At 68.3% G+C, this 98,219-nt stretch carries 94 protein-coding genes (1 of these 94 cut by a window edge); 35 read left to right on the top strand and 59 right to left on the bottom strand.

The features are described 5' to 3' along the window. Nucleotides 1-107: 107 nt before the first annotated feature. From AB0J95_RS32200 to AB0J95_RS32190, 3 genes are read right to left on the bottom strand one after another with little or no spacing between them, the layout of a single operon-like run. Nucleotides 108-1,028, bottom strand: coding sequence for an iron-siderophore ABC transporter substrate-binding protein (locus AB0J95_RS32200; protein ID WP_364766242.1), 921 nt, complete (start codon nucleotides 1,026-1,028; stop codon nucleotides 108-110). Nucleotides 1,029-1,043: 15 nt separating this feature from the next. Then, nucleotides 1,044-2,042 carry an iron ABC transporter permease gene (locus tag AB0J95_RS32195; protein WP_364766240.1) on the bottom strand — a complete coding sequence of 333 codons (999 nt, stop codon included), beginning with the start codon at nucleotides 2,040-2,042 and terminating at the stop codon, nucleotides 1,044-1,046. Beyond that, nucleotides 2,039-3,034 (bottom strand): iron ABC transporter permease, encoded by a 996-nt coding sequence (locus AB0J95_RS32190; protein ID WP_364766237.1) that lies wholly within the window; start codon nucleotides 3,032-3,034, stop codon nucleotides 2,039-2,041. Before AB0J95_RS32190 ends, AB0J95_RS32195 begins: the two co-directional genes overlap by 4 nt. A 377-nt stretch (nucleotides 3,035-3,411) precedes the next feature. Here AB0J95_RS32190 and AB0J95_RS32185 point away from each other — a divergent pair, with 377 nt between their 5' ends. Beyond that, a complete protein-coding gene (locus tag AB0J95_RS32185) occupies nucleotides 3,412-4,914 on the top strand; it encodes an alpha/beta hydrolase (protein WP_364766234.1) in 1,503 nt (500 codons plus the stop codon). Here the strand turns inward: AB0J95_RS32185 and AB0J95_RS32180 are convergent. The 6 genes from AB0J95_RS32180 to AB0J95_RS32155 all read right to left on the bottom strand — a co-directional run bounded on the left by AB0J95_RS32180 (nucleotide 4,899) and on the right by AB0J95_RS32155 (nucleotide 9,304). Next, nucleotides 4,899-5,612, bottom strand: a complete 714-nt coding sequence (locus AB0J95_RS32180) for a 2OG-Fe(II) oxygenase (RefSeq protein ID WP_364766231.1) — start codon at nucleotides 5,610-5,612, stop codon at nucleotides 4,899-4,901. The genes AB0J95_RS32185 and AB0J95_RS32180 overlap by 16 nt on opposite strands. Beyond that, complete coding sequence (locus AB0J95_RS32175; protein WP_364766228.1) at nucleotides 5,609-6,187, bottom strand: methylated-DNA--[protein]-cysteine S-methyltransferase; 579 nt, start codon at nucleotides 6,185-6,187, stop codon at nucleotides 5,609-5,611. Before AB0J95_RS32175 ends, AB0J95_RS32180 begins: the two co-directional genes overlap by 4 nt. After that, entirely contained in the window at nucleotides 6,174-6,647 is a 474-nt protein-coding gene (locus AB0J95_RS32170; protein ID WP_364766226.1) for a sigma-70 family RNA polymerase sigma factor, read from the bottom strand. Before AB0J95_RS32170 ends, AB0J95_RS32175 begins: the two co-directional genes overlap by 14 nt. A gap of 13 nt (nucleotides 6,648-6,660) precedes the next feature. Further along, nucleotides 6,661-7,149, bottom strand: a complete 489-nt coding sequence (locus AB0J95_RS32165) for a methylated-DNA--[protein]-cysteine S-methyltransferase (RefSeq protein ID WP_364766223.1) — start codon at nucleotides 7,147-7,149, stop codon at nucleotides 6,661-6,663. 38 nt (nucleotides 7,150-7,187) lie between these two features. Continuing rightward, complete coding sequence (locus AB0J95_RS32160; protein WP_364766268.1) at nucleotides 7,188-8,192, bottom strand: chitinase; 1,005 nt, start codon at nucleotides 8,190-8,192, stop codon at nucleotides 7,188-7,190. 230 nt (nucleotides 8,193-8,422) lie between these two features. Then, nucleotides 8,423-9,304, bottom strand: coding sequence for a helix-turn-helix transcriptional regulator (locus AB0J95_RS32155; RefSeq protein WP_364766220.1), 882 nt, complete (start codon nucleotides 9,302-9,304; stop codon nucleotides 8,423-8,425). A gap of 172 nt (nucleotides 9,305-9,476) precedes the next feature. Between AB0J95_RS32155 and AB0J95_RS32150 the strand changes: the two genes are divergently transcribed. Further along, complete coding sequence (locus AB0J95_RS32150; protein ID WP_364766217.1) at nucleotides 9,477-10,850, top strand: NADP-dependent succinic semialdehyde dehydrogenase; 1,374 nt, start codon at nucleotides 9,477-9,479, stop codon at nucleotides 10,848-10,850. 1 nt (nucleotide 10,851) lies between these two features. On the opposite strand, the gene AB0J95_RS32145 is transcribed toward AB0J95_RS32150, so the two are convergent. From AB0J95_RS32145 to AB0J95_RS32135, 3 genes are all read right to left on the bottom strand, one after another. Continuing rightward, a complete protein-coding gene (locus tag AB0J95_RS32145; RefSeq protein ID WP_364766214.1) occupies nucleotides 10,852-12,150 on the bottom strand; it encodes a GGDEF domain-containing protein in 1,299 nt (432 codons plus the stop codon). A gap of 213 nt (nucleotides 12,151-12,363) precedes the next feature. After that, on the bottom strand, nucleotides 12,364-13,563 hold the full coding sequence (locus AB0J95_RS32140) for an MFS transporter (protein ID WP_364766211.1): 1,200 nt from the start codon (nucleotides 13,561-13,563) through the stop codon (nucleotides 12,364-12,366). Between the two features lie 472 nt (nucleotides 13,564-14,035). Then, complete coding sequence (locus AB0J95_RS32135) at nucleotides 14,036-15,508, bottom strand: AlkA N-terminal domain-containing protein (protein ID WP_364766208.1); 1,473 nt, start codon at nucleotides 15,506-15,508, stop codon at nucleotides 14,036-14,038. A gap of 110 nt (nucleotides 15,509-15,618) precedes the next feature. Between AB0J95_RS32135 and AB0J95_RS32130 the strand changes: the two genes are divergently transcribed. Next, on the top strand, nucleotides 15,619-16,392 hold the full coding sequence (locus AB0J95_RS32130; protein WP_364766205.1) for an isocitrate lyase/phosphoenolpyruvate mutase family protein: 774 nt from the start codon (nucleotides 15,619-15,621) through the stop codon (nucleotides 16,390-16,392). Nucleotides 16,393-16,469: 77 nt separating this feature from the next. Here the strand turns inward: AB0J95_RS32130 and AB0J95_RS32125 are convergent, their stop codons facing one another. Both AB0J95_RS32125 and AB0J95_RS32120 read right to left on the bottom strand, forming a co-directional pair. Continuing rightward, a complete protein-coding gene (locus AB0J95_RS32125; protein ID WP_364766202.1) occupies nucleotides 16,470-17,207 on the bottom strand; it encodes an SdrD B-like domain-containing protein in 738 nt (245 codons plus the stop codon). A 259-nt stretch (nucleotides 17,208-17,466) separates the two neighbouring features. Continuing rightward, nucleotides 17,467-19,119: a cellulose binding domain-containing protein gene (locus tag AB0J95_RS32120; RefSeq protein ID WP_364766199.1), complete on the bottom strand. Its 1,653-nt coding sequence runs from the start codon at nucleotides 19,117-19,119 to the stop codon at nucleotides 17,467-17,469. 264 nt (nucleotides 19,120-19,383) lie between these two features. Between AB0J95_RS32120 and AB0J95_RS32115 the strand changes: the two genes are divergently transcribed. Genes AB0J95_RS32115 through AB0J95_RS32105 form a run of 3 tightly spaced genes read left to right on the top strand, consistent with a single transcriptional unit; the run spans nucleotide 19,384 to nucleotide 22,566 of the window. After that, nucleotides 19,384-20,253 (top strand): SAM-dependent methyltransferase, encoded by an 870-nt coding sequence (locus AB0J95_RS32115; RefSeq protein WP_364766196.1) that lies wholly within the window; start codon nucleotides 19,384-19,386, stop codon nucleotides 20,251-20,253. Then, on the top strand, nucleotides 20,240-21,001 hold the full coding sequence (locus tag AB0J95_RS32110; protein ID WP_364766193.1) for a cyclase family protein: 762 nt from the start codon (nucleotides 20,240-20,242) through the stop codon (nucleotides 20,999-21,001). The genes AB0J95_RS32115 and AB0J95_RS32110 overlap by 14 nt, the downstream gene beginning before the upstream one ends. Continuing rightward, the gene (locus AB0J95_RS32105; protein WP_364766190.1) at nucleotides 20,998-22,566 is read left to right on the top strand and encodes a thiamine pyrophosphate-binding protein; all 1,569 of its coding nucleotides are present in this window, start codon (nucleotides 20,998-21,000) and stop codon (nucleotides 22,564-22,566) included. The genes AB0J95_RS32110 and AB0J95_RS32105 overlap by 4 nt, the downstream gene beginning before the upstream one ends. Here AB0J95_RS32105 and speB read toward each other — a convergent pair. Further along, complete coding sequence (gene speB, locus AB0J95_RS32100; protein ID WP_364766187.1) at nucleotides 22,563-23,576, bottom strand: agmatinase; 1,014 nt, start codon at nucleotides 23,574-23,576, stop codon at nucleotides 22,563-22,565. The two genes, AB0J95_RS32105 and speB, sit on opposite strands and share 4 nt — an antisense overlap. On the opposite strand from speB, the gene AB0J95_RS32095 reads away from it, so the two are divergent. From AB0J95_RS32095 to AB0J95_RS32080, 4 genes are read left to right on the top strand one after another with little or no spacing between them, the layout of a single operon-like run. Continuing rightward, complete coding sequence (locus AB0J95_RS32095) at nucleotides 23,575-24,726, top strand: AAA family ATPase (RefSeq protein WP_364766184.1); 1,152 nt, start codon at nucleotides 23,575-23,577, stop codon at nucleotides 24,724-24,726. The genes speB and AB0J95_RS32095 overlap by 2 nt on opposite strands. Then, a complete protein-coding gene (locus tag AB0J95_RS32090) occupies nucleotides 24,723-25,058 on the top strand; it encodes a hypothetical protein (protein WP_364766181.1) in 336 nt (111 codons plus the stop codon). Before AB0J95_RS32095 ends, AB0J95_RS32090 begins: the two co-directional genes overlap by 4 nt. Further along, on the top strand, nucleotides 25,055-26,686 hold the full coding sequence (locus AB0J95_RS32085; RefSeq protein WP_364766178.1) for a hypothetical protein: 1,632 nt from the start codon (nucleotides 25,055-25,057) through the stop codon (nucleotides 26,684-26,686). The genes AB0J95_RS32090 and AB0J95_RS32085 overlap by 4 nt, the downstream gene beginning before the upstream one ends. Continuing rightward, nucleotides 26,683-28,842, top strand: a complete 2,160-nt coding sequence (locus tag AB0J95_RS32080; RefSeq protein WP_364766175.1) for a bpX6 domain-containing protein — start codon at nucleotides 26,683-26,685, stop codon at nucleotides 28,840-28,842. Before AB0J95_RS32085 ends, AB0J95_RS32080 begins: the two co-directional genes overlap by 4 nt. Before the next feature lies 1 nt (nucleotide 28,843). Here the strand turns inward: AB0J95_RS32080 and AB0J95_RS32075 are convergent, their stop codons facing one another. The 4 genes from AB0J95_RS32075 to AB0J95_RS32060 form a co-directional block, all read right to left on the bottom strand. Continuing rightward, nucleotides 28,844-30,040, bottom strand: a complete 1,197-nt coding sequence (locus AB0J95_RS32075) for an ABC transporter permease (RefSeq protein ID WP_364766173.1) — start codon at nucleotides 30,038-30,040, stop codon at nucleotides 28,844-28,846. Further along, nucleotides 30,037-30,714 carry an ABC transporter ATP-binding protein gene (locus tag AB0J95_RS32070; protein WP_364766170.1) on the bottom strand — a complete coding sequence of 226 codons (678 nt, stop codon included), beginning with the start codon at nucleotides 30,712-30,714 and terminating at the stop codon, nucleotides 30,037-30,039. Before AB0J95_RS32070 ends, AB0J95_RS32075 begins: the two co-directional genes overlap by 4 nt. Then, nucleotides 30,711-31,736: a peptidoglycan-binding domain-containing protein gene (locus tag AB0J95_RS32065; protein WP_364766265.1), complete on the bottom strand. Its 1,026-nt coding sequence runs from the start codon at nucleotides 31,734-31,736 to the stop codon at nucleotides 30,711-30,713. The genes AB0J95_RS32070 and AB0J95_RS32065 overlap by 4 nt, the downstream gene beginning before the upstream one ends. 148 nt (nucleotides 31,737-31,884) lie before the next feature. Beyond that, nucleotides 31,885-32,451 carry a hypothetical protein gene (locus AB0J95_RS32060; protein ID WP_364766168.1) on the bottom strand — a complete coding sequence of 189 codons (567 nt, stop codon included), beginning with the start codon at nucleotides 32,449-32,451 and terminating at the stop codon, nucleotides 31,885-31,887. Between the two features lie 107 nt (nucleotides 32,452-32,558). Here AB0J95_RS32060 and AB0J95_RS32055 point away from each other — a divergent pair, with 107 nt between their 5' ends. After that, the gene (locus AB0J95_RS32055; protein WP_364766165.1) at nucleotides 32,559-32,999 is read left to right on the top strand and encodes an RDD family protein; all 441 of its coding nucleotides are present in this window, start codon (nucleotides 32,559-32,561) and stop codon (nucleotides 32,997-32,999) included. On the opposite strand, the gene AB0J95_RS32050 is transcribed toward AB0J95_RS32055, so the two are convergent. Genes AB0J95_RS32050 through AB0J95_RS31995 form a run of 12 tightly spaced genes read right to left on the bottom strand, consistent with a single transcriptional unit; the run spans nucleotide 32,970 to nucleotide 40,347 of the window. Then, entirely contained in the window at nucleotides 32,970-33,380 is a 411-nt protein-coding gene (locus AB0J95_RS32050) for a hypothetical protein (protein ID WP_364766162.1), read from the bottom strand. The two genes, AB0J95_RS32055 and AB0J95_RS32050, sit on opposite strands and share 30 nt — an antisense overlap. Next, nucleotides 33,377-33,724 (bottom strand): hypothetical protein, encoded by a 348-nt coding sequence (locus AB0J95_RS32045; protein WP_364766159.1) that lies wholly within the window; start codon nucleotides 33,722-33,724, stop codon nucleotides 33,377-33,379. Before AB0J95_RS32045 ends, AB0J95_RS32050 begins: the two co-directional genes overlap by 4 nt. Beyond that, the gene (locus AB0J95_RS32040; protein ID WP_364766156.1) at nucleotides 33,721-34,002 is read right to left on the bottom strand and encodes a hypothetical protein; all 282 of its coding nucleotides are present in this window, start codon (nucleotides 34,000-34,002) and stop codon (nucleotides 33,721-33,723) included. Before AB0J95_RS32040 ends, AB0J95_RS32045 begins: the two co-directional genes overlap by 4 nt. A gap of 2 nt (nucleotides 34,003-34,004) precedes the next feature. Beyond that, on the bottom strand, nucleotides 34,005-34,256 hold the full coding sequence (locus AB0J95_RS32035; RefSeq protein WP_364766154.1) for a hypothetical protein: 252 nt from the start codon (nucleotides 34,254-34,256) through the stop codon (nucleotides 34,005-34,007). Nucleotides 34,257-34,269: 13 nt separating this feature from the next. Next, nucleotides 34,270-34,497 (bottom strand): hypothetical protein, encoded by a 228-nt coding sequence (locus AB0J95_RS32030; protein WP_364766151.1) that lies wholly within the window; start codon nucleotides 34,495-34,497, stop codon nucleotides 34,270-34,272. An 11-nt stretch (nucleotides 34,498-34,508) separates the two neighbouring features. Next, nucleotides 34,509-34,766, bottom strand: coding sequence for a hypothetical protein (locus AB0J95_RS32025; protein ID WP_364766148.1), 258 nt, complete (start codon nucleotides 34,764-34,766; stop codon nucleotides 34,509-34,511). Beyond that, the gene (locus AB0J95_RS32020) at nucleotides 34,763-35,344 is read right to left on the bottom strand and encodes an SRPBCC family protein (RefSeq protein WP_364766146.1); all 582 of its coding nucleotides are present in this window, start codon (nucleotides 35,342-35,344) and stop codon (nucleotides 34,763-34,765) included. The genes AB0J95_RS32025 and AB0J95_RS32020 overlap by 4 nt, the downstream gene beginning before the upstream one ends. Then, nucleotides 35,344-37,740 carry an aerobic carbon-monoxide dehydrogenase large subunit gene (locus AB0J95_RS32015; RefSeq protein WP_364766144.1) on the bottom strand — a complete coding sequence of 799 codons (2,397 nt, stop codon included), beginning with the start codon at nucleotides 37,738-37,740 and terminating at the stop codon, nucleotides 35,344-35,346. The genes AB0J95_RS32020 and AB0J95_RS32015 overlap by 1 nt, the downstream gene beginning before the upstream one ends. A gap of 14 nt (nucleotides 37,741-37,754) precedes the next feature. Beyond that, nucleotides 37,755-38,264 carry a (2Fe-2S)-binding protein gene (locus AB0J95_RS32010; RefSeq protein WP_364766141.1) on the bottom strand — a complete coding sequence of 170 codons (510 nt, stop codon included), beginning with the start codon at nucleotides 38,262-38,264 and terminating at the stop codon, nucleotides 37,755-37,757. A gap of 1 nt (nucleotide 38,265) precedes the next feature. Next, a complete protein-coding gene (locus tag AB0J95_RS32005; protein WP_364766138.1) occupies nucleotides 38,266-39,132 on the bottom strand; it encodes a xanthine dehydrogenase family protein subunit M in 867 nt (288 codons plus the stop codon). After that, nucleotides 39,132-39,374 carry a hypothetical protein gene (locus AB0J95_RS32000; RefSeq protein WP_364766135.1) on the bottom strand — a complete coding sequence of 81 codons (243 nt, stop codon included), beginning with the start codon at nucleotides 39,372-39,374 and terminating at the stop codon, nucleotides 39,132-39,134. The genes AB0J95_RS32005 and AB0J95_RS32000 overlap by 1 nt, the downstream gene beginning before the upstream one ends. A gap of 28 nt (nucleotides 39,375-39,402) precedes the next feature. Then, nucleotides 39,403-40,347, bottom strand: coding sequence for a LysR family transcriptional regulator (locus tag AB0J95_RS31995; protein WP_364766132.1), 945 nt, complete (start codon nucleotides 40,345-40,347; stop codon nucleotides 39,403-39,405). A 112-nt stretch (nucleotides 40,348-40,459) separates the two neighbouring features. Here AB0J95_RS31995 and AB0J95_RS31990 point away from each other — a divergent pair, with 112 nt between their 5' ends. Genes AB0J95_RS31990 through AB0J95_RS31975 form a run of 4 tightly spaced genes read left to right on the top strand, consistent with a single transcriptional unit; the run spans nucleotide 40,460 to nucleotide 44,925 of the window. Next, nucleotides 40,460-41,314, top strand: a complete 855-nt coding sequence (locus tag AB0J95_RS31990) for a xanthine dehydrogenase family protein subunit M (RefSeq protein WP_364766129.1) — start codon at nucleotides 40,460-40,462, stop codon at nucleotides 41,312-41,314. A 1-nt stretch (nucleotide 41,315) separates the two neighbouring features. Beyond that, complete coding sequence (locus tag AB0J95_RS31985; protein WP_364766126.1) at nucleotides 41,316-41,783, top strand: (2Fe-2S)-binding protein; 468 nt, start codon at nucleotides 41,316-41,318, stop codon at nucleotides 41,781-41,783. Then, on the top strand, nucleotides 41,780-44,143 hold the full coding sequence (locus tag AB0J95_RS31980; protein WP_364766123.1) for an aerobic carbon-monoxide dehydrogenase large subunit: 2,364 nt from the start codon (nucleotides 41,780-41,782) through the stop codon (nucleotides 44,141-44,143). Before AB0J95_RS31985 ends, AB0J95_RS31980 begins: the two co-directional genes overlap by 4 nt. A 23-nt stretch (nucleotides 44,144-44,166) precedes the next feature. Continuing rightward, a complete protein-coding gene (locus AB0J95_RS31975) occupies nucleotides 44,167-44,925 on the top strand; it encodes an XdhC family protein (protein ID WP_364766120.1) in 759 nt (252 codons plus the stop codon). Nucleotides 44,926-45,081: 156 nt separating this feature from the next. On the opposite strand, the gene AB0J95_RS31970 is transcribed toward AB0J95_RS31975, so the two are convergent. The 4 genes from AB0J95_RS31970 to AB0J95_RS31955 all read right to left on the bottom strand — a co-directional run bounded on the left by AB0J95_RS31970 (nucleotide 45,082) and on the right by AB0J95_RS31955 (nucleotide 48,924). After that, nucleotides 45,082-46,470 carry a DUF222 domain-containing protein gene (locus AB0J95_RS31970; RefSeq protein ID WP_364766118.1) on the bottom strand — a complete coding sequence of 463 codons (1,389 nt, stop codon included), beginning with the start codon at nucleotides 46,468-46,470 and terminating at the stop codon, nucleotides 45,082-45,084. 349 nt (nucleotides 46,471-46,819) lie between these two features. Further along, nucleotides 46,820-47,896, bottom strand: a complete 1,077-nt coding sequence (locus AB0J95_RS31965) for a VWA domain-containing protein (protein WP_364766116.1) — start codon at nucleotides 47,894-47,896, stop codon at nucleotides 46,820-46,822. Then, a complete protein-coding gene (locus AB0J95_RS31960; RefSeq protein ID WP_364766113.1) occupies nucleotides 47,889-48,743 on the bottom strand; it encodes a MoxR family ATPase in 855 nt (284 codons plus the stop codon). The genes AB0J95_RS31965 and AB0J95_RS31960 overlap by 8 nt, the downstream gene beginning before the upstream one ends. Next, nucleotides 48,718-48,924 carry a hypothetical protein gene (locus tag AB0J95_RS31955; RefSeq protein WP_364766111.1) on the bottom strand — a complete coding sequence of 69 codons (207 nt, stop codon included), beginning with the start codon at nucleotides 48,922-48,924 and terminating at the stop codon, nucleotides 48,718-48,720. Before AB0J95_RS31955 ends, AB0J95_RS31960 begins: the two co-directional genes overlap by 26 nt. Nucleotides 48,925-49,027: 103 nt before the next feature. Between AB0J95_RS31955 and AB0J95_RS31950 the strand changes: the two genes are divergently transcribed. Together AB0J95_RS31950 and AB0J95_RS31945 are read left to right on the top strand one after the other, a co-directional pair. Next, complete coding sequence (locus AB0J95_RS31950; RefSeq protein ID WP_364766108.1) at nucleotides 49,028-49,957, top strand: LysR family transcriptional regulator; 930 nt, start codon at nucleotides 49,028-49,030, stop codon at nucleotides 49,955-49,957. 78 nt (nucleotides 49,958-50,035) lie between these two features. Beyond that, complete coding sequence (locus AB0J95_RS31945) at nucleotides 50,036-53,029, top strand: BTAD domain-containing putative transcriptional regulator (RefSeq protein ID WP_364766105.1); 2,994 nt, start codon at nucleotides 50,036-50,038, stop codon at nucleotides 53,027-53,029. Here the strand turns inward: AB0J95_RS31945 and AB0J95_RS31940 are convergent. Both AB0J95_RS31940 and AB0J95_RS31935 read right to left on the bottom strand, forming a co-directional pair. Further along, complete coding sequence (locus tag AB0J95_RS31940; RefSeq protein WP_364766102.1) at nucleotides 53,010-53,828, bottom strand: Calx-beta domain-containing protein; 819 nt, start codon at nucleotides 53,826-53,828, stop codon at nucleotides 53,010-53,012. The genes AB0J95_RS31945 and AB0J95_RS31940 overlap by 20 nt on opposite strands. Before the next feature lie 19 nt (nucleotides 53,829-53,847). Beyond that, entirely contained in the window at nucleotides 53,848-54,363 is a 516-nt protein-coding gene (locus tag AB0J95_RS31935; RefSeq protein WP_364766099.1) for a GtrA family protein, read from the bottom strand. Between the two features lie 120 nt (nucleotides 54,364-54,483). Between AB0J95_RS31935 and AB0J95_RS31930 the strand changes: the two genes are divergently transcribed. Continuing rightward, nucleotides 54,484-55,290, top strand: coding sequence for an SDR family oxidoreductase (locus AB0J95_RS31930; protein ID WP_364766096.1), 807 nt, complete (start codon nucleotides 54,484-54,486; stop codon nucleotides 55,288-55,290). On the opposite strand, the gene AB0J95_RS31925 is transcribed toward AB0J95_RS31930, so the two are convergent. Further along, nucleotides 55,280-55,657, bottom strand: a complete 378-nt coding sequence (locus AB0J95_RS31925) for a DUF427 domain-containing protein (RefSeq protein ID WP_364766093.1) — start codon at nucleotides 55,655-55,657, stop codon at nucleotides 55,280-55,282. The genes AB0J95_RS31930 and AB0J95_RS31925 overlap by 11 nt on opposite strands. Before the next feature lie 54 nt (nucleotides 55,658-55,711). Here AB0J95_RS31925 and AB0J95_RS31920 point away from each other — a divergent pair, with 54 nt between their 5' ends. After that, entirely contained in the window at nucleotides 55,712-56,746 is a 1,035-nt protein-coding gene (locus AB0J95_RS31920; RefSeq protein ID WP_364766090.1) for an LLM class flavin-dependent oxidoreductase, read from the top strand. On the opposite strand, the gene AB0J95_RS31915 is transcribed toward AB0J95_RS31920, so the two are convergent. Continuing rightward, nucleotides 56,720-58,375: a BTAD domain-containing putative transcriptional regulator gene (locus tag AB0J95_RS31915; RefSeq protein WP_364766087.1), complete on the bottom strand. Its 1,656-nt coding sequence runs from the start codon at nucleotides 58,373-58,375 to the stop codon at nucleotides 56,720-56,722. The two genes, AB0J95_RS31920 and AB0J95_RS31915, sit on opposite strands and share 27 nt — an antisense overlap. Before the next feature lie 75 nt (nucleotides 58,376-58,450). After that, nucleotides 58,451-59,572, bottom strand: coding sequence for a cytochrome P450 (locus tag AB0J95_RS31910; protein ID WP_364766084.1), 1,122 nt, complete (start codon nucleotides 59,570-59,572; stop codon nucleotides 58,451-58,453). Nucleotides 59,573-59,637: 65 nt separating this feature from the next. Here AB0J95_RS31910 and AB0J95_RS31905 point away from each other — a divergent pair, with 65 nt between their 5' ends. Then, nucleotides 59,638-60,324 (top strand): alpha/beta hydrolase, encoded by a 687-nt coding sequence (locus tag AB0J95_RS31905; protein WP_364766081.1) that lies wholly within the window; start codon nucleotides 59,638-59,640, stop codon nucleotides 60,322-60,324. Further along, nucleotides 60,324-60,977 carry a hypothetical protein gene (locus AB0J95_RS31900; RefSeq protein ID WP_364766078.1) on the top strand — a complete coding sequence of 218 codons (654 nt, stop codon included), beginning with the start codon at nucleotides 60,324-60,326 and terminating at the stop codon, nucleotides 60,975-60,977. The genes AB0J95_RS31905 and AB0J95_RS31900 overlap by 1 nt, the downstream gene beginning before the upstream one ends. Here AB0J95_RS31900 and AB0J95_RS31895 read toward each other — a convergent pair whose 3' ends face one another. Next, a complete protein-coding gene (locus AB0J95_RS31895; protein WP_364766075.1) occupies nucleotides 60,978-61,421 on the bottom strand; it encodes a hypothetical protein in 444 nt (147 codons plus the stop codon). 136 nt (nucleotides 61,422-61,557) lie between these two features. Then, nucleotides 61,558-62,406, bottom strand: a complete 849-nt coding sequence (locus tag AB0J95_RS31890) for a helix-turn-helix transcriptional regulator (protein WP_364766073.1) — start codon at nucleotides 62,404-62,406, stop codon at nucleotides 61,558-61,560. A gap of 102 nt (nucleotides 62,407-62,508) precedes the next feature. Between AB0J95_RS31890 and AB0J95_RS31885 the strand changes: the two genes are divergently transcribed. Further along, complete coding sequence (locus tag AB0J95_RS31885; RefSeq protein ID WP_364766070.1) at nucleotides 62,509-63,492, top strand: aldo/keto reductase; 984 nt, start codon at nucleotides 62,509-62,511, stop codon at nucleotides 63,490-63,492. Beyond that, nucleotides 63,489-64,679 (top strand): MFS transporter, encoded by a 1,191-nt coding sequence (locus tag AB0J95_RS31880; RefSeq protein ID WP_364766067.1) that lies wholly within the window; start codon nucleotides 63,489-63,491, stop codon nucleotides 64,677-64,679. The genes AB0J95_RS31885 and AB0J95_RS31880 overlap by 4 nt, the downstream gene beginning before the upstream one ends. A gap of 77 nt (nucleotides 64,680-64,756) precedes the next feature. Here AB0J95_RS31880 and AB0J95_RS31875 read toward each other — a convergent pair whose 3' ends face one another. The 4 genes from AB0J95_RS31875 to AB0J95_RS31860 form a co-directional block, all read right to left on the bottom strand. Further along, nucleotides 64,757-65,341 carry a 3'-5' exonuclease gene (locus AB0J95_RS31875; protein WP_364766262.1) on the bottom strand — a complete coding sequence of 195 codons (585 nt, stop codon included), beginning with the start codon at nucleotides 65,339-65,341 and terminating at the stop codon, nucleotides 64,757-64,759. 32 nt (nucleotides 65,342-65,373) lie between these two features. Beyond that, nucleotides 65,374-66,777 (bottom strand): sialidase family protein, encoded by a 1,404-nt coding sequence (locus AB0J95_RS31870; protein WP_364766064.1) that lies wholly within the window; start codon nucleotides 66,775-66,777, stop codon nucleotides 65,374-65,376. 62 nt (nucleotides 66,778-66,839) lie between these two features. Beyond that, nucleotides 66,840-67,313, bottom strand: a complete 474-nt coding sequence (locus tag AB0J95_RS31865; RefSeq protein WP_364766061.1) for a DUF1992 domain-containing protein — start codon at nucleotides 67,311-67,313, stop codon at nucleotides 66,840-66,842. Between the two features lie 63 nt (nucleotides 67,314-67,376). After that, nucleotides 67,377-67,841 carry a carboxymuconolactone decarboxylase family protein gene (locus AB0J95_RS31860; protein WP_364766058.1) on the bottom strand — a complete coding sequence of 155 codons (465 nt, stop codon included), beginning with the start codon at nucleotides 67,839-67,841 and terminating at the stop codon, nucleotides 67,377-67,379. A gap of 46 nt (nucleotides 67,842-67,887) precedes the next feature. On the opposite strand from AB0J95_RS31860, the gene AB0J95_RS31855 reads away from it, so the two are divergent. The 3 genes from AB0J95_RS31855 (at nucleotide 67,888) to AB0J95_RS31845 (ending at nucleotide 73,216) form a co-directional block, all read left to right on the top strand. Then, nucleotides 67,888-69,249: a PLP-dependent aminotransferase family protein gene (locus tag AB0J95_RS31855; protein ID WP_364766055.1), complete on the top strand. Its 1,362-nt coding sequence runs from the start codon at nucleotides 67,888-67,890 to the stop codon at nucleotides 69,247-69,249. Nucleotides 69,250-69,313: 64 nt separating this feature from the next. Continuing rightward, nucleotides 69,314-70,390 (top strand): glycosyltransferase, encoded by a 1,077-nt coding sequence (locus tag AB0J95_RS31850; protein ID WP_364766052.1) that lies wholly within the window; start codon nucleotides 69,314-69,316, stop codon nucleotides 70,388-70,390. An 84-nt stretch (nucleotides 70,391-70,474) separates the two neighbouring features. Then, a complete protein-coding gene (locus AB0J95_RS31845) occupies nucleotides 70,475-73,216 on the top strand; it encodes an AAA family ATPase (RefSeq protein WP_364766049.1) in 2,742 nt (913 codons plus the stop codon). Here the strand turns inward: AB0J95_RS31845 and AB0J95_RS31840 are convergent. From AB0J95_RS31840 to AB0J95_RS31830, 3 genes are all read right to left on the bottom strand, one after another. After that, nucleotides 73,213-74,304 (bottom strand): sulfite oxidase, encoded by a 1,092-nt coding sequence (locus AB0J95_RS31840; protein WP_364766047.1) that lies wholly within the window; start codon nucleotides 74,302-74,304, stop codon nucleotides 73,213-73,215. The two genes, AB0J95_RS31845 and AB0J95_RS31840, sit on opposite strands and share 4 nt — an antisense overlap. Before the next feature lie 112 nt (nucleotides 74,305-74,416). Further along, nucleotides 74,417-75,394, bottom strand: coding sequence for an LLM class flavin-dependent oxidoreductase (locus tag AB0J95_RS31835; protein WP_364766045.1), 978 nt, complete (start codon nucleotides 75,392-75,394; stop codon nucleotides 74,417-74,419). A gap of 16 nt (nucleotides 75,395-75,410) precedes the next feature. Next, a complete protein-coding gene (locus tag AB0J95_RS31830; RefSeq protein ID WP_364766042.1) occupies nucleotides 75,411-76,031 on the bottom strand; it encodes a helix-turn-helix domain-containing protein in 621 nt (206 codons plus the stop codon). Between the two features lie 222 nt (nucleotides 76,032-76,253). Here AB0J95_RS31830 and AB0J95_RS31825 point away from each other — a divergent pair, with 222 nt between their 5' ends. Beyond that, the gene (locus AB0J95_RS31825) at nucleotides 76,254-76,922 is read left to right on the top strand and encodes a helix-turn-helix domain-containing protein (protein WP_364766039.1); all 669 of its coding nucleotides are present in this window, start codon (nucleotides 76,254-76,256) and stop codon (nucleotides 76,920-76,922) included. A gap of 156 nt (nucleotides 76,923-77,078) precedes the next feature. Beyond that, complete coding sequence (locus AB0J95_RS31820) at nucleotides 77,079-77,225, top strand: hypothetical protein (RefSeq protein WP_364766036.1); 147 nt, start codon at nucleotides 77,079-77,081, stop codon at nucleotides 77,223-77,225. A gap of 128 nt (nucleotides 77,226-77,353) precedes the next feature. On the opposite strand, the gene AB0J95_RS31815 is transcribed toward AB0J95_RS31820, so the two are convergent. Together AB0J95_RS31815 and AB0J95_RS31810 are read right to left on the bottom strand one after the other, a co-directional pair. Further along, complete coding sequence (locus AB0J95_RS31815; protein WP_364766033.1) at nucleotides 77,354-77,707, bottom strand: cupin domain-containing protein; 354 nt, start codon at nucleotides 77,705-77,707, stop codon at nucleotides 77,354-77,356. A gap of 34 nt (nucleotides 77,708-77,741) precedes the next feature. After that, nucleotides 77,742-79,274: a tannase/feruloyl esterase family alpha/beta hydrolase gene (locus tag AB0J95_RS31810; RefSeq protein WP_364766030.1), complete on the bottom strand. Its 1,533-nt coding sequence runs from the start codon at nucleotides 79,272-79,274 to the stop codon at nucleotides 77,742-77,744. A gap of 39 nt (nucleotides 79,275-79,313) precedes the next feature. Here AB0J95_RS31810 and AB0J95_RS31805 point away from each other — a divergent pair, with 39 nt between their 5' ends. Next, nucleotides 79,314-79,649 carry a VOC family protein gene (locus AB0J95_RS31805; RefSeq protein ID WP_364766027.1) on the top strand — a complete coding sequence of 112 codons (336 nt, stop codon included), beginning with the start codon at nucleotides 79,314-79,316 and terminating at the stop codon, nucleotides 79,647-79,649. 27 nt (nucleotides 79,650-79,676) lie between these two features. Here AB0J95_RS31805 and AB0J95_RS31800 read toward each other — a convergent pair whose 3' ends face one another. Together AB0J95_RS31800 and AB0J95_RS31795 are read right to left on the bottom strand one after the other, a co-directional pair. Next, entirely contained in the window at nucleotides 79,677-80,099 is a 423-nt protein-coding gene (locus AB0J95_RS31800; protein WP_364766025.1) for a DUF5709 domain-containing protein, read from the bottom strand. 28 nt (nucleotides 80,100-80,127) lie between these two features. After that, complete coding sequence (locus tag AB0J95_RS31795; protein ID WP_364766023.1) at nucleotides 80,128-81,348, bottom strand: hypothetical protein; 1,221 nt, start codon at nucleotides 81,346-81,348, stop codon at nucleotides 80,128-80,130. A 255-nt stretch (nucleotides 81,349-81,603) separates the two neighbouring features. Between AB0J95_RS31795 and AB0J95_RS31790 the strand changes: the two genes are divergently transcribed. Then, nucleotides 81,604-82,695 (top strand): C1 family peptidase, encoded by a 1,092-nt coding sequence (locus AB0J95_RS31790; RefSeq protein ID WP_364766021.1) that lies wholly within the window; start codon nucleotides 81,604-81,606, stop codon nucleotides 82,693-82,695. An 11-nt stretch (nucleotides 82,696-82,706) separates the two neighbouring features. Further along, nucleotides 82,707-83,120: a hypothetical protein gene (locus AB0J95_RS31785; protein ID WP_364766019.1), complete on the top strand. Its 414-nt coding sequence runs from the start codon at nucleotides 82,707-82,709 to the stop codon at nucleotides 83,118-83,120. Between the two features lie 178 nt (nucleotides 83,121-83,298). Here the strand turns inward: AB0J95_RS31785 and AB0J95_RS31780 are convergent, their stop codons facing one another. Then, nucleotides 83,299-83,601, bottom strand: coding sequence for a protease inhibitor I42 family protein (locus AB0J95_RS31780; protein ID WP_364766017.1), 303 nt, complete (start codon nucleotides 83,599-83,601; stop codon nucleotides 83,299-83,301). 172 nt (nucleotides 83,602-83,773) lie between these two features. On the opposite strand from AB0J95_RS31780, the gene AB0J95_RS31775 reads away from it, so the two are divergent. The 3 genes from AB0J95_RS31775 to AB0J95_RS31765 all read left to right on the top strand — a co-directional run bounded on the left by AB0J95_RS31775 (nucleotide 83,774) and on the right by AB0J95_RS31765 (nucleotide 89,303). Continuing rightward, nucleotides 83,774-86,809 (top strand): discoidin domain-containing protein, encoded by a 3,036-nt coding sequence (locus AB0J95_RS31775; RefSeq protein WP_364766014.1) that lies wholly within the window; start codon nucleotides 83,774-83,776, stop codon nucleotides 86,807-86,809. Between the two features lie 112 nt (nucleotides 86,810-86,921). Beyond that, a complete protein-coding gene (locus tag AB0J95_RS31770; RefSeq protein WP_364766011.1) occupies nucleotides 86,922-87,329 on the top strand; it encodes a VOC family protein in 408 nt (135 codons plus the stop codon). A gap of 192 nt (nucleotides 87,330-87,521) precedes the next feature. After that, nucleotides 87,522-89,303, top strand: a complete 1,782-nt coding sequence (locus AB0J95_RS31765; protein ID WP_364766008.1) for a sigma-70 family RNA polymerase sigma factor — start codon at nucleotides 87,522-87,524, stop codon at nucleotides 89,301-89,303. Between the two features lie 39 nt (nucleotides 89,304-89,342). On the opposite strand, the gene AB0J95_RS31760 is transcribed toward AB0J95_RS31765, so the two are convergent. From AB0J95_RS31760 to AB0J95_RS31750, 3 genes are all read right to left on the bottom strand, one after another. After that, nucleotides 89,343-90,311, bottom strand: coding sequence for a hypothetical protein (locus AB0J95_RS31760; RefSeq protein WP_364766005.1), 969 nt, complete (start codon nucleotides 90,309-90,311; stop codon nucleotides 89,343-89,345). Between the two features lie 71 nt (nucleotides 90,312-90,382). After that, nucleotides 90,383-91,174 (bottom strand): ABC transporter permease, encoded by a 792-nt coding sequence (locus tag AB0J95_RS31755; protein WP_364766002.1) that lies wholly within the window; start codon nucleotides 91,172-91,174, stop codon nucleotides 90,383-90,385. Continuing rightward, nucleotides 91,171-92,016, bottom strand: a complete 846-nt coding sequence (locus tag AB0J95_RS31750; RefSeq protein WP_364765999.1) for an ABC transporter ATP-binding protein — start codon at nucleotides 92,014-92,016, stop codon at nucleotides 91,171-91,173. Before AB0J95_RS31750 ends, AB0J95_RS31755 begins: the two co-directional genes overlap by 4 nt. Before the next feature lie 481 nt (nucleotides 92,017-92,497). Between AB0J95_RS31750 and AB0J95_RS31745 the strand changes: the two genes are divergently transcribed. Continuing rightward, complete coding sequence (locus AB0J95_RS31745; protein WP_364765996.1) at nucleotides 92,498-96,427, top strand: AAA family ATPase; 3,930 nt, start codon at nucleotides 92,498-92,500, stop codon at nucleotides 96,425-96,427. A 233-nt stretch (nucleotides 96,428-96,660) separates the two neighbouring features. Here the strand turns inward: AB0J95_RS31745 and AB0J95_RS31740 are convergent, their stop codons facing one another. Together AB0J95_RS31740 and AB0J95_RS31735 are read right to left on the bottom strand one after the other, a co-directional pair. Then, complete coding sequence (locus AB0J95_RS31740) at nucleotides 96,661-97,401, bottom strand: Sir2 family NAD-dependent protein deacetylase (RefSeq protein WP_364765993.1); 741 nt, start codon at nucleotides 97,399-97,401, stop codon at nucleotides 96,661-96,663. Nucleotides 97,402-97,421: 20 nt separating this feature from the next. After that, nucleotides 97,422-98,219 carry the 3' portion of an SPFH domain-containing protein gene (locus tag AB0J95_RS31735; RefSeq protein WP_364765990.1) on the bottom strand. It continues 312 nt past the right edge of the window, so 798 of the gene's 1,110 nt are visible here — the last part of the coding sequence; its start codon lies beyond the right edge, outside the window; its stop codon occupies nucleotides 97,422-97,424.

The raw sequence follows: 98,219 nt of genomic DNA, 5'->3' as shown, positions 1-98,219 counted from the left end.
ACCCCCACCGACTCCCCAAATACGTGCAAAAAAACCACCCCCACCACCCCGCCCAGGCGGGCGCGCATGGCGGGCTGTGGCGCCCCCGCGGGCCAGCCACTCCCATCTCAGGACAGGTGCGCCGCGAGGTCGTCCAGGATCTTGTTGGCGGCCGTCACGCCGATGCCGGTCATCCAGGTCTCATCGTCCACAACGAACACCTTGCCGGCCGCGACCGCGCCCAGCTTGGTCCACAATGGACCCGCGGTCACCTCGGACTGGCGCTGCGCGGCCTTCTCGCCGTACGCGGACACGAAGATCACGTCCCCGTCGACCTCCTGCACCCGTTCCGGGCTGACCTTGTCGAACCGCTTGTCCTTCTTGTCCGCCAGCAGCTGGCGGTCCGGGCGCGGCACGCCGGCGTCCTTGAGCACGATGCCCGCGAACGAGTCCGGCCCGTACACACGGATCTCGTCCGGCCGGAACCGCACGATGGACACCTTCTGCGAGGTCTTCTTCAGGTCCTTGGCCCGCGCGGTGTACTTGTCCAGCAGCGCCTGGGCTTCCGCCTTCTTGCCCAGCGCGTCGGCGTCCAGCAGGAAGTTGTCCTTCCAGGTGATGCCGACCAGCTCGGTGAACACCGTGGGGGCGATTGTGGACAGTTCGTCGTAGAACTTCTCCTGGCGGAACTTGGATCCCAGGATCAGGTCCGGTTTGAGCGCGCGGATCGCGTCCAGATCGGGCTCCTGCAAGGTGCCCACGGTCTTCACGTTCCGCAGGTTCAGGTACTTGGGCAGGGTCGGGCTGTCCGCGCCGACGGTCGCGCCGATCGGGGTGAGCCCCAGCGAGGACAACGTGTCGAGCTTGTCGGAGTCGAGCACGACCACTCGCTGGGGTGTGGCGGGGACCTTCGTCTCACCCATCGCGTGCTTGATGGTGCGGGTCTGTCCCTGTTGCTGCTGGGCCGCGTCGCCGCTGGGCGGGGTGGTGCCGGTCCCGCACGCGCTCAACGCGAGCACGGCGGCCAGCACCGTGGCGAACTTGCGCATTGGTGTTCCCTTCGATCAGCGCTTGCGGCGCACTAACAACCAGACCAGGTACGGGCCGCCGAGTGCGGCCGTGAGCACCCCGACTGGGAGCTGGGTGGGGGCGAACACGGTTCGTGCCGCGGTATCGGCCACCACGGTGAGCACGGCCCCGGTCAGGGCCGCGCAGAACAAGGGCGGGCGTTCGGCTTTGGCGAGCTGGCGGGCGATCTGCGGGGCGGCCAGTGCGACGAAGTCGACCGCGCCGACCTGTGCGGTCGCGAACGCCGCCAGCACCACACCCGCGATGGCCAGCACGAGTTTGCGGGCGCCGACCCGGACTCCGATCGCGCGGGCGACGTCGTCCGAAAGCGCCGACGTGTCCAGCGCGCGCCCGGCCCACAGCAGTACGGGAATCAGCGCCACGACAACGATCGCGACGACCAACGCTTCGTCGTAGCCCCAGCCGGCGAGCGTGCCGATCAGCCAGATCTGCGCGCGTTGCCCGTCGATCGGGGCCGCTCCGACGATGAAGATCTCGGTGATGGCCTTCACCGCGACCGCGACCGCGATTCCGGCCAGCACAAAGCGGTTTCCGCGGCCGAACGCCAGAACCACAGCAGCCGCGCCAAGTCCGCCGATCAACGCGGCCGGAGGAAGCACAGCGACCGGTGCCCCGGCCACGATCACCATCGTCGCCGCCAGCCCGGCGCCCTGCGAGACGCCGATGACATCCGGGCTGGCCAACGGGTTGCGGCTCACGCCTTGCAGCAACGCGCCCGCCAACCCCAGCGCCACACCGATCACCACGGCCAGCACAGTGCGCGGGATCCGGAGTTCGACGACTTTCCCGGCCCAGGTGGGAATGCCGAAGACCGCGCGGAGAACATCCCCGGGCTGCACGCTCGTCGACCCGATGCACAACGCGCCGACGAACACAACCGCAAGCAGGACAAGGAGTCCCACCCCAACGACAACACCTCGCCGATGCAGGGTGAACGAAACGGCCGGGGCGGGCCGCAGCACGAGACGGGTCACGCGAGCACCAACTTCGGCCGCCGCACCAGCAACAGCAGAATCGGCGCGCCGATCACCGCCGTGACCACCCCCGCGCGGATCTCGTCCGGCAGGATCACCACCCGGCCGACCACATCGGACAGCAGCAGGAACACCGCCCCCATCGGCACACTCACGGCCAGAAGCCACCGGTGATCACTGCCTACCAACGCACGCGCGAAATGCGGTACCGCGAGCCCAACGAACCCGATCGGACCCGTTGCGGCAACAGCAGCCCCGGTCAGCAACACCGCCCCAGCCGCAGCCGTGAGCCTCGTCGCGGCAACCCGGCTACCAAGCCCCGTCGCCACATCGTCACCCAACGCCAACGCGTCCAGTCCCCTCGCCGAGATGACCGCGAGGAGGAGTCCGACGGCGATGAACGGCATGACTTGGACGGTGACCTCGGTGGGCCGGCCGGCCAGCGACCCGATCACCCAGAACCGGAACTCGTCGAACGTACCCGCGTCGACCGTCAGGATCGCGATCACAACCGCCCCGAAGGACGCGTTCAAAGCCGCCCCCACCAGCGCCAACGTCACCGGGCTCGACCCCGTCCGCGCGGCCAGCCAGTACACCAGGAACCCACTCGCCAACGCCCCCACAACCCCGAACCACACGTACCCGGGCAGCGTCTCCACCCCGAACAACGCGATGGCGACAACCACACCAAGCGACGCCCCCGAGCTCACACCCATGATCCGCGGGTCGGCCAGCGGATTGCGCGTGAGCGACTGCATCAACACCCCCGCAGTCGCCAGCGCCGCACCGGTAAGCAGGCCCAGGAGCGTGCGGGGCATACGCTGCGTGCGCACGATCAGCGTGTGCGCAGAGTCATCGGGACTGAACACCGCGCGCCACACATCACCAAGCGGGATCCCCAGATTCCCCACCCCCAGACTGAGCATGATCGCCACCACCACCAGCAACCAGGCAATACCCAGCACCAGCCCGCGCCGACCAGCCACAGTCACCCTCACATTAGGAAAGCCATACCTAACCAGTCAGCAGTCTAAAGGTCCCACGATCCCCACCCCACCAGCCCCTCCGCCGCTACACAGAGAGTGACCGACCCATCGCATTCCGAGCGCGACACCCGCGGCTGGGCCTGGGCCCGACGGCTGGGCACGCCTCAAGGGGCTCGGTCCCGAGAGTGGGCACGATCCCGGAGGCTCGGCTCGGAGATGGCGCGATCCGGGCGCCGGGCCACCCCAAACCAAATCGAACCGCTCCCGAGCGCGCCGAGCCCCCGACCCAACCGTCCACCGGGTCCACAGTGCACTCCCGGGGATGGGCAGGTTCTCGCCGATCGCATTGACCAGCGGCAACACGACCGCTTGCATAGGTCTTCATGCGCCGAGCCATCACCGTCCTGCCGGGACTGGCACTGGCGGCGTCGATGCTCTCCGCGCCGGTCGCGGCATCCGTCCCGGCCCGCCTCGAAGTCCCGGCGATAACCTGGGGAACCTGCGAAGAACAGCTCATCGGCTTCGAATGCGCCAAAGTCGCCGTCCCCCTGGACTACGACCGCCCGCAAGAGTCCACAATCGCCCTCGCCCTCGTCCGCAAACCCGCCACGGACACCGAACACCGGATCGGCTCGTTGTTCGTCAACCCGGGCGGCCCGGGCGGATCCGCAGTCGATTTCGTGTTCTCCCATGGAGATGTGCTCTCCACTGACCTCTCCGGCCGGTTCGATATCGTGGGCTTCGACCCGCGCGGCATCGCCCGGTCCACCCGGCTGAGCTGCTTCGCAACCGACTCCGAAGCCAAGGAGTTCTTCACCGCCCCCGCGGCAAGAGTCCCCTACACGCCAGCGGAAGAACGCGCGTATGTGACCCATTTCCGCCAGCTCGGCCCGAAATGCCTCCGCCAGCCCATCGCCCAGCACATGAGCACCGCGGATGTCGCCCGGGACATGGATCTGTTGCGCCGCGCGGTAGGCGACCCGAAACTCAACTACCTCGGCTTCTCCTACGGCAGCTTCATCGGTCACACCTACGCCGCGATGTTCCCGGATACCGTGAGGGTGCTGGCAATCGACGGCGCAGTCGATCCCGCACTGTGGACAACGGGATGGCAGATCGCCGACAACCGGGTCAGCACCGGCAAGGAACTCGACGAACTCCTCCGCCTCTGCGACGAAGCCGGCCCGAGATGCGCCTTCCACAAGGCAGAACAGAGCGCCAAAGCCCGCTGGGAACGACTCGCCGACCAGATCAAGGCCACACCGGCCACACCAGGTCCGACCACAGTGGACTACCGGATGCTGGTCAACATCGCAGGCGCGGCAATGTACTCCCCCGCCATGTGGCCGGAGTTCACCCGGTTCCTCAACGACCTCGCCACCGCGAAACCGGACGCCGAACTCCCCCTCTGGGCAGTGCCCACGGAAGACCCGATCGCCGACCAGACCTTCTACGGCACAACCTGCGCCGACACCGACGTCCCCCTCACCACGAAGGAATACAGCGCCACAAGCAAATGGGCCGAAGCCGGGTCAAGGTTCGGCCGCTACTGGTGGTGGACCACGGCGGGCTGCAGTTTCTGGCCGCCCAACAAGGACAGGTTCACCGGCCCCTGGCACACCAAGGCTTCGGCGTTGGTCGTCGGCAACAAGTTCGACGGCATCACCGGGTACTCCGGAGCGCAGGCGAGTGCCCGCAACATCGAGGGCAGCCGCCTGCTCACCTACGCCGGCTGGGGCCACACCGCGTACTTCCGCGATGACTGTTCCCGCACGTACATTGACGCGTACCTGATCTCCAGAGCGTTGCCGCCACAGGGAACGGTCTGCCCGGCGGGCCCGAACCCGTTCCTGGAAGACAAAGCGACCGATCAGGCAGCGTCGTGAAACACCAGACCCAGGGTGTGTCGCTGCCCTGACCGGATGGTGGAAACCCCATGCCGCACCGGGGAAGCCGACCAGCCACGAGCCGACCGCACCGGACGGTCACGAGTCGTGAACACCAGGCCGTGCCCCTGCGGGATCAGCGTCGAAGTGCCCCGGGACTGAGCCCGCGGCCGCTGCTCGACCAGCAGGAACTCACCGCCGGTGTGGTCCTCCCCCGGCGCGTTCAGGTTGATCACGACCTGGAGCGGAAACACCTTGTCGCCGTACAGATCCCGGTGCAGCGCGTTCCAGTCACCCGGCCCATACCGAAGCAGGATGGGTGTCGGCCGAGTCTGTCCGGCGGAGTGACACTGGTCCAGCCATTCGTCCAAAGTGTCCGGCCACTCAGGACTGCGACCGAGCTTGGCCCACCAGTCGCGGGCGATCGGCAACAACCGCGGGTACAACGCCTGCCGCAACTCCTCGACCGGAGTGGGGAAGGGAGCCGCGAAGTACCGGTACTCCCCGCTGCCGAACCGGTAGCGGTTCATGTCGATGGTCGCGCGGAAGTGCGAGACATCGTCGTACAGGGCCGCGATCTTCGCTGCCTCAGCCGGAGTCACCAGCTGCGGCAGCAAAGCACAGCCGTGCTCGTTGACCTCGTCGGTCACCGCCGCCCAGTCGGCCGCGGCGACGCGTTTGGCGAAACGATCGGTCATGCCGCCTCCATCGTCAGTAGTCGCACCTTGTTCTCCGGGCTGCCCACGTACTCGCCGTAGGTCCCGTCGGACCGGACAACCCGGTGGCACGGAACAACAATCGGAATCGGGTTCGTCGCACACGCCGATCCCACCGCCCGCACCGCACGCGGACTTCCCGCGGCAGCGGCGACTTGCGCGTAGCTCCACGTCTGTCCATATGCGATGTCCGGCAGGTGGTCCAGCACGGTGCGCCGGAACCCCTTGGCCAGCCGGAGATCCAGCGGCAGCTCGAACCGCCGCCGGTCCCCGGCGAAGTACTCGTCCAGCTGGCGCCACGGTTCGTCCAGCCGCTTGGCGGCCTGGAGGATCCGCGGGCTCACCACGTCCGCGATGTGCTCGAGCACGGCCTCGTGGCCCTCCCGCTCGAACACCACCCGCAGCAGCCCCTGCTCGGTCGCGACGAGCATGAGCGATCCGACCGGGGTATCCACTGTGCGGTAAGCGATATCGAGCACACCCTCGCGGTCGGCCTCGGCGGCCAGCCGGTCCCGCAGCCGGGTCACGGTCCGCGGGTCAACGTCAGGGAACTTCATCACTGCTCTCCTGGAAGGTCCTGCGCAAAGTCCTGATGCCATCGGCGGCCGCGCGGCGCGCCGCGTCGGTACTGCCGCCGGTGATCGCGGCGACCTCCTTGAACGGGAGGCCGGCCAGGTAGTGGTAGGCCACGGACAGGCGTTGCTTGTCGGGCAACGCCTTCACCGCGTCCCACAGGCCGTCGCCGGCCGCGGGCGGGCTCGTCGCGCGTTCCGGAATGACCGGGACCGGAATCGGCTTTCGCACTCGCACGATGTCGATCGCCTTGCGGTGCGCGATGGTGACCAGCCACGCCTCGACGTTCGCGTCCGCCGGCAGCGAAGGATAGGCCTTCAGTGCCGACAGGAACGTCTCCGACCAGGCGTCCTCGGCGTCTGCCGGGCCGAGGACGGCCCGGCAGACCCGCAGCACCATCGCGCCGTACTCGGCCACGATCCGTTCGAAAGGTCGCAAGGTCACACCCAGTAGACGCTCACCACAGCCGGTTCGTGAGATCCGCCTGTTCCAGGTCGATCAATGTACGCTTGCGGGCCAGCCCGCCCGCGTACCCGACCAGGCTGCCATCCGCGCCCACCACCCGGTGGCAGGGCACGACGACCATCAACGGATTTCGCCCATTGGCGGCACCCATCGCCTGGGCCAGCGCGACATCGCCCAGCTCACGGGCCAGATCCCCGTAGGACCTGGTCTCCCCGTACGGGATCTTCTTGAGCAGATCCCAGACCCGCAGCTGGAACTCGTCCCCCACGGGCGCCATGGGCAGGTCGAACTCGGTGCGCTCACCGGCGAAGTACTCGGCGAACTGGCGCCTGACCTCGTCGAACGCGGCGTCCTGCCGCGCTCCGAAGGTGTCCTGCGCGGGGCGTCGCCTGTGTTGTTCGAAGTAGACCCCTGTCAGTGCCCCGTCCTCGCGGGCGACAACGGTCAGCTCCCCCAGCGGGGACTCGACGATCGTGTACATGCCCAGTAGACGTCGCCGAGCCCCCGAACGTGAGATTCCTACCGGCCCTGGAGTGACTTGACGTTGTTGCCGAACGTCCAGTTCTTCGAGCCGTCCCAGTTGATCGACCAGGTCATCAGGCCCTTGAGGCCGCTGATGGACCGGTAGGCCTGGGAGACCAGGCTGGGCGACATGTAGCCGCCGCCCGCGCCGGGCTGGGCGGGCAGGCCCGGGACCTGCTTGTCGTAGGGCACGCGGATGGTGGTGCCCTGCACGACCAGGCCCGTGTTCAGGCACTGGGTCTGCACGGTGAAGCCCTGCACGGTGCCCGCGGAGTACGAGTCACCGTGGCAGCCGTACATGCTTCCGTTGTAGTACTGCATGTTCAGCCACCAGAGGCGGCCGTTGTCCGCGTACTTCTTGATGATCGGCAGGTAGGCACCCCAGATCGAGCCGTAGGTGATGCTGCCGCCGGTGACGTACGCGGTCTCCGGGGCCATGGTCAGGCCGAAGTTGGACGGCATCTGGCCGAGCACGCCGTCGATGATCCGGATCAGGTTCGACTGCGACGTCGAGAGCGTGTTGATGTTGCCGGTGTTGGTCAGGCCGGTCTCGATGTCGATGTCGATCCCGTCGAAGTTGTACTTCTTCAGGATCGGCACGATGGTGGCCACGAACTTGTTGGCCACCGCGGTCGAGCTGAGGTCGATGCCGGCGGCCGCGCCGCCGATCGACATCAGGATCGTGGCGCCCGCCGCCTTGGCCGCGCACATCTCGGCGGGCGTGGACACCTTGACCCCCGCGTCCATCCCGTTCTCCCACAGGACGGTGCCGTCCGAGCGGATGACCGGGAAGGCCGCGTTGATCACGTTGTAGCCGTGGTCCTTCATCCGGGTGTCGGTGATCGGGACCCAGCCGAACGGCGGGTGCACGCCGTTGGACGAGCCGTCCCAGTTCTCCCAGTAGCCTTGCAGCACTTTTCCGGACGGCCGGGACTTGACCGCGCAGGTGTCGGCCTGGATCCCGGCGGGCGACGCCGTCGATACCGGGGCGGCGGTCGTCATCGCCAAACCCAGCCCCAGCAGGCATGTGACCAGTCGGCGCATACCTGTCTCCTTTCTGGCTCGCAAAACGGGACGGTGTCCCGATTGCAGGGCGCGAACCTCCAAGTGACTGCTCACCTGGCAACCGGCGAGATCGCCGCCGGTTCGCGCCGCCAGAGAAAACGGTCTGCGACTGAACAGTAAGCCCAGGCCAGGGCCGAGGACAACCGACGATTGGTTGAACCATTCCGCTACCGGGTGCTCGGCTGGGGTTTCAGCCGCTCCGAGTCACCGGCCATCGCGGCCAGCAGGTCGAGCGATTCGCCCTCGGACAGGGCGACCCGCTCGAGCCTGGGCACCAGCCTGCTGAAGCCGCCGACGTACTCGTCGTCGTCCACGAACAGGCCGGCCACCGTGCCGGACTGGTACACCAGCGGCCGGTCCCGTTTCGAGTACTCGAACAACCGGAACGAACCCCCGCACACCGCCGCCGCGCCCGCCGACAACGGCACGACCCGGATCACCGCGTTCGGCCGCGACGAGCTGAACACGAGGTGCAGCAACTGCTCCGACATCACGTGCGGGTCGCCGATCGGCAGCCGCAACGCCTGTTCGTGGATGTAGAAGGTGAACTCCGCGCGGGGCTCGCGCCGGAACACCTCCTGGCGGTCCATCCTGGCCTGCAGCAACAGTTCGAAGTCCTCGTCGGACCCGGCGGTCTCGCGGATCAACGCCGCCGCGTACTCCCTGGTCTGCAGCAGACCGGGAACCACCAGCGGTTCGTAGCTCGTCGACTTGGAAGCGGTGGCCTCGTAGTACACGAGACTGCGCAACGCCGGCGACATGACGGAATTCTCGGCCCGGCGAAGCCAGAATCCGTAATCCCGCTCATCGATCGCCTTGAGCTCCAGCACATAGTCGACCTCCTCGGGCGGTACCCGCAGCCAGGACAGGTACCGCGACACCTCAACATCCGACACCGGGTACTCCCCGGACTCCACGCGGGAGAGCTTGCTGGGGTGCCAGCCCACTCCGCGCGCCAGCGCCGCCGACGACACCCTTGCCGCTTCCCGCCGTTTACGCATCTCGTGGCCGATCTCACGGGCGCAAGGAGTGCTGAATCCTCGAGACATGGGCTGGATGTTAGACACACCAACGCATTCCAGTTGAGCACCGGCACCGAAATCGACCTGAACGAACGAATCCGTGCCTGACGGGCACGAACAACCCCGATCAGGTAAGGATTTGAGAATGTCGAGAATGGACGGTGCATGAAGTCCGCCTCGATTGGGTACCCCATGTCGTATGGCCATAGCAAGTATCAACCCCACCACCGGCGAGACCGAGCGGACGTTCGAGCCGTTCTCCGCCGAGGAGGTCGCCGGGCGCATCGAGCGCGCCTATGAGGCGGCAAACACTTACCAGCACACGAGTTTCGCCGATCGGGCCGGATGGCTGCGCGCCGCGGCGGACCTGCTGGACGCCCAGGCGGACGAGATCGCGGAGCTGATCACGCGCGAGATGGGCAAGCCCGTCGCGGAAGCCCGTGCGGAGACCGGAAAGTGCGCGTCGGCAATGCGGTTCTACGCGGAGAACGCATCCAGATTCCTGACAGATCACCCGATAGATCCGTCCGAGGTTTCGGCCAGCAAGGCCTATGTCCGGTGGCAGCCACTCGGGGTCGTGCTCGCCGTGATGCCGTGGAACTTCCCGCTGTGGCAGGTCGTCCGGTTCGCCGCGCCCGCGCTGATGGCAGGCAACGTCGGCCTGCTCAAACACGCCTCCAACGTGCCCAGAACCGCGCTCAAGCTGCAGGACGTGTTCCTGGACGCGGGATTCCCGCCGGATGTGTTCCAGACCCTGCTGGTCGGCTCGGACGCGGTCGAGCAGGTGCTCACCGACCCGCGGGTGGCCGCGGTGACGCTGACCGGCAGCGAGGCGGCTGGGCGATCGGTGGCCGAGATCGCCGGGCGCGAGATCAAGAAGTCCGTGCTGGAGCTGGGCGGCAGCGACCCGTTCGTCGTGATGCCCTCGGCCGACCTGGAAAGCGCCGTCGCGACCGCTGTGAAGGCGCGCTGCCAGAACAACGGCCAGAGCTGCATCGCGGCCAAGCGGTTCATCGTGCACACCGACGTGGCCACGGAGTTCCGCGAGCTGTTCGTCAAGCGGATGTCCGCGCTGACCATCGGCGACCCGCTGGACCCGGACACCGACATCGGTCCGCTCGCGACCGAACAGGGCCGCAAGGACGTCGAGGACCTCGTCGAGGACGCCGTGCGGCACGGCGCTTCCATTCTGTGCGGCGGCGAACGCGTCGACGGGCCCGGCTGGTTCTACCCGCCAACCGTGATCACCGGTGTCACGCCCGCGATGCGGATGTACCGCGAGGAGGTGTTCGGCCCGGTCGCGCAGCTGTTCGAGGTGCCGGACATCGGCACGGCGATCGACCTGGCCAACGCCACCGACTTCGGCCTGGGCTCCAACGCGTGGACCACCGACCCGGACGAACAGCGCCGGTTCGTGGCGGAGCTGGAGGCCGGACAGGTGTTCATCAACGGGATGACCACGTCCTACCCGGCGCTGCCGTTCGGCGGGGTGAAGCACTCCGGGTACGGGCGGGAGCTGGCCGACCTGGGCATCCGGGAGTTCTGCAACGCCAAGACGGTCTGGGTCGGGTGAGTCAGCCGGCCATCGAGGTCTGGTCGCGGCCGGTGTTCTTGGCGTCGTACAACGCCTGGTCCGCGGCCAGCAGGAGCGGGGTGAGCTCGGCGGCGGTCTCCGGGTAGGAGGCCGCGCCGATCGACGCGGTGAGCCCGCTGATCGGGCGCGGCTCCTCGCAGTTGATGGCGTGCACGGAGACCTCGATGCGGCTGATCGCCTGCCTGATCCGGTCGGCGACGATCCGCAGCTCCTCACCCGCTGTGCCCGGCAGCAGCACCGCGAACTCGTCCCCGCCGTAGCGGCCGACGAAGTCTCCGCCCCGCACCTGGTCACGCAGGGTGGTCGCCACGGCTCTGAGCACCTCGTCGCCGGCGAGGTGCCCGAAGCTGTCGTCGATGTCCTTGAAGTGGTCGATGTCGATGATCAGCACGCCCAGGGTCGAGTTCAGCCGGCGGGCGCGGATCAGCTCCCGCCGGGCGACCTCGGTCCAGAACGACGGGTCGAGCAGGGCGGTCTTGGAGTCGGTGCGGGCGGCGGCCTGGAACTGCGGCAGCAGCAGGCCGATCTGCAGGGCCAGGGGTGTGGCCACCAGGACCGGCAGCAGCCACGGCCGCACGGTCATGACCAGGGCGATTCCCGAGCCTACGCCGACCGCGGCGTTCACGATCAGCACGTCGGACAGGTTGCCCAGGGCGGTCCGGCCGGGGTTGGCGGGGTTCGTCGCGATGATGACCGCGACCACCATGGCGTAGTTGACCAGGAAGTACGTGGCGCCGGCGCCGATCAGGGTGACCACGCCGGTGAAACCGTCCAGATGCGGCATATAGGGCGCGAGAAAACCGCCGGTGCCCAGCTTGAGCACGACTCCGGCGGCCGAGCAGGCGGTGATGACCGAGCAGGCGGAGAACACTTTCCGGTGCAGCACGCCCCGCCGCCGGTAAACCCGGATCCACGAATGCGTGTAGCTCACCACAATCACCACCGCGACCAGCGGGGGCGGCAGCAACAGCAGCGCGGCGAAGATCCAAATCGACTGCAGGTGCATATGCGGGCGGCCCTCGGCGCCCAGTTCGCGTATTCGCTCGATGCCGCGTGCTGCCTCCAAGTGAGTGATTTCACCGGCGAGCAACATCGCGAACCAGATCAGGGACTGGGTGGTGATCGGCACCACGGTCGCGGTAAATCCGACGACGACCAGGGCGAAAGCCTCGACCGTGAGGATGTAGACGACCACCGGGCGCGGCAATGACCAGACCGACCAGCCGCGCGGATTGAGCGCGCCGTTTCGTCGGCGGGCACCGGCCTTGGACAATCGCACCACGGACACCCCTGCCACACGCGGAGAATTCGCACTGTAATTGCAAACGATCTACGTGTCACTAGGCCAGAGGTGGCCACCTGCGTCACGCAATGTCATCACCACAAGTGGAGGCAGTCATGAACAACACCACATCCGCAGCCCAGACCGGCCGGCCCGTTGACTGGCGTGCCCGTCTCCAGCGGCCCGTGGACTGGGCGCGGCGCTGACCCATCAGCGCGCGGGCTGGCGGGTGGCCTTGTGCCACCACCAGCCCGCCCCCAGCGCGGCCAGCATTCCCAGCGCCCCGGCAATGGCCACGACAATGTGCGGGGCTAGGTATTCGGCGGCCAGCCCGGCGGCCAGGACTCCCGCTCCCTGGGACACCCGCAGCCCGGTGATCGCCACCCCGAATGTCCGCGCACGCAGGGCGTCCGGCACCGACTGGACGAAAAGCGTGGAGGCGGTCAGGTTGTAGGCGCTCGCGGCCCCGGAAAATGCCCAGAGGACCATCGTTGCGGGCACCCCCGGATTGCTCACGCAGAGTGTCAGCGGAGCGCAGGACAATACCGCCAGCGGTACCAGCAGACCGCGGCGGCGAACGGGTGGGAATCGCGTCAGCGCGGTCACGCCAATGACATTGCCGATCGCGTATGCGGCCAGCAGGAATCCCACCGCGACCGCGCCGCCGCCGATTTCGGCCGCGTACGGGGTCACGACGGCCTCGCCCGCGATGGCGAACCCGGAAACGCAGCCGAGCGCGATCAACGCGGTCAACCGCCGATCCCGCCACACCACCGCGATTCCCGACAGCCACGGCGTTCTTGAACGTTCGTGGTGCGGGGTCGCGCGGTGCTTCACCCCGAACCGCACCACCAGCGCCGAAACCAGGAAGCTCCCCGCGTCCAGCCACAACGCGCCGTGGGGCGTCAGCCCGGCGACTGCCAGCCCGCCCGCTGCAAACCCGACGACCTGCGCGGTCTGGGTGGTGATGGTGAAGACCGCCATCCCGACGGCGAACCGGTCCCCCGGCAACACCTGCGGCAACAGGGCTGCCCTCGCCGCCGCCCATGGCGCGTTGAGGAGTTGCACGCCGGTCAGAAGTGCTGCCACCACAGGCAACGGCGTTCCCGGCAACGCCATCGCGGCCACCAGCACGGTCCTGGCGAGGTCCGCGGCGACCATCACGGACCGCCGCGGATACCGGTCGGCCAGCCAAGCCAGCAACGGCCCGCTCACCAGATCCGGCAGGAACGTCAACGCATAGGCGGCCGCTGCCCACGCAGGCGACTGCGTCCGCGAGAACACCAGGATCGACACCGCCACCCGCGCCAGCTGGTCCCCCGCGACGGATGCCAGCTGAGCGGCGAACAACGCCCGGAACTCACCGACGGCGGCCACATCCCGGAAGGTCGCCCGCTCAGCTTCGGTCACCGAGAGCAACATAGCGGCTGGAACGGCGGGTTGGCCAACCACTGGCCAACCGGTGCATGACCCCGGTGTTGTGAACGCGTGAACCATTGGGCTGATTCCGGGCCGGGACTACCGGTTCCCGCTGCGCGGTTGGCATCTTCGAGGTGGTGTTGCCGATCACGCAGACGGGACTGGAGATGAGCGAGCACCGGCTCGACCGGCGGGGTGGCGTGCGGGACTTGCTGGTCGCCGGTCGGTGGCGGGCGGACCTCGAGCTGTCCACTTTGCTCAGTCCGGACGGCTCGCCGTGGGGCCCGCACGGCCGCTGGGTGCTGACCCCGATGGGGTTCCCGAAACCTCAGCCTGCACTGGGATCTTCCGTTCACTGTGGACGGACGCCCCGTCCGGCCGGAGCCGTACCACCTGGACACCCCGATCTGCCGGGTTCCGTTCGACGCCACCGAGATGACCATCGGCGGCCACACCATCGATCTCAGGACGTGCCGGGCAGCCGGTTGATCGGATGGTCACCGGTCGCCCACAGGTACTGCACCGCATAGGCCCGCCACGGCCGCCAAGCCGTGGCGTGCGCGGTGAGCGCGCCTGGGCTGGCGGGCATGCCGAGCTGCTCGGCGGCCCGTTTGATGCCCAAGTCCCCTGGGATGAAGGCATCCGGGTCGCCGAGGGCGCGCATGGCGATCGACTCGATGGTCCACGGCCCGAACCCGGGCAACGTCTTGAGCTGTTCGCGCGCCTGCTGCCAGTCGGCGCCGAGGCCGAGGTCGATCTCCCCGGCGGCCAGCGCGGTGATCAGCCTGGTCAGCGTGGTGCGGCGGGACTGCGGCATGGCGAACGTGCCGGGATCCAGTTCGGCCAGCGTGGCCATGTCCGGGAACAGGTGGGTCAGCCCGCCTTCCGGGTCCTCGACCGGATCGCCACAGGCCGTGACCAGCCGGGCGGCATGGGTCCTCGCGGCCGCTGTCGACACCTGCTGGCCCAGCACTGCTCGCACCGCGAACTCGTTGCCGTCTACCGTGCGCGGTACCCGGCGGCCAGGAGCCTTGTCCACCAACGGAGCCAGCAACGGGTCCGCACGCAGGAGGTCATCGATGGCGATCGGGTCCGCGTCCAGGTCGAGCGTCCACCGGCAGCGGGTGATCGCGACCGAGAGGTCCCGCAGGTCGGTGAGGGTGAGCCGGCACTCGATGTAGTCCGGGGTCGGCCGCAGCGCGGCAATGCCATGCCCATGTGGTAGCCGCAAAGTCCGCCGGTACGCGCCCGCCCGCCATTCCTCCACGCCGGGAACCGCAGTCGCCGCCAGATGCCCGAACAGGTTGTCCGGACACAGTGGACTCCGGAACGGCAACCGCAGCACCAGCGAGCCCGGCGAGGACGAAGGCCGCTGCCGGCTCTTCGCCCGCAACTCCCCCGGTGTCACGCCGAAGATCTCCCGGACGGTGTCGTTGAACGTCCGCACGCTGCCGAACCCCGAGGCGAAAGCGACATCGCCGAGCGGCTCCGAGGTGGTCTCGATCAGCAGCCGGGCGGTCTGGGCTCGTTGCGCGCGGGCCAACGCCAGCGGCCCCGCGCCCAGCTCGGCCACCAGCTGCCGCTGGATCTGGCGGACGCTGTAGCCCAGCCGGGCGGCCAGCCCCGGAACGCCGTCGCGGTCGACGACACCGTCGGCGATCAGGCGCATCGCCCGGGCCACCAGGTCGGCGCGTTCGTTCCACTGTGGCGACCCGGGCGTGGCGTCGGGACGGCAACGTTTGCACGCCCGGAAGCCGGCCTGCTGGGCGGCGGCCGCGCTCGGGTAGAAGCGCATGTTCTGGACCTTGGGCGGGACCACCGGGCAGCTCGGCCGGCAGTAGATCCTCGTGGTCAGCACCGCGGTGAAGAACCAGCCGTCGAACCGGGCGTCCTTGGCCTGGACCGCGCGTACACACCGCTCCCTGTCCTCGTGCATTCCCCCAGCATCACCCACCGCGGACATCCCCGCTAGCGAAAAAACGACACCAAGGATCGTGTCCGGAAATGGCCAGACCCGCCTGCCCCGGGACTGATGAACTGCACGTCATGACCGCCAAGCATGAGCTTTTCCGATCGTTGCACGTTCCCGGCACGCCGCTGCGGCTGCCCAACGCCTGGGACGTGGCCAGCGCCCGGGTGATCGAGGACGCCGGGGCCCAGGCCATCGCCACGACCAGCGCCGGGGTGGCCTGGGGCATGGGCGAGCCCGACGGCGACCGGCTCGAGCCCGCGCGCATCCTGGACCTGATGGCGCGGATCGCCGGGAAGGTCGAGGTCCCGGTCACCGCGGACATCGAGTCCGGCTCGGACAACGTCGGCGAGTTCGTCACCGGACTGTGGCAGGCGGGCGTGGTGGGGATCAACATCGAGGACGGTGCCCGGCCGCCCGCCGAGCTGGCGGCCAGGATCCGGATCGCCCACGAGGCCGCGCCGGAGCTGTTCATCAACGCCCGGATCGACACGTTCCTGTTCGGCCTCGGCGACCCGGAGACCCGCCTGCAGGCCACTGTGGACCGCGCCGCCGAGTACATCTCCGCCGGGGCAAGCGGAATCTTCGTCCCCGGCGTCACCGACCTCGCCACGATCGAGACGTTGGCCAGCGCGATCTCCGCCCCGGTGAACACCATGGCGGGGTTCGGCGCCCCGTCCGTGGACGCCCAGGCCGAGGTCGGTGTCGCACGAGTCAGCCTGGGCGGCGGAATCGCCGGCGCCGCCTACGCCCTGGCCCGCGACAGCGCCCACGAACTGCTCAGCCGCGGCACATACTCGTTGCTGGGCAACCAGTTCGACTACGGCCTGCTCAACAAGCTGTTGTCGTGACACAGGAAGGTCCCCGGGCTGCTTGGGGTCAGCCAGGGGACCTTGGTCACGACCGGTGCGTCAGCCGGCCGTGACGGTCAGCCGATCGAGATCGGCTGGGTCAGGACGTTGTTGCCAGGGTTGACATCCGGGAAGACACCCCGGAAGGTCTCGATCTTGATCTCGCCGTTGACCGGCTTGTCGACGCGCACGGTGGCGCCGACGAACTCCACGTCACCGGCGAAGCGACGCTCGTAGAAGTTGCCGATGACCTGCTGGCCCTGGACGTAGGACGGCATACCGCCTGCCCGGTCCAGGATGGTGAGCCCCTCGGGCAGGGTCAGCGTGCCGTTGAGCTGCTCGGGCGCGTTGCCGCTGTTGCCCACCGAGCCGTAGATCTCGAACACGTCGCCGACCTGCGGGTTCTGCTTGGTGACGATGATCTGCACGGCGTGCAGGTCGACACGGGCGTCCAGGAAACCAGAGTCGTAGTCGTCGATCCGGGTCTTCTCGGTGACGTGGATCGGGCCCTGATTCGGGTCGCCGGCCGCGTAGCCGGCGCCGTACTCGTCGAATTTCGAATCACGGCCAGGGTGGGTCCACGACGTCTGGTCGAGCAGGCTGCGGTCGTTGGACCGGAGCGTGTAGTCGCCTTCGGCGATGTTGGTGAAGCAGTAACGGCCGTCGTCGCCGGAATTCACGTAAATGTCGCCGTTGCCGTGCAGGCCGACGAGGTGATTCGGAATAACGGGCTCGTTCGCGTCCCGGACACCATCCTCATTGACGTCGTGCCACACCGTTCCGCAGATCGATCCGCCCTGGTCAGCGGATGCCACACCGGCCATTCCACCCATGAGCGCGCCGGCCACGATGCCAGCCGAGACAATGCGTGCGAGCGCGCGGTTCCCCAGTTCCATTTCGGTTGTCCCCCAGAAGAAGAAGTGAATGCCGTGGTTTGTTCCGGCACCAGTAGAGACGCCATCGGCTGGCCGGGGTTGCTCACTTCCGGAAAAAAGTTCCCCGTTCGCCCGGACGCAGCAGTGCGGGCACGTCCCCCGGGGGACTGGGGACGTGCCCGCGGCCGGAACATCCCCGCTACGGGGTCACGGGGATGTTCGTCAGTCCGGTCCTGGCGTTGGTCACGGTGTTGGAGGCGTAGACCTTGTTGGGGTTGGCGGTGCACTTCGACACCGAGGTGATGTAGATCGCGTAGCCACCCACGCCGCCGAGGTCGGACTTGTTGTCGCGCCATACGTTCCCGCAGCCGTTGGCGAAACTCGGGGTGGTGCTGGGGTTGTGCGTCTCGTAGCCGTTGGCGAACGTGCCGGGCGTGGCGAAGGTGCCGGTGTTGTCCTCGATCGTGTAGCCGATGCCCTTCACGTCGATCCACGAGTCGGCCGAGTTCTCGCCGGAGATGCCCTGCCCGTTGAACGTGTTGCCGCGGATGACGCCGTTGAACGTGCCCTCCTTGACGTCGATCGGCTCGGCGGCGATGTTCGGCCCGATCCGGTTGCCGATCACCTGGACCCGGTCGGCCTTGTCCACGCCGCCGGAGTTGCCGTGACAGCCCCAGTTCGAGCCGGCCGATCCAATGTAGACACCTTCGCCGTAGCCCTTCTGGACCAGACCGGTGTCGGTGATCGTCGAGTTGCGGATGACGCTGTCCGCAGAGGACTTCCGGAAGTGCACGCCCTCTTCGTCGACGTGGCGCACGGTCACGCCGTCGACCACGGTGTGGTGCGAGTTGTCCAGGACGATGCCCTTCTTGGACTCCGCGACGGTGAACCCGGTGAGGTTCCAGTAGGGCGCGTTGTACAGCCACAGCCCGTAACCCGAGTCGTACCCGGGCGCGGGCGCCGGGCAGTCCGGCGGATCACCGGCGGGACCGTCGTTGATCAGGACCGCGCTTGCCGGGCCGGTCAACGTGATCGGCTGGGCCGCGGTCCCGGCCTTGGTGGTGACGAAGGAACCGTGGTAGGTCCCGGCCGCCAGCTTGATCGTCTGCCCTGGCGTGGCGGCGGCCAGGGCGGCCTGAAGCTGGGCCGTGCCGGACACGTCCACAGTGGACCCGCCACCGCCGCCACCGGAGGTCGTGGCGCTGACCTGGTTGCTCGCCGGTGAGGTGTTACCGGCGGCGTCCCGGGCGCGGACGGTGAACGAGTAGGTCGTGTTCGAGGCGAGGCCGCTGACGGTCGCAGTAGTCCCCGAGACGGTCGCTGCCACCGTTCCGCCTTGCAGCACCTGGTAATCCGCGACACCGACATTGTCGGTCGCCGCGTTCCATTCCAGGGACACCGAACTGGACGTGACGCCGGTGGAACGCAGCGTGCCGGGCGCGGTCGGCGGCTGGGTGTCGACCGGCGGCGCGGCACCGCAGGCGGCGCCGTTCAACGTGCAGTTCAGCGGGGTGCCCAGGCCGGCGGCGTTGAAGCCGAAGTTCTTGTTCGCGCCGGGCGCGATGACGCCGTTGTGCGAGGCGTTGGTGAACTTGTAGTGCTGGCCGGTCTGGGTCCGGTTCGAACTCCACGAGTTGGTCACCGTGGTCCCGGACGGCAGGTCGAACTCCAGCGTCCAGCCGTTCGACGCCGTGTCACCCCTGTTGGTAATGGTGTAGGTCGCGCCATAGCCGCTGTCCCAGACAGATGTCTGCTTGAAGTCGGCGGCCAGGTTCGCGGCGGCCTGAGCCGCCGGAACCACACCTAGCAGAAGTGTCAGCGCACCGGTGGAGCACAGAATCCCGCGTTTCATCCGGCACCCCTGATAGGCGCGTTCAGGCAGGTCAAAGTCACAGGGAACCTCCGAGGGCGGGTCGGACCGAAAGATGTGCGGCGGCTCACACCCAAGGGGTTTCTTTGTAGCTCACACTATGACCGGACGTCAATTCCTCCACATATGTGAAATAGGATCGAAAAATAGGGGGAGAGTTGACGAATTCGACAATTCCGCTGGTCAGCTGGCAACTCCCCCGATCGATGGCTTGCCCGCCCCATGGGCGCAGAGGATGCTGTGCCGGTGAACCGACCCACGCCTCCGCCGCTGCAGCCGATCGGTCCCCGGAGCTATGACGAGCAGACTCCCAATGCCTCCCGGATGTACGACTACTACCTCGGTGGCGCGCTGAACTTCGCGGCCGACCGGGAGCTGGCGGAGCGGGCCAAGACGGTGCTGCCGGTGACGCCCGTGCTGGCCCGGCTCAACCGGTCCTGGCTGCGCCGGGTGGTGAACGTGTGCATGGACGAGGGCATCGACCAGTTCCTCGACCTCGGCTCGGGCATCCCGACCGTGGGCAACGTGCACGAGATCGTCGAGCGGCGCGCCCCGGACGGTCGCGTGGTGTACGTGGACTACGACTCCACGGCCGTCTCGCATGCACAGAAGTTGTTGCGTGGCAACAAGAACGCGACCATCCTGCATGCCGACATCCGTGACCCCGACTCGGTGCTCGGCTCGCCCGAGGCCGAGGCGCTGCTGGACTTCAGCCGCCCGATCGGCATGCTCATGGTCGGCATCATGCTGTACGTGGCCGACGAGTACGACCCCCGCGGCCTGGTCGCCACCTACCGCGACCGGTGCGCGCCCGGCAGCCTGCTGCCCATTTCGGTCATCTCCGCCGACCTCGTGCAGCACCACGACCCGGAGACCCATCGCCAGTTGATGGACATGGTCAGCGTGTACGACGATGCCAGTGAACAGATCCACGTGCGCGGCTACGACGAGTTCGTGTCCTACTTCGACGGCATGCAGCTGCTGGAGCCAGGCGTGGTGATCCTGCCGGAGTGGCGTCCGGACGGCACCGCGGAGTACGACTCGGCCAGTCCCGCGCGCTGGATCGGTCTCGGCGGCATGGGACGGATCACCGGGAGGACCGATGGGACTGCTTGACCAGGTGCGGGAGGCCTTGCGCAGCGGGGCCATCGAGGTGGTCGACCTGACCGCGCCGCTGAGCGCGGAGACGCCGATCCTCAAGCTGCCGGAGCCGTTCCTGAACACGATCCCGTTCCGGCTGGAGGAGATCAGCCGGTACGACGCGGGCGGGCCGGCCTGGTACTGGAACAACATCCACACCGGCGAGCACACCGGGACACACCTGGATGTGCCGGTGCACTGGGTATCCGGAAAGGACGGTCACGACGTCTCCCAGGTGCCGCTGTCCACATTGATCGCCCCCGCGGTGGTGCTCGACGTGTCCGACCGGGTCGCTGAGGACCACGACTTCCTGGTGGAGATCGACGATGTGAAGGCGTGGCAGGACCTGCACGGGCCGTTGCCGGAGGGCGGCTGGCTGCTGGTGCGCACCGGCTGGGACGCGCGCTCCGACACCGAGTCCGAGTTCCTCAACGAGGGCCGCAGTCCCGGCTGGTCCGCGTCGTGTGCACGTTGGCTGGCCGAGGAAACGCCGTTGACGGGTGTGGGCGTCGAGACCGTGGGCACGGATGCCGGTGCCGCGCACAGCTTCGATCCGCCGTTCCCCTGCCACAACTTCATGCTGGGCGCGGGCAAACACGGGCTGACCCAGCTGCGCAACCTCGCCTTGTTGCCGCCGGCCGGAGCCATGATCGTGGTGTCGCCACTGCCCATTGTGGGCGGTTCCGGCAGCCCGGTGCGCGTGCTGGCGTTGGTCGAGCGGTGAACGTCGCCGAGGCGGTCGGCCGGACGCTCGCCGAACTCGGGGTGGCGCAGGCGTTCGGGGTCGTCGGCAGCGGCAACTTCGAGGTGACGAACGCCTTGCGCGCGTACGGCGTGCCCTTTGTCGCGGCCCGGCACGAAGGCGGGGCCGCGACCATGGCCGACGCGTACGCCCGGATGAGCGACCGGGTCACCGCTGTGACGCTGCACCAAGGGTGTGGCCTGACCAACGCGATGACCGGGATCACCGAGGCCGCCAAGAGCCGGACCCCGATGATCGTGCTGGCCGCGGACGTCCCGACCGGCGCGACCGCCTCCAACTTCCGGATCGACCAGAACGCCGTTGTCAACGCTGTTGGCGCGGTCTCCCGCCGGGTGACCTCCGCCGAGACCGTTGTCGAGGAAACCTTTGCGGCCGTGGAGACCGCGGTCCACGACCGCAGAACCGTCGTGCTGAACCTGCCTCTCGACGTTCAGGCCCAACCGGCGGAGTTGACCGCGGTTGCGCCGCTGACACCGCCGGTGATGCCTGCGCCTCACGGGGTCGAGGACCTCATCGAGGTGCTCCAGACCGCTGACCGACCGGTGTTCATCGCCGGCCGAGGTGCCCGCGGTGCGGGTCCGGCCGTGGCGGAACTGGCCGGGAAGGTGGGCGCGCTGCTGGCGACTTCGGCTGTGGCGCACGGGTTGTTCCATGGCTCGCCGTGGAACCTGGGGATCTCCGGCGGGTTCGCCACTCCTCTGGCGGCCTCACTGATCGCCGACGCCGATGTCGTTGTGGCGTGGGGATGTTCGCTGACCAAGTGGACCACCCGGCAGGGCCGTCTGCTGGCGGACAAGGTCATCGTCCAGGTCGACCTCGACCCGCAGTCCCCGGACGCGAAACACCGGATCCACGGCGATGTGGGCGAGGTCGCCCGGCTGGTGGCCGACGTCGCGCCATCGCGCACCGGTTACCGCACCGAGGAACTGCGGGCGTGGCTCGCCGGTCCACAATGGGCGTACGATGATCTGTCCACTTCGAACACCATCGACCCGCGCACGTTGACCATCAGGCTGGACGAGCTGCTGCCGCGGGACCGGATCGTGGCGGTCGACTCGGGCAACTTCATGGGTTACCCGGCCGCGCACCTGTCGGTGCCGGACCAGTACGGGTTCTGCTTCACCCAGGCGTTCCAGTCGATCGGGCTCGGCCTGGCCACCGGGCTCGGTGCCGCCCTGGCCCGGCCGGACCGGCTGCCGGTGGCCGCGGTGGGCGACGGCGGGTTCCTGATGAGCATCGCCGAGCTGGAAACCGTGGCCCGCCTTGAGCTTCCGATGGTCATCGTGGTGTACAACGACAACGCGTACGGCGCCGAGGTGCACCACTTCGGCGACGCGGACATGGGCGCGGTGTCCTTTCCGGACACTGACATCGCCGCGATAGCCCGTGGCTACGGCTGTCACGGGCTGACCGTGCGGACCGTCGAGGACCTCAACGATCTCGTGCTCGACGGCCGGCCGGTGGTGATCGACGCCAAGATCACCGGCGACGGCGGCTCCTGGTGGCTGCAGGACGCCTTCTCCTAACGGTCTTCCAGCAACGGCCGCCGCGGATCCCAGGACGTGCCACCGCGTTCGTCCTGGCGCTTGCGCGCGATCGCCGACAACGCTTCCAGCACAACGCGGTTGGCCAGCGCGGCGGTGATGTCGGCGTGGTCGTAGGGCGGGCTCACCTCGACCACGTCGATGCCCACGACCGGGAGTTCCAGGCAGATCCGGCGAACCGAGTCGAGCAGCTCGCGAGCGCTCAGACCGCCCGGCTCGGGAGTCCCGGTGCCGGGTGCGTGTCCGGGGTCGCAGACGTCGATGTCGACCGACAGGAACACGCCGTCGCAGTCGTCGGTGGCGATGGTGAACGCCTCGGTCAGGCACTCGGTCAGCCCACGGGCGACGATCTCGGTCATCTCGTACGAGCGCATCCCCTGGTCGGCCATCCATTTCAGGGTCTGCGGGCCGGGCCAGTACCCGCGCAGGCCGATCTGCAGGAACCGGTCGCCGCGCAACGCCCGCGACTCGATCAGCCGCCGCATCGGCGCGCCGTGTCCCCACAGGGAACCGAACTCGATGTCCCCGGTGTCGGCATGCGCGTCGAAATGCAGCATCGACACACGTCCAGCGCCCAGAACGTCCGCCACCCCGGAGGCATCGGCGAACGCGATCGCGTGATCCCCGCCCAGGATCAGCGGGATCACCCCGGCGCCGGTCACTTTCGCGACCGCGGTCCGCAGGTCGGCCAGCGATTTCGCGGCGTCACCGGAGAACATCTCGACATCCCCGGCGTCGTACACCTTCAGATCGGTGAGCGCGTCGGTCCGCAGCGCGAGGCTCGGCCGGGAACCGTCCTGCGGGAGGTAGTCCGTGGTGCGGATGGCCTGCGGCCCGAACCGGGTGCCGGGGCGGTGCGAAGTGCCGCCGTCGAAGGGGGCGCCGAGGATGACGACGTCGGCGTCCGCGTAGCTGGACGGTTCGTCGATGTCGCACCTGGGCACGCCCAGGAACGTCACGTCTGGCCCAAATTGAGCACCGTATCGCGCCATGACCTGGCATCCTAGCGACGTGCTGGACGTCGAGGGGTTGAAACGGGACGCGTTCGCGGTGCGGTCGGCGGTGGACGCCGCCCGCTCGGGGCTGGTCGACCGCGAGCTGATCGCCGAGGTCGTGGTGCTGTGCGCGGTGGCGGGCGAGCACCTGCTTGTGGTCGGCGCGCCGGGCACGGCCAAGTCGGAGGCGGTCCGGCGGACCGCGACGCAGCTGGGCGGGCGCTACTTCGAGTACATCCTGGGCCGGTTCACCGAGCCGAACGAGATCTTCGGCCCGGTCGACCTGCGCCGGCTGCGCGAGGGCGTGGTCGAGGTGGAGACCGCTGGGATGCTGCCCGAGGCCGAAATCGCGTTCCTGGACGAGGTGTTCCTGGGCTCGACGGCCATCCTGAACACGCTGCTGGGCGTGCTGAACGAACGCACGTTCCGGCGGGGCAGCACCAATCTCGCTGTGCCGCTGCGGATCTGCGTGGGCGCGACGAACACGCTGCCCGAGGATCCCGCGCTGGCCGCGTTCGCCGACCGGTTCCTGGCCCGGTTGTTCGTCGCCCCGGTCGCGGACGCGCGGCTGGAGGAGCTGCTGGAAACCGGCTGGCAGCCGGCCGCCGCCGTGCCTGCTGAGGCTCTGCTTCCTGCCGTCGACAGGCTGGCTGGCGCTGCTCGCTCGGTGTCGCTGGCCGCGGTCGTGCCCTTGGTGGCGACGGCAATTCGTCGCCTCCGAGGTGCGGGGATCCCGCTCACCGACCGGCGGGTCGTTCGCGCGCAACGACTCATCGCCGCCGCGACCGTCCTCGATGGACGGACCGACGCCACCGCCGCGGACCTGTGGGTTCTGCCGATCGTGGCGCCGACCTCGGACACCCAGGTCCTGGCGCGGGAAGTGCTCGGCGATCTGCTGACCACAGCGCACAACTCGAGCCTGTTGTACGCGGCCGAGGAGTTCTCCGACGGTCCGCGGGCACGCGCTCGCCGGTTGGTCGAGACCAGTGAGAAGCTGCTGTCCGCGGTCACCGATCCGGTCGAACCGGACGACCGGCTGCGGGTCGAGGCGACGCTGCGCGAGATCGACGCCACGCTCGCCGAGGACCAGATGCCCGAGTCGATCCGCTCGATCCGCGATCGCCTGATCGCCGTCCTCGGACCATGATCACCTGGTCCTTTCGCGAGCCGCCGTTGCCCGCGGTCGCCGTGGCCGGGACGTCCGCGCTTTACGCCGCGACACAGGCTTCGCTTGCCCGGGGTGTGTCGTTGCGGGCCGCGGTCGGCGATGACTGGATCCTCGTGCTGGGCGACGATCTGCCTTGGGCTGCCGACGTGACGTACTTGGGGTGGGACGGCGGCGTTCTCGTGCCCACGACGTTGCGGCCTTCGGTTCCCGGTGGGGTTCTTCGCGCTGCGTTGGGGTCTGAGGTGCTGGCCGTCCTTCCGGGACGGATACTCAGTGGAGCGATGCCGGTACGGAAGGCGGTGCTGCCGTGAACCTGCCTCCCGCTCTGGCACCCTGGAGCGCGGCTTTGTCCACGTTGGACGCACAACCGCTGGTCGCGCTCGGGCCGTTGCTGCGCGGCCTGGACTCGCTCATCGCCCGGCACAGCGCCATCGACCACTCCGGCGAGATCCTCGACGGCTACAGCGGGATCACCAGCCGTGGCCTGCCCGAACGGATCCTGGCCTCGGAGTGGGCGCTCGCCGACGAGGTACCGCTGGAGTTCCTGCGCCGTGCGGCCGGGAATGAGTTGCTGCACACCGCGCCCGCGTACCTCGCCGAGCGCAGACGCGGCCGGGTGGCGGTTCTCGTCGACACCGGGCCGGATCAGCTCGGCGCCGGGCGGCTGGTTCAGCTCGCCGCGCTGATCGTGTTGCACCGCCGGGCCGAGGCTCGTGGTGTTGATCTCGTCGTGGGCGTGCTCGGTACCAAGGCCGGCTCCTGGCAAGGCGGCGACCTGGCGAAGGTGCTGCCCGCGTGGCTCAAGAGCCGGCGCAGCACCGAACCGACGCCGGACGACGTCGCCGAGTGGACGGACAGCGTGCCCGCGGACGACGACCTGTGGCTGCTCACCGGCCCCCGGCTGGCCCGGAAACTGCCTGGGCGCAAGCACATGCTCGTCAGCACCGAGTCCGCCTGGAGCGCTCTTGGTGCGGCGGCGGTTCAGGTGAGCTTGGCCGAGACCACTGTGACGTTGGCGTTGCCGGACCAGAACACCGCCGTCCGGACCTTGCGGGGCGCGGCCTTCCGGCCAGCGAAGAAGCAGATCATGACGCCAGCCGGGATGCATGACCCGTTGTTCTCGTCCAACGGTCCGCAGCTGATCACCCGCGGCCGCACCGATCGTGAGCTGTACTCGCTGCACGTTCCCGGCAAGCCGAGGGCAGACGTCAAGGTGCACCGGCATGAACTGCCCGGTCCGGTCGTCGCGGCCGCGTATCTGGGCGGGCGTCTGGTCACCCTGATCCGCGTCGGCGCCGAGCTGCATGGGCACGTCATCGGCAAGAAACTGGCGCGGCTGGACCGGCTCGTGATCCTGGCGGGCGAGTTCGACCCGGAGCCAGGGCCGCTGAAACCGTTGTACTTCGCCGACGGGAACCTGCTCATTCGGGATCTCGACCGCTGGTGGGAGCTTTCCGTCGATCGGGGCGCGGCCACGGTGAACGTGTTCGGCGTCGGCACCGGTCCGAGGTTCGACCGGCCGAACATCGCCCGCCGGATCGGGAACTCGATGGTGGTAAACGGCAGGCCCACGCCCGCCGGTGGCGAGATCATCTTCGGCTACGACGAGTTGTGGGCGTGGTCCAGGAACGGTCTGGAGTGGACGGTACACACCCGCGTGTACCACACTGAGATCAGGGTTCCCGAAGGCTGCCGGGTGCTCGGGCTGCAGTGGCTGGACAACATGCCGACGCTGATCACCTTGTCGGCCAGCGGGCTCATCGTGCGTGCACACACCGCGTCCAAGGAGCGGACACTGACGAAGTGGTCGAGTGGTACAGCGCCGCCCGCGCTGCATCCGACCCGGCCGCTCATCGCCGTTCAACGCGGAGCCGGGGCGATCGACGTGGGCAACATCCGCACCGGCGAGACCGTGTTGTCGCTGCGAGGTGAGCCGTGATCTTCCGTGGTTCGGTGAGCGCGACCGCGTTCCTGTTCGATCCCTCGGTGATCGGCACCGCCGAGGCTCGCCGACGCGTGCTGGACTGGTGGAGCGAAAGGGCGTCTATCCACTTGGTACCCAACGGGACTTGGCTGCTGGTACTCAAGAATCCGGTGACCGTCCGCGCCGAGCACGCTCCTGGGCTACCGCTGACGGCTTCTGACGTCGTGACCATTCCCATCGCGGGCGTGGACCACGAGTACGATGTGGACTCTTTGCCGCTGCTGGATCTGACCGGGTGGGTGGACGTCGGCTCGTTCGCCGTGCACCGGTTGACTCCGGCCGACGCCCCGCCGCCCGAGCCGGTCGTTCCGGTGTCGGCGATCCCGGCCGTGCGTGAACAACGCCGGACCACGGCCGCTTCGGAGGAGTCCGCGAGCAGCGGGCTGTGGTTCAAGGTGGTGCGGCTCTTCACGCGTGCGTCGTATGACCGGTACCTGGATCGGCTGACGAAGTTGTTCCGGCAGAAGGCATGGGACGACGCACTGCGGCAGGCGATCTCGATCGGCGGCTCCGGCGGCCATGGCACGCCCACCTTCCGGATGCCGCAGCCACGGCCGGGTCCGTTGCGGCCGACACCTTTCCGGCGGCCGGGCGGGCGGATGATCGCTGGAACCCACGGCGACCAGCACCGGCTGGCGGAGATGTACCTGACCGCCGCGACCGAACTGGAGAAGGCGGGCCGGATCGAAGAGGCCGCGTTCGTCCACGCGGACCTGCGCAATGACCCCTTGCGCGCGGTCACTTTGCTGGCCGGGCATGAGATGCACGCGCTCGCCGCGGAACTCGCCGAGGGCCGGGACCTGCCCGCGGACCTGATCGTGCGGCTGTGGTGGCAGGCGGGCAACCGGACGCGTGCCGTCGATGTCGCCCGCGTGCGTGGCGCGTTCCCAACCGCGATCGCATATCTGTCCCATGTGGACGCTCTGGCCGCGAAGAACCTCCGGCGGGAGTGGATCTCCGACCGGCAGCGCGCCGGTGACCACCTCGGCGCGGTGGGTGCCGCCTGGCCTGTTCCCGAGTTGCGGTCGCTGGTCGAGGAGAACGTCCGGGGCGGGATGGCGCTGGGCGGGCCTGGCGCGGCCCAGTTGCTGGCGTATCTCGTGGCCGAATGGCCGTCGGAGTCCACTCTGGCCGAAGCACTGTCCGTTGTGGAGAGTGACTCGCTGGCGTTGACACGCGAGCGGTTCGTCACCGCGTTGTCCTCGGTCTCAGTGCGGGATCCGGCGATGGACCGCCGGCTGTGCACGGCGGCGATCCGGGCCATGCACCGAGACCGCAACCCCGTGTTGGTACGCAAGCTCACCAACCGCAGCGATCCTTTGGTGGTCGCCGATCTGCCACCGGTCTCTTCCGCGCGGCGGGACTCGCCCGTGGAGATGCACGCTGCGGTCGAGCCAGGTCCGTTGCCGGTGTTCGACGCTGTCCGGTTGGGCGATTCGCTTCTGGTGGCACATGGCGAAGCCGGCGTTCGGCTGCTCACCTCGGACGGCCGCGTCCGGGCACAGTGGACAGTCCCGGCGTACCAGTTCGTCGTGGCCGACCACGGCGGAACCGTCCTGCTCGTGGCTCGGTACGACGCCGTCCGTGAGGTGCACCGGCTGGATCTCACCACCCGCAAGGTCACCCGCTGGACCACCCTGGGGAACGTGGCGTTCCTGCCCTCGTACGACGGCAGCGTCGCTTTCGTACTGGACGCCGACGGTCTCGCGGTACTCGACGCGTTGAGCCCAGTGCCGCGGGTGGTGTGGCGTGAGCTGAGCCGGGCCGACCGCGTGTACGACATCGTCCGCAGCCCGTCCAGCCTGGCCGCGATCGTCAACGACGAGCTGTGGCGGTGGGACCTGCCGTCGATGATGCTGCGCCAGCGGACCCGGATCGAGTCGCTGCCCGGCCCGCTGACCGCGACCGGGTTCGCGCCCGACGTCGCCGAGGAAGCCCTGATCAGCGGCTCGCTGATCGCCATCCACGACGGCTCGGACACCTACGTGCACAAGGCCCAGGCCCAGCTCGCGGTGACCTTCAACAACCTCGTCCCGGCCGGTTTCCGCGCCCACGCCGACACCGTGACGGTCTGGGACGCGGATGGCCGGGTCCTCAGCGCCACCCTCTGACTCAGGTGGAGGCCAGTGCCTGGGTGGGCGTCAGGCGGGCGGCGCGGATCGAGGGGTGGATACCGGCGAGAATGCCGACGACCAGGGCGCCGGTGAGGCCACCGAGGGCGGCGAGCGGCGGGATAACGGACGGCCAGCCCTGGTAGGTGGCGTAGCCGGCGGACGCGATGACGCCGAGGGTGGTGCCGGCGATCCCACCGAGGCCGGACAGGACGACGGCCTCGGTGAGGAACTGGCCGCCGATCTGCCTGCGGGTCGCGCCCAAGGCCCGGCGGAGGCCGATCTCGCGGCGGCGTTCGAGGACCGAGATGAACATGGTGTTGGCCACACCCACCCCGCCGACCAGCAGCGCGACGCCCGCCAAACCCAGGAACAGCGCGGAGAACGTCCTCTGCGAGGCCTGCTTCGCGGCCAACGCATCCGACGGGCGACTGACCTGCACCAACCCGGGCACCTCGGGGTAGATCGTCGCGGGCAGGACCGCGCGCACGTCGGCGATGGCCTCCTCGCGGGCCTTCACGTACACGACGGTGGGGTGGCCATCGAAGCCCAGCAACGACTTCGCCGCGCCCCAGCCGACCATCACGGCCCGTTCGACGTCCGGCGCCAGCGGCATCGGGTCGAGGATGCCGATCACCGCGAACCACGTGTTCCCGATGTACACCAACGGCGCCTGCTGGCCGGGCACGAGCTTGTTGATCCCCAACCGGGACGCGGCAACGTAACCCAGGACGGCGGTCGGCAGGTTGGAACTCGAGTCGTCGAGGTACTTGCCCGCCTGGACCTTGCCGTTGATGGCGTCCAGCAGCCCGGTGCTCGACGCCAGCACGGTCAGCCCGGAGTTGTCGGCCGGGTCGGTGCGGTCCGAGCGGCGGACGACGGTGTGCGTGTTGGCGACCATCGCGGCGGTGGTGACCGGGCCGACCCGGGACACACTGCCCAAAGTGGACTCGGGTAGCTTGATGGTCTGGTCCTGTTGCTGGGGAACGGGTTCGGCACGGAGCATGTTCGTGCCCAAAGCCGACAGCTGCTCCAGCAGCGCCGACTGGCTGGACGCGGGGATGGCGGTGACGACGATCATCGTGGCGATCCCGATCGAGATCCCCAGCGCCGACAAGGTGGCCCGCAGCTTGCGGGTGCTGACTCCCAGCAACCCCAGGCGGACGACGTCGACGAAACTCAGCCGGACCGGCTTCACGCGGCACTCCGATCGGCCACGATCCGGCCGTCCCGGAACTCGACCTGCCGGGGCAGCCGCGCGGCGATCTCCCGGTCGTGCGTGATCACGGCGATCGTGGTTCCCTCTTTGTTCAACGCGGTCAACAGGTTCAGCACCGCGTGACCGTTCGCGGTATCCAGGGCACCCGTCGGCTCGTCGGCAAGCACCAGCGAGGGGTCGTTCACCACCGCCCGGGCGATGGCCACGCGTTGGCGTTCACCGCCGGAAAGCTGGTGCGGCACATGGTTCACCCGATGCGATAGGCCTACTCGCGCCAACGCTTCCATTGCCTGACCGCGCCTTTTCCGCCTCGGCACGCCCGCGTACAACAGCCCGGTCGCGACGTTCTCGACCGCGCTCAGGCCGTCGATCAGGTGGAACTGTTGGAAGACAAAGCCAAGCTGACGTCCGCGCAGCGCCGACAGTCTTCGGTCGGACAACTCGGTCACGTTCTGCCCGCCGATCTCAACGGTTCCGTGCGTGGGCAGGTCGAGCGTGCCGACGATGTTGAGCAAAGTGGACTTCCCAGAGCCCGACGGTCCGACGATCGCGAGCAGCTCCCCTTGCTGGATGTCCAACGTCACCTTGTCGAGCGCGATCACGTCGCCGGTGTAGATCTTGCTCACCTCGCGCAGGGCGAGAACCGGCGTCATGACGTCGTCACCACCTGCATGCCGGCGCCGATCCCGGCCCCGCTGATCTCGACCAGGTCCTTGGCGAACATCCCGATCTGCACGGCCTTCAACGTCCCGTCCGGCAACTGGACCGCGTACCCACCCTCGCGCAACGCCACCAGCGCACCGACCGGCACTGCGAGCACTCCCGCATGGGTCTCGGTGGTGATCTTGATCTGCACCGTCGCCGAGTCGTAGGCGTCCAGGTCCTGCTCGTTGTCCGGGGTGACCGTGATGTTCACCTTGGGCGGACCGGAACTGCCTTTCTCGACGTCACCGCCGGTCACGATCGTGCTGATATCGGTGACCTTGCCGGTGATCTCCTTGGCGTCCGGCCGGACGATGGTCGCCGCGACCCCGGTCTTGATCGCGCCGACCTCGTTGGCACCCACCGGCACAGTGACCACTTTGGACTTCGGTGTGACCGTGAGCAACGGAGTGTTCGCCGCGTCACCGAGCTGGGCGGTCACGCTGTTGACCCGCATCGCCCCGGACAGCACGACCACCTGTCCAATGTCGAGGGTCCCGGTGTCCGGCAGTCCCGCGGCCTTCTGCCACTTCTTCAAGGCATCCGCGACCGCCGGGGTGAACGCCGTCTTCGTCCGGTCCTTGGGCCGCGTACCGACCCTGTACCCGAGCGCGGTCAGGTTGTCCGCGACTACGGACACGTCAGGGCCCTGCAGATCGGGGTTGTCCAGCTTGCGGTACAGCGGCGTGTCGCCGAAGAACACCGGCACCGGCGTGCCGTTCACCGAATACAACGGCTTCCCGCGGTCGACCGGGTCGCCCGCTTTGGGCAGCTTGGTCACGATGCCCTCACCCGCGCCTTTGACGCTTTGCGGGGTCCCGAACCCCAACGTGCCACTGAACGACGAGGTACTCGACAGGTCAGTCCGCTCGATCGCCACGGTCTTCACCGCCGCAGGCGGTGGCGCACCGGGCACAGTGGACTTCCCGTGATCGATCACGAAATAGACGCCGACCCCAACCGCCACAACCACAACGACCAAGACCCCTACGACAGCCCCACCCCGCCGCCTCACACCCCACCACTCCTCCCGCCGCCGAACTTCGGCGGCGAGGCGGGCGGCGCCAGCCGCCAGTCGGGCGCACTCCCTGGACGGGTGCGTGCCCGCCAGTCCGGGGCGCTCACTTGCCACCGCCGAAGGCCTGTAGCTGGCAGTCCTTCTCGATCTCCGCGGCTTCCTTCTCCGGCACGGTCACCGTGCCGTTGTAGGTCCAGCCACTGCCTGGCGGGTCAGTCTCCACCACCGGAATCCCGTGGTCGTTGATGCACTTCACCCACGCGTGGTAGTCATCCACGTACTTGGGGTTCTTGGCCGCGTCCATCTCCGGCGGCTGCAGCGGCAGCTTGCCCTTGCACTTCTCCTCGGCCGCCTTGCTCGCCGGGCTGTCGTCGTTCATGTCCGGCGTCTCGATGTCATTGCCCGCCGGGCCGGAGTGCTTGCGCGCGCTGAGCATCACGTGGCCGTTCTGCTTCAGGCACACGTAGTAGCCGTCCCAGGCCGCCTGCTGCTCCTCGTCGCTGCTGTCCAGCCGCAGCTGGGGACGTTGGGACTCGTCGGACGGCGGGGCCTGCTGCTGGGTGGCGCCCGGGGTGGACAGTGAGGCGACGTCCTTGGCCGGCGGGGTCTGCGTGCTGCTGCAGGCCGTCAGCAAACCGCACAGCACGACCACGGCACGGGAGATCTTCATGCCGCCATGCTGTTCGGTGATTGTCAGGAACCTGTCAGAGAACCTCAAGCATCCGATGTGCCCGAAACGACCACGAACGGCCACACCATCCGGCATGATCACCGGTTGTGAGCAAGAAGTCCGTCGAGCTGGTCGCGGTACGCAGCCGTGACCTGCGGAAACCTCCGACCGCGTCGAGCTGGCTACCGCCGGAGCATGGCGGGCACGGCGACCCGCGCTATCCGTCACCAACCGGGCGGCGCGCGTTCTGGAGCTTCGTCCTGGACATGATCGTCCACCTGGGACTCGCGTTCGGCGTCGCGGTCGGTGTGGCGCACGGGAAGTTCACCGATGGCTGGCTGATCGCCGGGGTCACGCTGGCCGGGTTCGTCGGGTTCTCCATTGTGGACCGGATCATCGTCCAGTGGGCCCTGCAGGCCACGGTCGGCAAGCTGATCACCGGCCTGCGACTGATCCGCAAGGACAACGGCGGCCGCGCCCCGCTCTGGGTGTACGTCCGTGACTGGCTGCTCCGCACCCTAGGCCTGGTGGCCTTCCTCTCCTCGTGACCGCCCGATCCACTCCGGACGCCAGGTCGGGCTGTACTGGGTGTCGTTGCAGCGCGGGCGATACATCGCGATCAGCTCGGCGGTGATCTGCTCCCGGTGCGAACGAGTGCCGCCGGGCACCTCGAAAGTCGCGATGTGCACCTTCCACCGCGAACCCGCCCGCGCGATCCACGCATGCGCACGCGGGTGGTGGAACGGAAAGCCCTCCGCCGCGAGGTCGTCGGTGTGCGCCACGTAGATCACCGCATAGCGCTCGGGTTTCGCGTCCGGGTCCGGTTTGCACAGCACCGCATAGACCGCCGGCTTGCTCGGCGGGGTCCACCCGCCGAGCAGCCGTGGCCCGTCGAAGAGATAGCCCGCGAGCGACCCGAGCCGGATCATCCCGGGGTGAAGCCGACCGTCTCGTGCAGCCGCGAACGCCGCTGCCCGGACGCCGGCCGGGTGACCCGGTGGTCGGGAACCGCGTCGGCGGGCGTCACATTGGTGACGATCTGCTCCGCGAACCCGTACAGCAGCGGCAAAGCACTCGCGACCACCTTGCCGGTGCGGTTGATGTGCTCCACGCCGGGGACGATGTCCCCCGCGTGGCCGAGAATGGTCTGGACGTGTTCGCCGCACTCCTCCAGGTTCGCCGCGATCCGGGTCAGCAGCGACCCGATCCAGTACAGGAAGAACGCCAGCCCGGCGATCAACACCACGATCTCCACGACCGTCAGCACGATCATTGGTTCTCCCTCGTCGCGTTGGCGACCCGGCCCAGGAACAGGTGGTGCTGCAGGCCTTCGGCGAGCACAGCGTCCACACGGGACGCCGTCTGCGGGATCAGCGCCGCGGAAGCGGTGTTGGCACTGACCTCGGCCAAGGTGTCCCGGACGGCGGCGACCCGGCGGTCGATCAGCTTGACGAAGTACACCAAGAGGCTCAACAGGATCACGACCGCGACGATCACGATAGCGCCCAGGATCAGGATCGTCGTCCAGTAGTTCAGCTCTTCCTGGGGCATGGCTAGCCTCCCAGCCTCTCCCGGCCGCGCCGCAGCCCGGCCACGATCGTCTCGGCGTGGTCGATGGTCACCGTCAACGCGGCCAGCGGAGCGGTGTTCTCCTTGGCCTGCCGCAAAGCCGCGTCGATCCGCGGGGCCTGTTTGCCGATCTTGTAGGCCAGCACGAGGATCGGGGTGACCAAGGCGACCACAGCGGCCACCACGACGAGCCCGATGATCAGCCCGACGGTCCAGCCGGTCAGGTCCGGTTGCATGACAAGCCTCCCCTCAGACCGTCTCGGTCCAGTCGCGCACGGGCTTCAACGTGGCGTTCACCGACGTCAGCCGGGCCGGCACGGTCGAGGTCCGGGACGCGATCGACTCCACGCCGCCGATCACCGAGTCCAGCGTCCGGTGCACCCAGCGCAGGTGCAGGATCACCCGGAGCAGACCGAGCGCGGTCATCGCGATGATCAGGGAGGCGGCCACCAGGGTCACCCAGGCCACAGCGGGCATCTCGTCCTCCTTCAGGCGTCCAGCAGCTTCTGCACGCTGCCCGCGTACCGCACCGCGCCCACCTGGACCTCCTGGATGGTCGCGTCGGTGGTGGCGAGCAGCGCGGGCACCGGTTCGAGGCCGTCGTTCAGCGCGGCCCCGTCCCGCAGGATGTGGTTGGCGGCCAGCCGGATCCGTTCGACCGCCGCGAGGATCCGGTTGAGCAGCCACAGGACCACCGGGAACACGACCACCAGCAGGGCGATCGCGCCGATCCACCAGAGTGTCATGTCAGTCCCCTTGCCTTTCTGCTGACGAAGAACCGGCCGAGAAACCGGCCCAGCGCGGTCTTCGTGGCCTGCCACCAGATGCTGAACCCACTGGCGGCGCGAGCCGGCTCCGAGCGTTGCTCGCCCCGGCTCCACCGCGGGATGTCCTCGGCGACGTTCTGGGCGAACGTCCGCATCAGCACGGTGGTGACGTCGCCGATCATGCCGCGGCCGAACTGGGCGGCCGCGCCGGAGATGTCGATGTCCTGCGCCACCAGCACTTTCGTCCCCGACCCGGCCTTGACGAGGGTCGCGGTCAGGCCCATGCTCGCCTGGCCCTTGCCGGTGGCCTCGGCGCCCTCGGCCTTGATCACGATCCGGTGCGCGGCCTCGTCCCGTTCCAGGATCCTGGCCACACCGGCGAACCTCATCGACACCGGGCCGAGTTTGGCGGCCAGGTGGCCTTTGTAGGTGTTCTCGTCGACGACCTCGTTGAGCTCCGTGCCGGGCAGGTTCGGCGCCATCCGCGGCACGTCCAGCAGGTACCTCCAGACCTGCTCGACCGGTGCCGGTACTTCGAACTCGTTGTCCAGACGCATCATTCACTCCTCACCGGCGGAGCCCCGGAGACGTCCCTGCGCTCGGTCAACGCCTCCCAGACGCGGTCGGGCAGCAGCGGCATGTCGATGTTGCGCACCCCGGTGTCCGACAAGGCGTCCATCACCGCGTTGACGAACGCCGCCGGTCCACCGACCGCAGCGCACTCGCCGACGCCCTTGGCGCCGATCGGGTGGTGCGGACAGGGCGTGACGACTTCGTGCAGCTCGAACCCCGGTGTCTCCCAGGCGGTCGGCAGCAGATAGTCCATGTAGTTCGAGCCCACACAGTTACCTTGCTCGTCGAACGTGATGAACTGCATGGAGGACATGGCATACGCCTCGGTCAGCCCGCCCATGATCTGTCCCTCGACGATCATCGGGTTGATCCGCACGCCGCAGTCGTCCACCGCGACCGTCCGCAGCACGTCCCACACGCCCGTCTCCGGGTCGACCTCGACGGTCGCGATGTAGCAGGCGAACGGCCAGGTCAGGTTGGGCGGGTCGTAGTAGGCGTTGTTCTCCAGGCCCGGTTCCATACCGTCGGGCATGTTGCCGTACGCGGCCATCGCGCATTCCTGGATGGACACGCTGCGCTGCGGCGCGCCCCGCACCGAGAACCGGCCCAGTTCCCACTCGACGTCCTCTTCGGACACTTCGAGCAGGTGCGCGGCCAGCTTCCGGGCCTTGGCACGGATCTTGCGCGCCACCATGGAAACCGCGGCGCCCGCGACCGGTGTGCTGCGGGACGCGTACGTGCCCATCCCGAACGGCGCCGTGTCCGTGTCGCCTTCCTCGACGGTGACGTCCTCCGCGGGGATGCCCAGCTCGTGGCTGACGATCTGGGCCCACGTCGTTTCGTGGCCCTGGCCCTGGGATTTCGCGCCCGTGCGCAGGATCGCCTTGCCGGTCGGGTGAACTCGCAGCTCGGCGGAGTCGAACATCTTGATACCCAGGATGTCGTACTCCCGGCTGTTGCCCGCGCCCAGCGGTTCGGTCATCGTCGAGATCCCGATGCCCAAACGCCTGCCGCGGGCCCGGGCGGCTTCTTTGTCGAGCAGGAACTGTTTGTAGTCAATGGCGTCCAAGCCGATGTTCAGGCACTTCTCGTACTGGCCGGAGTCGGTGAGGAACCCGAACGGCGTGCGGTGCGGGAAGTCGTCGTCCCGGACCAGGTTGACCCGGCGGAACTCAGCCGGATCCATGCCCAGGTCGGCCGCGGCGGCCGCGATCAACCGTTCCTGGAAGAACATCGCCTCGGTGACCCGGAACGAGCACCGGTAGGCGACCCCGCCGGGCGCCTTGTTCGTGTACGCGCCGCGGGCGGTGATGTGCCCGACCGGGATGTCGTAGCAGGCGAAGGCGGAGTGAACCAGGCCGATCTTGAACTTGCTCGGCTGGGCGTCGGAGAAGAACGCGCCCTGGTCGGTGTCGGCGTGGAACCGGACGCCCAGGATCCTGCCGTCCCGCCGCAGCGCCAGCTCACCGTCGAAGTACATGTCCCGGGCGAACCCGGTGGAGATCAGGTTCCCGGACTTGTCCTCGATCCACTTCACCGGCTTGCCCAGCAGGATCGAGCACAGGATGGAACAGACATAGCCGGGATAGACCGGGACCTTGTTGCCGAACCCGCCGCCGATGTCGGGCGACACGATCCGGATCATGTTCTCCGGCAGCTCGGCCACCAGCGCCACCGCGGCCCGGATGATGTGCGGGGCCTGCGTTGTCATGTAGACGGTCAGCTTGCCGGTCGCCGAGTTGTAGTCCGCCACCGAACCGCAGCACTCGATCGGCGAGGGGTGCGACCGCGGGTAGTGCAGCTTGAGCTTGGAGACCACGTCTGCCTGCGCGAACGCTCGCTCGGTGGCCTCCTTGTCGCCGACCTCCCACTGGTAGCAAACGTTGTCGTGCTGGCCTTCCTTGTCGTCCCGGATGATCGGGGCGTCCGGAGCAAGCGCTTGCAATGGGTTGACGATCGCGGGCAGCTGCTCGTACTCGACGACGATCGCCTCGCAGCCATCCTTGGCGATATATGGGTTGTCGGCGACCACGCAGGCGACTTCCTGGCCCTGGAACCGGACCTTGTCGGTGGCCAGCACGGCTTGTGTGTCGTACGAGAGGGTCGGCATCCAGGCGAGGTTGCGCTGCGCGGCCATCTCACCGGTGAGCACCAGCCGGACGCCCGGGATGTCCCAGGCCTTGCTGGCATCGATGGACTTGATCCGGGCGTGCGCGACCGGGCTGCGCAGGATCTCCATGTACAGCATGCCAGGCAGCACGATGTCCTCCGTGTACGTGCCGCGGCCGCGGATGAACCGGTCGTCCTCGACGCGTCTGCGACTGGCCCCGACGCCACCGATCTTGATCTCGTCAACTGCTCGGTGGACTGTCTCAGTCACTTCATGCCTCCCGTTCACGACCGCAGCTTCGCGGCCGCCCAGAGGACGGCCTTGACGATGTTCTGGTAGCCGGTGCAGCGGCAGAGGTTGCCGGACAACGCCCAGCGCACCTCCTCCTCGGTGGGATCCGGGTTGCGCTCCAGCAAGGCCATGGCGGACAACATCATCCCGGGCGTGCAGAAGCCACATTGGAGCCCGTGCTCCTGCCGGAAGCCCTCCTGCACCGGATGCAGCTCACTGGCTGAGGCCATGCCCTCCACTGTGGTCACCTGATGGCCGTCGGCCTGAACCGCGAGCATCGTGCAGGACTTGATCGGCTTGCCGTCGACCAGGACCGTGCACGCGCCGCAGTTCGTTGTGTCGCAACCGATGTGCGTACCGGTGAGGCCGAGGCCGGCCCGGAGCAGGTGGGCCAGCAGCACCCGGGGTTCGATCTCGACGGTCCGCTGCTCGCCGTTCACGGTCAGGGTGACCCGCCGCTCGGTGATCGTCTCCGGGCGGATCTCCCGCAGGTATCCGGTCATGTCACGCCGCCTTCACGAGGACCGGGGTCAGGCCCCGGGTGACGAACGCCCGCACCACTTGGCGTTTGTAGGCCGCGGTGCCGCGATGATCGGTTCTTGGCTCGGCCGCGGCCGCCGCCAGCCGCGCGGCCTCGGCGATCTCCGACTGTGTCAAAGTCCCGCCCACCAGCACGTTCTCGGCCTCCACCGCCTTGATGTTGTTGGGGCCCACACCGGTCAGGCCGATCCCGGCCCGGACCACCTTGCCGTCGCTGGTCTCCAGGGCGATCGCGGCCCCGACGGTCGCGAAGTCGCCGACCCGGCGCTCCAGCTTGAGGTACCGCCCCGATCTCGCGCCGGAAGCGGCCGGAATCCGGGCTTCCACGGCGATCTCGTCCGGCCGCAGGGCGGTCTGGAAGGGACCGAGGACGAACTCGGTCATCGGGATGGTTCTTCGCCCGGTCGCGCTCACAGCCACGATCGACGCGTTGAGCGCCAGCATGACCGACGCCCAGTCGCCCTGCGGATCGGCGTGGCACACCGAGCCGACGAGCGTGCCTCTGTTGCGTACCAACGGGTCCGCGATCAGCGGTGCCGCGGCGGCCATGGTCGGCTGGGTTTCGGCGAGCAGCGTCGACCACTCGAGGTCGACGTGACGGCAGAGGGCGCCGACAGCCAGCGAGCCATCGGCGTCCTCGCGGTGATAGTCCAAAGCGGGCAGCCCGTTGATGTCGACGAGCACGCCCGGAGCGGCGAACCGGAGCTTGACCATCGGGATCAGGCTCTGGCCGCCGGCCAGGACCTTCGCTTCGTCGCCGTGGTGGGCGAGCACCTCTAGGGCCTCGTCGAGCGATCCGGGTGCCTCGTAACGGAACCGCGCTGGGTACATCACGCACCTTCGTCCGGGACGGCGGTGGGCAGGGACTCGTCGGACGGGTCCGGCCTGGGTTCCTGATGCGGCGGCCACGGCCCGGCCACCGGACGGCCCGCCACCTTGAGCCAGGCGACGACCGCGGGGAACGCCCAGATCGTGGGACTGCTCCCGGTCTTGGGGGCGTTCTCGATCACCTCGTACATGCGTGGGTTACCGGCCTCGTTGCCCATGCGCAGATCGTCGTGACCAGTCGTCACTCCGGGCAATCAGCCCATAAGCCTTTGCTTAACTCCACAGCGTGACGTAGACCGGAGGCTTGAACCTGGATGGCGGCACGCCCGCGCCGGGCTCGCGCATCACCCGCAGCGCGGTGGCCGTGGACAGGAAGTGCCGGAACGTCTCGGCCGAGATGGACCGCCGCTCGGGCACCAAAGTGGTCAGGTACCAGACCGAATCCATTGGCGTGACAGTGGTGTTGACGACCTGCAGCTCGCCTCGCTTGAGCCGCGCGGTGATCAGGTGCGCGGGCGCGATGGCGACGCCCTGGCCGTCCGCTGCCGCCGCCCATGCGGCGGTCTGACTGGGAAAGACCCGTATCCGCGACTCCGGCACGCGCAGGCGGCGCAACACCTTCCCGCTGTCGCTGGCCGGATCGGTGGCCTCGGCGTCGGCGAGCCACAGCCAGCGCGCCGGACCGCCCGGCGGCTTGGCCGTGCCACCTGCGACGACGGTGAGATGCGTGCGGAACACCGGCTCGCTGACCAGCTCGTCGTTCTGGGTGGCGAGGTTCGGTCCGAGGGCGACGTCCGCGAACCTGTTGCCCAGCAACACCGGCATTTCGTCGGTGGCCGCTCCCCCGGCGGTCGCGTCGATCCGGCGGCCGGGCCGTTCGGTGAACGCGGTGATCAGCGGGGTGGTGACGAACTCGAGGACCGTGCTGGACGCGACGATCCGCAACGTGTCCGGGATGCCCTTGCCCGCTCGCACGGCCTGCTCGGCGTCCGCGCCCAGCGCGACCATCTGGGAGGCGACCGGCAGCAGGCGGCTGCCCGCAGCGGTCAGGCGCATCGCCGGGCCGGCCCGTTCGACCAGCGAGTCGCCCAGTTGCTGGCGCAGCGCGGCGAGCGCCTGGGACACCGCGGGCTCGCTCACACCCAGCGCCGAGGCCGCCGCCTTGACCGATCCCAGCCTCGCGACCAGCACGAACGCACTCAGCTGCGTGAGCGTCATACCGACATTGTTCTCCTCGGGCGCTCGTGGTCCAGAGCCCTTAAGCGTTTACTTATCACTGCGTTGCCGGCGTCCAGGTGCTCATCGGAGACTTCAGCCCCAGGGAGGACCCATGCAAGTTCCGGCCCCGTTCCAGTACCAGAAGGCGGCCAGTGTGCAGCACGCGCTGACGCTGCTGGCCCAGTATGGGACCGAGTCGATGGTCCTCGCCGGCGGGCACAGCCTGCTGCCGATGATGAAGCTGCGGCTGGCCCACCCGGAGGCCCTGATCGACATCAACGGCCTCACCGAGCTGTCCCGGATCAGGCTGGACGGAACGCTGCGCATCGGTGCGCTGGTCCGGCATGCCGAACTGCTGTCCTCCACCCTGGCCGGGTCGATACTGCCGATCCTGCATGACGCCGAACGGGTGATCGCGGATCCGATCGTCCGAAACCGCGGGACCATTGGGGGTTCGCTGTGCCAGGCGGACCCCTCGGAGGACTTGTCCGCCGTGTTCGCGGCTTTGCGTGCCGATCTGGTCGCATGTGGACCTTCCGGGACCCGGACCATTCCGGCGCGGTCCTTCTTCACTGGGCCGTACCAGACTGCTCTCTCGCACGGCGAGCTGCTGACGGAGATTCAGGTGCCGGTGGGGTCTTTGAGTGCCTATGTGAAGGTCGATCGGCGGGCCGGCGACTGGGCGGTGGGCGCCGCCGGGGCGGTCTTGTCGCTTGTGGATGGTGAGATCGCTGAGGTTGGCATTGGGTTGACTGCTTTGGGGGCTTCGCGGTTCGTCGCCGCCGAGGCCGAGGACTTCTTGCGCGGTGGGGTTGCCTCCGACGAGCGGTTCGTGGAGGCGGGCCGGATCGCCGCAGCGCACTGTTCGCCCACTGCCGACCAGCGAGGACCCGTTGCGTACAAACGGCATCTGGCCGGGGAGCTGACCACGCGGGCGCTCCGGCTGGCCGCGAGACGGGCGGTCTGACATGCAGATCACGGTGGTCGTCAACGGTCGCGAGTACGTGCGGGACGTCGAGCCCCGGCTGCTGCTGGTGCACTTTCTGCGCGACCATTTGGGGCTGACGGGGACGCATTGGGGTTGTGACACCTCGAACTGTGGCGTGTGCGTAGTGCATCTTGATGGTGTGCCGGTGAAGTCGTGCACTGTCCTGGCCGTGATGGCTGACGGGCAGGATGTTCGGACGGTTGAGGGGCTGGCCGCGGGTCCGGAGCTGGATCCGGTGCAGCAGGGGTTTGTCGCGTGCCACGGGTTGCAGTGCGGGTTCTGTACGTCCGGGATGATGATGACCGCTCGATGGTTGCTGGACACGGTTGCCGATCCGTCCGATGAGGACATCCGGGCGGCTCTCGCCGGACAGCTGTGCCGGTGCACCGGGTACGAGAACATCGTGCGCTCGATCCGGCATGCAGCGGCGTTGGAGGCGGGCTCATGACCGCCAATGGCACGCCGATGGGGTTCGGGCGGATGAACCGCAAGGAGGATCCGCGGTTCGTTCGTGGCCGAGGGACCTATGTGGACGATATCCAGCTGCCTGGGATGCTTTACGGCGCCGTTTTGCGCAGTCCGTTGGCACATGCGCGGATCTTGTCCATTGACACCATCGCGGCGGCTGCTCATCCCAAGGTGCATGCGGTCTTGACCGGCGCCGATCTACAGGAACGTTCGTTGGCCTGGATGCCAACGCTTTCGTACGACACCCAGGCCGTGCTCGCCACCGACAAGGTCCGGTTTCAGGGCCAGGAGGTGGCTTTCGTTGTCGCCGAGGACCACTACGCGGCTCGCGATGCCTTGGCATTGATCGATGTCGAATACGAGCCATTGCCCGCGGTCGTCGACGCTCTAACATCGTTAGAGAGCCCTCCGATCCGCGATGACCTGCCGGACAAGGACGACAATCGCGTCTTCGACTGGGAGGCGGGTGACCAGGCCGCGACGGACGCGGTGTTCGCTGCCGCCGATGTCGTTGTGGCTCAGGATGTTCTTTATCCGCGGGTGCATCCGGCGCCGTTGGAGACGTGCGGGATCGTGGCCGACCTGGATCCCGTCTCCGGCAAGCTCACCGTGTGGTCGACCTCCCAGGCACCGCATGCGCACCGGACTTTGCTGGCCACGATCCTGCGGATGCCGGAGCACCTGATCCGCGTGATCTCGCCCGACATCGGCGGTGGGTTCGGCAACAAGGTGCCGATCTATCCGGCCTACATCTGTGCCGTGGTCGGGTCGATGGTCACCGGGCGGCCGGTGAAGTGGGCCGAGGACCGCTCGGAGAACCTGATGACGAGCGCTTTCGCCCGTGACTACCACATGCATGGCGAGATCGCGTCCACTCAGGACGGTAAGGTCCTTGGTCTCCGGGTGCGGGTGCTCGCCGATCACGGGGCGTTCAACTGCACGGCACAGCCGAGCAACTATCCGGCCGGGTTCTTCCACATCGTCACCGGTTCTTACGACCTCACAGCGGCTCATTGTTCGGTGACGGGTGTGTTCACCAACAAGGCGCCGGGCGGGGTAGCCTATTCGTGTTCGTTCCGGGTAGCCGAGGCGTCCTATTTGGTCGAACGCCTGGTGGACCTGCTGGCGTTGGAGCTGTCCCGGGATCCGGCGTCGCTGCGGTTCCAGAACCTGGTGAAGCCGCAGCAGTTTCCTTACGTGTGCCCGACCGGGTGGGAGTACGACTCGGGCGACTACCCGGCGGCGTTGCGGTTGGCTCTCGATACCGCGGACTACCCGGCGTTGCGGGCAGAACAGGCTTCGCGGCGGAAGCGTGGCGAGTACATGGGCATCGGGTTGAGCTGTTTCACCGAGGCCGTCGGCGCGGGCCCGCGCAAACACATGGACATCCTCGGCCTGGGGATGGCCGATGGGGCCGAGCTTCGTGTTCACCCCACCGGTTCGGCGGTGTTGCGGATCTCCGTACAGACCCAAGGTCAGGGACACGAGACCACGTTCGCGCAGATCGTCGCGCACGAGCTGGGCATCAGCCCGCAGGAGGTCGAGGTCGTCCACGGCGACACCGATGTGACGCCGTTCGGCCTGGGCACCTACGGTTCTCGCTCGACTCCCGTGTCCGGCGCGGCGGCTGCTGTTGCGGCTCAGCGGGTTCGGGAACGGGCCAAGCTGGTCGCGTCCGCCATGCTCGAGGTGAGCCCCGACGACCTGGAGTGGGAGCGCGGAAGGTGGTTCGTTCGCGGCGCACCCACCATCGGGCGGACGATCCGCGAGATCGCCATGGCCGCACACTCCACTGTGGACCTCCCGGAAGGCGTTGAGGGGCATCTGGACGCGAGCTGCGTGTACAACCCACCGAACCTGACGTTCCCTTATGGCGCGTATCTGTGCGTTGTGGACGTGGATCCCGGGACTGGTCAGGTGTCGGTGCGGCGGTTCATCGCCGTGGACGACTGCGGGGTGCGGATCAACCCGACCATTGTGGAGGGTCAGATCCACGGTGGGCTGGCCGATGGGATCGGCATGGCGTTGATGGAGTTGATGCCGTTCGACCGGTCCGGGAACCATCTCGGCGGGTCCTTCATGGACTACCTGCTGCCGACCGCCATGGACTGCCCACCTTGGGAACTCGCAACAATGGTGACCCCTTCACCGCACCACCCTCTGGGCGCCAAGGGAATCGGCGAGTCGGCCACTGTCGGTTCGCCTGCCGCCGTGGTGAACGCGGTGATGGATGCCCTGTCCCCCTTTGGTGTTCGCCACGCGGACATGCCGTTGACTCCAGCGGCCGTGTGGTGCGCCATACACGGCCAGGGTTTCCGTAGTGACCTGGCCATCGAGTAGGTAGAGAGGAAGAGGAGGCGGCCATGCACATGCTGGACCGGGCGGAAGGCCTGCGTGAGGGCCGGACCCCTTACGTGCTGGCGACCGTCGTGCGCGCCGAACGTCCTACCAGCGCCAAACCCGGCGACCGCGCCTTGGTCCTGTCCGATGGCTCCATGGAGGGCTTTGTCGGCGGTGACTGCGCGGAGTCAACGGTCCGCGCCCAAGGCATGCGCCTGCTCCGCACCGGCGAGTCCACCCTCCTCCGCATAACTCCCACAGCAACAGCAGAAACCACGACAGAAGGCCTCGTCACCGTGGGAAACCCTTGCCTCTCCGGCGGTTCCCTGGACATCTTCCTCGAAGCAGTCCTCCCACCTCTCCTCATCCACATCCACGGCGACGCCCCCATCGCCCGCGCGTTGCGAACCGTAGGCAAAGCCCTGGGCCACGACGTCCGCCCATCCGGTCCTTTGCTTCCGGAGGACCTGGCAGCGGTTGTCGTTGCTTCGCACGGAAAGGACGAGGCCCCCATCCTGCTCTCCGCCGTCCGCTCCGGCGTCCCCTACATCGGTCTTGTCGCCAGCCAGAAACGCGGCCAGGCCGTCCTCAACTCACTCGACCTCTCCCCCACCGACCGTCTCCGCATCCACACCCCCGCCGGCCTCAACATCGGCGCCCACACCCCCTCCGAAATAGCCCTGTCCATCTACGCCGAACTCCTCTCCCTCCGCCCCCACCCAACCCCCACCCCCACCCCCACCGCCCCCGAGACGACCACCCACACCTGCCACCACGACTAACCGGCTGGGCCAGGCCCCAACTGGCGAAGGCGCGGCCAGAGGCGAAGGCGCGGCAAGGCGCGAGCCCCAGGAACGCGAGGGCAGGAGCGCAGGGCGAGGGCGAGGGCGAGGGCGAGGGCGAGGGCGAGGGCGAGGGCGAGGGCGAGGGCGAGGAGATTATGCGGCAGTGGGTAGTGGCGGTGTTCGGGATGGTGGCGGCGGTGTAGGTAGTGGGGGTGTACGGGGTGGTAGCGATGTTCGGGGCGGTGGTGGCGGTGTTGTGGGTAGTGGCGGCGGTGTGGACAGTGGGGGTGTATGGGGTGGGGGTGTTCGGGGTGGGAGGGGTGTTCGGGCGGAGTTGGTTCGGGGGCGTTGGAGTGGGTCGATGTAGGTGGGTGGGGTGAAGGATGGGCGGTTGTTGAGCAGTTGGATGGTCCAGTCGCTGTTGTGGATGAGGCGGTGGTGGTGCGGGCAGAGCAGGACGAGGTTGTCGATGTGGGTCACGCCGTTGTCGGCCCAGTGGTGGATGTGGTGGGCATCGCAGACACTCGCGGACTTCGGGCAGCCGGGGAAGGCGCAGCCCTTGTCGCGCAGGACCAGGGCACGGCGGATGTGCGCGGGGGTGGAGTAGGCGCCTGCGGCGATGTCGAGGGGTTCGGAGTTGCTGCCGAGGACCGCGGGGAACAGATGGCAGTCGCAGGCGATCCGCCGAGCCTCGCGGGCGGTCATGTAGATGTCATCACCGACCAGGATGCGGTCGTCGAGGTCACGCATGAGGTCGTTGAACGAGATGGTGAAGGCGATCTCGGTGCGCAGCCCGTTCTTCAACGGCATGTCCGGGCAGTTGGCGGCACGCTTGAGGATCCGCTCAGCAAAAGCATCACCGAGACGCTCAGCGAACGTACGGGTGTCCTCAAGGTCGCCAGGCCGAGGCCGTTCACACTCCTGGATCATCGCTCGCAGCGGGCCAGCATTCTCGGCGGCCACCACAGCGGACATCTCCAGGCTGCCATCCCGGCGATCGCGGTAGCGAAAGACCTGGGTCTGCCGTGCGGGTTCAGGGTCGACCGGTGGCGGCCCGTCGGGATCGACCATGGCACGCACACGCAAGCCGAAGCGGGCCAACGCGTTGGGGTCGTCCTCGGCGGCCTGCTCCAGCATCACCGACTCAGCCAGCACACGCTTCTCCGCGTCGAGATCCGGCAAATCCTTGAGAGTCTTGCGGATCACGTCCACGGCCTCGGAACTGATCTCACCGGCGGCCAAGGCTGCGGAGGTCTGCGGAAGCGGAGCTTCGGTGACCGCACCGGTGGGCGTGACACCGGGGAACAGATCGGCGGCCTGGGCGATCAGGTGAAGGGCTTCCCGACGCGGGACGCGTAGCACATGCACCAGCAACGCAGCGGTGTTGGAGTACCCCAGGTTCGTGCCAGTGCCGCCGTTGTCCATGTGGGACACGACTTCCAGCAACCGGGCATGCAACTGCCAGATCTGAGCCGCGATCCCATGAGCCAGCGACACCTTCTCGGTATCGCCCAACTGCCAGAGGTTCTCGCAACTTTCCACGACTCAATAGTACCGCCACAGCCAGAAAAACTCCTTGGCATATAAGGGTTTCACCCATCCCAGCGACTCACCGCAGGTCATAACAAGCGCAAGCGACACAGACCCCGGCCTCGTGTTCTGTCCCTCCCGTATGGCCTGGGCGAAGCCTCATCACAGGTGTCAAGGGGGATCCGCCAACGCAAAGCACAACGCTGGAAGCCCTACGGATCCCCCTTGACACCTGTGATTACCTCCGGCAGGCCATACGGGAGGGACAGGACACGCACCCAACCCAGCCCACAAGGGATCCGAAGGATCCCCTGCCCCTCTTGGCGGCCTGCCGCGCGGCGAGCGCTTCTTTTGAAGCGCCCTACAGAGATGGCAGTACCCGAGCCAACTCAGCCAAACCATCCAGATCATGCCCATCCAGCAACACATCGATATGCGGATCGGCAACCATCATCCCCAACGACTGAGGCCGAGCCGTCCAATGAGGAGTGACCCAGACCAGGCGATAACACAGCCGGGACAGACGTTCCATAGCACTGGCCAACAGATCCGGATCACCGCGATCCAACCCATCAGAGCACACGACGACGATCCCACCGCGGCACAAACCCCGACGCCCCCAGTCGCGCACAAAAGTGTCCAATGAGGACCCGATACGAGTGCCGCCATCCCAATCAGTGACCCGAGAAGCAGCACGAGTAAGAGCACTGTCAGGATCGCGGTGACGGAGCTGGTGGGTGACCCGCGCCAGGCGGGTTCCAAAGCAGAAGACCTCCACCTTGTCCGCGGCCCGACCCGTCGAGTACGCGAACTGGAGGAGCGCGCGAGAGTAGCTGGCCATTGATCCGGAAACATCGAGGATCAGGACCACGGGACGCGGGCGGACTCGGCGTTGTTTGCGGAGGAGAGCTGCTGGGTCTCCGCCGGTTCGCAGAGAGGCTCTGATCGTGCGGCGCAGATCGAGGAGGCCGATACGGCGGGGATGAGTCCGGCGGGAACGGCGGTGTGGGGGTTTGAGGCGGATCCGGGACATGATCCGGCGCAATGCAGCGAGTTCCGACGGAGTGCAGGCGGCGAAGGACTTGTGACGCAACACTTCCACAGCCGACGCCATCAGGCCCAGCTGAACCGCATCGGATTCAGAGGAGCCGGGCTCGACAGACGGGATGTCGAACGTGGTGTCGATACCCTCAACGGCGGTCTTGAGCTTCATCAGCTCCTCAACCGGAGAACCGGCATCCAGGAAGTACGCCCGAAACACTCGGTCATACACCGGGATGTCGTCTTTACGCTTGACCAAAGTTGTTCGGCCGACCCAGTACATGTCGGTGAGGTCGAGACGAGCCAACGCCGCACTGAAGGTGAGGATGTCACCCGTTCCGACGGGCACACCGGCATCGCGGAGTGCCTGTCCGAAGTGGACCAGGACCTCAAGCATCGGGAGCGATGTCCCGCAACGAACCCTGAACCAGATGCAGGTCGTCGCGCTCCTTCACGACAGCCCCCAGAGTCGACGACACCACATCGGGGGTCAGGGACGTCTCGCCGAGCAGATCCAGAGTCCGCACCCAGTCGATGGTCTCAGCCACCCCCGGCGGCTTGGCGAGGTCGAGTTTGCGCAACCGAGTCACGGCATCGACCACCTTGCGCGCCAAAGCCTCCCCCAGCGAAGGCTGCCGCAGCAGCACGATCTCCACCTCGCGATCAGGCGGCGGATACCCGATCCAGTGATACATGCACCGACGCTTCAAAGCATCGTGGAGTTCCCGGGTCCGGTTCGAGGTCAACACAACCAGCGGCGGAGAAGCAGCCGCGATCGTCCCAACCTCAGGAATCGTCACCTGAAAGTCCGACAACACCTCCAGCAGAAAAGCCTCGAACTCGTCATCCGCCCGATCAACCTCATCGATCAGCAGTACCGCCGAAGAACCAGCCCGCACAGCATGCAACAGCGGCCGCTCCACCAGGAACGAGGCCCCGAACAACTCCCCAAGATCCGGAGCCCCAGCACGCACGGCCAGCAACTGCCGCGCGTAGTCCCACTCATAAAGCGCCTGATTGGTGTCAATGCCCTCATAACACTGCAACCGGATCAGCGAACGCCCCAGCACCGCGGCCAGCACCTTCCCGATCTCGGTCTTGCCGACGCCGACCTCACCCTCCAGCAGCAGCGGCCGCCCCAGTGACATGGCGACGAAAGCGGCCGTGGCGAGACCGCGATCGGCGAGGTAGCCGCCGCTGCGGAGGAGCGCGGTCAGGTCACTGACCGACTGCGGGAGGTCCACTTTTGCCCTCCCTGGCCAGGCGGTCCCGCCAGGCCGCCCGGAGGTCGTCGTCCACCGGCTCGGCGCCCACGTGCCGCATCGCGCGGCACGTCTTCCCCTGCCCGGTGAACGTCGAAAGGTCTGTCTGCGAACGCGCACGCCAGATGTCCCGCAGCACGTCCTTGTCGGGCTGCTCGCTCATGAACCCCATGCTAGGAAGAGCCGCGAAAAGAGAAACGGCTCCATTAACCGAATGCTTAACAGGCCAGTGGGGCCACCCAAGTAACTCCGTAGCATCGCGGTGCATGACGCTGACGCAGCTCGGCACTTTTGTGCTGGTGGCCAGGCTGGGGTCGGTGAAGGCCGCCGCCGACGCGCTCGGTGTCAGCGAGCCCGCCGTCTCCCAGGCGTTGAGCGCCTTGCGTCAGCAGTTCGACGACCAGCTGATCGTGCGCGCGGGCAGTGTCATGCAGCTGACTCCGGCCGGTGGGCGGCTGCTGCCGCTCGCGTCGAAGCTCGTCTCGCTCGGCGCCGACGCTCAGGCGGCGGTGCGCAGCGGGCTGGGCGCGCCCGAGGAGCTGCGGGTGATCGCGTCCAGCACGATCATCGAGTTCGTCGTCCCTCCGCTGCTGGAGGCGTTCACCAAGGGACGCATCACCGACACCAGCGCCGGGGTCGCCGCCAGCGGGGAGCTGCCGGTGCTGGTCGGTAACCGGTTCGCCGACGTGGCCATCGGCCCGAACCTGGCCAACGACCCGGGTGTCGAGCTGGTCAGCGAACCGGTGTTCCGCACCCAGCTGGTCGTCGCCGGGCCGCCGGGTGGTCCACCGAAGCAGTGGAACTGGCTTGTCGGTCCTTCTGGCACGGATCCGGGCAGTGACTGCGGGCGATTGCTGCGCAAGATGAAGGTGGAGGATCATCGGATCAGGGTCTATCCGAGCCAAACGGCCGCTTGGGCAGCCGCCGCGGACGGCGCCGGCGTGGCCCCCGCGCCCGCCCATCTGGTCTGTGCCCAAGTGCGGCGGGGAGAGCTGCGAATTCTGCCCACTTGGGCAACTCCGGCGGAAACGACCTGGTACGCAACTACCCTGATGCCGGAGCGAAGATCCCCAGCCGCCGAGGCTTTCCTGCATTTCCTCACCGGCGCGACGGCGTTGCGCGTGATGCGCGAACCGGGCTCCGGGCTGCCGCCGTCGCGGTTCCGCCCACCGGTGTATGTCACTCTCTGGAGCTGAGGCATTTGGGGGGTTTCGCCGGTAGAGCACGCGTGACTACGCTCTGCTCACCGTCGACCGAGCACAGGAGGGGCCAAGGTGGGCGAGTTCCAGATCCTTGGCCGCGTGCAGGCGATCGGTCCGGCGGGCCCGGCCGTCCTGCAAGGCACCCGGCAACGCGCCGTGCTCGGCATGCTCGCGCTGCACGCCGGTCAGGTGCTGCCGGTGGGCAAGCTCGTCGACGTCGTCTGGGGCGAGGACCCGCCGCGTACAGCCGTTCGCACACTGCACAGTCACGTCGCCCGGATCCGCCAGGCGCTCGACCGGTCCGGCTTCGACCCGGTGCTGCGCACCAGCAATCCCGGCTACGTGCTCGATGTGGACGCTTCAACTGTCGACGCTTTGCTGTTCGAGCAACAGGTCCGTGTCGCCAAACGGCATGCGGCCGAGGGCGCGGTCGACCGCGCGGCCTCCGGGTTCCGGCGGGCACTGGACCTGTGGCACGGCGAGGCGTTCGCGGACGCCGCCCTGACCGGCTGGGGCCTGCGCGAGGCGGACCGGCTGCACGAGCTCCGGCTGTCCACTGTGGAGTCCTTCTGGGATGCCGAGCTGCAGCTGGGCAAACACGAGGAGGCGGTCCGCGAGCTGGCCCGGCTGCTGGCCGAGCACCCGACCCGCGAAGTGCTGGCCGGTCTGCAGATGCTGGCGCTGTACCGCTCTGGGCGGCACACCGAGGCGCTGGGCGTGTTCCAGACCGTCCGGCTGCGGCTGGCCGACGAGCTGGGCACCGAGCCCGGCCCGGAGCTGCTCGCCCTGCACAGCTCGATCCTCCGGCGCGACGCCAGCCTGGACGCGCCGCAGCAGATGACCACCGGCCCGGCGCAGCTTCCCGCGCGGGTCGGGCATTTCACCGGCCGCGAGGCCGAACTCGCCGCCCTGGACCAGTTGCTGGACGAGTCCGAGCCGCCGGTGGTGGTGATCTCCGGGACCGCGGGTATGGGCAAGACCGCGCTGGCCGTCCAGTGGGCACACCGGGTGGCGGGCCGGTTCCCGGACGGGCAGCTGTTCGTCGACGTGCGCGGGCACGACCCGCGCCGGATGATGTCGTCGGCCGACGCCCTCGCGCATCTGTTGCGCAGCTTGGGAATGCCCGAGGACCGCATCCCCGGCGGGATCGGTGACCGCGAGGCGCTGTACCGGTCTTTGGTGCACGGCAAGCGATGCGTGATCGTGGTCGACAACGCGGGCGACGTCGAGCACGTGCTGCCGCTGGTGCCCGGCGGGACCCGCACGCTGCTGATCGTCACGAGCCGCAAGTCGTTGGCCGCCTTGGGAACCCGCTACGCCGTGCGGATGGTCCCGTTGGACGCGTTCAAGCACGACGCCTCGATCGCGTTGCTCAGCAGCGTGCTCGGCGCGGACCGGGTCGACCGCGAACGCGGCCCGGCCGCCAGACTGGCCCGGTTGTGCGGCGGGATGCCGTTGGCGCTGCGGATCGCCGCGGCCCGGCTGGCCGGGGAACCCGCCCGCCCGATCGCGGGCCTGGCCGGGGAACTGGCCGGGGCCGACCGCCTCGACGCGTTGGCCGTCGACGGCGACACCAGGACCGTCCGGACCGTGCTCGCCAGCGCGTACCTGCCGCTGGAACTGGCGCAGACCAGGATGTTCCGGCTGCTGGGCCTCACCCCGGGGACCACGTTCACCGCGTCGCTGGGCGCCGCGATGTGCGGCGTCCCGGCCAAGGACGGGCGCCGGGCGACCACCGAGCTCAAGGCCGCGCACCTGATCATGCCGGTCGGCGAGGACCGGTTCCGGTTCCACGACCTGATCCGCGAGTTCGCCCGGCAGTGCGCCCGCACCGACGAGCCGGAGGCGGCCACGGCCGAGGCCGGGCACCGGCTGGTCGACTGGTACCTGCTGGTGGCCAGCGCGGCCAACAAGGCCATCGACCCCAACCGCGACCTGGTCACCTCGAGCCTGCGGTACGAGGCGCCGGAGCTGCCGTTCGCCCCCGACCGCCACGCCGCGGTCGCATTCCTGGAAGGCGAACGGCACAACCTCGTGCCCGCCGCCAGGTTCGCCCGGGAGAGCGGAAGGCTCACCGCCGCATGGCATTTCACGTACCTGCTGACGAGTTTCTACGACGCCACCGGCCATTGGCAGGACCGCGTGGAACTGTGCCGGCAGGGCGCGGCCGCGGCCGCCGAGCTCGGCGATCCGTTGGCCGAGGCCGAGATGCTGCGCGCGCTGGGTGTCTCGTACTACATGACCCGCCGCCTGCAGGACGCGGTCAACACCAACATCCTGGCGTTGCGGGCGGTGCGCGCGGCCGGGGACCTCGACGGCGAGGGACACGTCTACAACAACCTCGCCAACGCCTACTCCGAGATGCGCCGGTTCGACGAAGCCGTTGAGGCGCACCAGATGGCGGTGGCCCGGTGCGCAGCGGTCGACAACCACCTCGGCCATGCGCTGTCGCAGCGCAACCTCGGCAGCACGCTGATCCAGATGGGCCGGGCCGCGGAGAGCCTCGAGCCGCTGACCGAGGCGCTGGCCCGGTTCCGCAAGCTGGACACGCCCCGGCTGGAGGCGGCCACCCTGGACACCCTCGGCGAGGCCTACCTGGAGCTGGGCGACGACGACCTCGCGCTGAACACGTTGCAGGAGGCGGTCACCCTGCTGCGCGAGATCGGGTACGTCTGGACCGAGATGGAGGCGTTGCTGCACACCGGCGCGGTGTACCTGCGGCGCAAGGACTTCGCCGCCGCCGCGGAGCAGTTCGAGCTGGCGCTGGCGCTGGCCAGGGAGCACCGGGCCCCGCACATCGAGGCGGTCGCGCTGGACCGGCTCGGCCGGGCCTGCCTCGGCCGGGACGACCTGCGCGGCGCCCGGGAGCACCTGGAGCTGGCATTGTCCATCCGCGGCGCGGTGCCGGACGGGTACGAACATGCCCACCTCTACCGTGACCTGGGCGACCTGGAGGACCGGCTGGGCCGCCCGGCCGTCGCGTCCGCCCACCGGAGCCGGGCTGTGGAGCTCTACCGGCAGGAGAACGCGACGGCTGAGGCACTCGCTATTGAGGGACTACCGTGATCGTGGTGTCCATGTTGCCCGCGGTGTAGCCGGGCGTGAGCTTGTCGTAGACAAGGTGGATCGTCATCGGCTCGTTGCGGGTCAGCAGGATCCGCACGCTCGCGCGGGTCTCGCCGTCCCGTGCCGAGATCACCTTGTCCTTGATCGGCAGGTAACCCGGGTCCACACCGGCGCTGTCCTCGACGGTGCTGACGGTCACCGACTTGTCGCCGTCCGGGGAGGAGAAGAAGAAGTCCGCGGTCACCGACTTGTTGATCACCCAGCAGATCCCGCTGTCCTGGGACGTGCCCGCGCACTGGGGGCCGCCAGGGCACTCACCGCCGGCGTTGGCACGGCCGAGCGGGCCGTCGTCGTTGCGGATCCAGCCCGGTGCGGCGCCGTGGCCGAGCCACACGCCCTTGGGCGAGTCGAGCTGCACCCAGAACACTTCGAGGCGCTCGGGCACCCGATCGGGGTTGATCTTCACCGAGATGTACTGCGTGGTGGGCTCGCCGCCCCACTTCAGCTCACCCTCGGTGGCCGCGTAGTCCTCGCCGGCCCTGGCGGGGTCCTTGTCCGCCTTCGACCCGTCCCTGGTGTGGTACCGGACCGTCCCCTCGGCCTTGCACCCCTCCGCGGGCGTGATCGTCACCGGGAACCGGAACGTGGTCGCGTTGCCGGTGCCCTCCGGCTGCGACACGCCACCGATGTCCACGATCGCCGGGGTGCACGCCGCGGCGGCCGACGACGGCAGTACGGCCGCCACCATGCCGACCAGGAGCGCGACCGCGGCGAACAACCGGGCCGTTGCTGTTCTCATCTCCCTGACTCTCCCCACCTCATCCTGCGGAACCGCTGTCCAACTGCATATCGTGCTGCTGTTGTGAAACGGTTGTGGGTGCGGCCGAACGGTCGCGGAAGACCACCCACCGCATGGCGCAGTACATGTACACCGCCTCGCAGCCGCCGGCGACCATCCGGGAGATCCGGTAGTCCAGGCCCAGCGCGGTCAAACCCGTGGCCACGCCCAGGATCCACGCGAGGTAGTTGATCACCACGACGATCACGTAGACGGTCAGCTGCGGCCCGACGGCGGCGTGCGAGCGGAAGTTGAACATCCGGTTGAGCGCGTAACTCAGCCCGAACGCGCAGCCGTACGCCACAGTGATGGCGAGCCACAGGGGCAGCAGCCCGTGCAGCAGGCTGAGGATGGTCAGGTCCACGCCGAAGGTGAACCCGTTGATCACCGCGAACCCCAGCAGGCTGGGCGGGACGATCCGGTTGAGTCCAAAAGGGAGCCGCCGCACGACGGCGGCCATGGCGGCGGTGAACCGCTCCCCCCGAGTAGCCGTCATGCCGCCCAGTCAAGCAAGCCCGGGTGTCCGGCAGGCGAAGGGCCGTTCACCCACTGTCCACTTCGGCAACCTGGCGAAATCACGCCTCGCCAAGTCTTTACCAAAGGTTAAAGTCGGGTCATGGATTTCGACGGCCGACTTATCGTCATCACTGGTGGGGGCAGTGGTATCGGTGCGGCCCTGGCCCGGCGGTTCGCCGGGGAGAACCCCCGTGGCGTGGTCATCGCGGACAAGAACCTCGCGGACGCCAAGGCCGTCGCCGCCGAGGTGCAGGGCATGGCGGTGCAGGCCGACGTCGGTTACGAGACCGAGATCCTGCGTGTCATCGCCCAGGCGGAGAGCATGTACGGACCGGTGGACGTGTGGATCTCCAACGCGGGCACCGTGCACCCCCAAGGTGGCCCGGAGATCGGCGACATGGGCTGGCAGCGGCAGTGGGACATGCACGTGATGTCGCACGTGTGGGCTGCGCGGGCGTTGCTCCCCGCGATGCTCGACCGGGAGGACGGCTACCTGGTGAACGTGGCCTCGTGCGCGGGACTGCTGACCAGTCCCGGCGCCATGCCCTACACCGTCACCAAGCACGCGGCCGTCGCCCTGGCCGAGTCGCTCGCGGTGGTGCACGCCAACACCGGCGTCCGGTTCTCCTGTGTGTGCCCGGGAGTCGTGGACACGCCGCTGATGTCCAACGGCGACCAGACCGCCGCCAAACGGGCCGCGCGGATCGCCAGCCGGATGATCCCGGCCTGGCAGGCCGCCGACACGATCGTGCGCGACCTCGAGGCGGAGCGGTTCCTGATCCTGACCCACCCGGACGAGACATCGGCCGCCGCGCGGCTGCGGGCGACCGATCCGGACGGGTACATCGCGTCGGTCCAGGACGTCTGGCACGCGGCCAGCAAGGGCTGGGTGCCCGCTAGCCGGTGATCTCGATCGAGTCGACGCGGTTGGGGTAGAAGGCGACGTGGTCCTTGATCTGCGCGACCGGGTCGTACGGGCTCTCATACGACCAGACCGAGTTCACGCCGTCCTCGCCCGCGGGCACGAGGCTGTAGTAGGAGGCATCGCCCTTGTAGGGGCAGTAGGTCTGGTGCTCGGTGCGCTCCAGCTTGCTGAAGTCCACGTCCTTGCGCGGGATGTACTGCACCGCCGGGTAGGTGGACTCCTGCAGGGTGAGCGCGTCCCGCGAGTCGGCGATCACCTCGCCGCCGAGCTTCACGACCACGCGGCCGCTCGTCGGGGTGACGGTGATCGGGTGGTCCGGGCCGGGGGTCTTCCTTGGCTTGTCTGTCACTTCAACCACTGTAGTCCGGGATCACCGGGCGTTCGGATGACGCAGGATGGAGACATGGAACTCGGGATCTACAGCTTCGGGGACCGCGCACCGGACCCGCTCACCGGCGAACAGGTGCCAGTGGCCGACGCGCTGGCCAACACCCTGGAGCGGATCAAGCTCGCCGATGAGCTGGGCATCGGCATGTACGGCCTGGGTGAGCACCACCTGGACCAGTACGCCATCTCCAACCCCGGCACCGTCCTGGCGGCCGCGGCCAGCATCACCCAGAACATCACCCTGTCCAGCGCGGTGACCGTGCTCAGCACCGAGGACCCGGTCCGGGTGTACCAGCAGTTCACCACGCTCGACCAGCTCAGCCGCGGCCGCGCGGAGCTGCTGGCCGGGCGCGGCTCGTTCACCGAGTCGTTCCCGTTGTTCGGCGCGAAGTTGTCGGACTACGACGAGCTGTTCGAGGAGAAACTCGCGCTGCTGCTGACCATCGACCGCAACGACCCGGTCACCTGGTCTGGCAAGTTCCGGCCACCTTTGGAGAACGTGCGCGTGCTGCCGCGGCCCTACCGCGAACGGCTGCGCATCTCAGTGGGCACGGGCGGTAACCCCGAGTCGTCCATCCGGGCGGGTCTGCTTGGCCTGCCAGTGGTCTACGCCGTCATCGGCGGTCAGCCGGAACGGTTCGCGCCCCTGGTCGACCTGTACCGCCGGGCCGGGGCCGCGGGCGAGCACAGCGACGAGAACCTGCACGTGACGATGGGCGCGATCGGGTTCATCGAGCGAACCTCCCAGGGCGCCAAGGAGACCTTCTTCCCGTACTGGATGGAGGTCATGAAGTACGGCTCGCAGGCGCGCGGCTGGCCGCTGCCGTCGCGGGCCGACTACGACGCGGCCACGCGCGGCGCCCAGGCGTTGTTCACCGGCAGCCCGCAGGAGGTCGCCGAGCGGATCATCGAGGTCGGCAAACTCGTTGGCGCGGACCGGTATGCGATGCAGATGGACTGGGCCGGGGTGCCGCACGCCAAGGTGATGACCGCCATCGAGCTGCTCGGCACCGAGGTGCTTCCGTTAGTTCGCAAGGAGTTCGGCGACTGACCACTGGACCGGGCCCTCGGCCGCGTAGAGACGCGTGAGGCGGTGCATCTCGTAGCGGCCCTGGGCGTGGTCCACCAGGTTCTCCTCCACCAGCCGGTCCAGCACGCGAGCCTGCGCCGTGTACCGGTTGAACGTGCGGAAAGTGGCCGCGGCACAGGGATCCAGCATCCGGTAGGACCAGGTCAAGGCCTCTCGGAGGTCTTCCTCACCGAAGCTGAAGTCGTCCAGGCTGCCGTCGGTCAGCGCCTCGGCCATGCTGCCCGCGCTGCGGGCGCGTTCGGCGGCAATGGCCAGGGCCAGCGGAAGCCGGTCGCACAGCTCGACGATCCTGGTGGCCGCCGCGGTGTCCACGACGCTCATCCCGGCGGTCAGCAGGTCGAGAGCCTCGCTCTGGGTCAGCCGGCCGACCGTCCACCGCGCGGCACCGTCCTTGATGGACAGACCACGCAACTGGTTGCGGCTGGTGATGATCGCGAGGCTGCCCGGGCCGGGCAGCAACGGCCGGACCTGAGCGGCGTCACGGGCGTTGTCCAGCAACAGCAACGTCCGCCGCCCCGCCAAAGTGGTGCGCAGCAAGGCGGATCTCTCGTGCAGCTGCGGCGGAATCCGTTCGCCGGGCACGCCCAGCGACTGGAGCACGGTCTTCAGCGCGGCGGCGGCCGTGACCGGGGTGTCCCGTGAGTAGCCCTTGAGATCCAGGTACAGCTGGACATCCGGGTAGCGGGCGGCGATCCGGTGGGCCCAGTGCACGGCCAGCGCGGTCTTGCCCATCCCGGCCGGGCCGTCGATGGTGACGATGGCATTTCTGTCCATTGTGGACAACATTCGGTCCAGTGCGGACAGGTCGGTGGCGCGGCCGGTGAACCGGGCGCGGCCGGGTGGCAGCTGGTGCGGGCCCTTGCTCGCGGCAGGCCGGTCGCCGCGCAGCACGATCTGGTGCAGCCGTTGCAGTTCCGCCCCGGGATCGATGCCAAGGTCGTCCCGCAGGATCGTGTGCACCCGCCGGTAGGCCGCGAGCGCGTCGGCCCGCCGGCCGGCCCGGTGCAGGGCGCCGATCAGCCGCAGCCACAACGACTCCCGGAACGAGTAGCTGTTGGTCAGCTGCCACAGTTCGGCGATCAGCTCGCTGGAGCGGCCGCGGGCCAGTTCGAGGTCGATCCGCCGCTCGGTCGCGGTGAACCACTCCTCGGTCAGGCCCGGCACGATGTCCCGTTCCAGCCAGCCGCAGTCCACCCCGGTGAACGGCCGGCCCCGCCACAGCCCGAGCGCCTCGGTCAGCCGGTCCAGCTCGTCGTCCGAGGACTGCGCCTCCCGGGCCTGACGCAGCAGTTCACGGAACCGGTGCAGGTCAACAGTCTGACCGGCGCCGGACAGCGAGTACCCGCCGCCCGGGTAGGAGGTGATGGCGCCGCTGCCGAGCAACCGCCGCAGCCGGGTCACGTACGTGGACAGCGTGCCCCGTACGTTCGCCGGCTGCTGGTCCCCCCACAGTTGCTCGGCCAACGTGTCGACCCGCACCGGCTGACCGTCCGCCAGCACGAGTACCGACAAAAGCGACCGCAGGTGGCCTGGCGGGACGGAAACCTCGGTTGGCCCGTCCGTGACCGCCCAGGCTCCCAGCACTTTCATCTCGAGCACGTCGCCCCCCAACGCCCTTGGCCTACCCCCAGCAGGCCACACGAGACATAGTTACGGGGCGGCCTTTCACGAACCTTTCACGGGCAGCGCGGTCAGCCGCCAAGTGCCGCCGTCGGGCGTACGCTCGACCCCCTCACCCAACCGCAAGCTGGGGAAACGCTCGAACAGCCGGGTCAGCGCGACCTCCGTCTCGACGCGGGCGAGGGCGGCGCCGAGGCAGAAGTGCGGGCCGTGCCCGAAGCCGACATGGCCGGTCGCCTGGCGCGTGACGTCGAACGTCTCCGGGTGCTCGAAGACCTGGGGATCGCGGTTGGCGGCCACCATGGCCGTGGTCACGGCGTCGCCCTTGCGGATCAGGATCCCTTCGAGCTCGACGTCCTCCTTCGCGTAGCGGGGCGCGGTGAGCAACTGGGGGCTGCAGAAGCGCATCAGCTCGTCGACGTTGATCTCCTTGACCTGCTGGGTCAGCATCAGCTCGACGGCGTTGGTGATCAGGTTCGCCGGGGTCTGCCCGGCCAGGACCAGGTGCCAGACCAGGCTGACGATCTCGGTGTCGGTGAGGCGTTCGTCCTCGTTCGCCTGGATCAGGAAGGACGCCAGGTCGTCGGCGGGTTCCTCGCGGCGCTGGGTTATGGCGGCCAGGGTGTCGTCCATGATCCCGGGGATGGCCTCGGCGAAACCCGGGCCGTACCCGGCGGCGATCGCGGCGCCGTACTCGCGCCACCTCGGCCGGTCTTCGGGCGGAATGCCGACGAACTCGCAGATCACGTCCATCGGCAGCGGCTGGGCGAAGTCGCGGACGAGGTCCTGGGGTTCGTCGTCGAGCAGGGCGTCGACGATCGGGACGATCCTCGGGCGGAACTCCTCCGCGCGCCTCGGGGTGAACGCGGGCGCGACCAGGCGCCGGAGCCGGCGGTGGTCCGGGCCGTCCATTTCGGACAAGGTGCGCATGTAGGGCAGGTAGCGGTCGGGAATGCCCGGCGGCCGCATGAAGCTCGCCGAGCTCAGCTCGAACCTCGGGTCGGCCAGCATCGCCTTGACGGTGTCATGCCTGGTCACGACCCACCATGCACCCATCCCCGGGATCCGTAACCGCGCGAGCGGGGCCTGGTCGCGGGCTTTGCCGTACGCGGTGAACGGGTCGTTGAGCACTGCCGGGTCACTTGCGTCGATCTCCGGAACGTCCATGGGTCCCCTTCAGATGATGAGATCAGATGCTCATATCATATGAAACTGCTCGGTAGGCTGTGGCTATGGGGGACGTACGGTCGATTGGCGCTGGTAGGCCGCTCGTGCTGCTGCACGGGTTCGGGGCTTCAGGCGAGCAGTTGATCTCTCATGGGCCCGCTTCGGCGCTGGCCGCCCAGGGCTTCCGGGTGATCCTGCCGGACCTCCGCGGGCATGGAGACAACGTGCAGGGGCCCTATCCGCCCGATGTGCTGGTGGACGACGGGCTTGAGCTGGTCGCTTCGCTGGACTCGTACTGGTTGGGCGGGTACTCGCTGGGTGCTCGGGTGGCTTTGCGGATGCTGGTGCGCGGGGCTCGGCCGGTTGCGGCTGTTATCGCTGGTCAGGGGCTTGATGCGGTCACTCGCTCGCCGCAGGGTGGAGGTGTTCGGCGACGGGCGCTGACCGCGATGGCCGCTGGTTCGCCGCTTGATCCGGACACTCCCGAGGGGCAGCAGGCTTACTGGTTCGGGCAGGCCGGGGTTGATCCGCGGACTTCGCTGCTCGTGCTTGACTCGCTGGTGCCTACGTCCGTTTCTGAGTTGTCGCAGGTCAGGACGCCTGTTCTGGTGGCGGCCGGGGATGCGGATGTCTCCGGTTCAGGGCTGGCTGATGCGTTGCCGAATGCGCGGTTCGTCGAGGTTCCCGGGAACCACTTCACCGTTATGGGCAGCCCTGCGCTGGCGGCCGCGATGATCGACTTCCTGGGCTGATGGACGTCGTCGAGGCGGGCCTGATGGGCTTGCGGTCCGCCGTTTGTGTACTGACGCGGCGGTCGGCACCACTGCGGTTCACGCTGTACCCGATGATCCACCTGGGTGAGGCGTCGTTCTACGCCGAGGTGTCACGGCGGTTGCGCGAGCACGACCTGATCGTCGCCGAGGGCGGCCGTCCGGGTTCATCGTCACGCCCGTCCCGCGTCGCCGCCCGCCTGGGCCTGGTCGGGCAGTCCTACGAGATGGTCGAGGTCGGCGTGCCCATCGTGTGGCCGGACATGCCCGGCGACGAGTTCGACCGGAAATGGCGCCAACTCCCGTTCCTCGAACGCGCCATGATCCCCCTCAGCGCCCTCTACCTGCGCACCTTCGCCACCCGCGAACACCTGGCCCGCCACCTCGTCACCAACGACGACACCGACATCGACCAGTTCGACCCCACCAGCGCCACGGACCGCCTGATCAACGACGAACGCGACGCCCTCCTCACCCAAGCGATCACCAACCTCCACACCACCCACCACAACGACCACCTCAACATCGCCATCGTCTACGGCGCCGCCCACATCCCCACCCTCATCACCCACCTGATGTCCACCCTGGACTACGTCGTCACCTCCGCCGAATGGCTCACGGTTTTTGACTACTGACTACCGGAACTGACGCCGCTGAGCCGCAAGAACCGCCGCGCTGACGTCGGCCGGAAGCTGGACCAGCTCTACCTGGATTCCGTACTTGCGCAAGGCCTGTGCAGCCCACGACCGCGCTGTGGTGAAGTGCCGAGCGGCTTCCGGGTCACACAGACACAAGATCAGCCGAGGCGAGTGCGGCAGCGTCGAGGCGACATACATCAATTTGAAAGCATCTGTGAGGACCTTGTACTTCTGAGCGACCTTCGGCGGACCGTGATGAGCCCACGCCTCAACGAGGATCGACAAATCCGCATCGGCACCATCAACTTCCACCCGGACCCCGTCGCCGAGCGGAATCCGCCGCGGGCCCAGGACCACGCCCAACCGTTCTCCGAGCAGTTCGAGCATGATGCGCTCGGCCTGTTTCTGCTCTTGGCTGTTTCCCGGCCGGGCTTCCATCATCGTTGTCCGCAGTCGTACGCTCCGGCACGCTGAGCGACGTGTCCTCGATCTGCGAGACCTGCGTCCCTCCGCCGCGAAGATCATTAACGATCTTACCGCCGGGATTGATCGCCCATCAGGTGCGTTGCGTGACGGGCTACGGCTTTCGGGAGTTGAGGTCCTCCGGCGCCTCGATTTGATCCTCGGCGGTGATGCTGCCGAGCATGGCCAGTTTGTCGGCCATTTCGGTGGCGGGTTCGGCGCGGAACATCTTCATCAGGAGGTCGGTGCCGTTGAGGCGGAGGGTTTCGTAGTTGAGGTCGAGGTCGCCGACGATGGGGTGGTGGTACTGGACGTGGCCGGTGGTCTTCTCCTGGACTTCGGCCTTGGCCCAGCGTTTGCTGAACTCCTCGCTGCGCACCGTGAGTTCCCCGATCAGCGCGAGCAGCCCGGAGTGCCCCGGGTAGTGGGTTGCGGCGGCGCGGATGCCCGCGACGGTGGCCCAGGCGATGCGGTTCCAGTCGCGGTAGAACGTGCGGCCGCCGGGGTCGAGGAAGATCAGCCGCGCGATGTTGTCGCTGTGCTGGTGGCCTGCGTAGATGGCGCGGCCCAGGTGGTTGTGTGCCACGACGTTGTACATGTCGTCCATGATCACGACGGGGTGGTCCGTCAGTTCGCTGATCAGGGCGATGAGGTTGTCCGAGACCTTGGCGTGGCGGGGCTGGACGCGGGGGCCCGCGGTGGCGATGGCGAACAGATATCTCTGCGCGTCGGGGCTCAGCCGCAGGACCTGGGCGAGCGCGTTCAACACGCTGGGTGAGGGGTGCTGCTCACGGCCCTGTTCGAGCCGGGTGTAGTAGTCGACGCTCAGCCCGGCCAGCGAGGCGACCTCCTCCCGGCGCAGGCCCGGCACCCGGCGCGTCCCGGTGCGCGGCAGCCCGGCCTCCTCCGGCTTGACGCTCGCGCGCCGCGCCTTCAGGAACGTGCCCAGCTGGTTCTCGCTCATAGTCCGATGTTAGGTGGCGTCCCGGCCGAGAGGGTGGGTGTGCGGCAACCAGGGTGCAGCTCGGCCAGGTACCCGCGCGACCTGGGCGTTAGCGTCGAGGACATGAAGCACATCTCCCTTGGTTCGCTGGACGTCTCCCGGATCGGGCTCGGCGCCATGTCGATGTCGGCCTTCTACACCGGTGCCGGGAGCGATGACGAGGAAGCGATCCGGACCATCCACAAAGCCCTGGACCTCGGGGTCACCTTCGTGGACACCGCCGAGGTCTACGGCCCCTACACCAACGAGGAGCTCGTCGGACGCGCCATCGCCGGCCGCCGGGACGAGGTCGTGCTGGCCACCAAGTTCGGCATGATCTCCCACCCGAACAACGGCGAGCGGATGTTCGACAGCACCCCGGAGAACATCCGCGCCGCGGTCGACGGCTCGCTCAAGCGGCTCGGTGTCGACCACGTCGACCTCTACTACCAGCACCGCGTGGACCCGCGCACGCCGATCGAGGACACCGTCGGCGCTCTCGCCGACCTGGTGCGGGACGGCAAGATCCGGCACATCGGCCTGTCCGAGGCCGGCGCTGACGTCATCCGCCGCGCGCACGCCGTGCACCCGATCACCGCGGTGCAGTCGGAGTACTCGCTGTGGACGCGGGACCCGGAGGCCGAGGTCCTGCCGGCGCTGCGGGAGCTGGGCATCGGGTTCGTGCCCTACTCCCCGCTCGGCCGCGGCTTCCTGACCGGCGCGATCCGGTCCACCGACGAGATGGCCGCGGACGACGTCCGCCGGACCAACCCGCGGTTCACCGACGGCAACCTGCAGGCGAACCTGCGGATCGTCGAGGAGGTCGAGGCCGTGGCCAAGGAAGTCGGCGCCACCGCGGCACAGGTCGCGCTGGCGTGGCTTTTGGCGCAGGGCAACGACATCGCGCCGATCCCCGGCACGAAACGGGTGTCCCGCCTGGTCGAGAACGCCGCCGCGGACGACCTGCGGCTCAGCGAGGCACAGCTGGCGCGGTTGACGGCGATCCAGCCGCCCGCCGGTGACCGGTACGCCAACATGACGTCGATGAGCGCGCAAAGCATCCGATGACACGGTCGCTGATGGTGTTGTTCGCGATCGCGGGCGGCGCGGCGGTCGGAAGCCTGTACTACGCCCAGCCGTTGCTCGACCTGATCGCGCGGGACCTGCGCGTACCGCAGGAGTCCGCGGGGTTGCTGGTGACCGCCTCGCAGATCGGCTACGCCCTCGGCATTCTGTTCATCGTCCCGCTGGGCGACCTGCGGGACCGCCGCCGCCTGGTGCCGTTGATGATGCTGCTGTCCGCCGTCGCGCTGGCGGCCTGCGGCATCGCACCGGGTTTCGTCACGCTGACCCTGGCCGTCGCCGCGGTCGGCGTGACCACGGTGTCCGGGCAGATCCTCGCCCCGCTGGCCGGGGATCTGTCCGACGACGCCTCCCGGGGCAAGGTGATCGGGATCGTGGTCAGCGGTCTGATCACCGGGATCCTGGTGGCCCGGATCTTCAGCGGCGTGATCGCTGGGCTGGCCGGGTGGCGCGTCGTTTTCCTCGCCGCGGCGGGGATCGCGGTCATCCTGTCGGTGTTGCTGTACCGGTCGATCCCGCACATCCCCGCGAAGACCACCGGGTCCTACTTGGGGTTGCTGCGGTCGGTGCTGTCCTTTGTGGTCCGTGACCGGACCCTCCAGGTGACCATGGTGCTGGGCGCCACCGGGTTCGCGGTGTTCACCATGTTCTGGACGACGCTGACGTTCCTGCTGAGCAACCCGCCGTACAGCTATCCGACTTCGGTCATCGGCCTGTTCGGGATCGCCGGTCTGGTCGGTGCTCTGGCGGCGCAGGGAGCGGGACGCGTGCACGACCGTGGACTGTCCACCTGGGGCACTGGGGTGTCCTGGCTGCTGATCTTCGCCGGGTTCCTGGTCGCCGGCTTCGGCCGGAACGTCCTGGTACTGCTGCTGATCGGGATCGTCGTGCTGGACATCGGCCTCCAGGCCCAGCACATCCTCAACCAGTCCCGCCTGTTCCAGCTCGCGCCCTCCGCCCGCAGCCGGGTCAACACCGCTTACATCACCGGGAACTTCGTCGGCGGCACGATCGGGTCGCTGTTGTCAACAGTGTTGTGGGCCGCGGGTGGCTGGGGCGCGATCACCGGCGCGGGCGCCATCCTGTCCGGCGCCGCTCTGCTTTTGTGGGCTGCCACCAGGAATGGTGCGCTACGGCTCGCGCGACCGGAGCCGAGCCCGGCGATCCCTTAGCGTGTAAGGCCGGCGGTAGGTGCGGGCTGTCCGGGTCGATCGGTTCGGACGAGCCGACCCCGCCGCTGTCCTCGGTGTCACCGTATCGGCGCTCCGATTCCCCTTTGGTACCCATGGTCCGGCGAACCCGGCCAGTGGCCGCGCTCGATCATGAGCAGCACGAGGGAGGCGATGTTCCAGGCGTCGTCGTCGCCGCGGTGGTGGCGGCCTTCAAGGGGCAGCTTGGCGATTCTCAGCGCCCCGGCCATGCCGACCGGCTTGGGCAGGCCGAAGGACTCGGCGAACACGGCTTTGGCGTTGATGTGCCGGTTACCGAAGGGATACTCCACTGTGGACGCTTGGCATTGGCGGGTGAACTGCTTGCGGTCGTAGTCACCCCAGCTGGCCCAGCCGCGTTTGCCCGCCTGGTGGTCAGCGGCCAAGGTCTTGCATGCCTCAGCGAAACTCACTCCGCGGTCGACCTCAGCCTGCGTCAGTCCGGTCAGCTCAGTGCAGAACTCGCTGACCTCGCAACGGGCTGGGCGCACCAGGATCCGGTGCTTGGCAACGCGTTCACGCGCGTCGAGGTCGACCACGGTCAGCCCGATCTCGATGATCTCACTGACCTGGCCCTTCGGCGGGGCGCCGGTCCAACACGTGGCCTCGACGTCCACAACGTTCATCAACACGGGCGGAAGGGTAGCGGCCGCGCGGGTCAGTCGCCTGTGAATATGTCCGTGGGATTGCCAGGGATGCCCGTGGTCATGGGGAAGAACGCCAGGAAGGACCGGCCGGTGCTGACGAGACTGTGGTAGTCGCCCAGGTACAGCGAAGGCACCGGACGGTCGGCTTTCGGCGCGGTGGCGAGGTCGAACGGGCCCGCGATGTGCCGTTCCGTCCACGTGACACCGTTATCGCGCGAGGTCACGAGCCAGTAGTCGGTCGGCAGAGTGGCGGGATCGCTGGTGTTGTCGCGGAAGTCATAGTAGCCGACACCCACCGTCCCATCGCGTTGCGCGGCAAGAGCGCTGAAGAACGCTGGCACGGCGAGGTTCTTGTTCACCGGGACAGGTGTGGACCACGTGCGGCCGGCGTCGGTGGACCGCGAGATCACGATGCTGTCGTGGGTTCCGTTGGTGAACCGGGAATCCTGCCAGCTCACGTAAAGCGTGCCGCGGCCGTCGACCGCGGCTTGCGGCAGCTGGGCTCCGTCGCGGACCGGGGTTCCGGTCTCCGGGTCCTTGGTGCCGGCCCATTGCTGGGTCGAGATCACGCTCGGCGCCGACCATGTCACGCCTTTGTCGGTGGAACGAACCACCACCAGGTCGACGACCGCGCCACTTTGCTGGTAGCGAGCGAAAACGGTGACCAGCGTGCCATCCGGGAGGACGACGAGCCGGTTCGCGGTGGTCTCCGCGTCGACCCCGGGATCGTGCACAACGCGCGGCGACTCCCAGGTCTGGCCGCCGTCGGTGCTGCGACGCAGGACGGTCGGGCCTTTGAAGTGCGGCGAGTCGAGCAGGGTCACCGCGGTCCACAAGGCATAAACGTAACGCGAGTCGTTCGGATCGGCCGTTCCCGTGGGGAGGTCGTTGAAGACCGTCTCGTCGCCCTGGGCGAGCAGGACCGGGTCGCCCCAGCTGAGGCCGCCGTCGTCGGAACGGGACACCATGACGCCGTTGACCGAGCCTGGTTCGAAGGTGGCGCCGGTCATGGAAAGCGTGACCAGGTAAGCGGTTCCGTCCGGGGCCACGGTGGTCCAGGCGTCGGTGGCGCGTTTGAAAGCGTTGTTACCGCTGCACTCCGAGACCTTGGGCACGGCCCGCCGCCAGGTCCAGCCGCCGTCGAGCGAGGTCGCGGTGACCACGCCCTGTGAGGCCACTGTGGACCATCGATCCGACTGGTAGGCGCCGACCAGGTGGCGCGGGTTGCGTGGGTCCACCGACAGGTGCGGCTGGACCTCGGCGTTGGTGTACAACGTACCCGGCGCGGCGCCGCTACATCCGGGCGCGAACGGGCTCGGCCCGGACACCCGGGTGGAGCTGTGCGTCGCGTTGGCCGCGCTGCCCGCCAACGCCAGAGCCGACACGCTCGCGATGAGAAGGGAGAACCGCCGCATCACCCAAACCCCCCATATCGGCCATTCGGTTCAGGCTATCCCCGACACCGGCCGAAGGCGAGCTACGAGCGGCGCAATCTTCGCCACCAACGAGGACGAGGCGCCGGCGGCGGTTGGACGACAGCAGTTGGACGCGGCCGATGGGCACGCCATTGCCCGACCACCTCGTCGGCGTCCACTTTGCCGATGGGGACATGTGGCCCAGTGGGTGCCCGCATCCAGGCGACGATCCGTTGGTTGAGGCCGGCGACGGCTTCACGAACCTGACGTTCCGACGGCAACTCCGCGACAGTTCCCGGCAAACGTTCGATCTCCCGGCGCAGCCGCAGCGACTCCGGCAGCATCCCCTCGGCGGACAGCCCCTCGCGCTCGATGAGCCCCTTGACCCACCAGTTCTCGTCGTGCGGCTTGTCCGCGCCGGGCAACGGTTTGCCTGCGCCCGGCAGGTCGTCGAACTCGCCGCGCTCGGTCGCCTCGCGGATCTGCTTGTCGATCCACGTCTCGAAGGACATCCCGAACGGCTTACGCTCCGTCACGGCTCCATGGTACGTGGACATGACACCGAAAAGGCGGGGCGCCACGGCCCCGCCCCCAGTGGATCAGGCCGCTCGGCGCGGCAACGAAGGACGCGCGGGCACGGCCAGCCGGTTGAAGTTGTTGATCACCACGATCATCCAGGCCACCGCCTGGTACTGCGCCTCGGTGAAGGCCTTGGTGGCCAACGAGTACACCTCGTCGGGAACGTCCTGAGTGGACGGCAGCCGGGTCATCGCCTCGGTCAGCTCCAGGGCGGCACGCTCCTGCTCGGTGTAGAGGTCGGTCTCCCGCCACGCGTCGAGCAGGAAGATCCGGCGGGTGCCCTCACCCAGCTTGACCGCGTCGGTGGTGTGCATGTCGAGGCAGTAGGCGCAGCCGTTGATCTGCGAGGCGCGGATCTTGACCAGTTCGAGGATGAGGGGGTCCACGCCAGCGGCTGCGGCCGCCTGGGTGACCTCCTCGGAGAGCGTCAACAGGGCCTTGAAGGCCTTCGGGATCCCGGGCGAGAGGCTGATTCGCTTTGTCATGGCACCAACGTTAGGGCGAACTTGTTCACGCGTAGAGTCCAGTTCCATGGCAGATTCGTGGTCCAGTTCGGTCGACGCCCACCTCGACTGGGCGCCCGGCAGCGGGCGCAAGGCGCTGGCCGACGCCGTCCGCAAGGCGATCCGCGACGGCCGCTGGCAGCCGGGCGCGGTGGTCCCGTCGACCCGCGCACTGGCCCACGACCTGGGGATTGCCCGCGGCACGGTCACCCGCGTGTACTCCGACCTGGCCGCCGAGGGGTACCTGGAGTCCAGCCAGGGCGCGCCGACCAAGGTCGCCACCGCGGGCGCCGGACCCGAGGCGATCCCGGAGACCGCCTACGCCCGCAAGCCCTCGCCCCGCTGGAACCTCGAGCCCGGCCGTCCCGACCCCTCGCTGTTCCCCAGGGACCTCTGGGCGACGGCGGCGAAACGGGTGCTCCAGCACACGCCCAACGAGACCTTCGGCTACGGCGAACCCCGCGGATCCCTTGTCCTGCGAACGACTCTGGCCGCGTACATCGGCCGCAGCCGGGGCGTGATCGCCGACCCGGCCCGTATCGTCGTCTGCGCGGGCTTCAGCCAGGCCATCACGGTTCTCGGCAAAGCGTTGCAGGACTTGGGCATCACCGAGATGGCCTTCGAGGACCCGAGCTTCAACCGGTTCCGCAACCTCGCCGAGGCGTCCGGGCAGCAGATCGTCGGCGTCCCGGTCGACGAACACGGCCTGCGAGTGGACCAGTTGACCAGCCCATCGGTCGTCGTCACGCCGGCGCACCAGGCCCCGATCGGGGTCACCATGGCGCCCAACCGAAGGACGGCGCTGGCCGGGTCGGGAGCGATCGTGATCGAGGACGACTACGACGGCGAGTTCCGCTACGACCGCCACCAAGTCGGTGCGCTGCAAGCACTCGCGCCGGAACGAGTGGTCTACTCGGGCACCGCGAGCAAGTCGCTGGCGCCCTCGCTGCGGTTGTCCTGGCTGGCGCTGCCCCGGTTCCTGGTCGACCCGGTGATCGCCGCGCTCGAGGCGACCGGCACCCACCCGGGTGTCCTCGAACAGCTCATCCTGGCCGACATGATCAGTACCCGCGCCTACGACCGGCACGTCCGCCGCTGCCGCGCCGAATACCGGTCCAGAAGGGACAAGGTCGTCGCCGCGCTGCCCGCCCACCTCAAGCCGCACGGGATCTCCGCGGGCCTGCACCTGATGTTGCCGCTGTCCAGGGAGGTCGAGGCCACCGTCCCCGGGATCGCGGCTCGGCACTCGCTGGCCATCCACACCCTGGCCGCGCACCGGATGACCGGCGCGGACAACCCCAACGGCCTGATCGTCGGGTACGGTGCGCCGGCGCGCAACCAGTTCGCCGGCACCCTCAACGCCCTGCAGAAACTCCTCGCCGAGCTGTGACTACGTAGTCGGCTTCAGTAGTTGCACGGATCCCGGATCCGGCGTTCGCTGAAACCGTGAACGCATGCGAATCGTGTTCACCAGTCTTCCCGCTTACGGGCACCTGTACCCGATGCTGCCGCTCGCGCTGGCCTGCGCGGACGCCGGTCACGAGGTGACCGTCGCGACCGGCGAGCCGTTCGCCGGCCGGTTGCCGCTGCCGACCGCGCGCACCTTCGACGCGGACAAGCTCAACGACCTGCAACACCAGACGGCCCGCAGCCGCCGCGGCCCGATGGACCCGGCAGGGTTCGCCACCGCCTTCTTCGGCGAGTTCTGCGCTCCGGCGGCCATCGAGGCACTGCAGCCGATATTCACCGAGAACCGTCCTGACCTGGTGGTCTACGCGGTCGCCGACGTCGGGGCGGCGGTCGTCGCCCACGCCATGGGCGTTGCCGCGGTCGCGTTCGGGCTCGGCCAGTGGCACCCGGTCCTGGCCGAGTGGCAGGCCACCGCCTCCCGGCTGAACAACTCGGCTGCGCAGCTGCGGCACTACCTCGACCCGGCGCCGTCCGTGCTGTCCACCAACCCGGCCGGGATCCCGATCCGGCCGGTGGCCTGGTCCGAGGACGGCCCCACGCCCGAGTGGCGGCTGAGCCGGCCGCGCGTCTACATCACCCTGGGCACCGTCGCGTTCGGTGCGGTCGAGGTGCTGCGGCGCGCGATCCTGGAGACCGCCGCGCACGACGTCGAGATCCTGGTCGCGGTAGGTCCGTCCGGTGATCCGGCGCTGCTCGGCGACCTGCCGGACAACGTCACCGTCGAGCGGTTCGTGTCCCAAGCGGCGGTGTTGCCGGAGGTGGACCTGGTCGTGCACCACGGCGGTTCGGGGACCATGCTCGGCGCGATGGAGCACGGCCTGCCGCAGCTGATCCTGCCGCAGGGCGCCGACCAGTTCATCAACGCCGAGACCGTCGCCCGGATCCAGGCAGGCCGGGCGCTGCGCAACGACGAACAGGTCCCCGGCGCCATCCAGGCCGCGGTCGAGCAGCTGCTCACCGACGGCCCGGAACGGCTCACCGCCAAGCGGATCGCCGGCGAGATCGCCGCGATGCCCGCACCCGCCGAGGTCGTCCCCGTGCTGGAAGGACTCGTCCGATGAGCCCGTTCAGGCTGCTGAAGTGGTTGCTGTCCGGCGGGCACGCGTCCCGCTGATCATCGGCCCGGTCGCCTATCGTGACCTTCCGTGGGGTTGTCGCGGTTGGTCGGGCGCCGGGCCGAGGTGGAGCTGCTCGGCGACCGGCGGGCGGCCGCGTTCGCCGGGTCCGGCCAGGTCGTGCTGGTCGCCGGCGAACCGGGGATCGGCAAGACCCGGCTGGCGCAGGAACTCGGCGCCACGGCGGTCTGGGGCCGCGCGGTCCAGGACGACGGCAGCCCGCCGTACTGGCCGTTCCGGCAGGTCCTGCGCACTCTGGCCACGCGGCATCCGGCCGGGCAGCTGACCAGCGATCTCGCCCTGATCGCGCCCGAGGTGGGCGCCGGGCCGACCCGCCCGATCACCTCGGCGGAGGAACGGTTCCGCGTGTTCGAGGCGGTCACCGAATACCTGGTCACCGCGGCCGAGGCGGATGGCCTGCTGATCGTGCTGGACGACGTGCACTGGGCCGACCCGCCGACGCTGCACTTGCTGGTCCACCTGGCCCGGTCCATCCGGTCGTCGAAGCTGCTGATCCTGGCCGCGTACCGGGACACCGAGGCGCACGAGGCGATGTCCGAGACGCTGGCGTCGCTCAGCCGCGAAGACACCGTGACCCGGATCCGTCTACGGGGACTCACCGAGGCGGAGGTCGCCACGCAGCTCGCGGGCCTGACCGGGGCGCCGGTAGCCGACGATGTGGCCGCCAAGGTGACCAGGCAGTCGCACGGGAACCCGTTCTTCGTGGCCGAACTGGGGCGGCTGATCCACGGCACGGACGAATTGCCAGATGCCGTGCGGGATGCGGTCCGTGCCCGGCTGAAAGCGTTGTCGGACCACGAGGTTCTGCGCGCTGGGTCGTTGCTGGCCTCGTTGGATCCGGGGGTGCTGGCCGAGGTCCTGCAGCGCCCGCTCGCCGAGGTTCTGTCCGCTTTGGACGAAGCCGCGCAGGCAGGGCTGGTCGATGGCAGGCGGTTCGTGCACGATCTCGTCCGCGAGGCCGCCAGGCTGGACCTGCCCACCGCGCTGCGGCTCGACCTGCACCGGCGGATCGCCGTCCACTTCGGACAACGCGGCGACTCCGGTACGCGCGTGGCCGAGATCGCCCACCACTGGCTGGAGTCGTTGCCCGCGGGCGATCCGGTGAAAGCGGCCGAATGGGCCGAGCGCGCGGCGGACATGGCGATGGCGCAACTGGCCTGGGAGAACGCTTCGATCCTGTACTCGCGGACCCTGGCGGCGTTCCCGGATCTGAAGCCCAGGGCTCGCGCGAGCCTGCTGTGCCGGCTCGGGATCGCCCGGCTGCGCCGGTTCGACGTGATCGGCGGCGAGGAGGCGCTGCGCGAGGCCGCCGCTTCGGCCCGGGAAGCGGGCGATTCCAACGCGCTGGCCGAAGTCGCGCTGGCGATGGAGGCGATGAGCAGCGCGGAGTGGAACAACACCGGCAAAGCGCTCTGCGACGAGGCCCTCGCGGCCCTGCCGCGAGACGACAACCCGTTGCGTTCGCGGCTTTTGGCGCAGCGGGCGGCCGAGGGAGCGTTCACCGGCGCGCCCGAGGTGGACGAACTGTCCAGGGAAGCGCTCGGGATCGCCGGCCGGACCGGTGACCCACAGGCGCTGCGCTCGGCGTTGCGGGCCCGCCAGCTGGCGTGTTCCGGTCCGGACGGCGTCCACGAACGACTGTCCCTCGCGGACCGGATGCTGGCGCTGGGCGTCGCCGACGATGACGCCGAAGCGTTGTTGTGGGGCCGGATGTGGCGGTTCGACGCGTACTGCCAGCTGGGCCGGCTCGATGACGCCGAGGCCCAGCTGGCGGCGATCGGCGAGGCCGCCGCCCGGATCAGGACGGCGGTCGCGCAGTGGCATCACGTCCGGGCACAGGCCGCCATCGCCCATGCGCGCGGGAACTTCGAGCGTGCCCGCGAACTCGCTGACACCGCACTGGATCTGGTGAAGGACACCGGTGGTTCGGTGGTCACACAGGTCACCGTGACCGTGGTGGCCACGGTTGCCGGGATGACGGGTGATGAGGCCGGTGTACTTGAGGAGTACGGCGAACGGTATCTGTTTCACCCGCCGGAGATCGTGGCCTCGCTGATCGGCGGCTGGCACGCATCGTGCGGGCGGTTGGACATCGCCCGCCGCTGCTACCACCCCCAGCAGGTGCACGACGTCATCGGCGGGATGCGGTTCCTGCCCGTGATGGCCGGACTCGTCGTCCTGGCAACGACTTTCGAGGACAAGGCGACCGCTCAGGCCGCGTACGAACGGTTGCTGCCGTACGGCGAGCTGATCACCTGCGGCGGCGCCGGTGTCGTGACCCTGAACGGTGCTGTTCATGGCGTTCTGGGGCTGGCGGCGGCCGCGGTCGGCAGGCTCGACGACGCGGTCCGGCACTATCGCCAGGCGCTGGTGGTCAACGAGCGGTCGGGCATGCGGCCACATGTGGCCACTGTCGGGCTCGATCTCGCTCGCGTCCTGATCAGACGACGACGGCCCGGCGACCGCGACGAGGCCCTCGCGCTGGCCACTTCCGTTGCCGCGCAAGCGGAAGCTCTAGGGATGCGACCGTTGCTCGCACAGGCACGCGAACTGACCGGCAACAGCAGCGACCCATTGAGCAAGCGGGAACAGGAAATCGCGGTACTTGTGGGCCAAGGCTTGACGAACAGGCAGATCGCGGCCGCGACGCACATCTCGGTCCGGACCGTGGAGACCCACGTCCAGCACATCCTCGCCAAGCTCGGCCTGTCCACCCGCACCCAGATCGCTGCCTGGGCGGCGAAGAACTAGACCACCGTCACCGGGTGCCGCACGATTGCGTCGAACAGATACCCCTGAGTGTTGTGGACGGCGACATCGGGCTGCCGTGTGCCTGTGCCGTCGGTGGCCCTTGCCCGCAAGGTGTACGCCCCGGGAGCTTTGGGGTGCCACGGGAACTCCCATTGGACCCAGGCGTTTTCGCACGCTGGACTGGTGAACCGGGCATGGCGCCAAGTCATGCCGTCGGTGCTCACGTCGACGTGCCGGATGCGACCGTTGCCGGACCAAGATCGTCCGGTGAGGACTTGCTTTCCCCTTGGCAAGACGGCGTTTCGCGGTAGCTCGAAGGCGCTTTTGACGACCTGGTGGGTCACCAGCGTGCCGTCCGGCGGATAGACCGGGCCGATCAGCCGGTAGTACTGGGTGTCCCACGGTGACGCCAACTGAGTGTCGGCGACCTCGATCCGGCCGAGCCATTTGATCGACGCGATCCCCACCCACGAGGGCACCACGAGCCGCACCGGGAACCCGTGGTCCGGCGGCAGCGGTTCGCCGTTCATCTCGTACGCGACAAGGACGTCCTCCAGCGCCTTGGCCACCGGCAACGGGCGCCGCACCTTCCCCAGGTTGACTCCACCGGTGACGTAGTCCGGATCAAGGCCCTCCGGCAGCACATCCACCGCCCGGCGGCTGATCCCGGCCTTGGCGAGCACAGTGGACAGCCGCACCCCACGCCACCGCGCGACCCCGATCGCCCCCAGATGCCATGCCGTGCCGGTGACCTGCTGGCCTTGTTGACTGGCGTAGTAGCTTCGGCCGTTGCCCGCGCATTCGATGAACGCGGACAACGACTCCGACGGCAGGCTCCGCAGGTCCCGGTAGCCGAACTCGACCGGACCGCCGCGCAGACCCGAGCCGAACACGGTCAGCCGCCAGGTGTCGACGTCGATCGTCGGGGTCGATGTGTGGTTGCGGACGAAGAACCGGTCGTTGGGCACGTGGTAACCCTGTCCGCGCAACGCCTCCCAGCGGGTCTCCGCGTTCGTGCCGAGCACGTCGAAGATCTCCGGCGGCAGCGGCTTGACGATCGGCCCGGCCGCCGTCGCTGGGGTCGCCATACCCGCCAACCCTAGCCCCGGCGGCTACTGTCGCGGGCGCCCAGGCCGGTTGCCACATTGCTGTCAACAGTGTTGACAACGGAGCCGATCTCGACCCGGCTTCGCCTCGTGATCACTGGAACTGCGGGATGACCTCGCGGGCGAACAGCTCGAAGTGCTCCCGCAGCCGGCGCACCGGCACCCCCGGCGGCGCGATCCGCAGCCCGAACATGTCGACGGGCAGGTTCCCGGCCATGTTCTTGATCCAGGTCACGCCCTCGGCCGGGGTGACGACCGTGAGCTGCCCGGACTTGCGCAGCTCTTCGATCGACCCGATCGGCGGCAGCCCAGCGGTCCTCGCCATATGACCGGCCCAGTTCAGCACCGGAGGCGCCAGCTCGGCGAACAACCGCTCGGGATCGGAGGACACGAAGAACCACGGCGTGCCGGTGAGGTTGATCCGTGCGGTGGCGGGATCCTTGCCCTGCTCGGCCAATGCGTCCAAATAGGACTGCCAGACCTGCGGATTGGCAGGCCCGGTGTAGGCATCGCCGTAGCGGGCCGCACGGCGCACGGCGGCACGGCTCAGGCCGCCGACCCAGATGGGTGGATGCGGGTCCTGCACCGGGCGCGGAGTCACCCGCGCGCCGTCGATGTCGAAGAAGTCATTGTGGACGGTCACGGTCTCGCCCAGCCACAGCCTTTTCACCGTGTCCAGGACGGCGTTCGCCCTGGCACCCAATGACTTCCGATCCACGCCATATCCGGCGAACTCGACCGGGTTGTACCCCACACCCACGCCGAGATCCAGCCGTCCACCGGAGACGACATCGAGCACAGCGGCGTCCTCGGCGAGCCGGACAGGGTGGTACAGCGGCAAAAGCGCCACATTGGTCGCGACTCGCATCGAAGTGGTACGGGCCGCAATGGCGGTGGCGGCCACAAGTGGTGACGGCAGGAAGGAATCGTCGGCGAAGTGGTGCTCACCGATGACGGCGTGGCTGAAGCCGAGCGACTCGGCCCAGACGATGTGGTCGATGGTGTCCGCGACGACCTCGGGCGAGGTCAGCGAGCCACCGGTGCGGAAGTCGGCGATCAGCCCGAATCTCATGGCGCCTCCAGCGGGATCAGCGGCGCAGGTCGGCCGGTTCGGGCGGCCTGCCCGGAAGGGTGGACCGGGCCGGGGTGACCAGCCCGTCGAGGTAGAGCTGCAGTGAGCGCCGGGCGAACGTCTCCGCGGCGGCCCAGTCCCCGCCCCGCAGCGGCCGGGTGAGCTGGGCCAGCGTCATCAGCAGGTCGAACGCGGACACGTCGTCGCGCATACGCCCGGCCTCCTGCGCCGTTGTCACCAGCGTTGACACGCCTGTGACCAGGCGTTCTTTCTCGGCGGCCAACTCCGGGCTGTCCTTGTCGGGGTGGCCGGCGAGCAAGGGGCAGATCACCGCGATCCGTTCGCCGGCCGCGGCCAGCATGAACCGGCTGACCGCGGCGAACGGGTCGGCCTCGCGCGGTCGCGTGGCCTCGTCGGCGAGCCGGCGAAGCACCCCCAGCACGACCTCGTAGAGCAGCGCGTTCCGGTCGGGGAAGTGCCGGTAGACGGTGGCATTGGCGGTCTCAGCGCGCCGCGCGATCTCGTCCAGCGCGGCGTCCGGGCCCTGCTCGGCGAACACTTCGCAGGCCGTCGCGACGATCCGGGCCCGGTTGCGCAGCCCATCCGCACGCGGCCGCCGCACCCGGCGCGTCTCCATCGCAGCCCCCTCCCTCCTGCTCTTATCCGGGGACTGTATCCGCTCTTAAGCCTCCAGACAAGATTAAACGGGGAGAATCTCCCCTGATAAATCAGCAACACGACAACATCACGATCAGCTGATAGACGCCGACGGACATCAACACTGTTGTCAACGCTGTTGTCAACGCTGTTGTCACCGATGTGTGCGAAGATGCGGCTGGACCGATCAGGAGGGGAACGGATGACCAGAGCCGCGGGGCCGGGGGTGGCCCTGAGCGCGACCACGATCGTGGACCGAGCGCTTGAGCTGGCCGAACGCGAAGGAGCGGCCGCGCTGAGCATGCGGCGCCTCGGCCGGGAGCTGGGCGTGGACGCGACCGCGTTCTACCGGCACTTCCGGGACAAGGACGAACTCGTGCTCGCGCTGGCCGACCGCACCATCGAGAGCGTCCTGGACCGGCTGCGCGACATCACGCCGGACACCGGGTGGCGGTCCGCGCTGCGACGGATCGCGGACGCCATGTGGCAGCAGGCCCAGGAGCACCCGGTCGTGTTCGCGCTGACGTTCGCCCGCAGCACCGGCGGCCCGGCCGAGCGCCAGGTCGTCGAGATCATCCTGCGCACCCTCCAGCCCCTGGGCCTGGGCGCGGCCAAAACCGTACTGCTGTACCGGTTGTTCATGGACACCCTGCTGGCGTTGGCGGGCATGGGCTGCACGGCTCGCACGCTGCCGCCGGAGATCGCCGAGAAGGACGTCACCGCCTGGTCCCGGGTGTACGCGGCCTTGCCGCACAAGGACTTCCCCGCGACCCACAAGCACGCGCCGGCGTTGATCGGCGTCACCGACCACGAGATCTTCATGGCCTCGGTCGACTCACTGATCACCTACATCGAGAGCCAACTGGCCTAGCCGTACGAAAATCCCGCCAGGTGCCCGGTTTCCTTGTCCGACCGGTCGAATTTCCCGCGTAAATGCGGGAACCCGGGCCAAACCGCTATGTGGGTTCCTCGCCGAGCCAGTACCTTCGCACGGCCCAGCGCGGCTACGGCAAAGAGAGGATCACCCATGGGCCAGAACGGGCGCGCAGGCGACACCGCCGACCCCCGCCCGCAGCCGACCGTCCACACCCGCCAGCAGGCCGCACCGGCCGAGGCCGACCCGGAGGAACTGTTCGGCGAGACCACGATGACCGCTCCCCCGGACCTCGGCTGAGAGCTTGACCTGGAGCGCACTTCAGTTGTCGGCGCGCCCGGGCGGCTACCTCAGCGCCGACCAGATGGCCGCGACCATCGTATGGGCGGTCACCCAACCGTCCGGTGTGGACATCAACACGCTCACCGTCAGGCCGGTGGGTTCGCCTCGCTGGCGCGGTACCGGACCTCGAGTATGATGCAGCCGGTCTCGGTGCGGTACGGGCCATGCCGCATGCCCGGTTGCCGCGACGCGTAGTCGCCCAGCCGGAACGCGCTGTCGAGGGTGATGTCCTGCAGGTCGCCGGCGAGGATGTAGACCTCCTCGACGTACTCGTGGGTGATCACACCCTCGGTTTCCACGCCGGGCAGCCAGCGGGCCAGCCGGGTCAGGATCTCCGGGTCCCGCTCATCCCGGGCGAGCACGCGTTCGAGCACGCCCTTCTGGTCGGTCTCCTGCCACGGCTGGTCGTTGGCCGGGAAGAACTCGTGTTCGGACTTCATACCCACGATCTTCCCGGCCGCGGACCGGTTTCGCCTACCAGCGGCGGCAGCTGAAGCTGGCCGCGTTGTTCGGGTCGCCGTGACCGTCGTAGCGCGACACCAGCGGGTACTTGCAGAGGTTGCGCGTACGGGCGCCGTCCACGCTCCGGCCCAGCAGGGTGTCCGGGGCGATGCCCTTCTCCACCCAGTCGACCAGCTGGCCGAGCGGGTCGACCGGCAGCTCGCCCGGGCCGAAGAAGCAGTGGTCCGCGCCGGGCACCAGGAAAAGCCGGTAGAACTTGTCTACTTTGGACGCTCCGCCCATCGCGCGTTCGACCCGTTCACGGTAGTCGACCGTGCCCTTGTACGGGATGAGCGAGTCGACCTGGCCGTGCCACGTGATCAGCTTGCCGCCGGAGTCACGGAACGCGGACAGGTCCGGGTCGTCGGTGCCGATGATGTCGTTGAACCGGCGCGACTGCTCGAAGACCCGTTCGAAGTCGCGATAGGTCATGGTCCTGACGTCGAACGACGGGTTCTGCTTGACGAAGTACTGCACCCACGTCTCGGCGATCTCGAACGGCACACCGGTGAGCTTGCCGTCCGGGCCGGGCACGGTGCTGCCGAGATTGGCCAGTGAGGTGCCGGGGTCGAGCCCGTACCACTGCCGGGGGCCGTCCCAGATCTTCTGCATGACCCGGGCGTCCTGCACGGAGATCGTGATCTCCTTGCCGTCACAGGTGATCTTCTTGCCGACGAGCTCGGCGGCGGTGAAGTCGCACCTGTTCGGCAGGTCGATCACGCCGTCGACGACGCCGTCCTTCGGGTCGCAGGCGGCGACCGCGGCGTCCAAGAAGGCCTTGAACTCACACGGGCTCAGCAGGTTGTGTTCCTGGTACATCACGATCTGCGGCCACAGGTCGGCCGGGACGAACCGGTCCCAGTTGATCGCGGGCGCGTCGGCGTTGATGCCGTCGTAGTCGTCCGGGAACCGTTGGGCGTTCATCATTCCCTGGCGGCCGCCGGTGGAGCAGCCGTCCCAGTAGGCGTACTTGGCGGGTTTGCCGTAGTAGCTCGCGGTCACGGCTTTGCCGGCCACCGCCATGTCGTGCAGTGAGCGCGAGGCGAAGTTCTTGACCAGTTCCTTGTCGCCGGCCCAGGCTGCTGGGTTGTTGATGTTGAAACCCACACCACCGTCGGTGTCCGCCGTCGCGAAGCCGCGCTTGACGCCTGTCGCGAGCGTGCTGTCGCCGAGGTTCATCGCGTAGCCACCGCCGCCCGCGCCGAGGAACCGCCCGGTCCAGCCGGTGACCGGCAGCCAGACGAGGACCTTGACGTTGTCGTGTGCCCCGGGATGGGTGAGCATGACGGTGACTTCGCAGTACGGCGGGACGTCGGTGACCGGCGGCAGCCCGATCGGCGACTCCACCGTCCCACCAGGTTTCTCGACCGCCGTCACGGACACCACCTCGGCGCCAGGGACTCGCGGTTTGGTGGCCTGACAGGTTTGCGCGGCTTGCGCCTGCGGGGCCGTCACCAGCAGGGACGGCAGTAAGAGGGCGGCCGCGAACAGAGTTCGTCGTGTCATACCTTCTCCCCAAGTCGGTCGCCACCTACCGTATCGGGCATGACAACCGTGATCCCCCGGATGTTCGTCGACGACGTCGAGGCCGAGGTCCGGTTCCTGCGGGCGGTGTTCGACGCCACCGGCACCGTGAAACCGGGCCGCCCAGCCGAAATCCACATCGGCGACGCGGTGCTGCTGATCTCCGCGACGACCGAACGCCCCCATTTCCCAGCGTTCCTGTACGTCTACGTGCCCGACGCCGACGCGGCGTTCGAACGTGCCCTGGCCTCAGGCGCAACCACCCTCGAAGAGCCGCTCGACACCCCCTACGGCCAGCGCCGCGCCATGGTCCGCGACCCCGAAGGCAACATCTTCCAGATCGCGCACACCCGCTAGTTGACCAAGTCCCGCCGCGTGGGGATGTCAGTAGTCGGATGGGTTGACCAGGTGGATGGCGGCTTCTTCGGCGGAGGCGGCGCCGCCGTCGATACCGACGTCGGAGGCGAACAGCTGGTCGTCGGTGTCGGGGCCGAAGCCCTCGTCGGTGGCGACCAGGCGGCCGGAGCGGTCGTCGCCGACCTCGTCGTCGAGCAGCTCACCGTCGGTGTCGGTGGTGTCGCCGAGGTCGTCGTCGTCCTCGTCATAGGACAGGTCGGGGACCTCGCGGGCGAGGCGGCCGCCGAGGCTCTCACCATCGGCCGTCTCCCGGGCGGTGGTGCCCCAGTCGTTGATGGCCTGCGCGCGCTCGGGCGGCGAGTAGCCCTCGTCGAACGGGTTCCGGTCGTCCAGGGTGTCCTCGGGGTCGAGCAGCCCGTTGTCGGCGTTGTCCTCGATGTCGTCGTCCACGACAACTCCTTTCGACGGGATAAGGGTGTCACGGGCAGTGTGAGCGCTGCCGGCCGAGGTCCGTGAGCAGGCGAGACAGCACGTTGGGGTTGCTCGGCAGATCGAAGTGGGTCACGCCGGGGTTGTCGCGCAGGCTGAACCGGTAACACGGGGTGCCCTGCCAGGCGAGGATGGCCTCGTTGGTGATGTCCTCCTGGTTCGCGTCGCCGTCGCGGTAGAGGAAACGCGAGGTCGGCACAATCTGGCCAACCGTCAGATCCGGCAGCTGCGCGCCGACGATGGTCGGCAGGCCGGACCCCTTCTCGCCGTACACGTCCACGCCCGGGAACCGCAGCGAGACGAACCCGATGTAGTAGTCGCCGATCTCCCGCGCGTGCGGGAACCCGGCGTCGGCGTACAGCTGCCGGTAGTCGCGCGGGGTGTAGGTGCGCTGCGGGGTCTGCACGATCACCTCGCGGTCGCCGAACACCCGCGGGTCCGACGAGCTCATGTACGTCGAGGGGTGCGAGATGTACATCAGCGCGCTGCTGCGGGCGCCTTCCGGGGTCTGCGGGTAGCTGCCGTCCTGCACGGTCAGGCCCGTGAACATCATCGAGTACAGCAGGCCCTGGCCGGGGAAGTTGCCGGCGAGCGGGGTGAACCCGTGCACGTACTTGGCTCGCCACGCCTTGCTGGTGTGGGTGAGCAGGTACTGGATGTAGAGCGGCCCGTTCGAGTGGCCGACCAGCTGCACCGGGCGGTTGCCGTTGTCCCGGTAGGTGTCCTCGACCAACCGCTTGGCGCGGCCCAGGAACCCGCCCATGTCCGGGGTCAGCCGGGCGTCGTAACCAGCCACCCGGATGTCCTTGTCCCGTACGTATCCCGCGGACTCCAAGGTCTGGTACAGGGTTTCGTAGAACGGCGCGCTGGATGTCCTGCCATAGTCGACGATCCGCACATCGACGCCCGGCTGTTCGCTGAACCGCGACGGCATCGGCTTCCACGGCGCCGGGTCGTAGCGCAGCGTCATCAGCTTGTCCTGGCAGATCTGGCTGAACGTGGTGCTCGGCCGGTCGTTGAGGAACAAGTCCTGGAAGCTGCCCGACGCCGGGCACTCCGGCGCTGCTTTCTGGTGGTGCACGGTCACTTCGAGCCGCGTGAAGTGCCACGCGGGGAACAGCACCACCGGGGTCCGCGCCGGCGCGGCGTTCGCGGCGCCCGGCAACGCCATCACCATGAGCAACGCCAGCAACCAGGATCGTGCCTTCATACCGTGACGATAACGCTGTCGCAATAAAAACGCACCCCATGCCGCCGATTCACGCCTTCCCGCCCGTAACGAAAAACATTTTCGCCGCGGGCCGAATTGAGCCGGACAACGATTGCATCGCCAGCTGACGAAATACACAAAGGATCAATGCGGCACCCTGGGCAAACAGTTCAGCGCGGAGTAGCATCCTGTCGCGCGGACCCTGCGACGCTCCGCCGCATTACCACTGAAAAACGTGCCTTAATGGGGTTCGCCATGCCCGAAACACCAGAAGCACTCAACCTCGACATCCTCCGTGACGCACTTTCCGACGCAGGCGGGCCGTGGGAGAGCGGCACCACCACGATGAGCCTGATGGAGGAACACGAACGGACGATCCGGCTCGGCGTCCCGGCCCGTCCCGAATTGCCCGCCCACGACACCGCTCTGCTTACCGCCGCGACCGCCGTCGACGACGTCACCGCGCCCAGTTCCTTCGATTTGCGGAATGTCGGCGGTGTCAATTACGACACCGCGGTGAAGGACCAGGGCGGCTGCGGTTCCTGTGTCGCTTTCGGCACCGCCGCGACAATGGAGAACGTCTACCGGTTCACCCACCGGACGCAGACGCCGCTGGACCTCTCCGAGGCGCACCTGTTCTACTGCCACGCCCGCGCCGAGGGCCGGAACTGCGGTAACGGCTGGTGGCCGGACCGTGCGCTGACCGCCGCCCGGGACAAGGGCGTCGCGTTCGACGACTACTTCCCGTACACCGCGGGCGACCAGGACTGCAGCAGGCTCAACGCGGACTGGCCCAACCGCAACGCCAAGGTGACCTCGTTCGAGACGATCTCCGGGAACGTCGCCAAGATGAAGGAGTCGATCTCCACCTACGGCGCGATCACCGCGTGCTTCAACGTTTTCCAGGACTTCTTCTCCTACCGGACCGGCGTGTACCGCCACGTGACCGGAAACCTGGCCGGCGGGCATTGTGTCTGCCTGATCGGATACGACGACGCGGCCGGCTGCTGGATCGCCCGCAACAGCTGGGGAACCGGCTGGGGCGACTCGGGCTATTTCCGGATCGCGTACGGGGAATGCGGGATCGAGACATTCCAGACCTGCGCGGCCTATGGCGTGAACATTCGCGCCTGGCTGCCCGACCAGCAGATCCTGGGATTGTGGAGCAACGAGTACGACGCGAATATCTGGGCCTATGGCTCCACGCGCGGCTGGATCAAGCTGGACAGCACGGTGGCCGTCACCTCCCAGACGATGCTGTCCGAACTCGCCGCCGCCAAAGCCTTGAACCGGCCAGTTGGCCTGTTCGAGGACACGGACAGCATCAAGCAAATCTACGCCTGGTAAAGGGTTGCATGATGTCAAACAACAAAGGAACGCCCATTCTCCAGCCGCCGACGACCGAGAGCAGCATCGACATCAGCATCCCCGGCACCTCCGCGCCGAGTGACGAACAGATCGCCGCCCTGGTCGTCGAGTCCGCGCCGCTCGCCGGTCCCACCATGGCACCACCGGCCGCCGCCGCCCTCGCTGAGGAGGCGGTGACCGGCACCTGGCAGAACAACGTCAAGATCGACGCGCTGTGGTGCATCGACGAGACCCGCAACGCCTGGATGCGCGTGGTCGGCGTGGGCTGGAAGAAGATCTACAACGGCCGCGACGGCGCGTTCACCGCCCTGGTCACCCTCGCCTCGCAGGCCCGCCAGACCGGTCACGCCGTCAACATCCGCGAAGAACCCGACGGCATGATCTACGAGATCTACCTGTGGTGAAATAGAAGCAGACTGGGGCCAGCGTCGCGCAGGCCCCAGTCGCCTTCATCTCTGAGGCGTCTCCCGTTCACCACCCCGGCCCCACCGCCCGGTACCCCCGACCTGGGCACCTGTGGGGCCATCGGCGTTGCCCCGAGTCCCCACCACCGCCACCCACCCTCGGGGCAACGCCCCTCATTCACCGCACGGTGACGGAGTACCGGCGTTGCTCGGCCGGCTGGTTCTCCCATTCCCGCGCGAGTTCGAGCACGACCGACGCCTGCCCGGCCGCGACGGCGCGGAGTTTGAGCACGCGCTCGGACGCGGCGCCGATGGCGTGGGACTGCGGGGTCACGCGGTCGTCGGCCAGTTCCAGCGGGGCGCCGGTGTCCTTGACCGACCAGACGTAGCCGGTGGTGCCGTTCTCGGGGAGGCGGATGACCAGCTCGTCCCCGACGCCGACCTCGACGGATGTCCGGTCGGCCATCTCGATTTCGGCCATGGACCGATGCTAATCCGCTGACCGCCGGATCGCCGAGGGCTTGACGTTTGGCTGCCGGTCGCCCAGAGTCTCTTCCAGGAGAGCGCTCTCCCGGACAAGTTTCCCCAGCCGCCACCGGTCCCTGCCGACCATCCCGATGGCGGTGTGAGTCGCGCTCGCCCATGGAGACTTCATGCCACACTCGTCCCCCCTGTCCCGCCGCCGCGGCTGGGCCCTGCTGATCGTGGCCTTGCTCGCCTGCTACCTGGCCGGCGTCCCGACCGCCCAGGCCGAGAGCACCCTGATCTCCCAAGGAAAACTCACCACTGCCTCGTCCGCCGAGAACGATGGCACCCCGGCGACCGCCGCCACCGACGGCAACCCGGGCACCCGCTGGTCCAGCCAGTTCGCCGATCCGCAGTGGCTGCAGGTGGACCTCGGCGGCAACGCCACCATCGACAAGGTCGTTCTCAGCTGGGAAACGGCCGCCGCCAAGGCGTACCGGATCGAGACCTCGAACAACACCAACGACTGGACGCCGATCTACCAGACCGCCACCGGCCCGGGCGGCACCGAGACCCTCAACATCACCGGATCGGGTCGCTACATCCGGATGTACGGCACCACCCGGGCGACCGCCTGGGGTTACTCGCTGTGGGAGTTCCAGGTCTACGGCACGGTGGGCACCAGTGGCCCGCCCGGAAACGTCATCTCGCAGTTCAAACAAGTCACCGGATCGAGCTACGAAGGCGGCAACGCTCCGGCAGCGGCACTCGACGGCCGCACGACCACGAGGTGGTCCAGCCAGTTCAGCGACCAGCAGTGGCTGCGCGTGGACCTCGGCGGCAACGCCACCATCAGCAAGGTCGTGCTCAACTGGGAAGCCGCGTACGCCAAGGCGTACCGGATCGAAGTGTCCAACGACGACAACAACTGGCAGCAGATCTACCAGACGGCCGCGGGTGCCGGCGGAACCGAGACACTGAACATCACCGGATCGGGTCGTTACATCCGCTTCTTCGGTACACAGCGGGCAACCGGGTACGGCTACTCGCTGTGGGAGTTCCAGGTCTACGGCACGGTCGACACCGCCGCGACCACTCCTCCGCTGCTGTCCGGTCCCACCAAGGCCCCGGGCAACCTCAACAAGTTCGCGCTGACCGCCCCGGCGGACAACGCGATGATCACCAACACCCGCCGGCCCGTCTTCTCCTGGGCGTCCACCGGCGCGGCCCGCTACCAGGTCTGGCTCAACATCAGCCGGACGGACTACGACTTCACCCAGTCCGGCAATCTCATCGACCTGTACACGAAGGTCGCCGAGACGACAGCCACGACATACACCCCAACGTGGGACATCTCCGACCGCTGGACCTACAAGTGGTTCATTGTGGACAGTGCCGGCAACGGCTCGAACATCCGCACGTTCAGCCTGTACCTACCGAACGTCACCACGGTGAACGACGGCGTGCGGATCGTCAACGGCAGCCGTGACCTGAACAAGAACGGCACGATCGAGCCGTACGAGGACTGGCACCAGCCGATCGACGCCCGGGTGAACGACCTCCTCACCCGGATGACGATCGAGGAGAAGGCCTACCAGATGTTCTACAACGCCCAGGCCTTCCCGCAGTCCGGCTGGCACTTCGGTCCCGCCGAGGCGAATGACCTGAACACCATCCTGCTGGCCTCCTCTGGCACCCGGTTGGGTATTCCTTTCATCTCAGCGGGCGACACCATCCACGGGTACAAGACGACCTACCCCACGCAGAGCGCGCTGGCGGCGGGCAAGGACTACCCACTCGAGTACAAACTCGGCGACATGCAGCGCCGCGAACAGCTCGAAGTGGGTACACGCGGTGTCCTCGGCCCGCTTGCCGAGGTGGGTACGAAGGTGCTCTACCCACGCATCCAGGAGGGCAACGGCGAGAACGCGGACGTCGCCGCGGCACAGGTGCGCGCGCTGGTGTCCGGTCTGCAGGGCGGACCCGAGCTCAACCCGGCGTCGGTGCTGGCCACGGTCAAGCACTGGCCGGGTGAAGGCGCGGGCGGAGAAGCCCTGATCGTGTACGACGCGGTCACCATCAAGTACCACATGATCCCGTTCCGGGCCGCGATGGAGGCCGGTGCGGTCAACATCATGCCCGGCTACGCGGGCAGTTCGCTGCTCGATCCCGGTGGACCAGGCGCCGGTGACAGCGCCAAGATCCTGGCCTACCTGCGGCAGAACATGGGCTACACCGGCCTGATCACCACCGACTGGCTGCCGTCCGGGTCGTGGATCGGCGCGGCGAACGCCGGGTCGGACGTGATGGGCGGGGCCGACCCGGGCGCCGCCGGGTTCTCCATCGCGAGCTTCACCCAGAACGTGCCCGCGGCCCGGATCAACGACGCCGTCCGCCGGGTGCTCAAGCTGAAGTTCCAGTTAGGACTGTTCGAGAACCCATACGGTGATCCGGTGAACGGACCGTACCGGTTCCACCAGCCCGCCTACACCGCTCTGGTGAACCAGGCGGAACGGGAGTCCATCACGGTGCTGAAGAACAACGGTGTTCTGCCCATGCGGCTCAACGCCGGTGACAACATCGTGGTCACCGGTCCACGGGCGACCGACCCGCTGGCCTGCTGCATCTGGACCAGCTACTTCCACCAGGAGTACGGTTCACTGTCCATAATGGACGCGATCAAGGCCAGGGCCGCCCAGTCCGGCGTGAACGTGTACCAGGACAACGGTCCCGCGCCGAAACTCGCCGTCGTCGCGGTCGGCGAGGGCTCCTACACCCACGCCACAAACTGGGTCAAGGAGCAACCGTACCTGCCCGCGGACCAGCTCGCGCTGATCCAGAACTTCCAGCGGCAGGGCATTCCCGTCGTCGTACTGCTCGTGATGCCGAGGCCGTACGTCATCACCGAATGGAACGACCTGGCCAGCGCGATCGTGGTGACCTACCGCGGCGGCGAGGAGATGGGCCCGGCCGCGGCCGGCCTGCTGTTCGGCGACTACACCGCGCGCGGGCGGCTGCCGTGGCAGCTACCGCGCAGCCTGACCGATGTCCTTCGACCGGGTGGTACCGACATCCCGGCGGACGCGACGGAAAATTGGGACCTGCCATACGATCTGGGTGCCACCGCCGCACAACGTGCTGACATACGGGCGAAAATCGACGCGGGGCAGCCCGTGCCGACGACGTACGGTAACCCGCTCTATCCCTACGGTGCCGGACTCTAGGCCCTGACCGACGCGCTCGCCGCTCACATGGGTGAGTGGCGGGCGCGTCCCATTGTGACGTTCCGCCGTCGGTGCAACGATGCGTCATCACCACGCGACCAAGGAGCATCCGGTGGCATCTGTTCTCAACCCGTACATCGGCTTCGCGGGCAACGCCCGTGCGGCACTGGAGTTCTACAAGGATGTTTTCGGCGGGGAGCTGCGGCTGAACACCTACGGCGACTTCGGCGCCACCGACGCGCCGGCCGACAACATCATGCACGGCCAGCTCGAGACCGACCTCGGCTTCACCCTGATGGCCTCGGACGCCCCGCCCGGAATGGACGCCCCGCAGCAGAGCAACATCTCGATCAGCCTGTCCGGCGATGACGCCGAGCCACTGCGCGGCTACTGGGAGAAGCTGTCCTCCGACGGCACCGTCGCCGTCCCGATGGAGAAGCAGCAGTGGGGCGACGAGTTCGGCATGGTCGTCGACCGCTACGGCGTCAACTGGATGGTCAACATCGTCCAGCAGGCCTGAACCCCGGGTAGCCCCTCGTGAGTGGTTGTACTGGTTCTAACCGGCATGACCACTCACGAGGTGTGGGCTGGGAAATGGGTTGTGTCCGGGGTGGTGCGGGATCCGTAGAACAGTCTGAGCGGAGTTTTGGTTATCCGCGGCCGGTGGGGCCGTCTCCTGGCCGGAGATGTCCCTGACGAGCGAGGGTGGACTGTGACTGCACCGGAGGAGCCCGGGGTCGAGACGGTGATCGCCGCGCGTGGCGGTGACCAGCGGGCGCTGGATGACCTGGTGGCGGGGTATCTGCCGCTCGTCTACAACATCGTCGGGCACGCGCTGGGCGGGCACGCGGACACCGATGACGTCGTGCAGGAGACCATGCTGCGCGCCGTGCACGGGCTGTCCGGCCTGCGCGATCCGGCGAGCTTCCGGTCGTGGCTCGTGGTCATCGCGCTCAACCAGGTGCGGGAACGCCACCGCCGCCAGGTCCCCGCCGAGGAGCTGGTGGACCAGGCCGATCCGGGCGCGGACTTCGTCGACCTGACCATCCTGCGATTGCAGCTGTCCGGGCAACGCCGTGAGGTCGTCGCGGCGACGAGATGGCTCAGCGCCGACGAACGCGAACTGCTGTCCCTCTGGTGGTTGGCGGCGGCCGGGCGGCTGACCAGGGCCGAAGTCGCCGAGGCCACCGGGTTGTCACCGCAGCACGCCGCCGTCCGGATTCAACGCCTCAAAGCCCAACTGGACTCCGCACGGATCGTCGTACGAGCCCTGAGCCAGCAGTGCCTGGCCCTCAAAGAGGTCCTCGGCGACTGGGACGGACAGCCGAGTGCGTTGTGGCGCAAGCGAATCGCCCGGCACGTCCGGGAATGCCCGCAGTGCGGCCGGCACCAGAACGGCCTCGCCGCGGTCGAAGCGCTGGTCGCGGGCCTGCCGTTGGTCGCCGTCCCGGTCACGCTCGGCCACGTCCTCACGGGAAGCGCCAAGCCGGTAGTCGCCGCAGCGGTAGCCAAACCCTGGTACCTCGCCGCGGTCAAACCCGTCGCAGCTGCCGCGGCGGCAGTCGCGGTGACAACGGGCGTGATCGTCGCCCTACCGTCCACTCAGGACGAGCCGATCCCGCAAGCCCTCGCCGCGGTCGCGACAACAACCGCACCAACAACCACGACCACCACGACAGCGACCACAACCACGACTCCCCCAACGACTCCGGTCAAAGCGACGACGGTCAAGGCCCCACCGGTCGTCCCGGCCAGGAAGTCCGCCAAGAAGGGCGTCAGCACCTGGACCTTCCCCGGTGTCACGGACGCGCTGAAGGACGTGCACGCGGGCTGGTTCTACACCTGGGCGGCCGGGCCGGAGAAAGTCGCCGCTCCCCCGGGCGTCGAGTTCGTGCCGATGATCTGGGGTGCCAAGTCGGTCACACCGTCCACTTTGGCCGAAGCGAAGAAGAACGGCACCACTCTGCTCGGGTTCAACGAGCCGGACCTGGCGGAGCAGTCGAACATGACGGTCGAGCAGGCACTCGACCTGTGGCCGCAGCTGCAGTCGACGGGGATGCGACTGGGCAGCCCGGCGGTCGCGTTCGGCGGGGACAAGGCGGGCGGCTGGCTCGACCGGTTCATGACCGGGGCGGCCGCCCGCGGGCTGCGCGTGGACTTCATCACTTTGCATTGGTACGGCGGGGATTTCAGCCCGGCCGCGGTCGGCCAGCTGAAGTCCTACATCAGCGCGGTCCAGGCGAGGTACAACAAACCCGTGTGGCTCACCGAGTACTCGCTGATCGACTTCTCGCAAGGCCAGGCCCGCTACCCGACGCCGGAGCAGCTGGCCGCTTTCGCAACTGGCTCAACGGCGATGCTCGAAAACCAGGCCGGGCTGGAACGGTACGCCTGGTTCGCGTTGCCCGCGGACAAACCCGGAACCGGGCTCTACAAGGACGGAAGGACCCCGACACCCGCCGGGATCGCCTACCGCGCGGCAGGACCGTCCTGAGCGGCCGGGGCTGGGCCGCTCAGGACGGGAGTGCCGGCGCTACCCCTTGAACGAGAGCCGGTACTCCACCCCTCCCTGGTCCTCGCCCTGCGCGTTGGTCTGGATCGCGTTCACCACGAAGGCGTTGCCCGCGGCGTCCTTGGTCCCGGCGAAGTCGAAGATCAGCGCGAACCGGTCCTTCGGGTTGAGCGTGATGCCGCACAGCAGCGACCGGCGCGGGTCGACCGCCTGGAACTGTGTCTCACCAACCTGTTTGAAGCCCTTGGCCTGGCCGCCCGCGGCCTTCCAGCGCTCGAACAGCGCCGGGCCGATGTCGACGAGCATGGTGCCCGGCCCGATGAAGGGCCGCTCGCCACTGGGTTCGACCAGCAGGCAGGCTCGGTCCGGCTTGCGGCCGGGGTTGGCGATCATGAACGGCGCCTTGAAGTGGTCGCCCGGGTCGAACGGGCCGTGCGTGACCACGTTGTGCCACACGATGTTGTTGCTCGCCGATGTGTTGGTGACGGTGCTCGGGCCCTCGACCGGCATCGGGTCGGTCTTGCTCACCCAACGGGCGAGCAGGCAGAAGTGCACCCAGTCGCCGGGCAGCGTCCACGGGATCATGATCGGCGGGTTCACGCCCGGCGCCAGGACCGTGTCGGCCACCGGGGTGTTGATGGCCACCCAGTCGGTCGGCCAGGTCGCGTTGCCGCCCGCCTCGGTGTAGTAGAGGTGCAGCCGGCCGGAGGTCTCGCGTTCGCCGGTGTTGTTCAGGGTCACGAAAACGTAGTAGGTCAGGCCGGGCGTGACCTCGACATCCGCGGCGCAGTAGGAAGGTGTGTCGCAGACCCGGATGTCCGGGCTGCTCCACACCGGGCCCGAGCTGGGCTCGGCACCGGTGTCGGAGGAGTTGTCGCGCATCTTGACATCTGGGTTACCGATGGCGTTCGCCGCGGGCACGCCGGCCACCAGGCCGGCCGTGAGCACCGCGGCGAACGCACCCAGGAGCAGGCGTCGCCAGCTGTGCATGAGATTCCCTCGCAAGTGGGGGCTTGGGGACGCCGAACAGCCTGCGAGCGGCCTGTTGTGAATCGGTTGCGCTATCTGCGGACCACTTTGCGCAGCACGACCGGAGCCACGACGAACCCGAGCACGGCCCACGCACCGAGCACGCCCACGGTCTCCAGCGTCCGCCACGACTGGCCGATCTCGGCTGCTGCCAACGCATCCGGCAGCAACGCCGAGCGCATTCCCAGGCCCATCCAGTACAGCGGGAACACCTGCGCGACCCATCGCAGCCACTCGGGCAGCGACGTCACCGGGAAGAACACCCCCGAGATCATCGCCAGGCCCATCACCAGCAACGTCATGAAGCTCAACGTCTGCGGGCTGCTGAGCACCGACCCCAGGACCGCTCCGATCGGCAGCGTGGCCAGCAACCCCAGCAGCACCAACCAGAGCATGGTCAGCCACGAGCTCGCGCTGCCCAGTTCGATGCCGTCGAACAGAAACGCGCACGGCACCAGCACGATCAGCAGGATCGTCACGGTCATCGCGGTCTGCGAGACGATCTTGCCGGTCAGGTAGCCCACTGTGCCGCCCGGAATGGCCTTGGCCCGCAACAGTGTCCCGTCCATCTGGTCCATGGTCAGCGCGACCGCCACGCCCATCAGCCCGGTCAGCACCACGTTCATCCCCAGCACGCCGGGAACCGCCTGCGAGCCGATCGAGAAGTCGATGCCCTGGACGGTGTTGCCGCGCAACGCGAACAACAACGCGAGCGGGATGATCGACGGCCACACCCAGCCGACCAGCTCACCCCAGCTGGACACGCTCTGCCGGAACTCGATCCAGCCGCGCCGGACACCGGCCTGCACCGCCACAGTCGTCATTTCGCCACCATGCTCAGGTAGATGTCCTCCAGGCTGACCCGGCGCACCTCCAGGTCGTGGATGTCCTTGGCCAGCGCCTCGCGCAGGAACTCGGCGGGGTCGTCGACCGAGTGCACCTCAGGCTCGCCGTTGAGCCGGTAGCGCACCTCGGACTTGCCGGACACCTGTTTGGCCAGCTCCCAGGCGGTGCCCTCGACGATGATCCGGCCGCCGGCCAGGATCACGATCCGGTCGGCCAGCTTCTCGGCCTCGTCCAGGTCGTGTGTGGTGAGCAGGATGGTCGTGTCGGTCTCGGCCAGCCGGGTGACCAGCTCGTGGAACTCCTGGCGGGCCTGCGGGTCGAAACCGACCGTGGGCTCGTCCAGGAACAGCAGCTCCGGCCGGCCGGCCAGGCCGATCGCCACGTCCAGCCGGCGCCGTTGGCCGCCGGACAACAGGGCCACCTTGGTCCGGGCCTGACCGGTCAGGCCGACGAGGGCCATCAGCTCGTCGGCGTCATACGGCTTGCTGTAGGGCGTGTAGTAAAGCCCGATCTGGTGCAGCAGTTCGCGGACTTTCCATTTGCCGTGGTCCTGCCACGACTGCAGCACAATTCCCAGCCGGGCGCGCCAGGCCTCGTCGCCATGGCCGGGGTCCACACCGAGCACTTTCACGTCACCGCCGGTGCGTTTGCGGAAGCCTTCGAGTATTTCGATGGTCGTCGTCTTGCCTGCTCCGTTCGGGCCAAGCAAGGCCAGTACCTCGCCTCGGCACACTTGCAGATCGACGCCGTGCAGCACTTCGTTCGGGCCATAACTCATCCGCAGGCCGCGGACTTCGAGCACGGGTTGTCCGATTGTCATGCCCTCAAGTGTCTCATTGAAACTGCCGTTGAGACTTCGCCAGCGATGTGGGGTCAGATGCCACGCAAACCCTCAAAGCCGCTGGTAGGTCGGCCGGGAAAGTGGACGCTAGTGGTGCGCACCTATTGTGCGGACGAAAACCGGGCAAGGACGGACATGGACTTGCCGGGGCACCCGAGACGGGAGTAAACGTGGGCACGACGAGGCGGTCGGGCTCACCCCCAGGTGAAGCCGCGGAACCCGACCGCCTGCCGGCCAGCCCTTGGAACAAGGGGGACGCGGGCGGTCGCCAGTCCGCTCAGCGCCCGGACAGGGGCTGGTGAAGGTACGGGTGCAGCATCTCAGGCCGGGGGGCGGGCTGGGCTAGTCTCACCGCGGGGGACGCGAGGAGTCCCAGCTCAACGGGGAAGTGTGGATCTTCCGGTCCGGAAACCGGAACGGTGTCAGCCAAGGGGTGGGTCGCCAGGTGCAGGGGTCGGGCGTGGAGCTGGACGACCGGGGGGTCTTCGCGGAGCGGTTCGCGTTGCTCTACGCGGCCGCCGGTGACCCGCCGCTCAAGCGTATAGCCGAATCGGTGGTTCGCGCACGACGGACCGATGAGCAGGGCCGGCCGATCCGTGTCTCGGTGCAACGGCTCAGCGACTGGCGGCGCGGCCGGAATGTGCCCGCCCGGTTCTCCGCGCTGGCCGTCGCGCTGGAAATCCTGATCGGTGAGGCGCGGAAGGCCAATCCGGTGGCGGTCTCCGGGGATCTCTACAACGTCAAGGCCTGGCACGCATTGTGGGAGCGGGCGCTCAACAGCCCGGTCGCCGGGGAGGTGCCGGAAATGCCGGCCGCCGATTCCGGGGTCTGTCCCTATCGCGGGCTGGCGTCTTTCGGGCACGAGGATTCCAGCTGGTTCTTCGGCCGGGAACGAGCCACTTCGGCATTGTTGAAACGGCTCGACAAAGCGCTGGATACCGGCGGTATCACCATGCTGGTCGGTGCGTCGGGATCGGGGAAATCGTCGTTGCTGCGGGCCGGGGTGCTGCCCGCGCTGGCCAATGGCGGGCTGGCCGCGATCGGCCCGGAGTCGTGGAGCCGGGTGATCATGACGCCCGGCACGGACCCGCTCGGCGAGCTGCTCAACCGGCTGCCCGAGCTGGCCGCCCCGCTGGCCGCGGCGGCGAACGACGAGATCGAGGCGGCCGAGTTCGCCCGGCAGGTGCGCGCGGCCATCACGCCGAAGCTGGTCCTGGTGGTCGACCAGTTCGAGGAGACCTTCACGCTGTGCCGCGACGAGCACGAGCGGCGGGTGTTCGTCGCGGCCCTGCACGCGGCCTGTACCGGCGACGACGCGCCCGCGCTGGTCGCGTTGGGTGTGCGCGCCGACTTCTACGGGCACTGCCTGGACTTCCCTGAGCTGGCCGAGGCGTTGCAGGAACGTCAGATGGTGCTGGGGGCGATGACCGCGGCCGAGCTGCGGGACGCGATCACCCGGCCGGCCAAGGCGGTCGGCCTGCAGTTCGAGCCCGGCCTGGTCGACCTGATCGTCCGTGACCTCGGGGTGAGCAGCAAGTCCGAGCACACCACCGGGGGTGCCTACGACGCTGGCGCACTGCCGTTGTTGTCGCACGCTCTCCTGGCGACGTGGCAACGGCGTCAGGCCGGGAAGCTCACCATCGCCGGGTTCCGGGCGGCGGGTGGGATCCAGGGCGCGGTCGCCGCGACCGCCGAACGCGCCTGGGCCGAGCTGCCTCCCGCGGGTCAGAACGCCACCCACGACGTGCTGCTGGGGCTCGTGCACGTCGGCCGGAACACGCGGGACACCCGGCGGCGCTCGACGCGGGCCGAGATCGTGGGCCGCTCGGGTGATCACGCCGCCGCCGAGGAGGCGATCGAGACCCTCGCGCGGGCGCGGCTGGTGACGCTCGACGCCGACTCGGTGGAGATCACGCACGAGGCGTTGCTGCAGGCGTGGCCGCGGTTGCGCAGCTGGATCGACCGGGACCGGGCCGGGAACCTCGCGCGGCAGCGCCTGGAGGAGGACGCCGAGGCCTGGGATGCCGAGAACCGCGACCCGTCCCTGTTGTATCGCGGAGCTCGCCTCGAAGGCGCCCTGTACCGGACTCAGTCCGGGCGGCCGAGCAGCACGGCGCAGGACTTCCTGGACGCGTCGACCCGCTTCCGGCGGCGCTCGATCTGGACCCGCCGGGTCGCGGTGGCCTTGGTGTGCGTTTTGGCTGTGGTGGCCGGGATCGCGGCCGTGCTGGCGATCAACGAACGTGACGACGCCGAGTTCCGGCAGGTGCTCGCCCAGGCGGATCGCTTGCAGGACAGCAATCCTTCGCTGTCCGCGCAGCTGGGCCTGGTCGCGCACGAGTTGCGGCCGACCGACGCGGACGTCTACTCGCGCGTGCTGATGAGCCAGAACATGCCGCTGGCCATGCCGATTCTGGGCGGGCACACCGGTTCGGTGTACGAGACCACATTCAGCGCGGATGGAAAGATGCTGGCCACGGCTGGGTTCGACAACACCGTGCGGCTCTGGGACGTGCAGGACCGCGGGCACCCCAAACCTCTGGGTGAGCCGATCCGCGCACACACCAGCTGGGTCACTTCGGCGGTGTTCAGCCCGGACAGCAAACGTCTTGCCACCGCGGGCGATGACAAGACGATCCGGGTGTGGGACATCACCGATCCGGCCAAACCCGTCGCACTGGCTGCCATCCCGGGTGAGGGCGGCACGATCTACTCGATGTCGTTCAGCATGGACGGCACCACCCTCGCGACCGCCAACGAGGACACCTTCCCGCGCCTCTGGCAGGTCAGCGACCCCGCCCACCCCAGGCTGCTCGCCAAGCTGACTGGCCACAGTGGACCTGTTCGCTCGGTGGAGTTCGCCAGTGACGGCCGTACCCTCGGCACCGCGGGCGACGACAAGACCGTCCGCCTCTGGGATGTGTCCACTTTGGCCACGCCCATCCCACTGGGCCAACCGCTGACCGGCAACGCCGACTCGGTCCACTCGGTCACGTTCAGCCCGGACAGCAAGCTGGTCGCCACCGCGGGCGAGGACAAGACGGTCCGCCTGTGGTCGATCGCCGACCGGGAACACCCCCAACCCCTCGGCCAGCCCATCACCACCCACAGCTCACCGGTGTGGGAGGTCGCGTTCAGCCCGGACGGCCAGATGCTCGCCTCCGCGGGCATGGACAGCACCGCAAGACTGTGGAACCTCACCGACCCCACCAACCCCCAACAGGTAGGCCTGGCCCTGGCATCAAGCAACAGCGGCACCTACACCGTCGCGTTCGGCCCGGACAGCCACACAGTCGTCACTGGAAGCGCAGACGGCTCGACTAGCCTGTGGTCACTGCCGCCAACCGTCCTCATTGGACACTCGTATTATGTCAGCGCCTTGGAGTTCAGCCGCAACGGCCACGTCCTCGCCACCGCCGGCGGTGACAAGACCGCGAGACTGTGGGACGTCAGCGACCCCGCCCACCCCACCGCGGGCGCTGCCCTCACCGGACACACCACCTACGTCAACGACTTGGCACTCAGCGACGACGGCCAGATGCTCATCACCACCAGCGGCGACCACACGGTCCGCATCTGGGACGTCAGGGACATCCACAGCCCCAAGCTGATCGGCGCCCCACTGGTCCTGGAAACCCGGTACGGCGGCATAGTCGCCCTCACCCCCGACAAGAAGGTGTTGGCTGTCAAGGACGGCAACGCCTCCGTCACCTTCTTCGACCTCACCAACCCCACCCACCCAACACCGTTGACAACACTGTCCACCGGCGACCCCGACACCTCATCGTTGAACGACTTCGAGTTCAGCCCCTCCGGCGAACTGTTCGCCACCATCGGCACAGACAAAACCCTGCGCCTGTTCAACGTCCGCGACCACACCCACCCCACCCCCATCGGCCCGGGAATCCCCCAACCAGGCCGGAGCGGAACACTCGTAGCCTTCAGCCCCGACAACAAAACCCTCGCCACCACAAGCGACACCGACAACTCCATCATCCTCTGGAACATCACCGACCCGGCAACCCCCACCATGCTGGGCCACCCCATCACCGGCCACACGGAGTCCATAAGCAGCGTCTCCTTCAGCCAAGACGGCCACACCCTCGCCTCCACCGGCAAAGACAAGACCGTCCGCCTCTGGAACATCACCAACCCCGACCACCCCACCCAGACCACCGAACTCACCAGCTCCCAAACCGGCTACGCCGTCGCCTTCGACCCCACCAACAACTACCTGGCCTCAACCACCGCAGACGCCCTGGTCCGCCTCTGGGACCTCGACATGACCCACGCCATAACGAGAATCTGCAGCTCCACCACCAACGTCCTCACCGAGGACCAGTGGTCCCGCCACCTCTCCCAACTGACCTACGCCCCACCCTGCAAGTAACAGCCCACAAGCAGTCGCGCCCCGACGCCCCCGGCAGTCCACCCACTTTCCGCGCGTGCCCGCGCACAAGAGGACGACCTTCGTGCCCTCTCCCTCCGGGCAGGCCATACCGGAGGGAGAGGGCACGAACCCAAGCAACGCCAAAGGATCCGAAGGGTCCCCTCCCCCTCTGGGTGGTCAGCCCGTCCGGCGAGGACATCTCTTCTCCGCCGGCCTACCCAGAGGCAAGCGCTTCACCCAGCCAGAAGCTCCGCACAAATCCGAGGCACAGCCACCCCAATAGGCTCATCAACCACCTCAGCGGCAAACCGGTCATAGGGTGTCGGCTCGTTGTTCACGATCACGAGAGTCGCCCCGTGCTCCACCGCAGTGAGGCACAACGAAGCAGCAGGCTCAACCTGCAACGAACTCCCCACCGCCAGAAACAACTGACTCGCAGCTGCAACGGCCCGGGCCTGCGAGAGCACAACCTCATCCAAGTACTCTCCAAAAAGGACAACCCCCAGCTTCAAGATCCCACCACAAGAGACACACCGAGGATCGGCCTCACCCGCAAGCACCCGGCTACGCACCTCAGAAGTAGGCACCACAGCGGAACACCCGAGGCACACAGTCCGATGCATGGACCCGTGCAGCTCCAACACCTTCCGCTCCGGAACCCCACCCTTCTGGTGCAGCCCATCAATGTTCTGAGTCAGCACACGGAGAGCCAACCGATCCGCCAAAGACCCCAGCGCCCGATGAGCGGCATTGGGCTCAGCCGCCCAAGCCACATGGTTCGCGTACAGCTCCCAGAACTCCCGCCGCGCCCCAGCGTCCGTGGCGAACGTCGGGAAGGTGAAAGCACTGGCAGCCCCAGGGTTGCGGGTCCATACCCCCTGAGGGCCGCGGTAGTCCGGAATCCCGGAATCGGTGGAGATCCCAGCCCCGGTCAGCACCGCGACCCGTGACACCCCTCGCGTCCACTCACTCATACGACCAACAGTACGAACCCCTACGACTTCTTTTCGAGATCCGTCCCAGGAGACGAAAGCCCCCGCTTCACGGACTCCAGGATCGACAACCCCTGCCCCACAAGCCCGGCAGCCAGCTCACCCATGCCATCCGCGCCGTTGAGGATGTTCACGTTCGCCCCGGCCAACCCATTGGCCGCCTCCCGGACGATCTGCGGCAACTGGTCGATGATGAGCTTGTCCAACGCCACCCGGTCATTCGAAGCAGCCGCAGCGGCCTGCACCTCGGTGCGCTCCGCCTCGGCCTTGGCCAGGATGCGAACCTTCTCCGCCTCCGCCTCGGCCGGCTTGATCACCTCGGCCACCAACTGCTGCTCCCGCAACAAAGCCGACCGCTGAGCCAACTCCGCCTGAGCGTCAATGACCTGCTGCTGCGCGATGGCCTGCGCCAACGGACCCGCCTGCGCCGCCTCGGCCTGCGCTTTGTCCACTTCGGCCTTGTACTGCGCCTGCACGATGGAGGTCTGCCGGGCGAACTCGGCCTGCCGGCGCGCGGACTCCTGCCCGGCCTCGGCGGCGGCCTGGTCGGCGCGGGCCTGGGCGATCTGGGCCTCCCGCTGGATGGCCGCGTTGTGCGGGGCGGCCATCGCGGCGATGTAGCCCAGCTTCATGTCGTCGATGGACTGGATCTGCAGCGAGTCGATGGTCAGGCCGATCTTGGCCATCTCCACCGCCGAGCCGTCCAGCACCTCGGTCGCCAGCTTCTGCCGTTCGGTGATGATCTCCTCGACGGTCATCGAGCCCACAATGGACCGCAGGTGCCCGGCGAAGATCCGCCC

Origin of the sequence: Actinocrispum sp. NPDC049592, assembly GCF_040675465.1 — a bacterium.
GTDB lineage: Bacteria > Actinomycetota > Actinomycetes > Mycobacteriales > Pseudonocardiaceae > Kibdelosporangium.
The sequence above is the reverse complement of the archived record's forward strand: the minus strand, read 5'-3'. Positions and strand labels throughout refer to the sequence as shown.

What these genes read in the sequence shown, in the direction of transcription:
- AB0J95_RS32200 (WP_364766242.1), bottom strand. Translation starts at nt 1,028, where the DNA reads ATGCGCAAGTTCGCCACGGTGCTGGCCGCCGTGCTCGCGTTGAGCGCG.
- AB0J95_RS32185 (WP_364766234.1), top strand. Translation starts at nt 3,412, where the DNA reads ATGCGCCGAGCCATCACCGTCCTGCCGGGACTGGCACTGGCGGCGTCG.
- AB0J95_RS32180 (WP_364766231.1), bottom strand. Translation starts at nt 5,612, where the DNA reads ATGACCGATCGTTTCGCCAAACGCGTCGCCGCGGCCGACTGGGCGGCG.
- AB0J95_RS32175 (WP_364766228.1), bottom strand. Translation starts at nt 6,187, where the DNA reads ATGAAGTTCCCTGACGTTGACCCGCGGACCGTGACCCGGCTGCGGGAC.
- AB0J95_RS32165 (WP_364766223.1), bottom strand. Translation starts at nt 7,149, where the DNA reads ATGTACACGATCGTCGAGTCCCCGCTGGGGGAGCTGACCGTTGTCGCC.
- AB0J95_RS32160 (WP_364766268.1), bottom strand. Translation starts at nt 8,192, where the DNA reads ATGACGACCGCCGCCCCGGTATCGACGGCGTCGCCCGCCGGGATCCAG.
- AB0J95_RS32155 (WP_364766220.1), bottom strand. Translation starts at nt 9,304, where the DNA reads ATGTCTCGAGGATTCAGCACTCCTTGCGCCCGTGAGATCGGCCACGAG.
- AB0J95_RS32150 (WP_364766217.1), top strand. Translation starts at nt 9,477, where the DNA reads ATGGCCATAGCAAGTATCAACCCCACCACCGGCGAGACCGAGCGGACG.
- AB0J95_RS32135 (WP_364766208.1), bottom strand. Translation starts at nt 15,508, where the DNA reads ATGCACGAGGACAGGGAGCGGTGTGTACGCGCGGTCCAGGCCAAGGAC.
- AB0J95_RS32130 (WP_364766205.1), top strand. Translation starts at nt 15,619, where the DNA reads ATGACCGCCAAGCATGAGCTTTTCCGATCGTTGCACGTTCCCGGCACG.
- AB0J95_RS32120 (WP_364766199.1), bottom strand. Translation starts at nt 19,119, where the DNA reads ATGAAACGCGGGATTCTGTGCTCCACCGGTGCGCTGACACTTCTGCTA.
- AB0J95_RS32110 (WP_364766193.1), top strand. Translation starts at nt 20,240, where the DNA reads ATGGGACTGCTTGACCAGGTGCGGGAGGCCTTGCGCAGCGGGGCCATC.
- AB0J95_RS32095 (WP_364766184.1), top strand. Translation starts at nt 23,575, where the DNA reads ATGACCTGGCATCCTAGCGACGTGCTGGACGTCGAGGGGTTGAAACGG.
- speB (WP_364766187.1), bottom strand. Translation starts at nt 23,576, where the DNA reads ATGGCGCGATACGGTGCTCAATTTGGGCCAGACGTGACGTTCCTGGGC.
- AB0J95_RS32090 (WP_364766181.1), top strand. Translation starts at nt 24,723, where the DNA reads ATGATCACCTGGTCCTTTCGCGAGCCGCCGTTGCCCGCGGTCGCCGTG.
- AB0J95_RS32070 (WP_364766170.1), bottom strand. Translation starts at nt 30,714, where the DNA reads ATGACGCCGGTTCTCGCCCTGCGCGAGGTGAGCAAGATCTACACCGGC.
- AB0J95_RS32060 (WP_364766168.1), bottom strand. Translation starts at nt 32,451, where the DNA reads ATGAAGATCTCCCGTGCCGTGGTCGTGCTGTGCGGTTTGCTGACGGCC.
- AB0J95_RS32050 (WP_364766162.1), bottom strand. Translation starts at nt 33,380, where the DNA reads ATGATCCGGCTCGGGTCGCTCGCGGGCTATCTCTTCGACGGGCCACGG.
- AB0J95_RS32045 (WP_364766159.1), bottom strand. Translation starts at nt 33,724, where the DNA reads ATGATCGTGCTGACGGTCGTGGAGATCGTGGTGTTGATCGCCGGGCTG.
- AB0J95_RS32040 (WP_364766156.1), bottom strand. Translation starts at nt 34,002, where the DNA reads ATGCCCCAGGAAGAGCTGAACTACTGGACGACGATCCTGATCCTGGGC.
- AB0J95_RS32035 (WP_364766154.1), bottom strand. Translation starts at nt 34,256, where the DNA reads ATGCAACCGGACCTGACCGGCTGGACCGTCGGGCTGATCATCGGGCTC.
- AB0J95_RS32030 (WP_364766151.1), bottom strand. Translation starts at nt 34,497, where the DNA reads ATGCCCGCTGTGGCCTGGGTGACCCTGGTGGCCGCCTCCCTGATCATC.
- AB0J95_RS32025 (WP_364766148.1), bottom strand. Translation starts at nt 34,766, where the DNA reads ATGACACTCTGGTGGATCGGCGCGATCGCCCTGCTGGTGGTCGTGTTC.
- AB0J95_RS32020 (WP_364766146.1), bottom strand. Translation starts at nt 35,344, where the DNA reads ATGCGTCTGGACAACGAGTTCGAAGTACCGGCACCGGTCGAGCAGGTC.
- AB0J95_RS32010 (WP_364766141.1), bottom strand. Translation starts at nt 38,264, where the DNA reads ATGACCGGATACCTGCGGGAGATCCGCCCGGAGACGATCACCGAGCGG.
- AB0J95_RS32005 (WP_364766138.1), bottom strand. Translation starts at nt 39,132, where the DNA reads ATGTACCCAGCGCGGTTCCGTTACGAGGCACCCGGATCGCTCGACGAG.
- AB0J95_RS31995 (WP_364766132.1), bottom strand. Translation starts at nt 40,347, where the DNA reads ATGACGCTCACGCAGCTGAGTGCGTTCGTGCTGGTCGCGAGGCTGGGA.
- AB0J95_RS31990 (WP_364766129.1), top strand. Translation starts at nt 40,460, where the DNA reads ATGCAAGTTCCGGCCCCGTTCCAGTACCAGAAGGCGGCCAGTGTGCAG.
- AB0J95_RS31985 (WP_364766126.1), top strand. Translation starts at nt 41,316, where the DNA reads ATGCAGATCACGGTGGTCGTCAACGGTCGCGAGTACGTGCGGGACGTC.
- AB0J95_RS31980 (WP_364766123.1), top strand. Translation starts at nt 41,780, where the DNA reads ATGACCGCCAATGGCACGCCGATGGGGTTCGGGCGGATGAACCGCAAG.
- AB0J95_RS31975 (WP_364766120.1), top strand. Translation starts at nt 44,167, where the DNA reads ATGCACATGCTGGACCGGGCGGAAGGCCTGCGTGAGGGCCGGACCCCT.
- AB0J95_RS31965 (WP_364766116.1), bottom strand. Translation starts at nt 47,896, where the DNA reads ATGCTTGAGGTCCTGGTCCACTTCGGACAGGCACTCCGCGATGCCGGT.
- AB0J95_RS31955 (WP_364766111.1), bottom strand. Translation starts at nt 48,924, where the DNA reads ATGAGCGAGCAGCCCGACAAGGACGTGCTGCGGGACATCTGGCGTGCG.
- AB0J95_RS31950 (WP_364766108.1), top strand. Translation starts at nt 49,028, where the DNA reads ATGACGCTGACGCAGCTCGGCACTTTTGTGCTGGTGGCCAGGCTGGGG.
- AB0J95_RS31940 (WP_364766102.1), bottom strand. Translation starts at nt 53,828, where the DNA reads ATGAGAACAGCAACGGCCCGGTTGTTCGCCGCGGTCGCGCTCCTGGTC.
- AB0J95_RS31935 (WP_364766099.1), bottom strand. Translation starts at nt 54,363, where the DNA reads ATGACGGCTACTCGGGGGGAGCGGTTCACCGCCGCCATGGCCGCCGTC.
- AB0J95_RS31930 (WP_364766096.1), top strand. Translation starts at nt 54,484, where the DNA reads ATGGATTTCGACGGCCGACTTATCGTCATCACTGGTGGGGGCAGTGGT.
- AB0J95_RS31920 (WP_364766090.1), top strand. Translation starts at nt 55,712, where the DNA reads ATGGAACTCGGGATCTACAGCTTCGGGGACCGCGCACCGGACCCGCTC.
- AB0J95_RS31915 (WP_364766087.1), bottom strand. Translation starts at nt 58,375, where the DNA reads ATGAAAGTGCTGGGAGCCTGGGCGGTCACGGACGGGCCAACCGAGGTT.
- AB0J95_RS31910 (WP_364766084.1), bottom strand. Translation starts at nt 59,572, where the DNA reads ATGGACGTTCCGGAGATCGACGCAAGTGACCCGGCAGTGCTCAACGAC.
- AB0J95_RS31905 (WP_364766081.1), top strand. Translation starts at nt 59,638, where the DNA reads ATGGGGGACGTACGGTCGATTGGCGCTGGTAGGCCGCTCGTGCTGCTG.
- AB0J95_RS31900 (WP_364766078.1), top strand. Translation starts at nt 60,324, where the DNA reads ATGGACGTCGTCGAGGCGGGCCTGATGGGCTTGCGGTCCGCCGTTTGT.
- AB0J95_RS31895 (WP_364766075.1), bottom strand. Translation starts at nt 61,421, where the DNA reads ATGATGGAAGCCCGGCCGGGAAACAGCCAAGAGCAGAAACAGGCCGAG.
- AB0J95_RS31890 (WP_364766073.1), bottom strand. Translation starts at nt 62,406, where the DNA reads ATGAGCGAGAACCAGCTGGGCACGTTCCTGAAGGCGCGGCGCGCGAGC.
- AB0J95_RS31885 (WP_364766070.1), top strand. Translation starts at nt 62,509, where the DNA reads ATGAAGCACATCTCCCTTGGTTCGCTGGACGTCTCCCGGATCGGGCTC.
- AB0J95_RS31880 (WP_364766067.1), top strand. Translation starts at nt 63,489, where the DNA reads ATGACACGGTCGCTGATGGTGTTGTTCGCGATCGCGGGCGGCGCGGCG.
- AB0J95_RS31875 (WP_364766262.1), bottom strand. Translation starts at nt 65,341, where the DNA reads ATGAACGTTGTGGACGTCGAGGCCACGTGTTGGACCGGCGCCCCGCCG.
- AB0J95_RS31870 (WP_364766064.1), bottom strand. Translation starts at nt 66,777, where the DNA reads ATGCGGCGGTTCTCCCTTCTCATCGCGAGCGTGTCGGCTCTGGCGTTG.
- AB0J95_RS31860 (WP_364766058.1), bottom strand. Translation starts at nt 67,841, where the DNA reads ATGACAAAGCGAATCAGCCTCTCGCCCGGGATCCCGAAGGCCTTCAAG.
- AB0J95_RS31855 (WP_364766055.1), top strand. Translation starts at nt 67,888, where the DNA reads ATGGCAGATTCGTGGTCCAGTTCGGTCGACGCCCACCTCGACTGGGCG.
- AB0J95_RS31850 (WP_364766052.1), top strand. Translation starts at nt 69,314, where the DNA reads ATGCGAATCGTGTTCACCAGTCTTCCCGCTTACGGGCACCTGTACCCG.
- AB0J95_RS31840 (WP_364766047.1), bottom strand. Translation starts at nt 74,304, where the DNA reads ATGGCGACCCCAGCGACGGCGGCCGGGCCGATCGTCAAGCCGCTGCCG.
- AB0J95_RS31835 (WP_364766045.1), bottom strand. Translation starts at nt 75,394, where the DNA reads ATGAGATTCGGGCTGATCGCCGACTTCCGCACCGGTGGCTCGCTGACC.
- AB0J95_RS31830 (WP_364766042.1), bottom strand. Translation starts at nt 76,031, where the DNA reads ATGGAGACGCGCCGGGTGCGGCGGCCGCGTGCGGATGGGCTGCGCAAC.
- AB0J95_RS31825 (WP_364766039.1), top strand. Translation starts at nt 76,254, where the DNA reads ATGACCAGAGCCGCGGGGCCGGGGGTGGCCCTGAGCGCGACCACGATC.
- AB0J95_RS31820 (WP_364766036.1), top strand. Translation starts at nt 77,079, where the DNA reads ATGGGCCAGAACGGGCGCGCAGGCGACACCGCCGACCCCCGCCCGCAG.
- AB0J95_RS31815 (WP_364766033.1), bottom strand. Translation starts at nt 77,707, where the DNA reads ATGAAGTCCGAACACGAGTTCTTCCCGGCCAACGACCAGCCGTGGCAG.
- AB0J95_RS31810 (WP_364766030.1), bottom strand. Translation starts at nt 79,274, where the DNA reads ATGACACGACGAACTCTGTTCGCGGCCGCCCTCTTACTGCCGTCCCTG.
- AB0J95_RS31805 (WP_364766027.1), top strand. Translation starts at nt 79,314, where the DNA reads ATGACAACCGTGATCCCCCGGATGTTCGTCGACGACGTCGAGGCCGAG.
- AB0J95_RS31795 (WP_364766023.1), bottom strand. Translation starts at nt 81,348, where the DNA reads ATGAAGGCACGATCCTGGTTGCTGGCGTTGCTCATGGTGATGGCGTTG.
- AB0J95_RS31790 (WP_364766021.1), top strand. Translation starts at nt 81,604, where the DNA reads ATGCCCGAAACACCAGAAGCACTCAACCTCGACATCCTCCGTGACGCA.
- AB0J95_RS31785 (WP_364766019.1), top strand. Translation starts at nt 82,707, where the DNA reads ATGTCAAACAACAAAGGAACGCCCATTCTCCAGCCGCCGACGACCGAG.
- AB0J95_RS31780 (WP_364766017.1), bottom strand. Translation starts at nt 83,601, where the DNA reads ATGGCCGAAATCGAGATGGCCGACCGGACATCCGTCGAGGTCGGCGTC.
- AB0J95_RS31775 (WP_364766014.1), top strand. Translation starts at nt 83,774, where the DNA reads ATGCCACACTCGTCCCCCCTGTCCCGCCGCCGCGGCTGGGCCCTGCTG.
- AB0J95_RS31760 (WP_364766005.1), bottom strand. Translation starts at nt 90,311, where the DNA reads ATGCACAGCTGGCGACGCCTGCTCCTGGGTGCGTTCGCCGCGGTGCTC.
- AB0J95_RS31755 (WP_364766002.1), bottom strand. Translation starts at nt 91,174, where the DNA reads ATGACGACTGTGGCGGTGCAGGCCGGTGTCCGGCGCGGCTGGATCGAG.
- AB0J95_RS31750 (WP_364765999.1), bottom strand. Translation starts at nt 92,016, where the DNA reads ATGACAATCGGACAACCCGTGCTCGAAGTCCGCGGCCTGCGGATGAGT.
- AB0J95_RS31740 (WP_364765993.1), bottom strand. Translation starts at nt 97,401, where the DNA reads ATGAGTGAGTGGACGCGAGGGGTGTCACGGGTCGCGGTGCTGACCGGG.